This window comes from Escherichia sp. 94.0001 (assembly GCF_013369155.2).
Lineage (GTDB): Bacteria > Pseudomonadota > Gammaproteobacteria > Enterobacterales > Enterobacteriaceae > Escherichia > Escherichia coli_F.
Genome location: NZ_JABWMS020000010.1, coordinates 1 through 115,343 on the forward strand (window position 1 = coordinate 1; position 115,343 = coordinate 115,343).

Annotated in this window: 104 protein-coding genes and 1 tRNA gene (1 of these 105 running past the window's edge); 47 read left to right on the plus strand and 58 right to left on the minus strand. The window is 51.5% G+C overall.

Features of this window, described 5'->3' with window-relative positions; all coding sequences use genetic code 11:
• Positions 1 to 410 precede the first annotated feature (410 nt).
• From phoH to HEN33_RS07490, 6 genes are all read right to left on the minus strand, one after another.
• Positions 411 to 1,199, minus strand: a complete 789-nt coding sequence (gene phoH / locus HEN33_RS07465) for a phosphate starvation-inducible protein PhoH (RefSeq protein ID WP_000533536.1) — start codon at positions 1,197 to 1,199, stop codon at positions 411 to 413.
• Positions 1,200 to 1,755: 556 nt separating this feature from the next.
• Positions 1,756 to 3,027, minus strand: a complete 1,272-nt coding sequence (efeB, locus tag HEN33_RS07470; protein WP_176263477.1) for an iron uptake transporter deferrochelatase/peroxidase subunit — start codon at positions 3,025 to 3,027, stop codon at positions 1,756 to 1,758.
• A gap of 5 nt (positions 3,028 to 3,032) precedes the next feature.
• Positions 3,033 to 4,160 (minus strand): iron uptake system protein EfeO, encoded by a 1,128-nt coding sequence (gene efeO, locus HEN33_RS07475; protein WP_105271026.1) that lies wholly within the window; start codon positions 4,158 to 4,160, stop codon positions 3,033 to 3,035.
• Between the two features lie 57 nt (positions 4,161 to 4,217).
• A complete protein-coding gene (gene efeU, locus HEN33_RS07480) occupies positions 4,218 to 5,048 on the minus strand; it encodes an iron uptake transporter permease EfeU (protein WP_176263476.1) in 831 nt (276 codons plus the stop codon).
• Between the two features lie 219 nt (positions 5,049 to 5,267).
• The gene (gene putP, locus HEN33_RS07485; protein WP_105268731.1) at positions 5,268 to 6,776 is read right to left on the minus strand and encodes a sodium/proline symporter PutP; all 1,509 of its coding nucleotides are present in this window, start codon (positions 6,774 to 6,776) and stop codon (positions 5,268 to 5,270) included.
• A gap of 158 nt (positions 6,777 to 6,934) precedes the next feature.
• Positions 6,935 to 7,144 carry a hypothetical protein gene (locus tag HEN33_RS07490; protein ID WP_176263475.1) on the minus strand — a complete coding sequence of 70 codons (210 nt, stop codon included), beginning with the start codon at positions 7,142 to 7,144 and terminating at the stop codon, positions 6,935 to 6,937.
• Positions 7,145 to 7,198: 54 nt separating this feature from the next.
• Between HEN33_RS07490 and putA the strand changes: the two genes are divergently transcribed.
• Positions 7,199 to 11,161, plus strand: a complete 3,963-nt coding sequence (gene putA, locus HEN33_RS07495) for a trifunctional transcriptional regulator/proline dehydrogenase/L-glutamate gamma-semialdehyde dehydrogenase (RefSeq protein WP_176263474.1) — start codon at positions 7,199 to 7,201, stop codon at positions 11,159 to 11,161.
• A 39-nt stretch (positions 11,162 to 11,200) separates the two neighbouring features.
• Here putA and rutR read toward each other — a convergent pair whose 3' ends face one another.
• The gene (gene rutR / locus HEN33_RS07500; protein WP_001354904.1) at positions 11,201 to 11,839 is read right to left on the minus strand and encodes an HTH-type transcriptional regulator RutR; all 639 of its coding nucleotides are present in this window, start codon (positions 11,837 to 11,839) and stop codon (positions 11,201 to 11,203) included.
• A gap of 287 nt (positions 11,840 to 12,126) precedes the next feature.
• Between rutR and rutA the strand changes: the two genes are divergently transcribed.
• Genes rutA through rutG form a run of 7 tightly spaced genes read left to right on the plus strand, consistent with a single transcriptional unit; the run spans position 12,127 to position 17,569 of the window.
• A complete protein-coding gene (gene rutA / locus HEN33_RS07505; RefSeq protein ID WP_123057320.1) occupies positions 12,127 to 13,218 on the plus strand; it encodes a pyrimidine utilization protein A in 1,092 nt (363 codons plus the stop codon).
• The gene (rutB, locus tag HEN33_RS07510) at positions 13,218 to 13,910 is read left to right on the plus strand and encodes a peroxyureidoacrylate/ureidoacrylate amidohydrolase RutB (protein ID WP_105287906.1); all 693 of its coding nucleotides are present in this window, start codon (positions 13,218 to 13,220) and stop codon (positions 13,908 to 13,910) included. Before rutA ends, rutB begins: the two co-directional genes overlap by 1 nt.
• Positions 13,911 to 13,921: 11 nt before the next feature.
• A complete protein-coding gene (gene rutC, locus HEN33_RS07515; protein ID WP_176263473.1) occupies positions 13,922 to 14,308 on the plus strand; it encodes a 3-aminoacrylate deaminase in 387 nt (128 codons plus the stop codon).
• A gap of 7 nt (positions 14,309 to 14,315) precedes the next feature.
• A complete protein-coding gene (gene rutD, locus HEN33_RS07520; RefSeq protein WP_105278270.1) occupies positions 14,316 to 15,128 on the plus strand; it encodes a pyrimidine utilization protein D in 813 nt (270 codons plus the stop codon).
• Positions 15,125 to 15,715: a malonic semialdehyde reductase gene (locus HEN33_RS07525; protein ID WP_032183902.1), complete on the plus strand. Its 591-nt coding sequence runs from the start codon at positions 15,125 to 15,127 to the stop codon at positions 15,713 to 15,715. The genes rutD and HEN33_RS07525 overlap by 4 nt, the downstream gene beginning before the upstream one ends.
• Positions 15,716 to 15,725: 10 nt before the next feature.
• Entirely contained in the window at positions 15,726 to 16,220 is a 495-nt protein-coding gene (rutF, locus tag HEN33_RS07530; RefSeq protein ID WP_001028095.1) for an NADH-dependent FMN reductase RutF, read from the plus strand.
• Between the two features lie 20 nt (positions 16,221 to 16,240).
• Positions 16,241 to 17,569: a pyrimidine utilization transport protein G gene (rutG, locus tag HEN33_RS07535; protein WP_176263472.1), complete on the plus strand. Its 1,329-nt coding sequence runs from the start codon at positions 16,241 to 16,243 to the stop codon at positions 17,567 to 17,569.
• 82 nt (positions 17,570 to 17,651) lie between these two features.
• Here rutG and HEN33_RS07540 read toward each other — a convergent pair whose 3' ends face one another.
• Positions 17,652 to 17,825, minus strand: coding sequence for a con-10 family general stress protein (locus HEN33_RS07540; RefSeq protein ID WP_001273658.1), 174 nt, complete (start codon positions 17,823 to 17,825; stop codon positions 17,652 to 17,654).
• Between the two features lie 372 nt (positions 17,826 to 18,197).
• Between HEN33_RS07540 and wrbA the strand changes: the two genes are divergently transcribed.
• Complete coding sequence (gene wrbA / locus HEN33_RS07545) at positions 18,198 to 18,794, plus strand: NAD(P)H:quinone oxidoreductase (RefSeq protein WP_001151437.1); 597 nt, start codon at positions 18,198 to 18,200, stop codon at positions 18,792 to 18,794.
• Between the two features lie 20 nt (positions 18,795 to 18,814).
• Complete coding sequence (locus HEN33_RS07550) at positions 18,815 to 19,042, plus strand: YccJ family protein (protein ID WP_001143120.1); 228 nt, start codon at positions 18,815 to 18,817, stop codon at positions 19,040 to 19,042.
• A 37-nt stretch (positions 19,043 to 19,079) separates the two neighbouring features.
• Here HEN33_RS07550 and agp read toward each other — a convergent pair whose 3' ends face one another.
• A complete protein-coding gene (agp, locus tag HEN33_RS07555) occupies positions 19,080 to 20,321 on the minus strand; it encodes a bifunctional glucose-1-phosphatase/inositol phosphatase (RefSeq protein ID WP_088541670.1) in 1,242 nt (413 codons plus the stop codon).
• Positions 20,322 to 20,615: 294 nt separating this feature from the next.
• Entirely contained in the window at positions 20,616 to 21,869 is a 1,254-nt protein-coding gene (locus tag HEN33_RS07560; RefSeq protein ID WP_000535375.1) for a hypothetical protein, read from the minus strand.
• Positions 21,870 to 22,126: 257 nt separating this feature from the next.
• Here HEN33_RS07560 and cbpA point away from each other — a divergent pair, with 257 nt between their 5' ends.
• Together cbpA and cbpM are read left to right on the plus strand one after the other, a co-directional pair.
• Positions 22,127 to 23,047: a curved DNA-binding protein gene (gene cbpA / locus HEN33_RS07565; protein WP_105287867.1), complete on the plus strand. Its 921-nt coding sequence runs from the start codon at positions 22,127 to 22,129 to the stop codon at positions 23,045 to 23,047.
• Entirely contained in the window at positions 23,047 to 23,352 is a 306-nt protein-coding gene (cbpM, locus tag HEN33_RS07570; protein WP_000024566.1) for a chaperone modulator CbpM, read from the plus strand. The genes cbpA and cbpM overlap by 1 nt, the downstream gene beginning before the upstream one ends.
• Positions 23,353 to 23,503: 151 nt before the next feature.
• On the opposite strand, the gene torD is transcribed toward cbpM, so the two are convergent.
• The 3 genes from torD to torC are packed head-to-tail and all read right to left on the minus strand — an operon-like array spanning position 23,504 to position 27,818.
• Positions 23,504 to 24,103, minus strand: a complete 600-nt coding sequence (gene torD, locus HEN33_RS07575) for a molecular chaperone TorD (RefSeq protein ID WP_088541668.1) — start codon at positions 24,101 to 24,103, stop codon at positions 23,504 to 23,506.
• The gene (gene torA / locus HEN33_RS07580) at positions 24,100 to 26,646 is read right to left on the minus strand and encodes a trimethylamine-N-oxide reductase TorA (RefSeq protein ID WP_176263471.1); all 2,547 of its coding nucleotides are present in this window, start codon (positions 26,644 to 26,646) and stop codon (positions 24,100 to 24,102) included. Before torA ends, torD begins: the two co-directional genes overlap by 4 nt.
• Positions 26,646 to 27,818: a pentaheme c-type cytochrome TorC gene (gene torC / locus HEN33_RS07585; protein WP_001230242.1), complete on the minus strand. Its 1,173-nt coding sequence runs from the start codon at positions 27,816 to 27,818 to the stop codon at positions 26,646 to 26,648. Before torC ends, torA begins: the two co-directional genes overlap by 1 nt.
• Positions 27,819 to 27,947: 129 nt before the next feature.
• On the opposite strand from torC, the gene torR reads away from it, so the two are divergent.
• A complete protein-coding gene (torR, locus tag HEN33_RS07590) occupies positions 27,948 to 28,640 on the plus strand; it encodes a two-component system response regulator TorR (RefSeq protein ID WP_001120131.1) in 693 nt (230 codons plus the stop codon).
• Here torR and torT read toward each other — a convergent pair.
• The gene (gene torT / locus HEN33_RS07595) at positions 28,613 to 29,641 is read right to left on the minus strand and encodes a TMAO reductase system periplasmic protein TorT (RefSeq protein ID WP_105277090.1); all 1,029 of its coding nucleotides are present in this window, start codon (positions 29,639 to 29,641) and stop codon (positions 28,613 to 28,615) included. The two genes, torR and torT, sit on opposite strands and share 28 nt — an antisense overlap.
• An 82-nt stretch (positions 29,642 to 29,723) precedes the next feature.
• On the opposite strand from torT, the gene torS reads away from it, so the two are divergent.
• Both torS and HEN33_RS07605 read left to right on the plus strand, forming a co-directional pair.
• Positions 29,724 to 32,468 carry a TMAO reductase system sensor histidine kinase/response regulator TorS gene (torS, locus tag HEN33_RS07600; RefSeq protein ID WP_176263470.1) on the plus strand — a complete coding sequence of 915 codons (2,745 nt, stop codon included), beginning with the start codon at positions 29,724 to 29,726 and terminating at the stop codon, positions 32,466 to 32,468.
• A gap of 71 nt (positions 32,469 to 32,539) precedes the next feature.
• On the plus strand, positions 32,540 to 33,613 hold the full coding sequence (locus HEN33_RS07605) for a 4Fe-4S binding protein (RefSeq protein ID WP_176263469.1): 1,074 nt from the start codon (positions 32,540 to 32,542) through the stop codon (positions 33,611 to 33,613).
• Positions 33,614 to 33,661: 48 nt separating this feature from the next.
• Here the strand turns inward: HEN33_RS07605 and HEN33_RS07610 are convergent, their stop codons facing one another.
• The 4 genes from HEN33_RS07610 to cspG are packed head-to-tail and all read right to left on the minus strand — an operon-like array spanning position 33,662 to position 34,441.
• Positions 33,662 to 33,835, minus strand: coding sequence for a GnsA/GnsB family addiction module toxin (locus tag HEN33_RS07610; RefSeq protein WP_001019197.1), 174 nt, complete (start codon positions 33,833 to 33,835; stop codon positions 33,662 to 33,664).
• Positions 33,825 to 34,055 (minus strand): protein YmcE, encoded by a 231-nt coding sequence (ymcE, locus tag HEN33_RS07615; RefSeq protein WP_032193925.1) that lies wholly within the window; start codon positions 34,053 to 34,055, stop codon positions 33,825 to 33,827. The genes HEN33_RS07610 and ymcE overlap by 11 nt, the downstream gene beginning before the upstream one ends.
• Complete coding sequence (ymcF, locus tag HEN33_RS07620; RefSeq protein WP_071524879.1) at positions 34,030 to 34,218, minus strand: cold shock small protein YmcF; 189 nt, start codon at positions 34,216 to 34,218, stop codon at positions 34,030 to 34,032. Before ymcF ends, ymcE begins: the two co-directional genes overlap by 26 nt.
• A gap of 10 nt (positions 34,219 to 34,228) precedes the next feature.
• Positions 34,229 to 34,441 carry a cold shock protein CspG gene (gene cspG, locus HEN33_RS07625; protein ID WP_176263468.1) on the minus strand — a complete coding sequence of 71 codons (213 nt, stop codon included), beginning with the start codon at positions 34,439 to 34,441 and terminating at the stop codon, positions 34,229 to 34,231.
• A gap of 285 nt (positions 34,442 to 34,726) precedes the next feature.
• Here cspG and cspH point away from each other — a divergent pair, with 285 nt between their 5' ends.
• From cspH to etk, 8 genes are all read left to right on the plus strand, one after another.
• On the plus strand, positions 34,727 to 34,939 hold the full coding sequence (cspH, locus tag HEN33_RS07630) for a cold shock-like protein CspH (RefSeq protein ID WP_000087763.1): 213 nt from the start codon (positions 34,727 to 34,729) through the stop codon (positions 34,937 to 34,939).
• 441 nt (positions 34,940 to 35,380) lie between these two features.
• The gene (locus tag HEN33_RS07635) at positions 35,381 to 35,686 is read left to right on the plus strand and encodes a threonine-rich inner membrane protein GfcA (protein ID WP_001299283.1); all 306 of its coding nucleotides are present in this window, start codon (positions 35,381 to 35,383) and stop codon (positions 35,684 to 35,686) included.
• Positions 35,687 to 35,792: 106 nt separating this feature from the next.
• The gene (gene gfcB / locus HEN33_RS07640) at positions 35,793 to 36,437 is read left to right on the plus strand and encodes a lipoprotein GfcB (RefSeq protein WP_176263467.1); all 645 of its coding nucleotides are present in this window, start codon (positions 35,793 to 35,795) and stop codon (positions 36,435 to 36,437) included.
• The gene (locus HEN33_RS07645; protein ID WP_001038057.1) at positions 36,434 to 37,180 is read left to right on the plus strand and encodes a capsule biosynthesis GfcC family protein; all 747 of its coding nucleotides are present in this window, start codon (positions 36,434 to 36,436) and stop codon (positions 37,178 to 37,180) included. The genes gfcB and HEN33_RS07645 overlap by 4 nt, the downstream gene beginning before the upstream one ends.
• Entirely contained in the window at positions 37,180 to 39,276 is a 2,097-nt protein-coding gene (locus tag HEN33_RS07650; protein ID WP_176263466.1) for a YjbH domain-containing protein, read from the plus strand. Before HEN33_RS07645 ends, HEN33_RS07650 begins: the two co-directional genes overlap by 1 nt.
• 45 nt (positions 39,277 to 39,321) lie before the next feature.
• Entirely contained in the window at positions 39,322 to 40,461 is a 1,140-nt protein-coding gene (locus HEN33_RS07655; RefSeq protein ID WP_001295357.1) for a polysaccharide export protein, read from the plus strand.
• Entirely contained in the window at positions 40,449 to 40,895 is a 447-nt protein-coding gene (gene etp, locus HEN33_RS07660; protein WP_000057871.1) for a protein-tyrosine-phosphatase Etp, read from the plus strand. Before HEN33_RS07655 ends, etp begins: the two co-directional genes overlap by 13 nt.
• A 19-nt stretch (positions 40,896 to 40,914) precedes the next feature.
• Positions 40,915 to 43,095 carry a tyrosine-protein kinase gene (etk, locus tag HEN33_RS07665; protein WP_000208674.1) on the plus strand — a complete coding sequence of 727 codons (2,181 nt, stop codon included), beginning with the start codon at positions 40,915 to 40,917 and terminating at the stop codon, positions 43,093 to 43,095.
• Between the two features lie 120 nt (positions 43,096 to 43,215).
• On the opposite strand, the gene appA is transcribed toward etk, so the two are convergent.
• The 10 genes from appA to hyaA all read right to left on the minus strand — a co-directional run bounded on the left by appA (position 43,216) and on the right by hyaA (position 52,992).
• Positions 43,216 to 44,514 (minus strand): bifunctional acid phosphatase/4-phytase, encoded by a 1,299-nt coding sequence (gene appA, locus HEN33_RS07670; protein ID WP_032183970.1) that lies wholly within the window; start codon positions 44,512 to 44,514, stop codon positions 43,216 to 43,218.
• 79 nt (positions 44,515 to 44,593) lie between these two features.
• On the minus strand, positions 44,594 to 44,686 hold the full coding sequence (gene cbdX, locus HEN33_RS07675) for a cytochrome bd-II oxidase subunit CbdX (RefSeq protein ID WP_000270305.1): 93 nt from the start codon (positions 44,684 to 44,686) through the stop codon (positions 44,594 to 44,596).
• Between the two features lie 12 nt (positions 44,687 to 44,698).
• The gene (appB, locus tag HEN33_RS07680) at positions 44,699 to 45,835 is read right to left on the minus strand and encodes a cytochrome d ubiquinol oxidase subunit II (RefSeq protein WP_000460803.1); all 1,137 of its coding nucleotides are present in this window, start codon (positions 45,833 to 45,835) and stop codon (positions 44,699 to 44,701) included.
• A gap of 11 nt (positions 45,836 to 45,846) precedes the next feature.
• Positions 45,847 to 47,391 carry a cytochrome bd-II oxidase subunit 1 gene (appC, locus tag HEN33_RS07685; protein ID WP_000263563.1) on the minus strand — a complete coding sequence of 515 codons (1,545 nt, stop codon included), beginning with the start codon at positions 47,389 to 47,391 and terminating at the stop codon, positions 45,847 to 45,849.
• Positions 47,392 to 47,524: 133 nt separating this feature from the next.
• Complete coding sequence (locus tag HEN33_RS07690; RefSeq protein WP_176263465.1) at positions 47,525 to 48,382, minus strand: hydrogenase expression/formation protein; 858 nt, start codon at positions 48,380 to 48,382, stop codon at positions 47,525 to 47,527.
• Entirely contained in the window at positions 48,379 to 48,777 is a 399-nt protein-coding gene (gene hyaE, locus HEN33_RS07695) for a hydrogenase-1 operon protein HyaE (RefSeq protein WP_000063963.1), read from the minus strand. The genes HEN33_RS07690 and hyaE overlap by 4 nt, the downstream gene beginning before the upstream one ends.
• The gene (hyaD, locus tag HEN33_RS07700) at positions 48,774 to 49,361 is read right to left on the minus strand and encodes a hydrogenase 1 maturation protease (RefSeq protein ID WP_000003634.1); all 588 of its coding nucleotides are present in this window, start codon (positions 49,359 to 49,361) and stop codon (positions 48,774 to 48,776) included. Before hyaD ends, hyaE begins: the two co-directional genes overlap by 4 nt.
• The gene (gene hyaC, locus HEN33_RS07705; RefSeq protein ID WP_001186429.1) at positions 49,358 to 50,065 is read right to left on the minus strand and encodes a Ni/Fe-hydrogenase b-type cytochrome subunit; all 708 of its coding nucleotides are present in this window, start codon (positions 50,063 to 50,065) and stop codon (positions 49,358 to 49,360) included. Before hyaC ends, hyaD begins: the two co-directional genes overlap by 4 nt.
• An 18-nt stretch (positions 50,066 to 50,083) precedes the next feature.
• Positions 50,084 to 51,877 carry a Ni/Fe-hydrogenase large subunit gene (gene hyaB, locus HEN33_RS07710; RefSeq protein WP_000107368.1) on the minus strand — a complete coding sequence of 598 codons (1,794 nt, stop codon included), beginning with the start codon at positions 51,875 to 51,877 and terminating at the stop codon, positions 50,084 to 50,086.
• Positions 51,874 to 52,992 carry a hydrogenase 1 small subunit gene (gene hyaA, locus HEN33_RS07715; RefSeq protein WP_176263464.1) on the minus strand — a complete coding sequence of 373 codons (1,119 nt, stop codon included), beginning with the start codon at positions 52,990 to 52,992 and terminating at the stop codon, positions 51,874 to 51,876. The genes hyaB and hyaA overlap by 4 nt, the downstream gene beginning before the upstream one ends.
• Before the next feature lie 425 nt (positions 52,993 to 53,417).
• Here hyaA and HEN33_RS07720 point away from each other — a divergent pair.
• The 3 genes from HEN33_RS07720 to tusE all read left to right on the plus strand — a co-directional run bounded on the left by HEN33_RS07720 (position 53,418) and on the right by tusE (position 54,791).
• Positions 53,418 to 53,505: transfer RNA gene (locus HEN33_RS07720), tRNA-Ser, on the plus strand.
• A 206-nt stretch (positions 53,506 to 53,711) separates the two neighbouring features.
• Positions 53,712 to 54,371 (plus strand): FtsH protease modulator YccA, encoded by a 660-nt coding sequence (gene yccA / locus HEN33_RS07725; RefSeq protein WP_000375136.1) that lies wholly within the window; start codon positions 53,712 to 53,714, stop codon positions 54,369 to 54,371.
• A 90-nt stretch (positions 54,372 to 54,461) separates the two neighbouring features.
• On the plus strand, positions 54,462 to 54,791 hold the full coding sequence (tusE, locus tag HEN33_RS07730; RefSeq protein WP_000904443.1) for a sulfurtransferase TusE: 330 nt from the start codon (positions 54,462 to 54,464) through the stop codon (positions 54,789 to 54,791).
• Here tusE and yccX read toward each other — a convergent pair.
• Entirely contained in the window at positions 54,788 to 55,066 is a 279-nt protein-coding gene (gene yccX / locus HEN33_RS07735) for an acylphosphatase (RefSeq protein WP_000048228.1), read from the minus strand. The genes tusE and yccX overlap by 4 nt on opposite strands.
• Before the next feature lie 94 nt (positions 55,067 to 55,160).
• Between yccX and rlmI the strand changes: the two genes are divergently transcribed.
• A complete protein-coding gene (gene rlmI, locus HEN33_RS07740) occupies positions 55,161 to 56,351 on the plus strand; it encodes a 23S rRNA (cytosine(1962)-C(5))-methyltransferase RlmI (RefSeq protein WP_000116318.1) in 1,191 nt (396 codons plus the stop codon).
• Between the two features lie 57 nt (positions 56,352 to 56,408).
• The gene (gene hspQ / locus HEN33_RS07745; protein ID WP_001295356.1) at positions 56,409 to 56,726 is read left to right on the plus strand and encodes a heat shock protein HspQ; all 318 of its coding nucleotides are present in this window, start codon (positions 56,409 to 56,411) and stop codon (positions 56,724 to 56,726) included.
• A gap of 44 nt (positions 56,727 to 56,770) precedes the next feature.
• Here hspQ and HEN33_RS07750 read toward each other — a convergent pair whose 3' ends face one another.
• A complete protein-coding gene (locus HEN33_RS07750) occupies positions 56,771 to 57,184 on the minus strand; it encodes a CoA-binding protein (RefSeq protein ID WP_000665218.1) in 414 nt (137 codons plus the stop codon).
• 172 nt (positions 57,185 to 57,356) lie between these two features.
• Here HEN33_RS07750 and HEN33_RS07755 point away from each other — a divergent pair, with 172 nt between their 5' ends.
• Complete coding sequence (locus tag HEN33_RS07755) at positions 57,357 to 58,019, plus strand: DUF2057 family protein (protein ID WP_176263463.1); 663 nt, start codon at positions 57,357 to 57,359, stop codon at positions 58,017 to 58,019.
• A gap of 95 nt (positions 58,020 to 58,114) precedes the next feature.
• Positions 58,115 to 58,573, plus strand: coding sequence for a methylglyoxal synthase (gene mgsA / locus HEN33_RS07760; protein ID WP_000424181.1), 459 nt, complete (start codon positions 58,115 to 58,117; stop codon positions 58,571 to 58,573).
• A gap of 31 nt (positions 58,574 to 58,604) precedes the next feature.
• Here mgsA and helD read toward each other — a convergent pair whose 3' ends face one another.
• Positions 58,605 to 60,659, minus strand: coding sequence for a DNA helicase IV (helD, locus tag HEN33_RS07765; protein ID WP_176263462.1), 2,055 nt, complete (start codon positions 60,657 to 60,659; stop codon positions 58,605 to 58,607).
• A gap of 122 nt (positions 60,660 to 60,781) precedes the next feature.
• Here helD and HEN33_RS07770 point away from each other — a divergent pair, with 122 nt between their 5' ends.
• Together HEN33_RS07770 and yccS are read left to right on the plus strand one after the other, a co-directional pair.
• A complete protein-coding gene (locus HEN33_RS07770; RefSeq protein ID WP_001261235.1) occupies positions 60,782 to 61,228 on the plus strand; it encodes a YccF domain-containing protein in 447 nt (148 codons plus the stop codon).
• 9 nt (positions 61,229 to 61,237) lie between these two features.
• Complete coding sequence (gene yccS / locus HEN33_RS07775; protein ID WP_000875038.1) at positions 61,238 to 63,400, plus strand: YccS family putative transporter; 2,163 nt, start codon at positions 61,238 to 61,240, stop codon at positions 63,398 to 63,400.
• Here the strand turns inward: yccS and sxy are convergent.
• Positions 63,363 to 63,992 carry a CRP-S regulon transcriptional coactivator Sxy gene (sxy, locus tag HEN33_RS07780; RefSeq protein WP_032183880.1) on the minus strand — a complete coding sequence of 210 codons (630 nt, stop codon included), beginning with the start codon at positions 63,990 to 63,992 and terminating at the stop codon, positions 63,363 to 63,365. The two genes, yccS and sxy, sit on opposite strands and share 38 nt — an antisense overlap.
• A gap of 218 nt (positions 63,993 to 64,210) precedes the next feature.
• Between sxy and sulA the strand changes: the two genes are divergently transcribed.
• Complete coding sequence (gene sulA / locus HEN33_RS07785; RefSeq protein ID WP_000288710.1) at positions 64,211 to 64,720, plus strand: SOS-induced cell division inhibitor SulA; 510 nt, start codon at positions 64,211 to 64,213, stop codon at positions 64,718 to 64,720.
• 356 nt (positions 64,721 to 65,076) lie between these two features.
• Complete coding sequence (gene ompA / locus HEN33_RS07790; RefSeq protein ID WP_001313715.1) at positions 65,077 to 66,117, plus strand: porin OmpA; 1,041 nt, start codon at positions 65,077 to 65,079, stop codon at positions 66,115 to 66,117.
• 75 nt (positions 66,118 to 66,192) lie between these two features.
• Here ompA and matP read toward each other — a convergent pair whose 3' ends face one another.
• Complete coding sequence (matP, locus tag HEN33_RS07795; protein WP_000877161.1) at positions 66,193 to 66,645, minus strand: macrodomain Ter protein MatP; 453 nt, start codon at positions 66,643 to 66,645, stop codon at positions 66,193 to 66,195.
• A gap of 185 nt (positions 66,646 to 66,830) precedes the next feature.
• Between matP and HEN33_RS07800 the strand changes: the two genes are divergently transcribed.
• Positions 66,831 to 68,591 (plus strand): AAA family ATPase, encoded by a 1,761-nt coding sequence (locus HEN33_RS07800; protein ID WP_176263461.1) that lies wholly within the window; start codon positions 66,831 to 66,833, stop codon positions 68,589 to 68,591.
• Positions 68,592 to 68,659: 68 nt separating this feature from the next.
• Entirely contained in the window at positions 68,660 to 69,178 is a 519-nt protein-coding gene (gene fabA, locus HEN33_RS07805) for a bifunctional 3-hydroxydecanoyl-ACP dehydratase/trans-2-decenoyl-ACP isomerase (protein ID WP_000227927.1), read from the plus strand.
• Between the two features lie 69 nt (positions 69,179 to 69,247).
• On the opposite strand, the gene rmf is transcribed toward fabA, so the two are convergent.
• The 6 genes from rmf to rlmKL form a co-directional block, all read right to left on the minus strand.
• Positions 69,248 to 69,415 carry a ribosome modulation factor gene (gene rmf / locus HEN33_RS07810; protein ID WP_000828648.1) on the minus strand — a complete coding sequence of 56 codons (168 nt, stop codon included), beginning with the start codon at positions 69,413 to 69,415 and terminating at the stop codon, positions 69,248 to 69,250.
• Positions 69,416 to 69,670: 255 nt separating this feature from the next.
• Positions 69,671 to 70,234 carry a membrane integrity-associated transporter subunit PqiC gene (gene pqiC / locus HEN33_RS07815; protein WP_000759110.1) on the minus strand — a complete coding sequence of 188 codons (564 nt, stop codon included), beginning with the start codon at positions 70,232 to 70,234 and terminating at the stop codon, positions 69,671 to 69,673.
• Positions 70,231 to 71,871, minus strand: coding sequence for an intermembrane transport protein PqiB (pqiB, locus tag HEN33_RS07820; protein WP_000445539.1), 1,641 nt, complete (start codon positions 71,869 to 71,871; stop codon positions 70,231 to 70,233). Before pqiB ends, pqiC begins: the two co-directional genes overlap by 4 nt.
• A gap of 4 nt (positions 71,872 to 71,875) precedes the next feature.
• Positions 71,876 to 73,129 (minus strand): membrane integrity-associated transporter subunit PqiA, encoded by a 1,254-nt coding sequence (pqiA, locus tag HEN33_RS07825; protein WP_032183877.1) that lies wholly within the window; start codon positions 73,127 to 73,129, stop codon positions 71,876 to 71,878.
• Between the two features lie 129 nt (positions 73,130 to 73,258).
• Positions 73,259 to 75,166 (minus strand): ABC transporter ATP-binding protein, encoded by a 1,908-nt coding sequence (locus HEN33_RS07830; RefSeq protein WP_032302808.1) that lies wholly within the window; start codon positions 75,164 to 75,166, stop codon positions 73,259 to 73,261.
• Positions 75,167 to 75,177: 11 nt separating this feature from the next.
• Positions 75,178 to 77,286: a bifunctional 23S rRNA (guanine(2069)-N(7))-methyltransferase RlmK/23S rRNA (guanine(2445)-N(2))-methyltransferase RlmL gene (gene rlmKL, locus HEN33_RS07835; RefSeq protein ID WP_176263460.1), complete on the minus strand. Its 2,109-nt coding sequence runs from the start codon at positions 77,284 to 77,286 to the stop codon at positions 75,178 to 75,180.
• A gap of 97 nt (positions 77,287 to 77,383) precedes the next feature.
• On the opposite strand from rlmKL, the gene ycbX reads away from it, so the two are divergent.
• The gene (gene ycbX, locus HEN33_RS07840) at positions 77,384 to 78,493 is read left to right on the plus strand and encodes a 6-N-hydroxylaminopurine resistance protein YcbX (RefSeq protein ID WP_176263459.1); all 1,110 of its coding nucleotides are present in this window, start codon (positions 77,384 to 77,386) and stop codon (positions 78,491 to 78,493) included.
• Here the strand turns inward: ycbX and zapC are convergent.
• The gene (gene zapC, locus HEN33_RS07845; protein ID WP_001295353.1) at positions 78,490 to 79,032 is read right to left on the minus strand and encodes a cell division protein ZapC; all 543 of its coding nucleotides are present in this window, start codon (positions 79,030 to 79,032) and stop codon (positions 78,490 to 78,492) included. The genes ycbX and zapC overlap by 4 nt on opposite strands.
• Before the next feature lie 173 nt (positions 79,033 to 79,205).
• Positions 79,206 to 80,216, minus strand: coding sequence for a quinone-dependent dihydroorotate dehydrogenase (gene pyrD, locus HEN33_RS07850; RefSeq protein ID WP_001354889.1), 1,011 nt, complete (start codon positions 80,214 to 80,216; stop codon positions 79,206 to 79,208).
• A gap of 236 nt (positions 80,217 to 80,452) precedes the next feature.
• Between pyrD and ssuE the strand changes: the two genes are divergently transcribed.
• Genes ssuE through ssuB form a run of 5 tightly spaced genes read left to right on the plus strand, consistent with a single transcriptional unit; the run spans position 80,453 to position 84,689 of the window.
• Positions 80,453 to 81,028, plus strand: coding sequence for an NADPH-dependent FMN reductase (gene ssuE, locus HEN33_RS07855; RefSeq protein WP_176263458.1), 576 nt, complete (start codon positions 80,453 to 80,455; stop codon positions 81,026 to 81,028).
• A complete protein-coding gene (ssuA, locus tag HEN33_RS07860; protein ID WP_176263457.1) occupies positions 81,021 to 81,980 on the plus strand; it encodes an aliphatic sulfonate ABC transporter substrate-binding protein SsuA in 960 nt (319 codons plus the stop codon). Before ssuE ends, ssuA begins: the two co-directional genes overlap by 8 nt.
• A complete protein-coding gene (ssuD, locus tag HEN33_RS07865; RefSeq protein WP_032302802.1) occupies positions 81,977 to 83,122 on the plus strand; it encodes an FMNH2-dependent alkanesulfonate monooxygenase in 1,146 nt (381 codons plus the stop codon). Before ssuA ends, ssuD begins: the two co-directional genes overlap by 4 nt.
• 11 nt (positions 83,123 to 83,133) lie before the next feature.
• Positions 83,134 to 83,925 (plus strand): aliphatic sulfonate ABC transporter permease SsuC, encoded by a 792-nt coding sequence (ssuC, locus tag HEN33_RS07870; protein ID WP_032302801.1) that lies wholly within the window; start codon positions 83,134 to 83,136, stop codon positions 83,923 to 83,925.
• Complete coding sequence (gene ssuB / locus HEN33_RS07875) at positions 83,922 to 84,689, plus strand: aliphatic sulfonates ABC transporter ATP-binding protein (RefSeq protein ID WP_001090507.1); 768 nt, start codon at positions 83,922 to 83,924, stop codon at positions 84,687 to 84,689. The genes ssuC and ssuB overlap by 4 nt, the downstream gene beginning before the upstream one ends.
• Positions 84,690 to 84,886: 197 nt before the next feature.
• On the opposite strand, the gene pepN is transcribed toward ssuB, so the two are convergent.
• Complete coding sequence (gene pepN, locus HEN33_RS07880) at positions 84,887 to 87,499, minus strand: aminopeptidase N (RefSeq protein WP_176263456.1); 2,613 nt, start codon at positions 87,497 to 87,499, stop codon at positions 84,887 to 84,889.
• Positions 87,500 to 87,764: 265 nt separating this feature from the next.
• Here pepN and pncB point away from each other — a divergent pair, with 265 nt between their 5' ends.
• The 4 genes from pncB to aspC all read left to right on the plus strand — a co-directional run bounded on the left by pncB (position 87,765) and on the right by aspC (position 93,601).
• On the plus strand, positions 87,765 to 88,967 hold the full coding sequence (gene pncB / locus HEN33_RS07885) for a nicotinate phosphoribosyltransferase (RefSeq protein WP_001305916.1): 1,203 nt from the start codon (positions 87,765 to 87,767) through the stop codon (positions 88,965 to 88,967).
• 168 nt (positions 88,968 to 89,135) lie between these two features.
• Complete coding sequence (gene asnS, locus HEN33_RS07890) at positions 89,136 to 90,536, plus strand: asparagine--tRNA ligase (RefSeq protein WP_000117881.1); 1,401 nt, start codon at positions 89,136 to 89,138, stop codon at positions 90,534 to 90,536.
• Between the two features lie 601 nt (positions 90,537 to 91,137).
• Positions 91,138 to 92,226 carry a porin OmpF gene (gene ompF, locus HEN33_RS07895; protein ID WP_000977917.1) on the plus strand — a complete coding sequence of 363 codons (1,089 nt, stop codon included), beginning with the start codon at positions 91,138 to 91,140 and terminating at the stop codon, positions 92,224 to 92,226.
• A gap of 184 nt (positions 92,227 to 92,410) precedes the next feature.
• On the plus strand, positions 92,411 to 93,601 hold the full coding sequence (aspC, locus tag HEN33_RS07900) for an aspartate transaminase (RefSeq protein ID WP_000462687.1): 1,191 nt from the start codon (positions 92,411 to 92,413) through the stop codon (positions 93,599 to 93,601).
• Between the two features lie 49 nt (positions 93,602 to 93,650).
• Here aspC and gloC read toward each other — a convergent pair whose 3' ends face one another.
• From gloC to cmoM, 7 genes are all read right to left on the minus strand, one after another.
• Positions 93,651 to 94,298: a hydroxyacylglutathione hydrolase GloC gene (gene gloC, locus HEN33_RS07905; RefSeq protein ID WP_176263455.1), complete on the minus strand. Its 648-nt coding sequence runs from the start codon at positions 94,296 to 94,298 to the stop codon at positions 93,651 to 93,653.
• Positions 94,299 to 94,324: 26 nt separating this feature from the next.
• Positions 94,325 to 94,873 carry a YcbK family protein gene (locus HEN33_RS07910; protein ID WP_001295932.1) on the minus strand — a complete coding sequence of 183 codons (549 nt, stop codon included), beginning with the start codon at positions 94,871 to 94,873 and terminating at the stop codon, positions 94,325 to 94,327.
• A 180-nt stretch (positions 94,874 to 95,053) separates the two neighbouring features.
• Positions 95,054 to 96,901 (minus strand): L,D-transpeptidase, encoded by a 1,848-nt coding sequence (gene ldtD / locus HEN33_RS07915; protein ID WP_176263454.1) that lies wholly within the window; start codon positions 96,899 to 96,901, stop codon positions 95,054 to 95,056.
• Positions 96,902 to 97,161: 260 nt separating this feature from the next.
• Positions 97,162 to 101,622 (minus strand): chromosome partition protein MukB, encoded by a 4,461-nt coding sequence (mukB, locus tag HEN33_RS07920; protein WP_176263453.1) that lies wholly within the window; start codon positions 101,620 to 101,622, stop codon positions 97,162 to 97,164.
• Positions 101,622 to 102,326, minus strand: coding sequence for a chromosome partition protein MukE (mukE, locus tag HEN33_RS07925; protein ID WP_001295347.1), 705 nt, complete (start codon positions 102,324 to 102,326; stop codon positions 101,622 to 101,624). Before mukE ends, mukB begins: the two co-directional genes overlap by 1 nt.
• Positions 102,307 to 103,629: a chromosome partition protein MukF gene (mukF, locus tag HEN33_RS07930; protein WP_001288847.1), complete on the minus strand. Its 1,323-nt coding sequence runs from the start codon at positions 103,627 to 103,629 to the stop codon at positions 102,307 to 102,309. Before mukF ends, mukE begins: the two co-directional genes overlap by 20 nt.
• Positions 103,626 to 104,411 carry a tRNA uridine 5-oxyacetic acid(34) methyltransferase CmoM gene (gene cmoM / locus HEN33_RS07935; protein WP_001360537.1) on the minus strand — a complete coding sequence of 262 codons (786 nt, stop codon included), beginning with the start codon at positions 104,409 to 104,411 and terminating at the stop codon, positions 103,626 to 103,628. Before cmoM ends, mukF begins: the two co-directional genes overlap by 4 nt.
• A 135-nt stretch (positions 104,412 to 104,546) precedes the next feature.
• Here cmoM and elyC point away from each other — a divergent pair, with 135 nt between their 5' ends.
• Positions 104,547 to 105,326 carry an envelope biogenesis factor ElyC gene (elyC, locus tag HEN33_RS07940; RefSeq protein WP_176263452.1) on the plus strand — a complete coding sequence of 260 codons (780 nt, stop codon included), beginning with the start codon at positions 104,547 to 104,549 and terminating at the stop codon, positions 105,324 to 105,326.
• Here the strand turns inward: elyC and HEN33_RS07945 are convergent.
• From HEN33_RS07945 to rpsA, 9 genes are all read right to left on the minus strand, one after another.
• Entirely contained in the window at positions 105,303 to 106,196 is an 894-nt protein-coding gene (locus HEN33_RS07945; RefSeq protein WP_000436922.1) for a YcbJ family phosphotransferase, read from the minus strand. The genes elyC and HEN33_RS07945 overlap by 24 nt on opposite strands.
• Before the next feature lie 153 nt (positions 106,197 to 106,349).
• Entirely contained in the window at positions 106,350 to 107,096 is a 747-nt protein-coding gene (gene kdsB, locus HEN33_RS07950) for a 3-deoxy-manno-octulosonate cytidylyltransferase (protein WP_000011611.1), read from the minus strand.
• Positions 107,093 to 107,275, minus strand: a complete 183-nt coding sequence (gene ycaR, locus HEN33_RS07955; RefSeq protein WP_000350058.1) for a protein YcaR — start codon at positions 107,273 to 107,275, stop codon at positions 107,093 to 107,095. Before ycaR ends, kdsB begins: the two co-directional genes overlap by 4 nt.
• A 51-nt stretch (positions 107,276 to 107,326) precedes the next feature.
• Positions 107,327 to 108,559, minus strand: coding sequence for a crosslink repair DNA glycosylase YcaQ (ycaQ, locus tag HEN33_RS07960; RefSeq protein WP_176263451.1), 1,233 nt, complete (start codon positions 108,557 to 108,559; stop codon positions 107,327 to 107,329).
• 36 nt (positions 108,560 to 108,595) lie between these two features.
• Entirely contained in the window at positions 108,596 to 109,582 is a 987-nt protein-coding gene (lpxK, locus tag HEN33_RS07965) for a tetraacyldisaccharide 4'-kinase (protein ID WP_176263450.1), read from the minus strand.
• The gene (msbA, locus tag HEN33_RS07970; RefSeq protein ID WP_000551273.1) at positions 109,579 to 111,327 is read right to left on the minus strand and encodes a lipid A ABC transporter ATP-binding protein/permease MsbA; all 1,749 of its coding nucleotides are present in this window, start codon (positions 111,325 to 111,327) and stop codon (positions 109,579 to 109,581) included. The genes lpxK and msbA overlap by 4 nt, the downstream gene beginning before the upstream one ends.
• Positions 111,328 to 111,363: 36 nt before the next feature.
• Positions 111,364 to 113,628, minus strand: coding sequence for a ComEC family protein (locus tag HEN33_RS07975; RefSeq protein ID WP_176263449.1), 2,265 nt, complete (start codon positions 113,626 to 113,628; stop codon positions 111,364 to 111,366).
• A 205-nt stretch (positions 113,629 to 113,833) separates the two neighbouring features.
• Entirely contained in the window at positions 113,834 to 114,118 is a 285-nt protein-coding gene (gene ihfB, locus HEN33_RS07980) for an integration host factor subunit beta (RefSeq protein ID WP_000167336.1), read from the minus strand.
• Between the two features lie 159 nt (positions 114,119 to 114,277).
• On the minus strand, positions 114,278 to 115,343 hold the 3' portion of the coding sequence (rpsA, locus tag HEN33_RS07985) for a 30S ribosomal protein S1 (protein ID WP_000140327.1). The gene runs 608 nt beyond the window's last position; 1,066 of the gene's 1,674 nt are visible here — the last part of the coding sequence; the start codon falls outside the window, past its right edge; it ends in the stop codon at positions 114,278 to 114,280.

Here is a 115,343-nt window from a genome sequence, read left to right on the forward strand (position 1 = left end):
AGCCAAAAATTTAATTAAGATTAACCTTATATTTTTAATATTATCCCTAAAAAATAAAATCAGGAGAATATATTCGGTGTTAATCAATCAGTCAAATTTTGGCCCATTGTTGATTAAACCTCATACGCAAAATTGGCACCAGACCTCCTGTACAGGTTGAATGGCTGAAAAAAGATAGGCAGATGCTCGCTTTTTGGGCTTCTGGAAGAAAAACTCTCCGCGCTGGCGGCATTACACTGGTTTGGTGCTATGACGAAAAATGCCTGGTAAGAGTATCTAAACCAGAATTCATTTCAGCTTATCAACACGCTCAAAGTCGCCCCCCTGAACGTTAACCTGAAGTGAAAGTCTTTGCTGTTAATGAAATAAAACAAAGCCCGGTTCGCCCGGGCTCTGCGCCGATAATACACTTAACTGTATGCATGTAGCGTACGTTGGCAAAGTGCCGAACGTACGCAATCCTCTTTACCGAATCGGACGATCCCGACCATTTCATCTTCTTCGAAACGTTCCAGCGCGTCACTTAATCCGGAGCGCACGCCGCGAGGCAAATCGCATTGCGTGATATCACCGTTGACGATAACCGTCACGTTCTCCCCGAGGCGGGTTAAAAACATTTTCATTTGCGCGGCAGTCACATTCTGCGCCTCGTCAAGAATGACGACTGCATTTTCAAAGGTACGTCCACGCATATAGGCGAACGGCGCAATTTCCACCTTCCCTATTTCCGGTCGCAGGCAGTACTGCATAAAGGAAGCCCCTAAGCGACGGACCAGCACGTCGTAGACCGGGCGAAAATAGGGAGCAAACTTTTCTGCGATATCTCCAGGTAAGAAGCCAAGATCTTCATCGGCTTGCAGAACTGGACGGGTGACGATAATCCTGTCGACATCCTTATGTATCAGGGCCTCTGCCGCTTTTGCGGCACTGATCCAGGTTTTTCCGCACCCGGCTTCGCCGGTGGCGAATATCAGCTGCTTACTCTCAATAGCCTTCAGATAGTGCAATTGCGCTTCATTTCGCGCGAGGATGGGCGAGGTATCGCGACTGTCGCGGGCCATACCAATGGCTTCTACGCCGCTCATCTGCACAAGCGAGGTGACCGATTCTTCTTCACGCTGCTTATGGCTGCGCGAATCCCGTCTCAGCACACGTTTTGCCTCACGACGAGCTTTGATCACTGCTTTTTGTCTTCCCATGGAGAGCACCTTGAGTTGTTTGTATTCATCACACGCGCCGTTGGCAGCGCGATTATGCGCACGAACATCAGAGGGTTGGCTTCCTTGTAAGCCATAGTTTGCTGTTGGATAAAATGCCGAAAAACGGCTACGCACACCGTTTGCGGCGTCGGTAACACATGAAAAGTAAGGAAGAATTTGAAAATGCAAAGTGACGAGATGACTACCGGAGGAGAAATCTCCGCGAGTGGTGGAGCGTTGCTTAACAAAACATTGTCCAGTACAGGACGTTACCATCCGCGATCTCCATAGTGACTGACTATCACTGCCGGGAACTTCCGCTGCTACTTAATAATTACAACAGATCTCGCATTCATTGCAACAATATATTCACTTATATTTAACTATAAAACACCATTTCAGTGACATTAGTTTCTACTGGAAAGATGACAGAGTGATGACAGTGATGAAAAAAGCTGTGTGCTTTCAGCAGGATTCGCGTCAGGCATCAACGCACGAACGCCGGATGCGGCGTGAACGCCTGGTACGGCGTAAACGCCTTATCCGCCTCTAAAAATTAAACTCGCAATAATGCGCTTCCAAGATAATCGCTCGCGTCCTTCACCCCCGGCAGCGCAAAAAAATAACCGCCGCCGATGGGTTTAACGTATTCCTCCAGCGCTTCACCATTGAGCCTTTTTTGTACTGTCAGGAAGCCCTTTTCCAGATCGTGTTGGTAGCAGACAAACAGCAACCCCATATCCAGTTGCCCGGAGTTGGTAACACCCAACGAATAACTGTAGCCACGACGCAGCATCAGACTAGACTCGCTCTCCGTCGTGCGGGGATTCGCCAGCCGGATATGGCTGTCCAGCGCAATCACCTTCCCTTCCGGATCGCTAGCGTAATCCGGAACATCATGCTCATGCTGCATTCCCAGCGGCGCACCGGTTTGTTTGTCGCGACCAAAAATTGTCTGCTGTTCTTTCAGCGGCGTTCTGTCCCAAAATTCCACTCGAAACTGAATCAAACGCACCGCCTGGTAGCTGCCGCCGATAGCCCACGCAGGCTCCTGCTGATCTGCCGTCACCCACACCACTTTTTGCATCAATTTCGCGTTTTGGCTGTCAGGATTAGCAGTGCCGTCTTTGAAGCCCAGCAAATTAATCGGCGTCTCTTTGCCTTTACTGCGCGCCGCGTGATCAGAAATAAACCCTTCCCGCTTCCAGCGCACACTGAGCAAATCCGGCGTATGTTTAATGATATCGCGCAGTGCATGGATCACCGTGTCCTGGGTATTGGCGCAAATCTGTAGCAACACATCACCATGACATAACGCCGCATCAAGCGAGTCGTTAGGGAAACGTGTCATCTTCTGCAACTTTTTCGGCATCTGTGGCGCAAGGCCAAAGCGCTCATCAAACAATGAGTGACCCACCGATAACGTGATGGTGAGATTATCGGGCGCAATGTAGCCGCCAAGAATGCCGGAATCGCGTGGCGGCAGGCGTGGATTTGACGTTTCTGGTGCCGCTCCGCCCTGAGTCAGAAAGGCAAAACGCTGAGTCAACAAGCGAAACAATCGCGCAAGATCAGCTTTATCGCTGGCAAGCACATCAAACGCCACCAGCATCATTGCCGCCTGCTGCGGCGTCAGAATACCCGCCTGATGTTCGCCATAAAACGGCTGCGCTTCACTGCGCGCATCCGGTGAAAGCGTCCCCGGCGCACTTAGTGGTTTTTGCGCATGCGCTACCGGGCAACTTCCCGCCAGTGCCAGCGCGCCAATCCCTTTCAGTAAACGTCGGCGTGACGGTTCATTCACGCCGTTTTCATCTTCATACTGCATAACGCTTAATCCAGCCCCAGCACACCGCGAAGTTGCGCCAGATCTTCCGCCAGCGCAGTAATCGGCCCTTTCAGCGCATTACGATCGGCATCGGTCAATTTGTCGTAGGTTTCAAAACCGTCTTTAGTACGGTATTTCGCCAGAATGGTATCGACCTTTTTGAAGTTAGCATCGACTTTTGCCAGCAGTTCCGGGTTGGCTTTTTGTAGTTGTGGACGCAGCAGATCGACAATTTTCTGCGAGCCTTCAACGTTAGCCTGGAAGTCCCACAGATCGGTGTGGCTGTAGCGATCTTCTTCACCGCTGATTTTGCTGGCTGCTACTTCCTCAATCAGTCCGGCTGCGCCGCCGACCACTTTTGAAGGTGGGAAAGCCAGTTCACTGATGCGTTTTTGCAAATCGACCACATCGGTATAAAGCTGGTCAGCGTACTGATCCATTCCTTTGGTAGTGTTGTCGCCAAACAAGGCTTTTTCCAGACGATGGAATCCGGTGAATTTCGGATCGGCGGCTTTTTGCTCGTAATCATCTTCACGGGCGTCAATGCTACCATCCAGATCGGAGAACAGCTCAGCAATCGGTTCAATGCGCTCATAGTGCTGGCGCGTCGGCGCATACAGTGCTTTCGCTTTTTCGATATCGCCTGCTTTGATGGCGTCGGTAAAGGCTTTGGTGTCGGTCACCAGCTGTGTGGTTTCCGCCATGACATACGCTTTATATGCAGTAATTGCACCACCAAGACTTAACAGCGCATCGCTCTGCGCCGCATCCGCCGTTGCCTCACCTTTGACGATCAACTTCCCTTTCGGGTTTGTCAGCAGACCACAGGTCATATCGTATTCACCAGGCTGTAAATTTGCCGTCATTTTCTGGCTAAAACCAGGGGCGATATTTTCCCGCTCTTCCACCACCATCACGCCTTTGAGGATCTCCCACTCCAGCGCCTTCTGGCTGTGGTTCTGAATAATGAACTGTGTTTTCCCGGCGTTAACCGTAATGGTCATCGGTTCGCACTGTTTATCTGTCACAGTGACTTTGACCTGCGGAATATCAGCAGCGTTAGCCATAAAAGCAGAGGAGAACAGCGCAGCCACGCTTAATTGCAGTGCACTATGGCGGAAGTTAATGGTCATGACGAGACTATCCCTTTAAAGTATGTTGTAACTAAGCAAGAGTTTGCGTCATTTTCGTTACGCGGAGCGAGACGCTGTCGCCCCTGCGCGCGGCGGCAGAGCAAATGCCACCAGCGCCGGGATGAGATAAATAAACCAGACGGCGACTTCGCTGACGCTCGGCGCTTCCTGATAACCAAAGATACCTTCCATCAGCGTACCGAACAGCGAATGAGTTGAGAGCACCGCGCTCATATCGAAGGCGATTTCCTGAAAGTGGTTCCACAGCCCGGCTTCATGAAACGCGCGAATAGCACTTGCCGCCAGCCCTGCGGCGACGAAGAGAATAAACAGGCTGGTCCATTTAAAAAACGCGCCAAGATTGAGGCGAATACCGCCCCAGTAAAGCAGGAAGCCGAGCACCACGGCTGTAGCAAGACCGAGCATTGCACCCAGCGGAGGCCAGATCCCGACATCTTGTTGAAACGCCGCCAGCAGGAAAAAGACCGACTCCAGCCCTTCCCTTGCAACGGCAAAAAAGACCATCATCACCAGCGCCCAGCCATGATGATTCCCACGCTGCAATGCGCTATCGACTGCCTGTTCCAGTTGCACTTTGACGTTGCGCGACACTTTACGCATCCAGAAAACCATCCAGGTGAGGATCACCACGGCAATCACCGCCACGATACCTTCGAACAATTCCTGCTCTTTTTGCGGAAATTCGCCGGTGGTTTCATTAATGAAGATACCCAGCCCCAGGCACAACGCAGCGGCTAGCAACACGCCAATCCACATGACACCAATCCATCGACCTCGCTGGGTACGCTTAAGATAGCTGGCAATCAGGCTGACAATCAGCGCGGCTTCAAGTCCTTCGCGCAACATAATGAGAAACGGAACAAACATGCCACCCACCCTTAAACGTTTTTCTGAGTCAATCTATGCAAAGAAAAGTAAATCGCAGTGATAGCGATTATCATTACGGTGAAGAAAAACACAAGCGGAATGTAGTGATAATGATGAGGAAATGTAAAAATATTTTGAGGAAAAATGCAGAGGGCAATCACTGATTGCCCTCTGCCTGCTTCTGATTATGGCGTGGAATTTTCGGAAAAACGCCTTCCCTTACCCTTCCTGCAACCGTGACGGCGGCGCGGAATGATAGTGCGCATCGGCGTCAGCAAAGCGTTTTTGCATCGCCGCTGACGGTGCTTTACCCAGTAAACTAAACACCACAATCCCAATGCTACCGAAGATAAAGCCCGGAATAATTTCGTACAGTCCCAGCCAGCCGAACTGCTTCCAGACAATAACCGTCAGCGCGCCAATGATCATCCCCGCCAGTGCACCATTGCGCGTCATGCGTGACCACATCACCGAGAACAGCACAACCGGACCAAACGCCGCACCGAAGCCTGCCCACGCGTAGCTCACTAAGCCCAGCACGCGGTTTTCCGGATTCGCCGCCAGCGCAATCGCCACCAGCGCCACCACCAACACCATCACACGCCCTACCCACACCAGTTCTTTCTGGCTGGCATGTTTACGTAGAAATGCTTTGTACAGATCTTCGGTAATCGCACTGGAGCACACCAGCAGCTGGCAACTTAACGTCGACATCACCGCCGCCAGAATCGCCGACAACAGAATCCCGGCAATCCACGGGTTAAACAATATTTGTGCCAGTTCGATAAACACGCGCTCAGAGTTCTGGTTTACCGCACCGGCAACCGCTGGATTATTGTTAAAGTATGCAATGCCGAAGAAACCGACCGCCACCGCGCCTGCCAGACAGAGGATCATCCAGGTCATGCTGATACGACGCGCATGGACAATGCTGTGGTGAGAATCCGCCGCCATAAAACGCGCCAGAATATGCGGCTGACCGAAGTAACCCAGCCCCCAGCCCATCAGCGAGATAATGGCGACAAAATTCAACCCTTTGAGCATATCCACGTTTTCAATGCTCTTTTGTTTGATCACTTCCAGCGAGTCGCCAAACCCACCGACGCTAATGATCACGATAACCGGCGTCAGGATCAGGGCAAAAATCATCAGGCTGGCCTGTACAGTGTCAGTCCAGCTCACCGCAAGGAAGCCGCCAATAAAGGTGTAAAGGATCGTCGCCGCAGCTCCCGCCCACAGAGCCGTTTCGTAGCTCATGCCGAAGGTGCTTTCAAACAGACGCGCGCCAGCCACAATGCCCGAAGCACAATAAATGGTGAAGAACAGCAAAATTACCAGCGCGGAGATAATGCGCAAAATACGGCTTTTATCTTCAAAACGCCCGGTAAAATAATCCGGCAATGTTAAGGCGTTATTATTGTATTCGGTATGCACACGCAAGCGCCCGGCCACCAGCTTCCAGTTAATCCACGCGCCTAATGTCAGGCCAATGGCGATCCAGCTTTCGGAAATCCCGGAAAGAAAGACTGCACCCGGTAATCCCATTAACAGCCAGCCGCTCATATCCGACGCACCTGCCGATAATGCCGTCACGAATGGCCCAAGGCTGCGACCGCCAAGAATATAGTCGTCGAAGTTTTTGGTTGATCGCCAGGCGATGAACCCAATCAATATCATGCCAAAAATATAGACACAGAATGTCACCAACATCGGTGTGCTAATAGCCATCTAAAGTCTCCAAAAAATTATTTTCGGCAATGTCGAAACTTGCCGTTATATCTGCCACCGGAACGGGGTAACAGAGTTTATGTTTTCCCAGGGCGACCGTATCCTGCCGGAAGCGCTGGTTATTCACAATCGATTTAACACACCATTTACATTAAATTTTAGTGCTCAGCGATACTATTTTTCATCAGGTTGCACTCCCTCACATTTTTTGCGGTTGCACCTTTCAAAAATGTTAACTGCCGCAGAGAAAAAGTCTGAGTTATTTTTTTAATCCCTGTCATATCGATTTCTTTTATTAACATTTCATTCATTTTTAAGCTTGCTACGCAGGTCACATTTAACATGATTGCACAAAGTTGCAACATCATGGATATTTCACGATAACGTTAAGTTGCACCTTTCAGAACAACAGGAGTAATGGCATGGGAACCACCACCATGGGGGTTAAGCTGGACGACGCGACGCGTGAACGCATTAAGTCTGCCGCGACACGTATCGATCGCACACCGCACTGGTTAATTAAGCAGGCGATTTTTTCTTATCTTGAACAACTGGAAAACAGCGATACTCTGCCAGAGCTACCTGCGCTGCTTTCTGGCGCGGCCAATGAGAGCGATGAAGTACCGAATCCGGCAGAGGAACCACACCAGCCATTCCTCGACTTTGCCGAGCAAATTTTGCCACAGTCGGTTTCCCGTGCGGCTATCACCGCCGCCTATCGCCGCCCGGAAACCGAAGCGGTTTCTATGCTGCTGGAACAAGCTCGCCTGCCGCAGCCGGTTGCTGAACAGGCTCATAAACTGGCGTATCAACTGGCCGATAAACTGCGTAATCAAAAAAATGCCAGTGGTCGCGCAGGCATGGTTCAGGGATTATTGCAGGAGTTTTCGCTGTCATCGCAGGAAGGCGTGGCGCTGATGTGTCTGGCGGAAGCGCTATTGCGTATTCCCGACAAAGCCACCCGTGATGCGTTAATACGCGACAAAATCAGCAACGGTAACTGGCAGTCACACATTGGTCGTAGCCCGTCGCTGTTTGTTAATGCCGCCACCTGGGGGCTTCTCTTTACCGGCAAACTGGTTTCTACCCATAACGAAGCCAGCCTCTCTCGTTCGCTGAATCGCATTATCGGTAAGAGTGGCGAACCGCTGATCCGCAAAGGTGTGGATATGGCGATGCGTCTGATGGGCGAGCAGTTCGTCACTGGTGAAACCATCGCGGAAGCGTTAGCCAATGCCCGCAAGCTGGAAGAGAAAGGTTTCCGTTACTCCTACGATATGCTGGGCGAAGCCGCACTGACCGCAGCGGACGCGCAGGCATATATGGTTTCCTATCAGCAGGCGATTCACGCTATTGGTAAAGCCTCCAATGGTCGTGGCATCTATGAAGGTCCAGGCATTTCAATCAAGCTATCGGCGCTGCATCCGCGCTACAGCCGCGCCCAGTACGATCGGGTAATGGAAGAGCTTTACCCACGTCTGAAATCATTAACCTTGCTGGCGCGTCAGTACGATATTGGTATTAACATTGATGCCGAAGAGGCCGATCGTCTGGAGATCTCCCTCGATCTGTTGGAAAAGCTTTGTTTCGAGCCTGAACTGGCAGGCTGGAACGGCATCGGTTTTGTTATTCAGGCTTATCAAAAACGCTGCCCGCTGGTGATCGATTACCTGATTGATCTCGCCACCCGCAGCCGCCGTCGTCTGATGATTCGCCTGGTGAAAGGCGCGTACTGGGATAGTGAAATCAAACGTGCGCAAATGGACGGCCTTGAAGGTTATCCGGTTTATACCCGCAAGGTGTATACCGATGTTTCTTATCTCGCTTGTGCGAAAAAGCTGCTGGCGGTGCCAAATCTCATTTACCCGCAGTTTGCAACGCACAACGCCCACACGCTGGCGGCGATTTATCAACTGGCAGGTCAAAACTACTATCCGGGTCAGTACGAGTTCCAGTGCCTGCATGGTATGGGCGAGCCACTGTATGAGCAGGTCACCGGGAAAGTTGCCGACGGCAAACTTAACCGTCCGTGTCGTATTTATGCTCCGGTCGGTACCCATGAAACACTGCTGGCATATCTGGTGCGTCGCCTGCTGGAAAACGGTGCTAACACCTCGTTTGTTAACCGTATTGCTGATACCTCTTTGCCACTGGATGAACTGGTTGCCGATCCAGTCACTGCAGTAGAAAAACTGGCGCAACAGGAAGGGCAAACTGGATTACCCCATCCGAAAATTCCCCTGCCGCGCGATCTTTACGGTCACGGGCGCGACAACTCGGCAGGGCTGGATCTCGCCAATGAACACCGGCTGGCATCACTCTCCTCTGCCCTGCTCAACAGTGCACTGCAAAAATGGCAGGCCTTGCCAATGCTGGAACAACCGGTAGCGGCTGGTGAAATGTCACCCGTTATCAACCCGGCGGAACCGAAAGATATTGTGGGCTATGTGCGTGAAGCCACGCCGCGTGAAGTAGAACAGGCGCTGGAAAGTGCAGTTAATAACGCGCCAATCTGGTTTGCCACGCCTCCGGCCGAACGCGCGGCGATTTTGCATCGCGCTGCCGTACTGATGGAAAGCCAGATGCAGCAACTGATTGGTATTCTGGTGCGTGAGGCCGGAAAAACCTTCAGTAACGCCATTGCCGAAGTGCGTGAAGCCGTCGATTTTCTCCACTACTACGCGGGACAGGTGCGGGATGATTTCGCTAACGAAACCCACCGTCCATTAGGGCCTGTGGTGTGTATCAGCCCGTGGAATTTCCCGCTGGCGATTTTCACCGGGCAAATCGCTGCCGCACTGGCGGCAGGTAACAGCGTACTGGCAAAACCGGCAGAACAAACGCCGCTGATTGCCGCACAAGGGATTGCCATTTTGCTGGAAGCGGGTGTACCGCCAGGCGTGGTGCAGTTGTTGCCCGGTCAGGGTGAAACCGTAGGCGCGCAACTGACGGGTGATGATCGCGTGCGCGGGGTGATGTTTACCGGTTCAACCGAAGTCGCTACGTTACTGCAACGCAATATCGCCAGCCGCCTGGACGCTCAGGGCCGCCCAATTCCACTCATTGCGGAAACCGGCGGCATGAACGCGATGATTGTCGATTCCTCCGCCCTGACCGAACAGGTCGTCGTGGATGTACTGGCCTCGGCGTTCGACAGTGCGGGTCAGCGTTGTTCGGCACTGCGCGTGCTGTGCCTGCAAGATGAGATTGCCGACCACACGTTGAAAATGCTGCGCGGCGCAATGGCCGAATGCCGGATGGGTAATCCGGGTCGCCTGACCACCGATATCGGTCCGGTGATTGATGGCGAAGCGAAGACCAATATTGAGCGCCATATTCAGACTATGCGTAGTAAAGGCCGTCCGGTGTTCCAGGCGGTGCGGGAAAACAGTGAAGATGCCCGCGAATGGCAAAGTGGCACCTTTGTCGCCCCGACGCTGATCGAACTGGATGATTTTGCCGAATTGCAAAAAGAGGTCTTTGGTCCGGTGCTGCATGTGGTGCGTTACAACCGTAACCAGTTGCCGGAACTGATCGAACAGATTAACGCTTCCGGTTATGGTCTGACGCTTGGCGTCCATACGCGCATTGATGAAACCATTGCCCAGGTCACTGGCTCGGCCCATGTCGGTAATCTGTATGTTAACCGTAATATGGTGGGCGCAGTGGTGGGTGTGCAGCCGTTCGGCGGCGAAGGGTTGTCCGGTACCGGGCCGAAAGCAGGCGGTCCGCTCTATCTCTACCGTCTGCTGGCGAATCGCCCGGAAAGTGCGCTGGCAGTGACGCTCGCGCGTCAGGATGCAGAGTATCCGGTCGATGCGCAGTTGAAAGCCGCATTGACTCAGTCGCTAAATGCACTGCGTGAATGGTCGGCAAATCGTCCAGAATTGCAGGCGTTATGTACGCAATATGGCGAGCTGGCGCAGGCAGGAACACAACGATTGCTGCCAGGGCCGACGGGTGAACGCAACACCTGGACGCTGCTGCCGCGTGAGCGCGTATTGTGTATCGCGGATGATGAACAGGATGCGCTGACTCAGCTCGCCGCCGTGCTGGCGGTGGGTAGCCAGATGCTGTGGCCGGATGATGCGCTGCATCGTCAGTTAGTGAAGGCATTGCCATCGGCAGTCAGCGAACGTATTCAACTGGCGAAAGCGGAAAATATAACCGCTCAACCGTTTGATGCGGTGATCTTCCACGGTGATTCGGATCAGCTTCGCGCATTGTGTGAAGCCGTTGCCGCGCGGGATGGTGCAATTGTTTCGGTGCAGGGTTTTGCCCGTGGCGAAAGCAATATCCTTCTGGAACGGCTGTATATCGAACGCTCGCTGAGCGTGAATACCGCTGCCGCTGGCGGTAACGCCAGTTTAATGACGATCGGTTAAGCAGGTTGCCGGAGGATGCTATAACCTCCTCCGGCATCATTAACGTGGTCGAATCCCCTCAAGAATAATCCGCTGCACGTTTTCAACCGTTTGATTGAAAAACACTTCATCGCGCAACGTGGCACCTGTCACCGCCTCCACCTGAGGGGCGAAATCGGCGTAATGTTGAGTGGAAGCCCAGATCATAAAAATCAAATGCTGCGGGTCAATCGGCGCGAGTTTGCCGCTTTTAACCCAACCGGCAATCAGCGCCGATTTCTCATCAATTAACGTTTTCAAATCGCCCGTCAGTTCATCCATTAACAACGGCGCGCCTGCCAGCATCTCCATACAGAACAGGCGCGAAGCCTGCGGATAATCGCGTGAGACTTCCAGCTTCAGACGGATGTACTCTTTGATCGCCGCCAGCGGGGCGAAATCTTCACGAAACGCCTTCAATGGTGCCAACCAGATATCCAGAATTTGTCGCAGCACGGCAATATACAGCGCCTCTTTAGACGGGAAGTAATACAGCAGGTTGGTTTTTGAAACACCCGCCAACTCCGCGATCTGCTCCAGCCTTGTGCCGTGAAAACCGAATTGTGAAAAAGTGTCCAGTGCTGCGCTAAGAATCGCTTTTTTCTTCGCGCTCACTGCGCGCGAACGTTTACCCGTTGTTTTCACTGCGCCTTGCGTCATGCGCTCTCCCCTCTTGTTGATTGGCAACAGGATAGCAAAACCCCCGCCCGGCCTCGACCTTCTGCACTCTCATCGCGCACGAATGCATGTTTTATGTGCAACTGTTTTGACCGTTTAGTCCACTTTTTTCCAGGCATTTTAGACAACTTAACATTAACACATTAATAACATTCACTTTTTAAAAACTGGCATCCGCTTTGCAAACAAGCCATTACGCGGCAGAAAAGGATATGCAGGATGCAGCGCCCCGTCTGACTTTCACTTTACGAGACGAAGAGAGGTTGATGATGAAAATTGGCGTATTCGTACCTATTGGCAACAACGGCTGGCTCATTTCGACCCACGCGCCGCAGTACATGCCGACCTTTGAACTGAATAAAGCCATCGTGCAAAAAGCGGAGCACTACCATTTCGATTTCGCCCTGTCGATGATCAAACTGCGTGGTTTTGGCGGCAAAACTGAGTTCTGGGATCACAACCTGGAGTCGTTCACTTTGATGGCGGGGCTGGCAGCCGTGACCTCACGCATTCAGATTTACGCCACTGCCGCCACCTTAACGTTACCTCCGGCAATCGTCGCCCGTATGGCCGCAACCATTGACTCCATCTCTGGCGGGCGTTTTGGCGTAAACCTGGTGACTGGCTGGCAAAAACCCGAGTATGAGCAGATGGGCATCTGGCCTGGCGATGACTATTTTTCCCGTCGTTATGACTATCTCACCGAATATGTCCAGGTGCTGCGCGACCTATGGGGAACGGGGAAAAGCGATTTTAAAGGCGATTTTTTCACCATGAACGATTGCCGCGTCAGTCCACAACCGAGCGTACCCATGAAAGTGATCTGCGCCGGGCAAAGCGACGCTGGCATGGCGTTCTCCGCCCGGTATGCCGATTTCAACTTCTGTTTCGGCAAAGGCGTAAATACGCCCACGGCTTTCGCCCCGACCGCCGCTCGGATGAAACAGGCCGCAGAGCAAACCGGGCGCGACGTTGGCTCTTATGTGTTGTTTATGGTGATTGCCGACGAAACCGACGATGCCGCTCGCGCCAAATGGGAACACTATAAAGCGGGTGCCGATGAAGAGGCGTTAAGCTGGCTAACCGAACAAAGTCAGAAAGATACCCGCTCCGGTACTGACACCAACGTCCGTCAGATGGCCGATCCCACTTCGGCGGTAAACATCAATATGGGGACGTTAGTCGGTTCTTACGCCAGTGTCGCGCGCATGTTAGATGAAGTCGCAAGCGTGCCTGGTGCCGAAGGCGTGCTGTTGACTTTCGATGATTTTTTGTCGGGAATCGAAACCTTCGGCGAGCGTATTCAACCACTGTTGCAGTGCCGCGCCCATCTCCCTGCGCTAACTCAGGAGGTGGCATGATGACGACCTTAACCGCTCGACCGGAAGCCATTACCTTCGATCCGCAGCAAAGTGCGCTGATCGTGGTGGATATGCAAAACGCTTATGCCACACCAGGTGGCTATTTAGATCTCGCCGGGTTTGATGTCTCAACCACTCGCCCGGTCATTGCCAATATTCAAACCGCCGTGACCGCAGCGCGAGCGGCAGGGATGTTGATCATCTGGTTTCAAAATGGCTGGGATGAACAGTATGTCGAGGCTGGCGGTCCCGGCTCACCGAATTTTCATAAATCGAACGCCCTGAAAACCATGCGTAAGCAGCCGCAACTACAGGGGAAATTGCTGGCGAAAGGCTCCTGGGATTATCAACTGGTAGATGAACTGGTGCCGCAGCCTGGCGATATTGTGCTGCCGAAGCCGCGCTACAGCGGTTTCTTCAATACGCAGCTGGACAGCATTTTGCGCAGCCGCGGAATACGCCATCTGGTTTTCACCGGCATCGCTACCAACGTCTGCGTCGAATCGACGCTACGCGACGGCTTTTTTCTGGAGTATTTCGGCGTGGTGCTGGAAGACGCAACACACCAGGCGGGGCCGGAATTTGCACAGAAAGCAGCGTTGTTCAATATCGAAACCTTTTTTGGCTGGGTAAGCGACGTCGAAACGTTCTGCGACGCACTTTCTCCCACGTCCTTTGCTCGTATCGCTTAAGGAGTTTAACGATGCCAAAATCCGTAATTATTCCCGCTGGCAGCAGCGCACCGCTGGCTCCCTTCGTTCCCGGCACGCTGGCTGATGGCGTGGTGTATGTCTCCGGTACGCTGGCTTTTGATCAATATAATAACGTGCTGTTTGCCGATGACCCAAAGGCGCAAACCCGCCACGTTCTGGAGACCATCCGCAAGGTTATCGAGACGGCGGGTGGCACGATGGCGGACGTGACCTTCAACAGCATCTTTATTACCGACTGGAAAAATTACGCCGCGATTAACGAAATCTACGCCGAGTTTTTCCCTGATGATAAACCGGCGCGATTCTGCATTCAGTGCGGACTGGTAAAGCCTGACGCGCTGGTGGAAATCGCCACGATTGCGCATATCGCTAAGTGAGGTGGCGATGAAACTTTCACTCTCACCTCCCCCTTATGCTGATGCGCCCGTAGTGGTATTGATTTCGGGTCTTGGCGGCAGCGGCAATTACTGGTTGCCGCAACTGGCGGTGCTGGAGCAGGAGTATCAGGTAGTCTGTTACGACCAGCGCGGTACCGGAAATAATCCAGATACGCTGGCGGAAGACTACAGTTTGGCGCAGATGGCAGAGGAACTGCATCAGGCGCTGATGAGTGTGGGGATTGAGCGTTATGCGGTGATCGGCCATGCGCTCGGGGCGCTGGTGGGAATGCAGCTGGCGCTGGATTATCCCGCATCGGTTACTGCACTGGTCAGCGTTAACGGCTGGCTACGAATAAACGCCCATACCCGCCGCTGTTTTCAGGTTCGCGAACGATTACTGCATAGCGGCGGCGCGCAGGCATGGGTGGAAGCGCAGCCGTTGTTCCTCTACCCCGCCGACTGGATGGCGGCCCGCGCCCCTCGCCTTGAAGCGGAGGACGCGCTGGCACTGGCGCATTTTCAGGGCAAAAACAATTTACTGCGTCGACTTAACGCCCTCAAACGTGCTGACTTTAGTCGCCATACGGATCGCATCCGCTGCCCGGTGCAAATCATCTGCGCCAGTGATGATCTGCTGGTGCCCTCAGCCTGTTCCAGTGAACTTCATGCCGCCCTGCCCGATAGCCAGAAAATGGTGATGCGCTATGGCGGACACGCCTGCAACGTGACCGATCCCGAAACGTTTAATGCTCTGTTGCTCAACGGGCTTGCCAGCCTGTTACATCATCGTGAAGCCGCCTGTAAGGAATTGCTATGAACGAAGCCGTTAGCCCTGGTGCGCTTAGCACCCTGTTCACCGATGCCCGCACTCACAACGGCTGGCGAGAGACACCCGTCAGCGATGAGACATTACGGGAGATTTATGCCCTGATGAAATGGGGGCCGACATCAGCTAACTGTTCTCCGGCACGGATCGTGTTTATCCGCACTGCAGAAGGAAAAGAACGTCTGCGCCCGGCGCTTTCCAGCGGCAATCTGCAAAAAACCCTGACCGCGCCCGTCACCGCGATCGTCGCCTGGGACAGTGAATTTTATGAACGGTTACCACAGCTGTTTCCTCACGGCGATGCCCGCAGTTGGTTTACCTCCAGCCCACAACTTGCCGAAGAAACAGCGTTTCGCAACAGTTCCATGCAGGCGGCCTATCTGATCGTCGCCTGCCGGGCGCTGGGGCTGGATACCGGCCCGATGTCCGGCTTTGACCGTCAACACGTGGACGACGCCTTTTTTGCGGGTAGCTCGCTGAAAAGCAACCTGCTGATTAATATCGGCTATGGCGATAGCAGCAAACTATATGCGCGTCTTCCGCGTCTGTCCTTTGAAGAGGCCTGCGGGCTGTTGTAAGGAGCAAACCATGAACATTGTCGATCAACAAACCTTTCGCGATGCGATGTCCTGTATGGGTGCGGCAGTCAATATCATCACCACGGACGGTCCAGCCGGGCGCGCCGGGTTCACCGCCAGCGCCGTCTGCAGCGTGACCGATACGCCGCCCACATTACTGGTGTGCCTGAATCGTGGGGCGTCCGTCTGGCCGGTATTCAATGAAAATCGGACGCTGTGTGTAAATACACTTAGCGCCGGGCAGGAGCCGCTTTCAAACCTTTTTGGCGGTAAAACGCCCATGGAACACCGCTTTGCCGCCGCCCGCTGGCAGACTGGTGTGACCGGATGCCCGCAACTGGAAGAAGCGCTGGTTTCGTTTGACTGCCGTATCAGCCAGGTGGTGAGCGTCGGCACCCACGACATTCTGTTTTGCGCCATCGAAGCGATTCATCGTCACGCCACCCCCTACGGGCTGGTGTGGTTTGATCGCAGTTATCACGCGCTGATGCGCCCTGCTTGTTAACCTCCTTAAGGAGACAGCTGATGGCAATGTTCGGTTTTCCTCACTGGCAGTTAAAATCGACCTCTACAGAGAGCGGCGTGGTCGCGCCGGATGAACGATTGCCGTTTGCTCAGACGGCAATAATGGGCGTTCAACACGCGGTGGCGATGTTTGGCGCGACGGTGTTAATGCCGATTCTGATGGGGCTGGATCCCAACCTTTCCATTTTAATGTCGGGGATCGGCACGTTACTGTTTTTCTTTATTACCGGCGGGCGCGTCCCCAGTTATCTCGGTTCCAGCGCGGCTTTTGTCGGCGTGGTGATCGCCGCGACGGGCTTTAATGGTCAGGGAATTAATCCGAATATCAGCATCGCGCTGGGCGGGATTATCGCCTGTGGGCTGGTTTATACCGTCATTGGCCTGGTGGTGATGAAAATCGGTACGCGCTGGATTGAACGACTAATGCCGCCGGTTGTGACGGGTGCGGTGGTGATGGCGATTGGCCTGAACTTAGCGCCTATCGCAGTGAAAAGTGTATCGGCTTCGGCCTTTGATAGTTGGATGGCGGTAATGACGGTGCTGTGTATTGGGCTGGTGGCGGTGTTTACCCGTGGCATGATCCAGCGATTATTGATTCTCGTAGGATTAATTGTCGCCTGTCTGCTGTATGGCGTGATGACCAACGTTTTAGGGCTGGGAAAAGCCGTCGATTTTACTCTCGTCAGCCATGCTACCTGGTTCGGTCTGCCACATTTTTCCACTCCTGCTTTTAATGGTCAGGCAATGATGCTGATTGCGCCCGTGGCGGTGATTCTGGTGGCGGAAAACTTAGGTCATCTCAAGGCGGTCGCCGGGATGACCGGACGCAATATGGACCCGTATATGGGGCGGGCATTCGTAGGCGATGGGCTGGCAACAATGCTTTCGGGTTCTGTCGGCGGTAGCGGCGTGACCACCTATGCTGAAAATATCGGTGTGATGGCTGTGACAAAAGTCTATTCGACACTGGTGTTTGTTGCTGCCGCCGTCATCGCCATGCTGTTGGGCTTTTCGCCGAAATTTGGCGCGCTGATCCATACCATTCCTGCACCGGTGATTGGTGGTGCTTCAATTGTTGTGTTCGGGCTGATTGCCGTCGCAGGCGCACGGATCTGGGTACAAAACCGTGTGGATTTAAGCCAGAACGGTAATTTGATTATGGTCGCAGTAACCTTAGTGCTGGGTGCGGGTGATTTTGCTCTCACGCTGGGCGGTTTTACGTTGGGAGGGATCGGTACAGCAACCTTTGGCGCGATTTTACTCAATGCGTTGTTGAGCAGAAGGTTGGTTGACGTTCCTCCGCCAGAAGTTGTTCATCAGGAGCCATAAACAGAAAACCGCCGGGGTAACCGGCGGTGATGGTTTTTTGACGAGCTACAGACAAAAATGCATGCGTCATTGATTAGCCCGGCTAGTTGTCGCTTTTACCGTGACTGCTCTTGCCACCTTTTTTACCTGCTTCAGATGCGCGCTGCGGGTCATTTTTGAAATTACCCCCGCTGTGCTGTCCACCTTTTTTACCTGCTTCTGATGCTCTTTCGCGGTCTTCTGCAAAATTGCCGGAACCGCCTCGATGGTTTGCCATTACTGACCTCCGTCTGGGTATAGACATCATATTGCATAGAATTAACGCGGCGTATGGCGGCTGCCATATTTTCGCTACGTGGGACTAAGCTTAGTGAACTGACGCGGGCAGACCCGCGTTTGGTAATATCCTGCAACAGCTTCTTAGCGAGAATAGATATCATCTCCAATAATTATCTATAAGCCGCTCTTATGATTAAAAAAACGCGATGAGATAAAAATGTGTCATTTTGCGACAAAATTGCGTGCTTGTGAAAGTTGTTATAAATCAAATAAGTGGTTGTGAAATTTGCACTCTGAAAAGGACGTCTTATCTTTAAATAAGTGGTAGCGAATCGCTACGGAATAGAGATAACACGAGGAGTGGTTAGAAATGGCTAAAGTTCTGGTGCTTTATTATTCCATGTACGGACATATTGAAACGATGGCACGCGCAGTCGCTGAGGGTGCAAGCAAAGTGGATGGCGCAGAAGTTGTCGTTAAGCGTGTACCGGAAACCATGCCGCCGCAATTATTTGAAAAAGCAGGCGGTAAAACGCAAACTGCACCGGTTGCAACCCCGCAAGAACTGGCCGATTACGACGCCATTATTTTTGGTACACCTACCCGCTTTGGTAACATGTCCGGTCAAATGCGTACCTTCCTCGACCAGACGGGCGGCCTGTGGGCTTCCGGCGCGCTGTACGGCAAACTGGCGAGCGTCTTTAGCTCCACAGGTACTGGCGGTGGTCAGGAACAAACTATTACTTCAACCTGGACGACCCTTGCGCATCACGGCATGGTGATTGTCCCCATTGGCTACGCAGCGCAGGAATTATTTGACGTTTCACAGGTTCGCGGCGGTACGCCGTACGGCGCAACCACCATCGCAGGCGGTGACGGTTCACGCCAGCCCAGCCAGGAAGAACTGTCTATTGCTCGTTATCAAGGGGAATATGTCGCAGGTCTGGCAGTTAAACTTAACGGCTAATCTTCAACAGGAGGATACGCATGCCAACTCAAGAAGCGAAAGCTCATCACGTCGGTGAATGGGCATCTCTGCGCAATACGTCGCCGGAAATAGCCGAGGCCATTTTCGAAGTCGCCGGGTACGACGAAAAAATGGCGGAAAAGATTTGGGAAGAAGGTAGCGATGAAGTGTTAGTCAAAGCCTTTGCTAAGACCGATAAAGATTCGCTTTTTTGGGGCGAACAGACCATCGAACGTAAAAACGTTTAACCAGCGACTCCCCCGCTTCACGCGGGGGAGTTTTCTGTTATTTCACCGCTTCATTCAACACGCTATCAAACTTATCCATTGGGCAGAAACCATCAGCGTCTATCGGGCAGCCAGTTAATTCCAGCGTCACGCGCTGAGCCGGAGCCTGCAACGTTAACGCGTCGGCATTACGCAACTGTTCCGAACTCTGATACACATATTCAATTTTCATCAAATCGCGATTAGCTTTGCTGTCATGCCAACGCTGGAAAACGATTTTGCCGCCAATCGGCGTGCGTTCGTTCTGGTCATGCAACTGATACGGTTTGAAATCAAGTGCCGTTAACAGAGAGGCAATGTTTGAGTCGTGCCCAACCAGTACCGTGATTTTCGGTGCACTGGCGCGATCTGTCACCAGCGCTCTGTCGATATAACTGACCAGTGGTTTCGCAACATTGCGCGCCACTTCCGGTGAGGTAAACAGGCTATCCTGGTAACCGTTTTTCAGCTTCGACAACACTTTCCACTGTTGGTCAGATTTGATTTCTCCCCACGCCACCTGATCCATCGGGAAACCTTCGTAGTATTGCAAAGTAAACGCATCTACCAGCGAGTTGCCGACTTTCAGCGGCCCGGAAACGCCCGGTTCTTGTTGATACTTCGCGCTAAAGGTGTTTTTGCCATCTACAAGCGAACACTGTTGCTTCTCTTTACAGGCAGGAGAATCTTTATAGTTAACGATTTTTTCCAGTAGCTTGTAGCTGTCGGTAAGCTGGAGTTTGCCGAGCTCTTTCTCCATTGCCGCCACCGCCTGTTCACTGAATGCGGCGGAATCATCGGTGATCACAGGGTTAAAGGTTGGGTCCATGGTGCCCATTTTTTCCTGGTGGTGGACTGGAATGTCACACCCAGGGAATGCGCCGGTAATAAAGAACTGCGCGGTCGCGACGGTACGTTGCAGGCTGTTGGCATAGGCATAAACGGTGTCCGGCGGCGGGCATTCCCCCGAATTCACCATCCCCTGCTCTGCAAGCCACTCACGCATATAGTGGCCCATATACACTTCCAGCACACCGCCTTTGGTGGTGAGCTGCCCACCGGGGACGTCCCATTCTGGCCATTTATTCGGTGTGGATTGTTCCAGCACACTGCCATTGTTCGCCAGCGGCGCACGTAAGTTATGGCGGCTCATCATGAGCACTTGCTGCAACTGATAGCCTTCCGGTACGGTTTGTGCCTGAGCATTTGAAGCGAGTAAAACTATCCCTGCCACAGCTGCGGCGATTAGCGTTTTGTTCATTCCTGGCACCTCTTTTGTTATCAATCACCAAAGAGTGTGACAGAAATATGACATTTTTCCGGGAACAGGTTCGCAAAATGGCTTGTTGAGTGCCTGTTTTTCTATATTTGTCATTAAAAAAAGGCAAGATTTGACGCAACCTATGCATGATTGGCCCCTGCCTCGTGTACGCCGTTGATGATTTCACCATGGGCTAGATAGAATATCACCGACGTTATCGATACAGGGGCAATATTTACTAATGAAAAGAGAATGTGATACTAATAAAAACTATTTTAGCACATGTCTTTATCATTAGATGGCATAACGATTTAAATAGTCCAGTTGCGCTTTCATTTCCTTATGGTTTAACTGGTATGACTGAGCAAAAAGTTCAGTAGGGAGGTAAACGTCATAATGATTGCCAGTATTCATTAAATAACCATACTCAAGATCTTCATCCGTTGAAAAGGATTCACTTCCCAAGGAGATTGATCCCACATTACAGGCAACAATAAACAATGAACAAATGCTATCTGAAAGCACAGCAAGGAAATTCTTCACCGCTTTAACCTTTTCCGGAGAGTCGGTATTTAAAACAAGCGAACCCTTGTTATCATTAAATATAAACTCGGGTAAATGCAATATGCATCTTTCGTCATTCAAGCAACTACCAATGAATTCTTTTTTAAACTTAATAAAATTCGACGCTAAAGAATTACCCATATCCTGAATTTGGTTATCAGAATGCAGATCAACGCCAAATAATGTCTTAATATCTTCCCTGAGATTAAAGAATGCTGCATCAACAAAAGACTCAATCACTTGTTTATCAACAATTTTAATAAATTCGTCGTATACTTCTTTTTGCGTCTTTTGACTACCAAGCGCCCATGAATAATCAACGTGTTTTATAACCAGTATGGCTCTTAACAGACAATATCCATCGCCATCTACAGGCGCGTATTTTAATTTATGTGCTTGATTAATTTCACTCTGAATAAAAGATATACCAGACAAATCAATACCAGTAACTGAATCATATATTCCCGGCGTATTTATCCGTTTTGGCTGGACACTCGTAATTTCATCATCATCAAAGCAATACTCAGAAAAAACATCATTACACTCATTTAAGATATCAACATATGCTATAAATTTATACCAACAGCTACTTTTAAAGCCTGCAATAGCCTGTGAAAACATACCCGGCAAGGATATATTAACAAGCTCTCTTTCTTGAAAATATTGTATAGTATAGGTAATGCCTCCTGAATCCCCTGAATAAGTGTTTGTATCATGAGTACGTAATGTTTTCATAAATGAAGATAAATCATTATCATTTTGCATTTCCTCTAATTCTGTTTCTAGTGATTCACACACCAGGCATGAAATATTTTCTTCTTTCCGCATGATTTCATTGTACAACCGCATAAAACACTCTAGTTTTTGTTCAAAAAGCGTGATTGAACATTTTTGATTTTCTTCGCGCCTGGTTTTTATATCGGCCCAGGCTGTTTTCAAATAATTATTAGCACTGCAACTTACTCCATGTATATTACTACCCATATATAGCGCCTATAAAATTTAATAAATAATGACGTCCTAGTTAAGCTTAAAGTGCCTGATTTAACTATCAAAAATCGCTCACCCTTTTACCTGTTTAAACTATGCTCAGCAATCCATCTTGACGCCACCTCCTCTCCACGATGATTTCAATAACATATTCTGTGTTGGCATATGAAATTTTGAGGATTACCCTACACTTATAGGAGTTACCTTACAGGGGTTCCTTCAATTTGTGTTGATTTACGCGAGATAACGCTATGGAACTAAAGGATTATTACGCCATCATGGGCGTGAAACCGACGGACGATCTCAAGACAATCAAGACCGCCTATCGTCGACTGGCCCGCAAATACCATCCTGATGTCAGCAAAGAACCGGATGCCGAAGCCCGCTTCAAAGAGGTCGCTGAAGCCTGGGAAGTGTTAAGTGATGAACAACGTCGCGCTGAGTATGATCAGATGTGGCAACATCGCAACGATCCGCAATTTAACCGTCAATTCCATCATGACGACGGTCAGAGTTTTAACGCCGAAGATTTTGACGATATCTTCTCGTCAATTTTCGGTCAGCATGCCCGCCAGAGCCGTCAACGCCCCGCCACCCGCGGCCACGATATTGAAATCGAAGTGGCGGTATTCCTGGAAGAAACGCTTACTGAGCACAAGCGTACCATCAGCTATAACCTGCCGGTTTATAACGCCTTTGGCATGATCGAACAGGAAATCCCGAAAACGCTGAATGTGAAGATCCCGGCGGGCGTCGGCAATGGTCAACGCATCCGCCTGAAAGGCCAGGGAACGCCGGGCGAAAATGGCGGCCCAAATGGCGATTTGTGGCTGGTGATTCATATTGCGCCGCATCCATTGTTTGATATTGTCGGCCAGGATCTGGAAATTGTGGTGCCGGTTAGCCCGTGGGAAGCGGCGCTGGGTGCTAAAGTCACCGTTCCAACACTGAAAGAAAGCATTTTGCTAACTATCCCGCCGGGCAGTCAGGCCGGGCAACGATTACGCGTTAAAGGCAAAGGCCTGGTGAGCAAAAAACAGACCGGCGATCTGTATGCGGTACTGAAAATCGTGATGCCGCCGAAACCGGATGAAAATACGGCCGCGCTGTGGCAGCAACTGGCAGACGCCCAGTCGTCTTTTGAACCACGTAAAGATTGGGGGAAAGCATGATGGCTAATGTTACGGTGACTTTTACTATTACCGAATTTTGCCTACATACCGGCATCTCTGAAGAGGAATTGAATGAAATTGTCGGTTTGGGGGTGGTTGAACCGCGAGAGCGCCTGGAAACAACCTGGGTATTTGACGACCATGCCGCCATTGTGGTGCAACGTGCGGTACGCCTGCGTCATGAACTGGCTCTGGACTGGCCGGGGATCGCGGTGGCGCTGACGTTAATGGATGATATTGCGCACCTGAAGCAGGAAAACCGCTTGCTGCGCCAGCGGCTTTCCCGGTTTGTGGCTCATCCGTGAGTTTGTTGCCTGATGCGACGCTTAACGCGTCTTATCAGGCCTACAAAGCGCACTGTCCCCGTAGGCCGGATAAGGTTCATGCCGCATCCGGCGGATCTGCCTTAATGTCTAATGCGACGCTCAACGCGTCTTATCTGGCCTACAAACGGCATTATCTGTTTTGGTTGTCGCACTCCACTAACGCCAGCAATAACTGGCTTAGTGCCGCGTAAAAACCAAAGCTATCATACTGATGGCAACACGCCGCAAACTCCGGTAACCATTGTCGCAGCGCCGTCAGTGTTTTTTGCCGCAGATTGTCGATTCTTCGCGCAGGAACGGTCCCCTCTCCCAGCGAAAAATGCAGATGACTCAACAACTCGAGATAGATCGCCAGATGATCTGCCGGTTCGTTGAAATTGCCGCTGGTTTCCATCCCTGCCTCAACTAACAAGCGTTTAATCTCTTGCTCGTCCTGTTTGTAGGCCGATGCATAAGGCAGCGCCGCTTGTTTGTCGGTCATCAGAAACAGGCCGCAAAAGTCAGCGGCCAGTTCCAGACGGGCGTCGTCACGCACTGTCAGAGCGGCAATTTTAGTTTCCAGCTCGTTTACCGCCGCAGTGAGCGGCGGTTCGCTTTTTAGCAACGAAAACCATTCAGCCATCTGCGCACTGGCGATTTGCGTTAGTTGTTCATCGTCCAGCTCACGGGAGAACAACTGCGCCAGCCAGGCGTAGACACAGGCAATCTGTTGTGCTGTCAGCGTGGTCATGATTTCACCTGCGACGCGGGAACATATTCGCACTGCGCCACCATCTCAACGGGGCCGTTAAACGCCGTCACTTGTTCCACTGTTCCGTTGTACTTCTCAATTTCCACCAGCGTGGTATGTGCACTGGTCGCCTGCGCCAGCTGCGAAGTACCGATGTCGATGGTCAACACGTTGGGGTTACCGTATTTACACAGTGCACCAGGCTCGCCGCCTTTATCTGGATCGTACCATGCCCCTTCGTGAATTCGTGCCACGCCGGGTGCATAGCGGTCAGAAACCACTGCTCCAGCCAAGACCTGACCACGAGCGTTAAAGACGCGTACCACATCACCGTTACGAATACCGCGCGCACTGGCATCCTGCGGGCTAATAAATACTGGCTCTTTACCCGCGACCGTATATTGCTGACGCAGCGTTTCTGACTCACATAACTGCGAGTGAAGTCGGAAATCCGGATGCACAGATTGCAGATGCAACGGATACTTCTGCGAGCCGGGCCCACCGTGGGAGCGTTCGATTTTCTCAAACCACATCGGATGCCCCTGACAATCGTCGTAGTTCATGTCGGCAATGGTTTTTGAGTAGATCTCAATCAGGCCACTCGGCGTGCCTAGCGGTTCGAGATCCGGATCTTCCCGGAATGCCTGGTGGCGAACAAACATCTGCGGATGATCAAACTCGACGTACTCTTTCTTATTCCAGAAGTCATCAAACGCTGGCAGATGAACACCGCGTCCTTTGCCCTGTTGTACACCTTCTTGCCAGATGCGTTTCAGCCAGCCCATTTCGTCCAGCCCTTCGGTAAAGGCTTCTTCACGATTAAAGCGACGGCACAGCTCGCGGAAAATATCAAAGTCGTTGCGCGCCTCGAACTGCGGCGGCACCACCTGTTTCATGGCGATAATGCCACGGTTGGAGTGGTTGCCATACTGGTCGAGATCGTTACGCTCAAACTGCGTGGTCGCAGGCAGCACGATATCGGCAAAGCGGCAGGTTGAGGTCCACTGGTTATCTATGGCGATAACCGTTTCCAGCTTGCGCCAGCCTTCAATAATGCGGTTGATCTGCTGATGGCGATGGAACGGGTTAGTTCCGGCAAAAATACACATTTTCAGCGGCGGCAGTTTTACCGATTTACCGTTCCAGTTGATCACTTTTCCCGGTTCGAGGATCGCATCGACAAAACGGGCAATCGGAATAGTGCTGCTATAGCCTTGGTAGTCGCTGTTGTCGTGAACAGGTGGAATCGACGTAGAGCCGGAGAAACCACTCAAAATAACGCCTTTACGCCCCGGCGTGCCTGCGCCGTTATAGTGCCAGCCAAAACCAAAGCCACCACCTGGCAGGCCAATTTGCCCCAGCATCGCCGCCAGTACCACAATCATCCACGCCCACTGTTCACCGTGCTGCATACGCTGTACGCACCAACCAGCAATAATCTGCGTTCTGTTCGCCGCCATCTGCCGCGCCAGTCCACGAATGGTTTCGGCATCAATGCCGGTCAGTTTTTCAGCCCATGCGGCATCTTTCGGCTGACCGTCTTTCTCGCCCAGCAGATAGGGCAGGAACTGCTCAAAACCCACACAGTAGTTAGCGAGGAAGTTTTTGTCGTACAGGTTTTCGCTGTACAACGTATGCGCCAGCGCCAGTTGCAGCGGCACGTCAGTTTGCGGGTTAACCGCAATGTGCTTCACATGCTCGCGTCCCAGATACTCATGAGTGGATGTAACAACCGGATCGATGCTGATGACCTGAATTTCACCGGCGGCGACTTTCGCTTTCAACTGCGCGTAATATTCATAAACATCGTGATCCGGGCACCACCAGTTCGCTTGCTGGTTTTTCAGCAAATCGGAGCCCCACAGCACAATGGTTTTGCTGTTCTGCAATACCAGCGGCCAGGAGGTTTGCTGTTCATACACTTCCATTGAGCCAACTACACGCGGCAGGATCACCTGCGCAGCACCGGTGGAGTAATCCCCACCCGTACCAACGCTATTACCATGTAAGGCAATCGCTTTCGCCAACATCCCCGACGCGTTATGGAACATCCCCGTCGACTGCCAACCACTGGCGGTCAACAAGGCACTCGGCCCGTGAGTTTTCTGTACGCGTTCCAGTTCTTCATAGAACATGTCGAGGGCTTCATCCCAGCTCACGCGCACAAAACGGTTATCACCTCGCTGGGAGGTGTCGCTCAGATGGCGCTTACGTAGCCAGTCCACGCGTACCATCGGATAACGAATACGCGCCGCGTTGTGTACGTGGTCCGGCAATCCGGCGATCATTTTCGACGGATATTTATCCAGTTCGAACGGTTTTGCCGCCACAAAGCGACCATCCTTCACCGTCGCGCGGATAGCCCCCCAGTGCGACCCGGTAAGAATGCCCTCTTTCGAGGTGACAGCCTCAGTCGCCGCTTGCGCCGCAGTCGCACGGCGCGGCGTTAACAATGACGACCCCAGCATCCCGGCGACAGTTAAGCCGCCGAGTTGTGCCAGAAAACGTCGACGTGATGCCTGAAAGAGATCGTTATTGTTCATTATTTTTCTTCCTTCTTATCGCCGTGAGCCTTACCTGCGGTATCAGACGCATTCATTTGCAGATATTTCAGCAAGGTGCGTTCTTCACGTTTATCGAGGCTGGTAAAGCCAATCATGCCGTTGAGCGTGCCAATCCAACCATTAGCGTCGAAGTGGGCGATTTCCGGTGCGCCGTGGCATTGATTACAAGTGCCGTTGTACAGCGAATCCGCATAAGCCCAGATCGGTTTGATATCGTTCACCATGTCGCCTTTCTTCATCCACGCGGTGGCCTGCAATTTGCTCCACTCGGTATTGGTATCGGCAACGGTGGTTTTCTCCAGCGTTTTCACCTGCTGCTGAACATCGCCACGAATCGAGGCAACAAAGATGCGTTTGCCAGGGAACTGGGTGAGTACACGCTGACGTCCTGCGCTTTCCGTCCAGCCAGTGATTTCAATTTGCAGCCAGTCGCCGTCACGTTTAAGGACTTTCACTTCCGAAGCAGGCAGCAGAGAACCAGACGCTTCTTTATCGCCTTTCGCCGCATAAATTGGCTTAATATCAATGGAGTACAGCGTATCACCACTATCATTTGCACTGGCGCGCAGCTCATCGAATTGCTTACGGAAGCCACTACTCATATCAGGTAACTGGTGGGCAATACCTTTATGACAGTCGATGCAGGATTGATTATCTTTCGCTGCCACCTTCATCTGACGCGCCGCTTCAGGATGCTGCTTCGCATGATCCATCGCGTCGTAGTTATGGCAGGAGCGGCAGGTTGCCGAGTTGTTTTCTTTCATTCGCGCCCATTCACGCTCGGCAAGTTCCGCGCGTTTGGCTTCGAATTTCTCAGGTGTATCAATGGAGTGGGCAATAAAGGTCTGGTAGATGTCGTTGCTCGCTTCCAGTTTACGCTTCACCATGCCTGGAATATCCGGCGGGATATGGCAGTCATGGCATTCAGCTCGCACGCCGGAGGCGTTCTGGAAATGCACCGACTGTTTATATTCTTCATACACCGGTTGCATACTGTGGCAACTGACACAAAATTCGGTTGTGCTGGTGACTTTGATCCCCACGTGAGGTAACACAATCAGCGCAATGCCAATCACAATCCCAATAGCGACCAGCGCCAGTACCGACCAACGAGCACTGGGTCGGCGTAACGCGTTCCAGAGTTTCCTCATAATAGCCCCTGTAAAATTATGGTTTAGTGAAGCGATCTTAATAAGCAAATATGAACAGCGGCACTGGTCAGGATGAACGGCTTACGGCAGAATATGAACAGATATGAACAGAATGAGTAAAACTCTCTGATGCCACATCACATTGTTATTGTTGAAGATGAGCCGGTTACCCAGGCGCGATTACAAACCTACTTCACTCAGGAGGGGTATACGGTTTCCGTTACGGCGAGCGGTGCCGGGCTGCGTGAAATTATGCAAAACCAGCCAGTGGATTTAATTCTGCTGGATATCAATTTGCCCGATGAAAATGGCCTGATGTTAACCCGCGCCCTGCGGGAACGTTCGACGGTGGGTATTATTCTGGTTACCGGACGCAGCGATCGGATTGACCGTATTGTTGGGCTGGAAATGGGCGCAGACGATTACGTTACCAAACCGCTGGAACTGCGCGAACTGGTGGTACGGGTGAAAAATCTGCTCTGGCGAATCGACCTCGCGCGACAAGCTCAACCGCTCACTCAGGACAACTGCTATCGCTTTGCCGGTTATTGCCTGAATGTGTCGCGCCATACGCTGGAGCTTGATGGCGAACCGATTAAACTAACCCGCGCAGAGTATGAAATGTTGGTGGCATTTGTGACTAATCCGGGCGAAATTCTCAGCCGTGAACGTCTGCTGCGTATGCTTTCTGCGCGCCGGGTGGAAAACCCCGATCTGCGCACCGTCGATGTGTTAATTCGTCGTTTACGTCATAAACTCAGCGCGGATTTACTGGTGACACAACATGGCGAAGGTTATTTCTTAGCCGCTGATGTGTGCTGATAAAAATAGACCGGACGAAATCCCCCTGGTGACAGCGAGCGGCGGATATGTTCGCGGTCGGCATTTTTCGGCGTCAGGACTAAAATCGGTGGGCTGACATTATCAGACACCGATAGTCCCTGTAATTGCCTGATCGCTTGCTCAACCGCCAGTTCCCCCTGCCAGACCATTTGATCGCTGGCAGCCATGATCACTCTTCCCCGCTTTAGTCCGCGATACACCTGATGTGAAAGATAAAATGACACCACGGTCAGCGGCGTTTTCAGGTTGCGCCCTTCACCCATTGCCGCCTCTGCCGCAATCGCCGTTCCGGCCACAACGTCGATTTCTGGATGGCGCTCCAACATCTCCTGCAACAGGTTACGCTGGATTTCAATATCGTTGTCGCCGAGCGCAATATCGACAATACGCACCGGGCTTCCGGCAATGGCGGCGCGGAAACCCTCTACCATCTCCTTACTGCCCCCGGCGTTATCGGGGCCGGGCATCAACAGCACGTTCAGTGGTTTACCGTGGCTCCATTGCACCAGATATCGCCCTGGTTGATAGCCCATCTGAAACCACGGCACACCAACGCGGCTTTTCACTTGGGGAGCATCAATAGCATTTACCAGTTCGATCACCGGAAGACTTGCTACCTGCTTTTGCAGGTCGGGAAATGACGTCGTGCTACTTCCGAGCAAGATGGCCTCTGCCCCCCACTGTTTGCACTGGTCGATTTGTGCTTGCTGGGTAGCCAACTGGCTGTAGCCGCCTGCCTCCAGCACTTTTAAATCCACACCGTAGCGGCGAGCAGCCTCCTGCATACCATAGTTCAACGATAACCAGTATGAATCTTTCAGGCTGGGATAAAGCGCGCACAGTTTCCATGCGCGTTTGGCTTTAAGCGGCATAGAGGCTTGCACCGTGAAATGCTGCGCATCATGCCAGCGCAACAAGTTATCAGCCGAAAAACCAGGCCACATGAAAAGGGAAAGAAGTAACAATAGCAGTACGCGCATGATAGCCTCATCAATGATAAGGCTTTATGCTAGATGCATTCCGCTTTGCGACTCAACCTTTTTCACCTTAAGTACACTGACCGTGAATTTAACCCTGACCCGAAGACTCTGGATGGGCTTTGCCCTGATGGCGCTGTTAACCCTGACCAGTACCCTGGTGGGATGGTACAACCTGCGCTTTATCAGCCAGGTGGAAAAAGACAATACTCAGGCATTGATTCCTACCATGAATATGGCGCGCCAGTTGAGCGAAGCCAGCGCCTGGGAACTTTTCGCCGCCCAGAACCTGACCAGTGCCGATAACGAAAAGATGTGGCAGGCGCAGGGGCGAATGCTCACCGCACAAAGCCTGAAGATTAACGCGTTGCTGCAAGCGTTACGGGAACAAGGTTTTGATACCACCGCTATTGAACAACAGGAGCAGGAGATCTCCCGTTCGTTACGTCAACAAGGGGAACTGGTGGGGCAGCGTTTGCAACTGCGCCAGCAACAACAGCAACTCAGCCAGCAGATAGTCGCTGCTGCCGATGAGATCGCACGCCTGGCGCAAGGTCAGGCGAATAATGCGGCGACCTCTGCCGGAGCGACCCAGGCCGGGATTTACGATTTGATCGAACAACATCAGCGTCAGGCCGCAGAAAACGCACTTGATCGGCTGATTGATATCGATCTTGAGTACGTTAACCAGATGAATGAACTGCGCCTTAGCGCCCTGCGGGTGCAGCAAATGGTGATGAATCTGGGGCTGGAACAGATCCAGAAAAATGCGCCAACGCTGGAAAAGCAACTCAATAATGCGGTTAAAATTCTGCAACGTCGGCAAATACGCATTGAAGATCCCGGTGTTCGTGCACAGGTCGCGACAACGTTAACTACCGTTAGCCAATATAGCGATTTGCTGGCGCTGTATCAGCAGGACAGTGAAATCAGCAATCACCTGCAAACTCTCGCCCAAAATAACATCGCCCAGTTCGCGCAGTTTAGTAGCGAAGTCAGTCAACTGGTCGACACCATTGAGCTGCGTAATCAGCATGGCCTGGCGCATCTGGAAAAAGCCAGTGCACGCGGGCAATACAGCCTGTTATTGCTGGGGATAGTTTCTCTTTGCGCACTGATTCTGATCCTCTGGCGCGTGGTTTATCGCTCAGTCACGCGTCCCCTTGCCGAACAAACGCAGGCGCTGCAACGACTGCTGGACGGTGATATCAACTCCCCTTTCCCGGAAACCGCTGGCGTGCGGGAGCTGGACACCATCGGGCGGCTGATGGATGCGTTTCGCAGCAGTGTTCATGCGCTTAATCGCCACCGCGAACAGCTGGCGGCGCAGGTAAAAGCGCGCACAGTCGAATTGCAGGAATTGGTGGTCGAACATCGACAGGCACGGGCGGAAGCAGAAAAAGCCAGCCAGGCAAAATCGGCGTTTCTGGCGGCAATGAGCCATGAGATCCGCACACCGCTGTACGGTATTCTCGGCACCGCGCAACTGCTGGCAGATAACCCCGCACTTAATGCCCAGCGTGATGATTTGCGGGCAATTACTGACTCTGGTGAATCGTTGCTGACCATCCTCAACGATATTCTCGATTATTCGGCTATCGAAGCAGGCGGCAAGAATGTTTCGGTCAGCGATGAACCCTTTGAACCGCGCCCGTTGCTGGAAAGTACCCTGCAATTAATGAGCGGACGGGTGAAAGGTCGCCCGATTCGCCTGGCAACTGAAATTGCCGACGATGTACCGACTGCGTTAATGGGCGATCCGCGACGAATTCGTCAGGTCGTTACCAACCTGTTGAGCAACGCCCTGCGTTTCACTGACGAAGGGCACATTATCCTGCGTAGTCGCACTGATGGCGAGCAATGGCTACTCGAAGTAGAAGACAGCGGCTGCGGTATTGATCCCGCGAAACTGGCAGAAATCTTCCAGCCATTTGTTCAGGTAAGCGGCAAACGCGGCGGCACCGGGCTGGGGCTGACTATCAGTAGCCGTCTGGCCCAGGCGATGGGTGGCGAACTGAGCGCCACCAGTACGCCGGAGGTTGGAAGCTGTTTTTGTTTACGCTTGCCGTTACGTATTGCCACGGCACCCGTGCCCAAAACAGTCAATCAGGCGGTACGTCTGGACGATTTGCGTTTGCTGTTAATTGAAGATAACCCGCTAACCCAGCGAATTACCGTCGAAATGCTGAACACCAGTGGTGCGCAGGTCGTTGCGGTAGGAAATGCCGCGCAGGCAATAGAGGCATTGCAAAATAGCGAACCGTTTGCTGCCGCACTGGTGGATTTTGATCTGCCGGATATAGACGGCATTACCCTTGCCCGGCAACTGGCACAGCAATATCCGTCACTGGTTTTGATTGGCTTTAGCGCCCATGTCATCGACGAAACACTGCGCCAGCGTACCAGTTCACTATTTCGCGGGATTATCCCTAAACCGGTGCCGCGTGAAGTGCTCGGTCAGTTACTGGCGCACTATCTCCAACTGCAAACCAGTAACGATCAACCGTTGGATATATCGCAACTCAATGAAGATGCTCAGTTAATGGGAACAAAGAAGATCCACGAATGGCTGGCATTATTTAAACAACATGCCCTGCCGCTTCTCGATGAAATCGACATTGCCCGCGCCAGTCAGGATAGCGAGAAAATAAAGCGTGCCGCGCATCAGCTAAAAAGCAGTTGCTCAAGTCTGGGAATGCGTAGCGCCAGCCAGTTATGCGCACAACTGGAGCAGCAGCCATTATCTGCCCCCCTTCCACACGAAGACATTACACGCAGTGTTGCCGCTCTGGAAGTATGGTTGAATAAGAAAGACCTGAACGCGATTTGAATCAATATCAGCCAGTTAAGAACAACTAGAATAGTGGCATTTGGTATGCAACTTAACGGACTGGCAAAATCATGGCAGAGAAAAGAAGAACCCGCTGGCAGCGGCGGCCAGGCACGACGGGCGGCAAATTACCGTGGAATGACTGGCGCAATGCCACGACCTGGCGTAAAGCGACGCAATTATTACTGTTGGCAATTAATATTTATATTGCCATCACGTTCTGGTATTGGGTGCGCTATTACGAAACGGCAGGTAGTACGACATTTGTCGCCAGGCCAGGAGGCATCGAAGGCTGGCTACCGATTGCCGGTCTGATGAATCTGAAATATAGCCTTGCAACAGGCCAGTTACCGTCCGTCCACGCCGCCGCGATGCTGTTATTGGTCGCTTTTATCGTCATCAGTCTATTACTAAAAAAGGCCTTTTGTTCATGGTTATGCCCGGTTGGTACGCTTTCTGAATTAATCGGCGATCTCGGTAACAAACTGTTTGGTCGGCAATTTGTCCTTCCCCGCTGTCTGGATATTCCTCTGCGCGGCGTGAAGTATTTGCTGTTGAGTTTTTTTCTCTATATCGCGTTATTGATGCCCGCTCAGGCTATTCACTATTTTATGTTGTCGCCCTACAGCGTGGTGATGGACGTTAAAATGCTCGATTTCTTTCGTCATATGGGGACCGCGACATTAATCAGCGTGACCGTTTTGCTGATTGTCAGTCTGTTTATTCGCCATGCCTGGTGTCGTTATCTTTGCCCATATGGCGCGCTGATGGGCGTGGTTTCGCTATTGTCGCCGTTTAAGATTCGTCGCAATGCCGAAAGTTGTATCGACTGTGGCAAATGCGCAAAAAATTGCCCATCGCGGATCCCGGTCGATAAATTAATTCAGGTACGAACCGTGGAATGTACCGGTTGTATAACTTGCGTAGAGTCATGTCCGGTAGCCTCAACATTGACCTTTTCACTGCAAAAACCTGCGGCAAATAAAAAAGCCTTTGCGTTGTCTGGCTGGTTAATGACGCTACTGGTTCTGGGGATTATGTTTGCGGTGATTGGTTACGCAATGTATGCGGGAGTATGGCAAAGCCCGGTGCCGGAGGAATTGTACCGACGCTTAATTCCGCAAGCGCCAATGATTGGTCACTAAATTAGCAACAAGCGGAACATCACCTCGCACGGGGTGATGTTCACAAAATCACATTATTTTGATTTTGACATCATAGCTTTCAAGCCCGGTCATTTTTTCTCGTGCGGTGAAGCGAATTTCAGAGACTTCTTTCCCTGTATTCTTGTTCAGCTCGGCGATTTTTTGCGCGATAAAGTCAGCGATTTCCGTTTCGGCTTGTTTTTTTAACTCTTCAATATTCACTGTTAACCTCTTCTGGTCTTAAAAGACAGCAACACGCCAGTAAGGTGTTGGTTCCCGGTACCCTGGTCAGGTAAGAAATGTTATAAGCCATCTCCCCTAAAGATTCAATAATCAACAGGTTATCGCTTACTATACATACAGCGTTGAAGAAAAATAAGGCAGATATAAAAAAGGCTCCACGAGGGAGCCTGATCTTATTTTGTGAAATCCAGCGGCGCATGGTCAGTGCGTATTTGCAGCGCGACGTTATCAAAGGTGATCATCGTCGATTTACAAAAAATACACTTTGCCCCTAAAGGATTTCGCTCCGTCACATCGAATGCCGATGTGCGGTACTGTGAACCATGACAACATGGACAGCGGAAATGGAGATGTTGAGTAATAACGGCAACCTTAGAGCGTAACAACGTTCGCTGCCGCGGGACCACGTTGCCCCTGCTCAATAGAAAATTCAACTTTCTGATTTTCGTTCAGCGAGCGGAATTCATTGCTCTGGATGGCGGTGAAATGGACGAAAACGTCTTTGCTGCCATCATCAGGAGTGATAAAGCCAAAACCTTTATCTGCGTTAAACCATTTTACTAAACCAGTCATTTTATTAGACATATTTTACTTCCTTCATTTTGGGCCTTTCGGCAAACAGGGCTTTAATACAGAAACTACTTAGTGTTCAGGAGAGAGACTCAAAAGAAGGGGATAATGCCTGATAATGAGAACTGCTTTAGTAAACTACTTTGTATGCTGTCTGTCTTTCAAACCGACGCAGCTATTAACGCATGATAATTGAGATTAAGCAATTTTTATTTTAGCCGTCCGGCGGTCTTAAATATCGCTGGCTTTATTTTATTAACCCCGTATAGTGCAGCGCAGTATTTTCAGTAAGGAATTTGTTTGTCCCGTAAAATGACAGGAATTGTCAAAACCTTTGATCGCAAAAGCGGCAAAGGATTCATTATCCCCTCCGACGGTCGTAAAGAAGTCCAGGTCCATATTTCCGCATTCACTCCCCGCGACGCAGAAGTGCTTATACCAGGATTACGCGTGGAATTTTGCCGCGTAAATGGCCTGCGAGGACCAACAGCGGCAAATGTTTATCTCTCTTAAGATGACGCAGCTTGTTTAAAGCTGGCTGTTTTTATTAAAAAAGCTCAATAGTCAACATCGCACATTATAACAAAAGTTACTTTCACCCCAGAAAACAAATCCATTTGGCCGAATATCTCTGCACCTAATAGTTATAAATGCTACTTAACAGTCAATCATAGTACCGTTTGAAACTATATCACCAACAATAGTTAATAGCTTTCTTAACAATTTTCTTATCTTTAATTTGTATTTTGCTAAGATTTATCTTATGCTCACAAGTCGTATTTCCAGAGGGAAATCGTTAACAATCTTATATTTCTCTCTGCGCGCCTTTCCCACTCGCGGTATATAGTACCGACAGTATGCGGAAAGGGAGATTTCACAAGGATGTTATACTCAAAGTAGACAATCCTGATCTCAAGCGTACGTATTGTCCATGCGATGAATAAAGGAAAAGTTATGAAACACAAGCTTTCTGCAATCCTTATGGCCTTCATGTTGACGACGCCAGCTGCGTTTGCTGCACCAGAAGCAGCAAACGGGACCGAGGCAACGACGGGTACTACTGGCACCACAACGACCACTACTGGTGCCACTACGACTGCTGCTACCACCGGTGGCGTAGCTGCTGGCGCTGTCGGCACGGCGACGGTTGTCGGTGTGGCAACGGCTGTTGGTGTGGCGACTTTGGCAGTAGTTGCAGCAAATGACAGTGGCGATGGCGGTTCTCATAACACCTCAACCACCACGTCCACTACGCGCTAATACTGCTTTAACGCGTCAAAATTAAAGTTAAATGATACCCGGTTGCGATATTCGTACCGGGCTTTAGAGATTTGCATTTTTTTAATTAACCTTTCAAGGATTAAAGGTGCGCCCTCTTATTTTATCGATTTTCGCACTATTTCTTGCGGGATGTACGCACAGCCAGCAAAGTATGGTCGATACATTTCGCTCCAGCCTTTTCGATAATCAGGATATCACCGTAGCGGATCAGCAGATCCAGGCGTTGCCTTATTCCACGATGTATTTACGCCTTAATGAAGGGCAACGAATCTTTGTGGTACTGGGATATATAGAACAAGAACAAAGCAAATGGTTATCCCAGGATAACGCCATGCTGGTTACCTACAATGGACGTCTTTTAAAAACCGTCAAACTTAATAATAATCTGCTGGAAGTGACAAATTCCGGGCAGGACCCTCTGCGTAACGCGCTGGCAATAAAAGACGGCAGCCGCTGGACGCGCGATATTCTCTGGAGTGAAGACAATCATTTTCGCTCTGCGACCCTGAGTTCCACTTTTTCCTTTGCTGGATTAGAGACGCTGAATATTGCGGGTCGCGATGTGCTGTGTAATGTCTGGCAGGAAGAGGTGACTTCCACGCTGCCAGAAAAACAGTGGCAAAACACATTCTGGGTCGATTCGGCTACTGGCCAGGTTCGTCAAAGTCGGCAAATGTTAGGCGCAGGGGTTATTCCCGTAGAAATGACGTTTCTTAAACCCGCACCATGAATAAATTACAGTCGTATTTCATTGCCAGCGTACTTTACGTAATGACACCCCATGCCTTTGCGCAAGGAACGGTGACTATTTATCTGCCTGGCGAACAACAGCCCCTTTCCGTTGGCCCCGTGGAGAATGTTGTCCAGTTGGTGACACAACCGCAACTGCGCGATCGCCTCTGGTGGCCTGGAGTCTTGCTGACCGACTCCGCGGCGAAAGCTAAAGCGCTTAAAGACTACCAACATGTCATGGCACAGCTTGCTTCGTGGGAAGCAGAAGCTGACGACGATGTGGCGGCAACGATTAAATCCGTGCGCCAGCAGTTACTCAATCTCAATATCACTGGTCGCTTACCGGTCAAACTGGACCCTGATTTTGTACGAATGGATGAGAACAGCAATCCCCCGCTGGTCGGGGACTATACGCTCTATACCGTACAGCGCCCAGTGACTATTACTCTGCTGGGTGCGGTTTCTGGGGCTGGGCAATTGCCCTGGCAGGCAGGCCGTAGCGTTACCGATTATCTGCAAGATACCCCCCGTCTTGCAGGCGCGGACAAGAATAACGTTATGGTGATTACGCCTGAGGGTGAGACTGTCGTCGCCCCTGTTGCCCTGTGGAATAAAAGACATGTGGAACCACCGCCTGGCAGCCAGCTTTGGTTGGGCTTTTCTGCGCATGTACTGCCCGAAAAATATGCTGATTTAAATGACCAGATTGTGTCTGTTTTAACGCAACGTGTTCCTGACTGATGAAGAAGAACTCTTATCTTTTAAGCTGCCTGGCCATTGCCGTCTCCAGTGCCTGTCATGCTGAAGTATTAACCTACCCGGATCCGCTGGGGTCGTCGCAATCAGACTTTGGCGGCACAGGATTGTTGCAGATGCCAAATGCGCGCATCGCACCGGAAGGTGAATTCAGCGTCAACTACCGGGATAACGATCAATACCGTTTCTACTCCACGTCCGTGGCGCTGTTCCCATGGCTGGAAGGCACCATTCGTTATACGGATGTGCGCACACGCAAATATAGCCAGTGGGAAGATTTCAGCGGCGATCAGTCATACAAAGACAAATCTTTCGATTTTAAACTTCGCCTGTGGGAAGAAGGTTACTGGCTACCGCAAGTGGCGTTTGGTAAACGTGATATTGCTGGTACGGGTCTGTTTGACGGTGAATATCTGGTGGCCAGCAAGCAAGCGGGGCCATTTGATTTCACCCTCGGGATGGCGTGGGGCTACGCCGGTAATGCGGGCAATATTACCAACCCGTTTTGCCGGGTGAGCGATAAATATTGTCATCGTGCAGAGTCTCACGATGCGGGAGATATCAGCTTTAGCGATATCTTTCGTGGTCCGGCGTCCATCTTTGGCGGCATTGAGTATCAAACGCCGTGGAATCCTCTGCGTCTGAAACTCGAATACGACGGCAACAATTACCAGAATGATTTTGCGGGCAAATTGCCGCAGGCAAGTCATTTCAATTTCGGTGCTGTGTATCGTGCTGCCAGCTGGGCAGATCTTAACCTTAGCTACGAGCGCGGTAACACATTGATGTTTGGCTTCACATTACGGACCAATTTCAACGATCTGCGCCCTGCCCTGCGCGATACGCCAAAACCGGCATATCAACCTGCGCCGGAATCTGAAGGATTGCAGTACACCACAGTAGCGAACCAACTTACCGCGCTGAAGTACAACGCAGGTTTTGAAGCACCGGAAATTCAGCTGCGCGATAAGACGCTGTATATGTCTGGTCAACAATACAAATACCGTGATTCTCGCGAAGCGGTCGATCGTGCCAACCGGATTCTGGTGAATAACCTGCCGCAAGGCGTTGAGAAGATTAGCGTGACGCAAAAGCGCGAGCATATGACGATGGTGACTACCGAAACCGACGTAGCCAGCCTGCGCAAACAGCTGGCCGGTACAGCGCCAGGTCAATCAGAGCCACTGCAACAACAACGTGTTGAAGCTGAAGATCTTTCTGCCTTTGGTCGGGGCTACCGTATTCGTGAAGATCGCTTTAGCTACTCTTTCAACCCAACACTTTCACAGTCGCTGGGCGGCCCGGAAGATTTCTATATGTTCCAGTTGGGGCTGATGTCCAGCGCCCGCTACTGGTTTACCGATCACCTGCTGCTTGATGGCGGTATTTTCACCAATATTTACAACAACTACGACAAGTTTAAGTCTTCGCTGTTACCCGCGGACTCTACCCTCCCCCGCGTGCGCACGCATATCCGTGACTACGTTCGCAATGACGTTTATCTCAACAACTTGCAGGCGAACTATTTTGCCGACTTAGGCAATGGTTTCTATGGCCAGGTGTATGGCGGTTATCTGGAAACGATGTATGCCGGTGTCGGTTCCGAGCTGCTTTATCGCCCGCTAGATGCCAGCTGGGCGCTAGGTGTGGACGTTAACTACGTGAAGCAGCGTGACTGGGACAACATGATGCGTTTCACCGATTATTCCACGCCAACAGGTTTCGTGACGGCTTACTGGAATCCGCCGACGCTCAATGGCGTACTGATGAAACTTAGCGTTGGGCAATATCTGGCAAAAGATAAAGGCGCAACGATCGACGTCGCCAAACGCTTTGACAGCGGCGTGGCGGTAGGGGTATGGGCGGCAATCAGTAACGTATCTAAAGATGACTACGGCGAAGGCGGCTTTAGTAAAGGTTTTTATATCTCGATTCCGTTCGACTTGATGACCATTGGACCTAACCGCAACCGCGCGGTGGTTTCGTGGACACCATTGACGCGTGATGGTGGACAAATGCTGTCACGCAAATACCAGCTCTATCCAATGACGGCAGAGCGAGAAGTACCGGTTGGACAATAACCTGACGTAATTCATAACATTACAATGACTGATAAATATAAACCAATGAAAAAGAACATTTTTAAGTTTTCGGTACTGACATTGGCTGTTCTGTCTTTGACAGCATGTACCCTTGTTCCTGGTCAGAATTTATCGACCAGTAACAAGGATGTCATTGAACTACCTGACAATCAGTATGACCTGGACAAAATGGTCAATATCTATCCCGTCACGCCAGGATTGATTGATCAGCTGCGCGCCAAACCGATTATGTCGCAGGCTAACCCGGAGCTGGAGCAGCAAATCGCGAACTATGAGTATCGTATCGGCATTGGTGATGTGTTGATGGTGACGGTCTGGGATCACCCGGAACTAACCACACCCGCAGGGCAATATCGTAGCGCCAGTGATACTGGCAACTGGGTTAACGCTGATGGTGCAATTTTCTACCCTTATATTGGTCGCCTGAAAGTGGCCGGGAAAACGCTTACCCAAGTACGCAACGAGATTACAGCGCGTCTGGACTCAGTCATTGAAAGCCCGCAGGTCGATGTCAGCGTCGCGGCGTTCCGATCGCAAAAAGCGTACGTCACCGGCGAAGTCAGCAAATCGGGTCAGCAGCCGATTACCAATATTCCTCTGACCATCATGGATGCGATTAACGCCGCGGGCGGTCTGACCGCAGATGCAGACTGGCGCAACGTGGTGCTCACCCAGAATGGCGTAAAGACCAAAGTGAACCTCTATGCGCTGATGCAGCGTGGCGACTTGCGCCAGAACAAACTGCTGCACCCGGGCGATATTTTATTTATTCCGCGCAACGATGATCTGAAAGTCTTCGTGATGGGTGAAGTGGGTAAACAGAGCACGTTGAAAATGGACCGCAGCGGTATGACCCTGGCGGAAGCACTGGGTAACGCTGAGGGTATGAATCAGGATGTCGCTGATGCGACGGGGATTTTTGTTATTCGTGCAACGCAAAACAAGCAGAATGGCAAAATCGCCAATATTTATCAGCTGAATGCGAAGGACGCATCGGCAATGATACTCGGAACGGAATTCCAGCTTGAACCTTACGACATTGTTTATGTCACTACCGCGCCGCTGGCTCGTTGGAACCGTGTGATTTCTCTGCTGGTACCGACGATTTCCGGGGTGCATGACCTGACAGAGACTTCACGGTGGATTCAAACATGGCCCAACTAAAATTTAACTCAATCCTGGTGGTTTGTACCGGCAACATTTGCCGTTCGCCCATTGGCGAGCGCTTGCTGCGTAAACGTCTGCCAGGCGTAAAAGTCAAATCGGCAGGTGTTCATGGTCTGGTAAAGCACCCTGCAGATGCAACAGCGGCAGATGTTGCCGCTAATCATGGCGTATCTCTTGAAGGACATGCCGGACGTAAGCTTACTGCTGAGATGGCACGAAATTACGATCTGATTCTTGCAATGGAGTCGGAACATATTGCTCAGGTTACCGCAATCGCTCCCGAGGTCCGCGGGAAGACAATGCTGTTTGGGCAATGGCTGGAACAGAAAGAGATCCCGGATCCCTATCGTAAAAGTCAGGACGCATTTGAACATGTCTACGGTATGTTGGAGCGCGCCAGTCAGGAATGGGCGAAGCGCCTCAGCCGGTAATTTGAGTTTATAAAATACGATGACAACTAAAAATATGAATACGCCACCAGGCAGCACTCAGGAAAATGAGATCGATCTGCTTCGTCTGGTCGGCGAGTTATGGGATCACCGTAAGTTTATTATCAGCGTAACCGCGTTGTTCACGCTGATCGCTGTCGCTTACTCGCTGTTAAGCACGCCAATTTATCAGGCAGATACTCTGGTCCAGGTTGAGCAGAAACAGGGCAACGCCATTCTCAGCGGCCTGAGCGATATGATCCCTAACTCATCGCCCGAGTCAGCACCGGAGATCCAACTGCTGCAATCGCGCATGATTCTCGGTAAAACCATTGCTGAACTGAATCTGCGCGACATGGTTGAGCAGAAGTATTTTCCGATTGTGGGTCGCGGCTGGGCGAGATTAACCAAAGAGAAACCAGGTGAGCTGGCGATCAGCTGGATGCATATTCCACAACTGAATGGTCAGGATCAGCAACTTACACTCACAGTTGGGGAAAACGGCCACTATACGCTGGAAGGTGAAGGGTTCACCGTCAATGGTATGGTCGGCCAGCGTCTGGAAAAAGACGGCGTTGCGCTGACTATCGCGGACATTAAGGCCAAACCAGGAACGCAGTTTGTCCTGAGCCAGCGTACCGAACTGGAAGCGATTAACGCGTTGCAGGAAACCTTTACCGTTAGCGAACGCAGTAAAGAAAGCGGGATGCTGGAACTTACCATGACCGGTGATGATCCCCAGTTGATTACTCGTATTCTGAACAGCATCGCTAACAACTATTTGCAACAGAATATCGCTCGCCAGGCGGCGCAGGATTCACAAAGCCTTGAATTCTTACAGCGCCAGTTGCCAGAAGTGCGCAGCGAGCTGGACCAGGCGGAAGAAAAACTCAACGTTTATCGCCAGCAGCGCGATTCGGTTGACCTTAACCTGGAAGCCAAAGCCGTTCTTGAGCAGATTGTTAACGTTGATAATCAACTCAATGAGCTGACCTTCCGCGAGGCCGAGATCTCCCAGCTGTATAAGAAAGATCACCCAACTTATCGTGCGCTGCTGGAAAAACGCCAGACGCTGGAGCAAGAACGCAAACGCCTGAATAAGCGGGTATCGGCAATGCCTTCCACTCAACAGGAAGTATTGCGTTTAAGCCGTGACGTAGAAGCGGGCCGTGCGGTATATCTGCAATTACTTAACCGCCAGCAGGAGTTGAGTATTTCGAAATCCAGTGCGATTGGTAACGTGCGGATTATCGACCCGGCAGTCACTCAGCCGCAGCCAGTGAAACCGAAAAAAGCGTTGAATGTGGTGCTTGGTTTTATTCTTGGCCTGTTTATTTCGGTGGGTGCCGTGCTGGCGCGTGCGATGTTGCGTCGTGGTGTAGAAGCACCGGAACAACTGGAAGAGCACGGCATCAGCGTTTATGCCACTATCCCGATGTCCGAGTGGCTGGATAAGCGTACCCGTCTGCGTAAGAAAAATTTATTTTCTAATCAGCAGCGCCATCGTACTAAAAATATCCCCTTCCTGGCGGTGGATAACCCGGCGGATTCTGCTGTGGAAGCCGTACGTGCGCTACGAACCAGTCTGCACTTCGCTATGATGGAGACAGAGAATAACATTCTGATGATCACCGGTGCGACGCCAGACAGTGGTAAAACGTTCGTCAGTTCAACTCTGGCGGCGGTGATCGCCCAGTCCGATCAAAAAGTGTTATTTATTGATGCCGACTTACGTCGTGGTTATTCGCATAACCTGTTTACCGTGAGTAATGAACATGGCTTGTCGGAATATCTGGCAGGGAAAGATGAGCTCAACAAAGTGATCCAGCATTTTGGCAAAGGAGGCTTTGATGTGATTACTCGCGGTCAGGTGCCACCTAACCCGTCTGAACTGCTGATGCGCGATCGGATGCGTCAATTACTGGAATGGGCGAACGACCATTACGATCTGGTGATTGTCGATACGCCGCCGATGCTGGCGGTGAGCGATGCTGCGGTCGTGGGGCGCTCTGTCGGCACCAGCCTGCTGGTTGCGCGTTTTGGCTTGAACACCGCCAAAGAGGTGAGCTTGTCAATGCAGCGTCTGGAACAGGCTGGCGTTAATATTAAAGGCGCAATCCTCAATGGTGTGATTAAACGCGCCAGCACCGCTTACAGTTATGGCTATAACTATTACGGTTATAGTTACTCCGAGAAAGAGTAAAACTGAAGGTAAGGTGGCCGGATGCGGCGTGAACGCCTTTTCCGGCCTACGCATCAGACAGTTCTTCGTTTGTCATCAGCTTCAGAGCATTCAGGTAACTGAATGCTCTTTTTTTATGCATTACAAACTGCACGCCGGTATGCGTGCTTCATTCACGATTTGCGTAAAACCGGCCAACGAACACATGCCCTGCACGTTTCGCTCTTCACATCCTGCCAGGGTCAGTTTCACCTCTCCGGGCGGCGTATTTAATGATAGCGGCGTTTTATCACGCATCTGCTGTAAAGTCTGGAAGACCAGCGAAACCTGAATCCAATGGCTGTTATCACTTAGCCTACGCCAGCGTTCAAACACCAGTTCACCCCCTGGCGGTGTGTTATCCGGCTGACCGGGAAGCGTCCAGTTGAGCTCCAGTGCGCCGCCGAGATTTGCCAGATTAGTATCGTGTCCGGCGATAAACAGCACTGAAGTGGGTAATGTCACACCATACACCTGTTTTTGCGGTGGATGGGGCATCAACGCTGTCATGATCAAATCCAACAACGGGGTGGCACGACTGCGGGCAACCTCTGGCGTGCGTTGTAGCAAATAAAACTGCGCGTTATGCAGGCTTAGCAAGGTGTTCCACTGGTGTGAATCGGTGATCCTTCCCCACCCCGGCTCCGGCATTCCCTGTGCTTGTTGCAGGAGAAATATCTCCGTCAGCATTGACGCCAGGCTTACCGCACCGGTTAATGAGACATTGTCGGCGCTCACCTTGAGTTCCGATGGCAATACCTGCGTTAATGAACAGCTTTCGTCCTGTTTCTCACGGTTAAGGCACAAGTTTGATTGTGGGAAATTAAGCACCTGTTCCAGTTCGCGAAACGCCGTTTGCCGATGCCCGGTAAAGTCAGCAATTGACCCTCCTGCCCTGCTGAGGATCGCGTCAGTCACGTTCGCGTTATCCAGTTGGCAAATGCCAGTTTTTAGAGGATTAAATAACGGATCGGGACTGGACGTATCTGCCTGGGTATGTACGGTTATTGCACAGTCAGGTGCCAGCCCGGCGGCGAAGGCTTCGCCTGTTTTACGGGTACGCTCGTCGACATCAGCAATAATCGCGACCTGACCAGGCTGCGGGCAGCCCTTTTTCGCCAGCAATCCGTCAGCCACCAGACGCTGGCGTTGGTAATGTCCGAGATAAGCGATTAGCTCACCACCGCGCGGTGTCAGCCACCCCAGTTTTACCGGCCATGTTGGCCATGCGTCTGGGGTGACATCCTGCATCAGTTGCGTGGCCTTGGTTGGGGCACGCACACCATGACGACTGACAATCACCACACTTTCCAGCTTCAGCTCCGGCTCACTCTGAGCGAATGCAGATTGCGGGGTGAACGGAATCAGAAGAGATAAGAATGGGATTAAGATCGCTTTCATCGATATGTTTCCGCTTTTCATATCCGACATTATTGATTGCCTGATGCGACGCTAATGCGCCTCATCAGGCTTACGTTCGTTAACTTTTCAGACGCGGGTCCAGCCATACCAACACAAGGGTGGAGAGCGAACACATCAACAAAATGCCGACGAACCAAAGTAAATACCACATTGTTCCTGCTCCTTAGTACAACTCGTTTTCGTTACGGCGGAGAGTTTCTGTTGTCATGCGCCCCCACATTTTGTAGTAGCTCCAGAGAGTGTAGAGCAACACAATGGGCAAAAATATCAGCACGATTACCAACATAATGCTCAGCGTCAACTGGCTGGAAGTGCTGTCCCACAACGTCAGGCTGGAGATCGGACTTACGCTCGAAGGCATGACAAAAGGGAACAGCGTGATGCCTGCCGTGAAAATTACGCCAAATTGCATCAATGACGCCATCAAAAATCCCCATCCCGGGCGACCACGATAAATCGCCATCACCGTCAGCAATGGACAGAAGAACCCCAGCAGCGGGAAGATCCACAAAACAGGCGATTCGACGAAATTATTCATCCAGGCTCCAGGTAGCACTGCCACCAGTTTCATTAACGGATTGGAAGGACCGTTAGCATCCTGGGCGAGCAGTACAAAGCCATCAATACCGACCCACAGCCAGTAACCCGCCAGCAAAAAGCACAGCATCACCAGCAGTGCGGCGCGTTTGGTCGCCAGCTGTGAACGCAGATGAATCACACCAACAGTTTTTAGTTGTAACCAGACGCCACCTTGCAAAATCACCATCCCAAGGCTGAGCAATCCGCACAATAAAGGGAATGGCGTCAGCAGTTGCCAAAAACTGCCGAGATATTCCACGCGTAATTGCGGTGTGAAGGCAAACGGCACGCCGAGCAGCAAGTTGCCGAAGGCAATACCGAAGACTACCGGCGGCACCAGACTGCCGATGACCAGTCCGGCATCCCACATTTTACGCCAGCGTGCATCGGCGATTTTTCCGCGATAATCAAAGGCCAGCGGGCGGAAGAACAGCGAGCACAGCACCAGAATCATCGCCACATAAAAGCCGGAAAACGCCGCTGCATACACTCTGGGCCAGGCGGCAAATAATGCCCCACCTGCGAGGATTAACCAGACCTGATTGCCTTCCCAGTGCGCGCCAACGCTGTTTATCACTATCCGGCGTTCATCATCATTACGCGCCACCAGCGGCAGCAGACAGCCGATCCCCATGTCAAATCCATCGGAGATCATAAAGACCACCAGGATCACGCCAATCAGCAGCCACCAGATGAAGCGCAATGTTTCATAATCAAACATGATTTTCTCCTTTACCCCTGTTGCTGCGTCGGTTGTTCACTCTGCATCGCGCTCGGCCCCAGACGGGCATATTTCTGCATCAGGTAGACTTCGGCGATTAAGAACAGGGTGTAAAGCCCTACGATCATGATCAGTGAGAAAGCCAGTTGTCCTGTGGTTAAAGCGGAGTGCGCGGAGTATGTCGGTAAGATGTCCTGTATCGCCCACGGCTGACGACCAAACTCGGTCATAAACCACCCGGCTTCAATCGCAATCCACGGCAGCGGCAAACTCCAGAGCGCCATTTTCAGTACCCAGCGATGCTGGTCGATTTTGCCACGCAGCGTCTGGACAAGCGCAATCAGCATCACCAGTAGCAGCAGAGAACCACAGCCCACCATGATGCGGAAACTCCAGAATACCGGCGCAACCTGAGGTATCGCGCCACGCATCGCCGCCTGGTACTGTGCAGCTGTGACATGGTTCATATCCGGCGCATAGCGGGAGAGCAACATGCCGTAACCAAGGTCGCCTTCCAGCTCCCGGAATGCCTGCAACACATGCGGCTCACGATTGCCTTGCGATATTTCCTGCATTAACAGCCAGGCCATACGTCCGCGTTGCAAGCGTGGGTAGGTTTCAGCCATCAAATTCTTCAGACCCGGCACGGGTTTATCTAATGAGTGAGTGGCGAGGATCCCTAGCAGCGCAGGAATTTTGATGGCAAAGGCGTTACGCTCTTGATCCTGTTCCGGCCAGGCAACTACATGGAACGGTGCAGGTGCAGGTTCCGTTTGCCACTCCCCTTCCATTGCCGCCAGTTTTACCGGTTGTACTTGCGCGACTTCATACGCAGAACTGTCTCCGAGTTGCAGCGTACCGATAATCGCCAGAGTACCGAAGACGGAACCGATGGCAAACGAGCGTAATGCAACATCGCGCTCCCGTCCGCGCAGTAAATACCAGGCGCTGATCGCCATAATAAACATGGCCCCGGTCACGTAGCCCGCCATTACGGTGTGCACAAATTTCACCTGGCTGACCGGGTTAAAGACCAGCTCGCTGAAGCTGGTCATTTCCATACGAAGGGTGTCGATATCAAAATGCGCACCGGTCGGGTATTGCATCCAACCGTTGGCATTCAATATCCACAACGCAGAGAGATTTGAACCGAACGCCACCAGCCACGTCACCAGCAGGTGCTGGTATTTATTCAGCCGTTGCCAGCCGAAGAAGAACAGCCCGACAAAGGTGGATTCGAGGAAGAAGGCCATTAATGCTTCCATCGCCAGCGGTGCGCCAAAAATATCGCCCACATAGTTGGAATAGAATGACCAGTTAGTACCAAACTGAAACTCCATGGTCAGGCCGGTAGCCACGCCAAGAGCAAAGTTGATACCGAAGAGCTTACCCCAGAAGCGCGTCATATCGCGGTAGATTGTTTTGCCGGTGACCACGTAAATGGTTTCCATGATAGCCAGCAAAAAAATCAGCCCCAGGGTAAGGGGTACAAATAAAAAGTGATACAGCGCGGTCAGAGCAAACTGCCAGCGCGATAAATCAATGACATCCCACATGCGCACTCCTGTAGGCGAAGAGAGAAAAATAACCCGTTAATGGTAGATCTCCCTCTTTATCCTGAAACTCTACGACCAGAGGTATTCGCCGATTGCGATATTCATAAGCCTGAAAGCGATACTTACCGTCTTTTTACGTCGATGCACCTTCCGCCAGCCACTGACATACCTCACTAAGCCGCTGCGCAGAGTCGACCAAATCTTCTGGCGCTGCCAGCACCACTTCCGGTATTGGGCAGATTTCATAACTCTCAAGTAACGGGCCTTTTAAGGTGTCCGTACAGCGTAAATGCCAGACATGCCGCAGGCCGGTCGCGTTGATATAGCTCTCGCCGTAGCCAATGGTGCGAATCTGAATATTTCCCAGCCCACAGAGACGTGAGAGAAAAAGCCGATCAGCCTCGCTGATAGGTAATTGCGTCAGATTAATGCTGTGCGGCTGCGCGTCAGGATTACGTACATGTGCCAGTAATTCATGCGCCAACGGTAGGCCATTCATCAGGCCATCAATGGGCGGCGGTAACAGCGAATCTGTCGGCAAGACGTTTTGCGTTGCCGCCTGCCACAATGCCATCGGCGCGCAGCCAGCCTCCAGTTTGTCCTCCAGCAACTGTTCGCCGCAACGTCTGCGCACCCGCCATAATCCGCAGAAGATCGCCTCCTGTATTTCACTTTCACTGTCGTCAGCCTGCTGAATGCGCACTGACACTTCCCCTTCCCCGAGAAGCGTATTGATAAAGTGACGATCGTCGGCGTTGAGATTTAACAGATCGACTGCCAGCACCTCGCCCAGCGGCGGCTGGCGCTCGCTTAGTTGATGTTGTAACTCGTTTAATAGCGCAATCACCTGCGGGCTGTGAGCACATTGCTCCAGGGCCGCCATACTCGGTTCATCATTCACCTGACAGGTGATCGGCAGTGGATTCATGCTGAAACTGTCATCGTTCGGTTGCGTTCCTGGCCCCAGCAGATGGAAAAAAGTTTCGCTCATGAGGCACGCTCCTGTTGCGGTTCGACAAGCCCGCGCATCAGGTTTATCAGTTCCGCCCACGGGTGAATACCATTCAGCACGCCGCGATAGCTACCACCGGTAAAAACCAGTGTGGCGGGAAAACGAAATACGCCAAAACGATCACCGATGGCTTCGCTTTGCTCAAGGTCGGCAATCGCTACCTGCCATGTATAATCAGGAAACTCGCGCAGTAATTCGCCAATCATTACCGGATTATCGCTGACCTCTGGCGTGCGTTTCGGGTCACTGCTTAATAACACCACACCGTCTGGCGCTTGCGTAAGCCAGTCGTCAAGACGGGATTCACTGATCGGCGTCCAGCCGCGCGCCAGCATACGTTGCCACAACGCATCAAATGGCGTGTCGTTGCTCATTCCTGCTCCTCCAGCGTCATCCGGTACTGGCGCAAGCGAACGCCTTCGTAGTTTTCCATCGACAGACAGTCATAATTGAGACAGCGCGATTCATTAGCCGGTTGCGGCTCAATTCCCCACGCAGCCAGTTGCGCCAGCGCCCCCTGTTCCGCGGCGGGCAGTTGCTCCCGAGCCAGTTCGCTCAGGCTACCGCCGTAGTCGTCGAGCATCGCGGGTTGCAGGCCGACGAGGGCAATATGTGCTGGCAGATTTCCGCGGATATCTGCCAGCGCCAGTACTTCGGAGAAACTGTTCTGGTGCAGGCTCATTTTCTTCGCGCTGAGATAGGCCGGAATGCGTTCTCCGGCATACGTTCGTAGCGTTCCGGGTTCCAGCCCGTAATCAATGGCGTCGAGAATCAGCAAGTGGCTGGCGCTTTCGACATACCCCAGCAAGTTCAGTCCCTGAGTGCCGCCATCAACAATCTCGACTTCATCGGGCCAGTGGTAATGGGCATACAACCGTTCCGCCACCCGCACGCCGAAGCCTTCATCGGCCCACAGCAGATTGCCCAGCCCCATTACCACCACGCGTTGCTCGCTCATGAACGCTCCTTGTTACTTATTTTGCCAAATTTGTGGCTACGGTAGCCGTTGACCATGGTGGAGATCACTGTGTCGTCGGACATGATGTCTTCACGCAGCGCCATGTAGACATGACCGATCACAAACGCGCCAATCAGCCACATCCCCAGCCGATGCCAGCTGTGAATGTCCATTGAGTTGCCGCCCGTCCAGTAGAAAAATTCCACCACATAACGGAACGGCGCAAAAATAGCGTACTGACTATGTTCGCTGTACAGCGCAAAGCCGGTGACGATCATAAATACCGACATCAGGAAATAGCCGAACATCGCCGCCTGGGCGATGGGGTTATGACCTATATCGGCACTCGGACGTTTTGCCAGAAACAGATACCAGCGGATTTCATACCACACGCCCTGCCACCAGCTTTTACGCCATACCGGCACGATAAACAGCTCGCGTGAGTAGCGATTGCCGACAAAAGCCCAGTAGATCCGCATCAGCAAGACCACGGTAAAAACCATCCCGGCGCTGAAGTGAATTAACCTGATGTAGCCCATATAAAACAGATACGTCGCCTCACCGCTGACCGAAGGCAGCGGCTTGCCGATAAAGTAACCGGTGACCATCAACACCGCCATGCATAACACCGTCAGCCAGTGCCAGATCCGCACGGGCGCTTCAAAGACATAGTGACTGACAACGTTGTCGCTTTTCTGTTGCATGATGATTCTCCTTCGCTGTTAACGCACCTGGACGGAGATCAGCTCGCTACCGTCGTCACCCAGCACATGAGTTGAACAGGCGAGGCACGGGTCAAAGCTGTGCAGAGTACGAAGGATCTCCAGCGGTTGCTCGGGGATCGCCATTTTGGTGTTCATCAGCGCCGCTTCATAAGCGCCAATCTGCCCTTTGGGATCGCGCGGGCTGGCGTTCCAGGTGGTCGGTACCACGCACTGGTAGAGATCTATCTTGCCATCGCGAATGGCAGCCCAGTGGCCTAACGCCCCGCGCGGCGCTTCGGTAAAACCGACACCACGGCACTCTGTCGGCCAGGTTGCAGGTTCCCATTTTTCAGTGGAGGCGGTGGCAAGATTGCCGTTTTTCAGGTTGGTCATCAGCTTGTCGAAGAAATACTGCAACTTACCTGCGGCCCACTGCGCTTCGTGCGCGCGGCACAAAATGCGGCCCAACGTTGACTGAATGCCGGAAAGCGGCAGGTTCAACGCCGACATCATGCGATCGACCGACTCAACGGTCGCAGCATCGCCTTTGTGATAAGCGATCAATGTGCGTGCCAGCGGCCCCACTTCCATCGCGTTACCGCGCCAGCGTGGCGCTTTGATCCACGAGTAGCGTTCCTGTTCATTCAGCTGCTGAATGTTGGTATCGCTGCCTTTGACATCGCCGGGGTTGTACCACGGGTCGGTAATACCATCGAACGGATGACGCCCGACCTGATCGTTGGGATAACGATACCAGGCGTGATCGACAAACTCCTGCACCTGCTGCGGATCAACCAAATCCACTGGCAGCACATTTTTGAAGTCGCCGTTGATCACCGCGCCGCCAGGCATTAGCAGACTTTTCTCGCCAAAGTCGTTGGCAATATCCGGGAACGCCCCGTAACTGAGGACACATTTATCAGAAAGACCAGTGCCGATTTCGCTCCACGGTTTGTTGAATTGACCGATGGCTAAAGCGTCGGGGATCATCACGTTATTAATGAAATCCGCCGTGCGGGTAATGATCGACTGCACCAGATTCAGGCGCTCCATATTGACCGCCCCGACCGCGCCACTTTCGTCAATGTTGATAGCGCACGGCATCCCGCCAACAATCCAGTTTGGATGTGGGTTTTTACCACCAAAGACCGCGTGGATTTTGACAATTTCACGCTGGAAATCGAGAGCTTCAAGATAGTGAGCAAAGCCCATCAAGTTGGCTTCTGGCGGCAGTTTGTACTGCGGGTGCCCCCAGTAACCGTTACGGAAGATCCCCAACTGGCCGCCTTCAACGAATTTCTTCAGGCGGTTTTGTACGTCGAAGAAATAGCCAGGTGATGATTTCGGCCATGAGGAGAGACTTTGCGCCAGTTCGGAGGTTTTCCGCGGATCGGCTTTCAGCGCATCTAACACATCGATCCAGTCCATCCCGGCAAGCTGATAAAAGTGCACCAGATGATCGTGGCACCAGAGCGTCGCCAGCATAATGTTGCGGATGATATTAGCGTTGTCCGGCACTTTAATGCCGATAGCATCTTCGATGGCATAGACCGAAGCCAGAGCGTGTACGCCGGTACAGACGCCGCAGATACGTTCCACGAACGCCCACGCATCGCGCGGGTCGCGCCCTTGCAGAATGATCTCCAGCCCGCGAAACATGGTGCCGCAGGAGACGGCATTGGTGATCACATTCTGATCGTTAATATTCACTTCACAGCGCATGTGGCCTTCAATGCGCGTAATCGGGTCGACCACCAGGCGGCGTCCGGCATTGTTGATGGTGTATCCTTGAGTTTCGTACTGAGTGCTCATGCCTGTTTATCCTCATTGCCTGGCTGATGTTCGGTTTCTGTAGGTTGCTGGTTATGGCGTCTGCGCTGATCAACGGCGCTGGCGACTGCGTGCACACCAACAGCCGCTGCCACCACGCCAAGTGCGGTTAAACCGACGGTATCGGCGGTGGAATGAGTTCCCATTTGCGGAATATCGACCACGCGACTGTAGAACGAACCGCGATCCCAGAAACCATTTTCCGCACAGCCCAGGCAGCCGTGACCAGACTGGATTGGGAAAGAAACGCCATCATTCCAGCGTGTGGAGGAACAGGCGTTATAGGTGGTAGGCCCTTTGCAGCCCATTTTGTACAGGCAGTAACCTTTGCGGGCAGCGTCATCATCCCAACTCTGGACGAACTCTCCGGCGTCGAAGTGAGCGCGGCGATAACATTTATCGTGAATACGCTGACCATAGAACATCAGTGGACGGCCCATTCTGTCGACATCCGGCAGACGATCAAACGTCACCATGTAAGTAATGATGGCGCTCATCACATCCGGGATCGGCGGGCAGCCAGGTACTTTGATAATGGGTTTGTCGGTGATGACTTTGTCGATAGGCGTTGCCTGCGTCGGATTGGGCCGCGCGGCCTGCACGCAGCCCCAGGACGCGCAGGTTCCCCAGGCGATAATCGCACTGGCTCCGGCAGCGGCACGTTTGAGTTTCTCAATAAACGGTCGACCGCTGCTGATACAGAACATCCCCTGCTCGCCCAGCGGCGGATTACCTTCTACTGCGAGGATATATTTGCCATTATATTGCGTGATGATGTCTTCAAAGACTTCTTCTGCCTGGGTTCCGGCTGCAGCCATCAGGGTATCGTCGTAATCGAGAGAAATCAGGGAAAGGATGACGTCCTTCGCCAGTGGGTGAGCGGAGCGGATAAAAGATTCGGTACAGCAGGTACATTCCAGACCGTGGATCCATACCACCGGAATGCGCGGTTTGTTCTCCAGCGCCCAGGCAATCTTTGGTGCCATCCCCGCGCCTAATCCCAGCGACGTGGCAGCCATACTGCAATATTTGAGAAAGCTGCGTCGGGTAACGCCCTGACGCCGCATGGCCTGGTAAAATGTTTCCTCGTTATTCATATCGCACGTCTCTTCTCCTTGCGACACCGGCAGGACACCGGGCGCTTATGGTCGGCAAGCGACGTCCCTGTAGCAAGGCAAACCATCGCTTCACGTGAGATGCTGAAAACGAAAGCTCATCCTTCTGCACTGGCGCACGTCGCCAGATAGTATTGTTAATAAAGCGTAGTGAAACTTTTGCACAAAACAATACAAACCATATGGTTTTATCTTTTAGCGATAAAAATGGACCTATTTTTCTTTTGCAGGGCATTGGGGACGTTTAGCCAGTTGCTAAACGAGTAAAAGAGAAGGAATTCATGGTGATGAAATGATCAATCTGCTGTTATTTCACGCTATCAATGCACTTTTGGCTGTTTTTCAGGCAAACAAACAAATTAGGGGTTTACACGCCGCATCGGGATGTTTATAGTGCGCGTCATTCCGGAAGTGTGGCCGAGCGGTTGAAGGCACCGGTCTTGAAAACCGGCGACCCGAAAGGGTTCCAGAGTTCGAATCTCTGCGCTTCCGCCAAATAAGATAAGGGGTTAGCTAAATGCTAACCCCTTTTTCTTTTGCCTGTCGAAATTCTCAGGGCGTTATATTTGCTTAATGACCTGATAATCCGCTGTTAAACCTGTTCCAGATCAAATGCGTAAAGATGGGTAAAACTTCTGGGTGCCCTTACGCATTATCATTATGCTGCTTAATTAATTACATCTGTCATAGAGAGTGACTCAATGGATCGTATTGTTAGTTCTTCACATGACCGTACATCGCTGCTTAGCACCCATAAGGTGCTGCGTAATACCTATTTTCTGCTGAGCCTGACGCTGGCCTTTTCGGCGATTACCGCAACTGCCAGTACGGTGCTGATGCTGCCATCTCCGGGTCTGATTCTGACGCTGGTGGGTATGTATGGTTTGATGTTCCTGACCTATAAAACGGCGAATAAGCCGACCGGAATTATCTCCGCATTCGCCTTTACCGGTTTTCTGGGTTATATCCTCGGACCAATTCTGAATACCTATCTGTCTGCCGGAATGGGTGACGTAATCGCTATGGCACTGGGCGGAACGGCGTTAGTGTTCTTCTGCTGCTCTGCGTATGTGCTGACCACCCGCAAAGATATGTCGTTCCTTGGCGGTATGCTGATGGCGGGTATTGTGGTGGTGCTGATTGGTATGGTTGCTAATATCTTCCTGCAGCTGCCTGCCCTGCATCTGGCGATCAGCGCGGTCTTCATTCTGATCTCCTCTGGCGCTATCTTGTTTGAAACCAGCAACATCATTCATGGCGGTGAAACGAACTATATTCGTGCCACGGTTAGCCTGTATGTTTCGCTGTACAACATCTTCGTCAGCCTGCTGAGCATTCTGGGCTTCGCCAGCCGCGATTAATCTCACCCGCTAACACTTTCATAGCCTCGCTTTATGCGGGGCTTTGTTTTTTGTTACACTGCCGCCAGTCTGATTAAGGTAGTAATAATTATGCTGATCTTCGAAGGTAAAGAGATAGAAACGGATACCGAAGGCTATCTCAAAGAAAGCAGCCAGTGGAGTGAGCCGCTGGCAGTGGTGATTGCAGAGAACGAAGGGATTACGCTGTCACCAGAACACTGGGAAGTGGTGCGTTTTGTGCGTGATTTCTATCTGGAATTCAATACTTCTCCGGCGATTCGTATGCTGGTAAAAGCGATGGCGAATAAATTTGGCGAAGAAAAAGGTAACAGCCGCTATTTATACCGACTGTTTCCGAAAGGTCCGGCTAAGCAAGCCACCAAAATTGCTGGCCTGCCAAAACCGGTAAAATGTATCTAACGAATACGAAAATCGGTTAATTCCCCCGAGGGATGATGCGGCTCGCTGAGCACCCGTTCCACACGTGCAGAACGCGGGCCGCCACTCTTTAACCACTGCATTAATTTTTCCACCTGCCCTTCTTCACCGCAGGCAACCACTTCCACGCTGCCATCGTCAAGATTTTTGGCGTAGCCGCTTAACCCGAGTTTTTTCGCTTCGTACTGCGTGGTATAGCGAAATCCTACGCCCTGAACTCGCCCGTAAACCCAGGCAATTATGCAGACTTTCGACATTGCTGCTCTCCTTATCCTTAATGGACGCGTTGCAAATCCATGGAAAACTCCGGACAATGACGCCCATTTCTTTGCATCGACAGAAAAGTAAATTATGAGTGTACGTTTAGTGTTAGCCAAAGGGCGCGAAAAATCATTACTTCGTCGCCATCCGTGGGTCTTTTCCGGGGCCGTTGCCCGCATGGAAGGTAAAGCCAGCCTCGGTGAAACCATCGATATTGTTGATCATCAGGGAAAATGGTTAGCACGCGGCGCTTATTCGCCAGCTTCGCAAATCCGGGCGCGCGTCTGGACGTTTGACCCCTCTGAATCCATTGACATTGCTTTTTTTACCCGCCGTTTGCAACAAGCACAAAAATGGCGTGACTGGCTGGCGCAAAAAGATGGCCTCGACAGTTATCGTTTAATCGCCGGTGAATCTGATGGCCTGCCGGGAATTACTATCGATCGTTTCGGTAATTTTCTGGTGCTGCAGCTGCTAAGCGCTGGCGCGGAATACCAGCGTGCGGCATTAATTAGCGCCCTGCAAACGCTCTACCCGGAATGTGCGATTTACGATCGCAGCGATGTCGCTGTACGTAAAAAAGAAGGGATGGAGCTGACCCAAGGCCCCATCACCGGCGAGTTGCCGCCTGCCCTGCTGCCGATTGAAGAACACGGCATGAAACTGCTGGTGGACATTCAGCACGGGCACAAAACGGGTTACTACCTGGACCAGCGTGATAGCCGCCTGGCTACCCGCCGCTACGTTGAAAATAAACGCGTACTTAACTGTTTCTCCTATACCGGTGGTTTCGCCGTATCGGCATTGATGGGCGGTTGCAGCCAGGTTGTCAGCGTTGATACCTCCCAGGAAGCCCTTGATATTGCGCGGCAGAATGTTGAGCTGAACAAACTGGATCTGAGCAAGGCTGAGTTTGTCCGTGATGATGTCTTTAAATTGCTGCGTACTTATCGCGATCGCGGTGAAAAATTTGACGTTATCGTGATGGACCCGCCGAAGTTTGTTGAGAATAAAAGCCAGTTGATGGGCGCGTGTCGTGGCTATAAAGACATCAACATGCTGGCGATTCAGTTGCTGAATGAAGGCGGAGTTCTCCTGACTTTCTCCTGTTCCGGTCTGATGACCAGCGATTTATTTCAGAAAATCATCGCGGATGCCGCAATTGATGCCGGTCGTGATGTACAATTTATAGAGCAGTTCCGTCAGGCAGCCGATCATCCGGTGATCGCTACCTACCCGGAAGGGCTATATCTGAAAGGGTTTGCCTGTCGCGTCATGTAACTTGAAATGTGGAATTTTACCCTTATATCAAAGGTAAAGATTTCCCGGGAGGTGACTATGATTGCCAGCAAATTCGGTATCGGCCAGCAGGTCCGCCATTCCCTGTTAGGTTATCTCGGAGTGGTCGTGGATATCGACCCGGTTTATTCGCTCTCTGAACCGTCGCCTGATGAGCTGGCGGTGAATGACGAGCTTCGCGCCGCTCCGTGGTATCACGTGGTGATGGAGGACGATAACGGCCTACCGGTTCATACCTACCTGGCTGAAGCCCAGCTAAGTAGCGAATTGCAGGATGAACATCCTGAACAGCCATCCATGGATGAGCTGGCGCAGACCATCCGCAAACAACTTCAGGCCCCGCGTCTGCGTAACTAATCCCTGAACAAATCCCCGGAAGGTTTTGGCCTTCCGGGGATTTTTTATTTGGCCAGGCCCAGGCGAGGGATCTCAATAGCCGGGCAGCGATCCATCACCACATTTAACCCGGCATCCCGTGCCAGTACTGCCGCTTGCTCATTAATCACCCCCAGTTGCATCCAGAGGGTTTTCGCGCCAATGGCGATCGCTTCCTGCGCCACGCCCCACGCCGCTTCTGAATTACGGAAAACATCGACCATATCGACTTTTTCCGGAACTTCTGCCAGCGTGCCATACCCCTGCTGGCCCAGCAGCGTTTTGCCGGCAACTTTTGGTGAAACCGGAATGACGTGATACCCCTGGTCGAGTAGATATTTCATCACGCGATAGCTGGGACGATCGGGTTTGTCGCTTGCCCCCACCAGCGCAATGGTGTGAGTGGACGTTAAAATGCCTGCAATATCGGTTTCTTTCATTATTTCCTCCAGACTGTTTAACAGAGTGTACGACAAAGCCGACATGCCAACCATGCAGCTAATACGAATGAATGAGAGCAAAAGCGGGAATTATGTCTATATGTTAGTAAGTATGATTAAAGAAAAATTTTGACACATTATTATTCGGGCGGTCTTTTGACAGGAGCTACCTATGAAAACCGGCATCGTGACCACCTTGATTGCATTATGTTTGCCGGTATCCGTTTTTGCCACCACGCTACGGCTTTCAACCGATGTCGATCTTCTGGTACTCGACGGCAAGAAGGTTTCCAGCTCTCTGCTGCGCGGTGCGGACAGCATTGAACTGGATAATGGACCACATCAGTTAGTGTTTCGCGTTGAGAAGACGATTCATCTTTCCAATAGTGAAGAACGGCTGTATATCTCCCCACCACTAGTGGTCAGTTTTAATACCCAGCTCATCAACCAGGTCAATTTTCGCCTGCCTCGCCTGGAGAATGAGCGGGAAGCTAACCATTTTGATGCCGCGCCGCGCCTTGAATTGTTGGATGGCGATGCGACGCCGATTCCGGTAAAGCTGGATATTCTCGCCATTACCTCAACGGCAAAAACGATTGATTATGAGGTCGAGGTTGAACGTTATAACAAATCCGCGAAACTCGCTTCACTACCGCAATTTGCCACGATGATGGCAGATGACAGTACGCTGCTTTCGGGTGTTTCCGAGCTGGATGCTATTCCACCGCAGTCTCAGGTGCTCACAGAACAACGGCTGAAGTATTGGTTTAAACTGGCTGACCCACAAACGCGAAATACTTTTCTGCAATGGGCGGAAAAACAACCATCTTCCTGAGATTTTTGTGCCTGTGCGCAGGCTTTTTCGGTCTTTCTCTTGCAGCGATAAGTGCTTACAGTAATCTGTAGGAAAGTTAACTACGGATGTACATTATGGAACTGACGACACGTACTTTACCTGCGCGGAAACATATTGCGCTGGTGGCACACGATCACTGCAAACAAATGCTGATGAGCTGGGTGGAACGGCATCAACCGTTACTGGAACAACACGTACTGTATGCAACAGGCACTACCGGTAACTTAATTTCCCGCGCGACCGGCATGAACGTCAACGCGATGTTGAGTGGCCCAATGGGGGGGGACCAGCAGGTTGGCGCATTGATCTCAGAAGGTAAAATTGATGTATTGATTTTCTTCTGGGACCCACTAAATGCCGTGCCGCACGATCCTGACGTGAAAGCCTTGCTGCGTCTGGCGACGGTATGGAACATTCCGGTTGCCACCAACGTGGCAACGGCAGACTTCATTATCCAGTCACCGCATTTCAACGACGCGGTCGATATTCTGATCCCCGATTATCAGCGTTATCTCGCGGACCGTCTGAAGTAATATTACACAGGTGGCAAACGCCACCTGTTTCCTACGGTTTTCTCGCCACCGGCACATCCAGATTTTTCAGTATTTCGACAAAGGGAGAGGGATTCTGTTTGTTAAACAATGCCCATACCCGATGGCGTGCCCGGGTCAGCGCCACGTACATTAACCGCCGTTCTTCAGCGTCCGGAAAATCCTCAACCGGGGGTAGTAGCGCCTCTTCCATAATCGACTCCCGCGCCGCAGCCGGAAAACCATCACTCCCCTCCTGCAAGCCAACGATGATGACGTAATCCGCCTGTTGCCCTTTGCTGGCATGAATGGTCATAAAATCGATTTGCAACTTCGGCCAGCGTGTTGCCGCTTTTTCCAGGCTGGCAGGCCTCATGTGATGGTAACGCGCCAGGATCAGAATGCGCTCTTCCGGTTTGGCATAACCAGAGAGCTTATCCAGCAAAGCATCAAGTTGACTCTCATCCAATAACGTGACGGCTTTTTTGTCTCCATTGGTTAAGCTGTTTAGCGGCTTTTTCAGCTGGCCAGGGTTCTGCTGAATAAAACGGTTTGCCACCTCACCGATACGACTGTTAAAACGGTAAGTCGTGTCTAAATCACAGCGATCGCCTTCACCAAAGTTTTCATGGAAAGCGGTGGTGAGCGACATTTGCGCACCGCTGAAACGGTAAATCGCCTGCCAGTCATCGCCAACGGCGAACAACGTCGTTTGACTGTTTTGCTTGCGTAATGCCGCTAACAACGCTGCACGCTGCGGCGAGATATCCTGAAATTCATCAACCAGAATATGTTTCCACGGGCTGATAAAGCGACCTTTCTCCAGAATCACAATCGCCTGGTGAATGAGTCCAGAAAAATCGACGGCGTTTTCTGCCTTCAGCGCACTTTTCCAGGCTTTTAATAACGGAGCCATCAACTTGATACGTTTACTGAACAAGTCGCGAATCTCTTCAGGTGCATTGGCAATCATTTCTGCCTGTGCACCGCCGTGCATTCGCATCAGACTTACCCAGCGATCGAGGCGAGAAGCAAGACGACGCTGTAATTTCTCATCATCCCAGAAGTTACCTTCTGGCACTGACCACTGCATTTCTTCCGTCAGCCATTGCCGCCAGCCCTTCGCCTGCGCTTTCTTTTCGCTGCATTGCTTACGCCACTCAGCAATAAAGAGTTCATGACGGGCAGCGGTATCATTTTCTAGTTTGCTGACTGTCGGCACTTTTTTGCTGCCCTGCTGAATAATATGCAGCGCCAGCGCATGAAATGTGCGTGCGGTAATGTCTTCGGTATGTAGTCGTTCTCGGATACGCTCGTCCATCTCTTCAGCTGCTTTGCGACCAAACGCCAGCAATAAAATTTGCTCAGGGGACGCTTCACCACGCGCCAGCAACCAGCCTGCACGGGCCACCAGCACCGACGTTTTTCCGCTTCCTGCACCTGCCAGCACTAACAGAGAATGCTCGCCATTAACGACTGCCCGGGCCTGCGCCGGATTCAGCGGTGAAGATTCGACCTGGCGGAAAAAATCTGCATACTCGGTAAGCATGGCTTCTGTATACGCCTGATTATGCTGCAACCGAGCGCCTTCAATATCTTTTAACCAGGCCTGACATTTACGCCACGCCTCACGGCAGTTATCGAATTCTTCCAGTCGGTTGACCGGCAACGGCAACGCCAACAAAGCCTGGCGGATTTGTTGCTGCACGCCAGAAGTTTGCTCACGCGTCAGCCATTTATTTTCTCCGGTGCGCGTGGCAATCAAATCCAGTTGCTGGCGTAAAACACCAGCCGCAATTTCGCTCATCTCCGCACTCCACCGCCGCCAGTGAGCATCAAGATGATGGTAAAAACGCTGCGTCTCGCCCCATTCGGTGCCGTGCAGACGCACCACTTTTTCGTCCGGCAGTACAAATTCCAGCTCGCCCCATACCAGACCGCGCTTACAGTGAATTGCCAGTAATTGATTGAAAGGAATAAGGTATTCGTGGCGATCGCCGGAGACTTTAATCCCGGCATTGAGGATCACCGCCCGATCGTAAGGGTGCTGTGCCAGACGTTTTCCAAGCGTTGTCGCTTTCAGTTCCATGACTCTGTAGATCCACACGAAATGATTTCTTATCAGTGTAACCGTCAGAGAAAACGTGCTCCAGCCCAAAAAAACGTTACAATTGCCGCCCATTACTGAAAACCACAGTAAAGCGAGGTTTTATGCGTACCGTTTTGAACATTCTGAACTTTGTGCTTGGCGGATTTGCCACCACTCTGGGCTGGCTGTTGGCGACTCTGGTCAGTATTGTGCTGATTTTTACCTTACCGCTGACACGATCCTGCTGGGAGATCACTAAACTGTCTCTGGTGCCTTATGGCAATGAAGCTATTCATGTCGATGAACTGAACCCGGCTGGCAAAAATGTGCTGCTGAATACTGGCGGTACGGTATTGAATATTTTCTGGCTGATTTTCTTTGGCTGGTGGTTATGCCTGATGCACATTGCAACGGGCATCGCACAATGTATTTCCATCATTGGCATTCCTGTCGGCATTGCGAACTTTAAAATTGCCGCTATTGCACTATGGCCGGTCGGTCGTCGCGTGGTATCGGTAGAAACAGCGCAAGCTGCGCGTGAAGCCAATGCACGTCGTCGTTTTGAATAATCCACTAATATGGCCTTTATGCTAAGTCCTTTGCTCAAACGCTATACCTGGAACAGCGCCTGGCTGTATTACGCGCGTATTTTTATTGCGCTTTGTGGAACCACAGCGTTTCCGTGGTGGCTGGGTGATGTAAAACTGACGATTCCGCTGACGCTGGGGATGGTGGCAGCGGCGCTGACCGATCTCGATGACCGGCTGGCGGGACGTTTGCGTAACCTCATCATTACGCTGTTCTGCTTTTTTATCGCCTCGGCCTCAGTAGAATTGCTGTTTCCCTGGCCCTGGCTATTTGCAATTGGTTTAACGCTCTCTACCAGCGGCTTCATTTTGCTCGGCGGTCTGGGTCAACGCTATGCAACAATTGCCTTCGGTGCGTTACTGATCGCCATTTACACTATGTTGGGGACGTCACTGTATGAGCACTGGTATCAGCAGCCGATGTATCTGCTGGCCGGTGCCGTCTGGTACAACGTCCTGACACTTATTGGTCATCTACTGTTCCCGGTCCGCCCGCTGCAGGACAACCTGGCGCGTTGCTATGAACAACTGGCGCGTTACCTTGAGCTCAAGTCACGCATGTTTGATCCTGATATTGAAGATGAAAGCCAGGCACCGCTGTACGATTTGGCTCTCGCCAACGGTCAGCTGATGGCGACATTGAATCAGACGAAACTCTCGCTGCTGACCCGCTTACGTGGCGATCGTGGTCAACGGGGAACGCGTCGCACGCTGCATTATTACTTTGTCGCGCAGGATATTCACGAGCGTGCCAGCTCTTCTCATATTCAGTATCAAACATTGCGTGAACATTTTCGCCACAGCGACGTGCTGTTCCGTTTTCAGCGACTGATGTCGATGCAGGGCCAGGCGTGCCAGCAACTGTCACGCTGTATTTTGCTGCGTCAGCCTTATCAACATGATCCGCATTTTGAGCGCGCTTTTACGCATATTGATGCTGCGCTGGAGCGGATGCGCGATAACGGCGCGCCTGCCGATTTACTCAAAACACTGGGATTTTTGCTGAACAATTTACGCGCTATTGATGCCCAACTGGCAACAATTGAATCAGAACAGGCCCAGGCACTGCCCCATAATAATGACGAAAATGAGCTCGCTGATGACAGCCCGCACGGATTGAGTGATATCTGGCTGCGTCTTAGCCGTCACTTCACACCGGAATCCGCCCTCTTCCGTCATGCGGTAAGAATGTCGCTGGTGTTGTGCTTCGGCTACGCCATCATTCAGATAACCGGAATGCATCACGGGTATTGGATCTTGCTGACAAGTTTGTTTGTCTGCCAGCCAAACTATAACGCCACGCGCCACCGCCTGAAGTTAAGGATTATTGGTACGCTGGTAGGTATCGCCATTGGCATTCCTGTGCTGTGGTTTGTGCCGTCACTGGAAGGGCAGCTGGTGCTGCTGGTTATTACCGGCGTGCTCTTTTTTGCCTTCCGTAACGTGCAATATGCCCATGCAACGATGTTCATCACACTTTTGGTGCTACTTTGTTTTAACTTGCTGGGTGAAGGTTTTGAAGTGGCGTTACCTCGCGTAATCGATACGCTGATTGGTTGTGCCATTGCGTGGGCGGCGGTGAGCTACATCTGGCCTGACTGGAAGTTTCGCAATCTGCCGCGCATGCTCGAACGTGCCACCGAGGCCAACTGTCGCTATCTCGATGCCATACTGGAGCAATACCATCAGGGGCGTGATAACCGTCTGGCGTATCGTATTGCCCGCCGCGATGCACACAACCGTGATGCTGAACTGGCGTCGGTGGTATCAAATATGTCCAGCGAGCCGAACGTTACCCCGCAAATTCGCGAGGCCGCGTTTCGGTTGCTGTGCCTTAACCATACGTTTACCAGCTATATCTCAGCCCTCGGTGCTCACCGGGAGCAGTTAACTAATCCTGAAATTCTGGCGTTTCTTGATGACGCAGTTTGCTATGTTGATGACGCGCTACATCATCAACCTGCTGATGAAGAACGCGTCAATCAGGCATTAGCTGACCTGAAACAGCGGATGCAGCAACTTGAACCACGGGCAGACAGCAAAGAACCTCTGGTCGTACAACAAGTCGGGTTATTGATTGCATTACTGCCAGAGATTGGTCGTCTGCAACGCCAGATTACTCAAGTTCCGCAGGAAACTCCTGTTTCGGCGTAAGAGAGTCAGCCCATTCTGCAAGCTCCTGGCGGCGTGCCACCGGGAGCGCAGCTTCATGAATGCCGATAATGGCCCCTTCAAGCATAAACAGAATCTTTTCTGTCACCAGACTGTTTTGCTGCCGCAGTCGCAACCAACACATTTTTGCCCCAAGTATACGTAACGCCCGTACATCCTTAATCCCCACCTCCCCGAGTATCGCTTCCAGATGAAAAGACATATTGGGCAAATCTTTCAGTCTTTCCCGGGTATTGCGCGTGCTTTTCTCTTTCAGCGCTGCATCGAGAGAATATTTCGACAGACGCACCAGCTTCAGTTGATTTCGCCATAGACTTTCATCAACCCGATAGTAATTGAGGGTAACGGATCGGCCACACTTTTTATATGTCAGCCAGACAGGCGAATGTTTTACACAGTACTGTGCACTTTGCTCACAAGCCCGAAGATACAACTCACCATCAGAAACCATCGCAAACACCGTGTCGTCAACGGTCAGGCTGTAACTACCAAACAATGATCGGTATTCAATTGTGCCCAACGTTGCCAGGTATTCTTGTGATTTATAGATCCGCTTATAGGAGAGGCTTTTCATAAAATTCCTTTTAAAATCATAACATAAAAGAATGATTCACATTAACGGATCCGTTAACTACGAAAATAGGCAACTTATTCTTAAGGGGCAAGATTAATTTATGTTTTCCCGTCACTAACGACAAAATTTGCGAGGCTCTTTCCGAAAATAGGGTTGATCTTTGTCGTCACTGGATGTACTGTACATCCATACAGTAACTCACAGGGGCTGGATTGATTATGTACACTTCAGGCTATGCACATCGTTCTTCGTCGTTCTCATCCGCAGCAAGTAAAATTGCGCGTGTCTCTACGGAAAACACTACAGCCGGGCTTATCAGTGAAGTTGTCTATCGCGAAGATCAGCCCATGATGACGCAACTTCTACTGTTGCCATTGTTACAGCAACTCGGTCAGCAATCGCGCTGGCAACTCTGGTTAACACCGCAACAAAAACTGAGTCGGGAATGGGTTCAGGCATCTGGGCTACCCTTAACGAAAGTGATGCAGATTAGCCAGCTCTCCCCTTGCCACACTGTGGAGTCAATGGTTCGCGCTTTACGCACGGGCAATTACAGTGTGGTGATCGGTTGGTTGGCAGATGATTTGACTGAAGAAGAGCATGCTGAACTTGTTGATGCGGCAAATGAAGGTAACGCTATGGGGTTTATTATGCGTCCGGTAAGCGCATCCTCTCACGCAACGAGACAACTTTCCGGGCTAAAAATTCACTCTAATTTGTATCATTAAGTAAATTTAGGATTAATCCTGGAACTTTTTTTGTCGCCCAGCCAATGCTTTCAGTCGTGACTAATTTTCCTTGCAGAGGCTTGTCTGAAGCGGTTTCCGCGATTTTCTTCTGTAAATTGTCGCTGACAAAAAAGATTAAACGTACCTTATACAAGACTTTTTTTTCATATGCCTGACGGAGTTCACACTTGTAAGTTTTCAACTACGTTGTAGACTTTACATCGCCAGGGGTGCTCGGCATAAGCCGAAGATATCGGTAGAGTTAATATTGAGCAGATCCCCCGGTGAAGGATTTAACCGTGTTATCTCGTTGGAGATATTCATGGCGTATTTTGGATGATAACGAGGCGCAAAAAATGAAAAAGACAGCTATCGCGATTGCAGTGGCACTGGCTGGTTTCGCTACCGTAGCGCAGGCCGCTCCGAAAGATAACACCTGGTACACTGGTGCTAAACTGGGCTGGTCCCAGTACCATGACACTGGTTTCATCAACAACAATGGTCCGACCCACGAAAACCAACTGGGTGCAGGTGCTTTTGGTGGTTACCAGGTTAACCCGTATGTTGGCTTTGAAATGGGTTATGACTGGTTAGGTCGTATGCCATACAAAGGCAGCGTTGAAAACGGTGCATATAAAGCTCAGGGCGTTCAGCTGACCGCTAAACTGGGTTACCCAATCACTGACGATCTGGACGTATACACTCGTCTGGGTGGTATGGTATGGCGTGCAGACACCAAATCCAACTTTGATGGTAAAAACCACGACACCGGCGTTTCTCCGGTCTTCGCTGGCGGTGTTGAGTATGCGATCACTCCTGAAATCGCTACCCGTCTGGAATACCAGTGGACCAACAACATCGGTGACGCACACACCATCGGTACTCGTCCGGACAACGGCATGCTGAGCCTGGGTGTTTCCTACCGTTTCGGTCAGGGCGAAGCAGCTCCAGTAGTTGCTCCAGCTCCAGCTCCGGCACCGGAAGTACAGACCAAGCACTTCACTCTGAAGTCTGACGTTCTGTTCACTTTCAACAAAGCAACCCTGAAACCGGAAGGTCAGGCTGCTCTGGATCAGCTGTACAGCCAGCTGAGCAACCTGGATCCGAAAGACGGTTCCGTAGTTGTTCTGGGTTACACTGACCGCATCGGTTCTGACGCTTATAACCAGGCTCTGTCCGAGCGTCGTGCTCAGTCCGTTGTTGATTACCTGATCTCTAAAGGTATCCCGGCAGACAAGATCTCCGCACGTGGTATGGGCGAATCCAACCCGGTTACTGGCAACACCTGTGACAACGTGAAACAGCGTGCTGCACTGATCGACTGCCTGGCTCCGGATCGTCGCGTAGAGATCGAAGTTAAAGGCATCAAAGACGTTGTAACTCAGCCGCAGGCTTAAGTTCTCGTCTGGTAGAAAAACCCCGCTGCTGCGGGGTTTTTTTCGCCTTGCGTAAATTGAACAGACTTTCGACAGTTATTCCTTACCCAGCAATGCCTGCAGATCCTGCTTTAGAGAAGACATTTTATTCGCGTATTTCTCTTTGTTTTCCGCATCTTCAATCAGCTGAACAATCGTTTCAGAAAGCGTTTTACCGCGACGCTGCGCAAGACCAGCCAGACGTTGCCAGACAATAAATTCCAGATCGATCGATTTTTTGCGCGTATGCTGGTGTTCCGCATTAAAATGGCGCTTCCGTCTGGCCCGAATGGTTTGCTTCATGCGATTGACCAGTTCCGGATTCATATGCTTGTCAATCCAGCCATTTACCAGCACGGGTTCATTTTCCAGCGAGAGCAACACATCGACGGCTTCCTGGGCGGCACTGGCTTCTATGTAACGGGTGATTAACTCCCCTTCGCGGTGCTTCTTCACCAGATACTTCCATTTCCAACCGCTTTCAAGATTTTCAAGTTGTTGATATTTCATAGCGATCTCAATGTTACCGTGTAACTCTTTACAGAATATCAGCTTTTTAGGCCAGTGAAGAAAAGAATCTCCATCCTGTGAGCTTTAACGCCCATGCCAGGAGTATTGTCGGTGCTTTCTACGTGTGCTGCAGTGCCGGTTACGGTATAATCGCGGCTTTGACAACAGACTAAAAAACATCAACTTTGACCATTACGAAACTTGCATGGCGTGACCTGGTTCCTGATACCGATAGCTATCAGGAAATATTTGCTCAGCCACATTTGATTGACGAAAACGATCCTTTATTCAGTGATACTCAACCGCGACTGCAATTTGCGCTGGAGCAGTTGCTGCATACGCGAGCATCCTCCTCTTTTATGCTGGCGAAGGCCCCGGAAGAGTCTGAGTATCTGAATCTTATTGCCGATGCCGCGCATGCGCTACAAAGCGATGCAGGCCAACTGGTGGGCGGTCACTATGAGGTTTCCGGCCACACCATCCGCTTACGTAACGCAGTGAGTGCAGATGATAATTTTGCGACTTTAACGCAAGTTGTCGCTGCCGACTGGGTAGAAGCGGAACAACTCTTTGGCTGCCTGCGCCAGTTTAATGGTGACATTACCCTGCAGCCAGGTCTGGTGCATCAGGCAAATGGCGGTATTCTCATCGTCTCTTTGCGTACACTGCTGGCGCAACCTCTGCTGTGGATGCGGCTGAAAAATATCGTTAACCGCGAGCGTTTTGACTGGGTTGCGTTTGATGAGTCGCGCCCTCTCCCCGTCTCTGTGCCTTCGATGCCATTGAAGCTGAAAGTCATTCTGGTAGGCGAACGCGAATCATTAGCTGATTTCCAGGAGATGGAGCCAGAGCTTGCTGAGCAGGCTATTTATAGCGAATTTGAAGATACTCTGCAGATTGTCGATGCGGAGTCAGTAAACCAGTGGTGTCGTTGGGTGACATTTACCGCCAGACATAACCACTTACCTGCACCGGGAGCGGATGCCTGGCCGGTACTTATTCGCGAAGCCGCACGCTACACCGGTGAACAAGAAACACTGCCGCTTAGCCCGCAGTGGATCCTCCGCCAGTGTAAAGAGGTCGCCTCCCTGTGTGATGGCGACACCTTCTCCGGCGAGCAGCTAAACTTAATGTTACAGCAGCGTGAATGGCGCGAAGGTTTCCTCGCTGAACGCATGCAGGATGAGATCCTTCAGGAGCAAATCCTGATTGAAACCGAAGGCGAACGCATCGGGCAAATTAACGCCCTTTCGGTCATTGAATTTCCGGGTCATCCGCGCGCTTTTGGCGAACCTTCTCGCATTAGCTGCGTTGTACATATTGGCGATGGTGAATTCACTGACATCGAACGCAAAGCGGAGCTTGGCGGCAATATCCATGCGAAAGGGATGATGATCATGCAGGCGTTCCTGATGTCGGAACTTCAGCTTGAGCAACAGATCCCCTTCTCAGCATCGCTGACATTTGAGCAGTCATATAGCGAAGTGGATGGCGATAGTGCCTCAATGGCTGAACTCTGCGCCCTGATAAGCGCCCTCGCCGATGTGCCGGTGAATCAGAGTATTGCTATCACAGGTTCAGTCGATCAATTCGGTCGCGCCCAGCCAGTCGGTGGTTTAAATGAGAAAATCGAAGGCTTCTTTGCTATTTGCCAGCAACGTGAGTTAACGGGGAAACAAGGTGTCATTATCCCCACTGCTAACGTTCGCCATTTAAGTCTTCACAGTGAACTGGTGAAAGCGGTAGGGGAAGGCAAATTCACCATCTGGGCAGTAGACGATGTGACTGAAGCACTGCCGTTATTATTAAATCTGGTGTGGGATGGCGAGGGCCAAACGACGCTGATGCAAACTATCCAGGAACGTATCGCGCAAGCATCGCAACAGGAAGGACGTCACCGTTTTCCATGGCCATTACGTTGGCTGAACTGGTTTATTCCGAACTGATCGGACTTGTTCAGCGTACACGTGTTAGCTATCCTGCGTGCTTCAATAAAATAAGGCTTACAGAGAACATGGTAGATAAACGCGAATCCTATACAAAAGAAGACCTTCTTGCCTCTGGTCGCGGTGAACTGTTTGGCGCTAAAGGCCCGCAATTGCCAGCACCGAACATGCTGATGATGGACCGTGTGGTCAAAATGACCGAAACGGGTGGTAACTTCGACAAAGGGTATGTTGAAGCAGAACTGGATATCAATCCGGATCTGTGGTTCTTCGGATGCCACTTCATTGGCGATCCGGTTATGCCGGGATGCCTGGGCCTGGACGCAATGTGGCAGCTGGTAGGGTTCTACCTCGGCTGGCTGGGCGGCGAAGGTAAAGGCCGCGCACTGGGTGTTGGCGAAGTGAAATTCACTGGTCAGGTTCTGCCGACAGCAAAAAAAGTGACCTACCGTATTCACTTTAAACGCATTGTTAATCGTCGTCTGATTATGGGTCTGGCAGATGGCGAAGTGCTGGTTGATGGTCGTCTGATTTACACCGCCAGCGACCTGAAAGTCGGTCTGTTCCAGGATACGTCTGCCTTCTGATTGAAATCAGACAGAGTATAAAAAGGCGAAACCTCCGCATTGCGGAGGTTTCTTTTTAAAGAGACAGAATCAGGCCATTACTACCCTGTCCGCCATGGCTTCTCGCCAGCCTCCCAGCCATTGTGACCTTTGATTCAGCGTCTGATAGGGACACATTTCTTTTGAGCGTCCGGCGATGCCGGCCTGATAACCACGTTGATGTGCCCGTTCCAGGCGATCTCGTTTTTGTCTCTTCATGCCTCGTTTCCCTCATACTGGTTTCTGGTGGAAAAGAAAACAGTGATTACTAAATGTGCAATCACAGTTAAGCAATACCGCGAATCATAACTGCCGTCAATGCGCAAAATTCACGCCACTGTCATATTTGTGAGCTACACGGGCATGTCGGTTGTACAAAAAATGTGAAGAGGAACAACTTTTTCCGCACGTTAGAAACAAAAAAACCGCCTCAGGTTACATACCGGAGACGGTTATATTTACAAATCTTTATAATTAAGGTAGACGCTTTATCTCTTGCGCAATAGAAGCGGCTTCCTGACTCCAGACACTGGCCAGCACCTTAACCATCTCATCGTAACCATCCTGAGTTTGCACTCCTTCCAGACGGAACGGACGTTTGATCAGTTGTCCCTGGTGGTTCAACAGCCACTCACCACTGACAATGACCTTGCCATCATAGCGACCGTTAAACTCTGTTACGGTAACATTGAGCGTGTCCTGGGCGCTTCCCAGAGGCTGGGAGGCAACCACCCAGCCGGGCAGTTGCGTGCTCAGGTTGGCAACCAGGGTGTTGCGCAACTGTTGATCCAGCGGGCTGGCCCACAAGTTGTTGTTGGCAATCACATACTTCACATCACTGGTTTGATAAACCACACCATTCCCCGCCAGATAATCGGGAACAGCGACCTGCTCTACCCATAACAGGCGATTACCCTGGCTGGCGGTACTTTGTGTACCGCTCTGCACCACAGGTAGCTGGTAATAGTTTTTATTGATCTCGCCGGAGCTGCATCCGGCCAGCCACAGTGCCGCAATCGTCACTAGCCACTTTTTCATTGTTTCGCCCTCTTCGGCTCTGGATCTTTTTTGTCCTTCGCTTCAAATACCAGCGCGTTACTCTTCTCGTTGAGCGTTTTCAGCACCGGCTGCAGTTCACGCAACACCTGATCAAGGCGCTGCATATCCGCCACCATCTTGTTGTAGGCTGCGGAGCCAGGCTGGAAGCCCTGCATACTGCGATTCAACTCACGTAATGTTGACTGCATATCGGTCGGCAACTGCTGCATCGACTGGCTGGCGAGGATCTTGTTCATGCTATCCAGTGTCGTTTGCAGGTTTTTCATGGTGCGCTGACTTTCAGAAAGCGTACTGGTCGCCTGCTCAATCATCGGATTCAATGGCAGTTTGTTAATTTTATCCAACGCTTCCATCAGACGCTGCTGGATTTGCGCCAGGCCACCGCTAACGGTCGGGATAATCTGATAACCATTAAACTCACGAATACCGGTAATAGCAGGGCTATTTGGATAGAAATCGAGATCAACATACAGTGCGCCAGTGACCAGATTTCCGGTCTTCAGCGATCCGCGTAAACCACGTTTCAACAATTCGCCAAGGTGCTCAACAACATCCGCATTTTCACCAAGCTGCATTTTCAGCCGCTCTGGTTCGATACGAATCAGTACCGGAATACGGTAATCATCGTTAAATGTCTGCCGCATATTCGGCGCAAAGAACGGTACTTTGCTTACGGTACCCAGGCGAATACCCCGGAATTCTACCGGAGCTCCCGGTTGCAGACCGCGTACCGAATCTTTAAAGAACATCAGATAATCAATGTGATCGGTGTACAACGAATCCTGAATGCTCTTCTGATCATCATACAAAACGAAAGCTGTTTTCGGTGCCACTGGCTGCCCTAAATCCAGACCTTCCGGCACATCAAAGCTGACACCGCCACTAAGCAGCGTTGTCAATGAGCCCATCTCCACACGCATTCCCGCTGACGTCAAATCAACCGCAATGCCACTATCTTTCCAGAAGCGAACATTGCTGGTCACCAGTCGGTCATAAGGTGCATTGATGAACAGTTGATAGCTGATATTGCGTTTTTGCGTATCGAAGGTGCTGGTTTCAACCGAACCTACCCGATAGCCACGGAACAGCACGGGATCTCCTGGCGAGAGCTGCCCGGCTTTTTTGCTATCGAGAATCACACGGATACCTTTCGCATCAGGCGGGGCCAACGGTGGCGAGTCCAGCAAATCGTATTTATCCATTTTGCTGCCTTTCGCGCCTGGCTGCAGTTCGATATAAACCCCAGACAGCAGCGTTCCCAGGCCGCTAATCCCTTCTCGACCAATCTGCGGTTTCACCACCCAAAAGACGGTATCTTTATGCAGCAATTTTTCCATACCGGAATTCAGCCGCGCTTTGATTTCAACGTGCGTCAAATCATCAGCCAGTGTGGCGCTTTCAACCACGCCGACGTCAACGCTACGGCTTTTAATGGTGGTTTTACCACCTTCTATTCCTTCCGCATTCGCGGTGATCAGGGTCACTTCCGGCCCCTGATGGCTGTAATGATAAAAAAGAACCCAGGCCCCAATGAGCGCCGTGACGATAGGAAATATCCACACGGGAGACCAGTTCTTCACTTTCTGGATTTTGGCTTCCCCATTATTAGATTCCATACTGTCAGGACTCCTCATGCTCTGATTCAGGTTGACGATCCCACGACAAACGCGGGTCAAACGTCATAGCAGAAAACATTGTCATTATGACGACTAAAGCAAACATTAATGCACCCATTGCCGGATAAATACTCATTAAACCTCCCATACGCACCAGCGCCGAGAGCACCGCGATGACGAAAACGTCAATCATCGACCAGCGGCCTACAAACTCAACAACTTCATAAATCAAATGCATTCTTTCACTGTCGCGCTTGCCATGTCCTTTAGCATCCCAACACAGCCACGCGATGGCGATCATCTTTAACGTTGGCACCATAATACTGGCCAGAAAGATAACCGCAGCGACGGGATAAGAGCCTTCGCTCCATAACAGAATAACCCCGGCGAGAATCGTCGACGGCATCTTCGAGCCTAATAAATCCGTCACCATGATGGGCAAAATATTCGCCGGCAGATACAACATGATGGACGTAACAAGCAGTGCGAGTGTCCACTGCAGGCTGTTTCTACGACGAACATACCCTTTGGTACTACAGCGCGGGCACACAGGTTCATCAGCAGGAAGGATTGCCGTGCAACAGGAGCACGAACGCAGCCCCTGGCGTATCCCCGTGACGCCCGGTTTTAGCGGCTGGCGCAGTTCTGGCATTGGGGCGATATCGTCCCATAACCAGCGACGATCAACGCACTGAAAGGCGCGCAGTTGCAGGACACAAAATAAACACCAGGGGAGAAAGCTACTGCCGACACCAATGCTGCCGTAAGCCATCAGTTTAACGAAACTCACCAGCACACCCGCGAGGAAAATCTCCGCCATTCCCCAGGTTTTGAGTTGAAAAAGCACCCGTGCCAGTTGCTCTTTTAAACGGACCGGTAATTGTGCGCGATTAACCAGTAACAGAATAGTTATCAGGCAAAACGCGGGAACCAGTTGCACAAACAACAGGAAAAAGGTGCCGAGGCTGGCGTAGTCCTCAGAAAAAAGCACGCCGGGAATTTCCAGTAATGTAATTTCACTGGTGACTCCCGCAACGTTCATATTCACAAAAGGAAACAAGTTGGACAGCAACAGCATGAACAGTGCAGCCAACGCATAGGCAGTGGGACGCTGCCGAGGGGCATCCCACGCCACGGTTAACGTTGTGCCACACCGGGGACATGCCGCTTTCTGACCATGCTCAAGGCGCGGTAACGCCACCAGCATGTCACACTGCGAGCACAGGATGTGCTTCGCGGCATGATGATGTTCGCACATTGGTACTCCTTAATGATGCGCTATTTTACAGATGACTAACAAAGTGTTGGTTTTCATGCCTGATAAACCCAGTGCATCAGGCAATTTTACCGTTGTCAGCTGTCTCTGTTTAAATCGACTATTTTGCGATCAGCCACCATTTTTTAACGCTTCAAGATACTCCCAGCGTTCAAAGGCTTGCTCCAGCTCCTGCTCTGCAGCAGCCATATCGGCGAGCACTTTTTGTGTCTGCTCATGCGGCTGACTGAAGAAGGAAGCATCCGCCACCTGCGTCTGTAGGGCTTCCAGCTTCGCCTCCAGATCTTCGAGCAATTGCGGTAGCTGCTCCAGTTCGCGCTGCAATTTATAGCTTAGTTTGCTACTGCTGCGTTTTACAGTTTCTGCTTTTGGCACGGCGGTTTCTTCGGTTTTTTTCACCGCAGGCTGTTTAAGCGCCACATACTGTTCTTGCTGACCACGGGCATCATGATAACCGCCGACATAACGACCAATTTTACCGCCGCCTTCGAAGATCCAGCATTCTGTAACCGTGTTATCGACAAACTGACGATCGTGGCTCACCAGCAATACCGTGCCCTGGTAGCTGTCGATCAGTTCTTCCAGCAATTCCAGCGTTTCGACATCAAGGTCGTTGGTCGGTTCGTCAAGAATCAATAAGTTGCTTGGTTTGAGGAACAAACGCGCCAGCAGCAAGCGGTTACGCTCACCGCCAGATAGCGCACGTACCGGCGTCATCGCCCGTTTCGGATGGAACAGGAAGTCCTGCAAATAGCCCAATACGTGGCGTGGCTTGCCGTTAACCATCACTTCTTGCTTACCTTCGGCAAGATTATCCATCACCGTTTTATCGGGATCCAGTTCCGCGCGGTGCTGATCGAAATAAGCCACTTCCAGTTTGGTGCCAACGTGAATACGCCCGCTGTCCGCCTGAAGCTGACCGAGCATCAGTTTCAGCAGCGTGGTTTTGCCGCACCCATTCGGGCCAATCAGGGCAATTTTGTCGCCACGTAGAACCTGGGCAGAAAAATCTTTCACCAGTTGCTTACCGTCAACCTGGTAGCAAACGTCTTCCATTTCGAAAACGATCTTTCCGGAGCGGCTGGCTTCTTCCACCTGCATCTTTGCGGTACCCATCACTTCGCGACGCTCGCCACGCTCGCGACGCATTGCTTTCAGGGCGCGTACGCGGCCTTCATTACGGGTACGGCGCGCTTTGATCCCCTGGCGGATCCACACCTCTTCCTGCGCCAGTTTGCGATCGAACTCGGCATTTTGTAGTTCTTCCACACGCAGGGCTTCTTCTTTTTCCAGCAGGTACTGGTCGTAATTCCCAGGATAGGTCACCAACTTGCCGCGATCGAGATCAACAATGCGCGTCGCCATATTGCGGATAAACGAACGGTCGTGGGAGATGAAAATTATCGTCCCATTGAAGGTTTTAAGGAATCCTTCCAGCCAGTCGATGGTTTCGATATCCAGGTGGTTAGTCGGTTCGTCGAGCAGCAATACGCGCGGATTGCTCACCAGCGCGCGTCCTAATGCCGCTTTACGCAACCAGCCGCCGGAAAGCGACGACAGCGCAACGTTAGGATCTAACCCCAGTTGCGCCAGCACTTCGTTAATGCGGTTTTCCAGCTGCCACAGGTTGTGGTGATCCAACTGTTCCTGAACCTTCGCCAGTTCGTTGAGATTTTTCTCGCTCGGGTCGTTCATCACCAGGCGCGAAATATCGTGATAGCGTTTCAGGTATTCCGCTTGTTCTTCAATGCCTTCGGCAACGAAATCATAAACGCTACCCTCAACGTTACGCGGCGGATCCTGTTGCAGACGAGCGACAATCAAATCTTGCTCGTAAATAATGCGACCGTCATCCAGCCCTTGTTCACGGTTGAGGATTTTCATTAACGTCGATTTGCCTGCGCCGTTACGGCCTACCAGACAAACACGTTCGTTATCTTCGATATGCAGTTCTGCGTTATCGAGAAGCGGCGCGTCGCTGAACGACAGCCATGCGCCATGCATACTGATTAATGACATTACTATTCCTTTCAGGCTGCGGTAATCAGCCAGCAGTTGTGGATCTGGCGGTTACGGGCGAAATCCTGGGAGAGCGTTTTTTGCGTAATTTCTTGTGCTTTCAGTCCCAGTTTTGCCAGTCCGTCAAGATCCATACGGAAGCCACGTTTGTTGTTCGAGAACATGATCGTCCCACCAGCACGCAGCAGACGTTTCAAATCTTTCATCAGCGCCAGATGATCGCGCTGAACATCAAACGCATCTTCCATTCGTTTTGAGTTAGAGAAGGTTGGCGGATCGATAAAGATCAGATCGAACTGTTCATTTGCCTCACGCAGCCACGCCAGGCAATCGGCCTGAATCAGGCGATGCGCACGCCCGGTTAGGCCATTCAGACGCAGGTTGCGTTCTGCCCACTCCAGATAAGTACGCGACATATCCACGGTGGTAGTGCTGCGTGCACCGCCTAATCCCGCGTGCACGGTGGCGCTGCCGGTATAAGAGAACAGGTTGAGGAAATCTTTGCCTTTGCTCATCTGACCGAGCATACGACGGGCGATACGGTGATCGAGGAACAGACCGGTATCGAGGTAATCCGTCAGGTTCACCCACAAGTGAGCGTTATATTCGGTGACTTCGAGAAACTCGCCCTTCTCGCCCAGTTTCTGGTACTGATTTTTGCCCTTCTGGCGTTCACGGGTTTTCAGCACCAGTTTGTTTGGCGCAATCCCCAGTACCGAAATGGTTGCAGCGATAATATCGAACAGACGCTGACGCGCTTTGTGCGCATCAATAGTTTTTGGCGGCGCATACTCCTGCACCACCACCCAGTCGGCATAACGATCAACGGCAACGTTATATTCCGGCAGATCGGCGTCATACAGGCGGTAACATTCAATCCCTTCCTGGCGAGCCCACTTCTCGAATTTTTTGAGGTTCTTACGCAGGCGGTTAGCGTAGTCTTCCGCTACCATCGCCGGTTTGCTGTCTGGAGTGCTTTGGGCAACGTGGTAATTTTTCTGTACGCAGTCCAGCGGGCCGTTTTTCGCCTTGTACTGTTTGTCTGCACGCAGCTGCAGGCAGCTGAGCAGATCCGGCGAGGCACTAAACAAAGAGAGATTCCAGCCACCGAACTGGTTTTTCATGATTCGGCCCAGCAGACTATGCAGCGCAATCAGCGCCGGTTCGCTGTCCAGACGTTCACCGTATGGCGGATTGCTCAACACTGTACCGTACGGCCCTTTCGGCAGCGGATTGGTCAGTTGCGCGACATCTTTCACCTCAAAGGTGATCAGTTCACCAATCCCCGCAAGACGGGCGTTAGTGCGCGCACGTTGAATCACCCGTGCGTCGCTGTCCGAACCGTAAAAATGAGAGCTGTACTCAGCCAGGCCTTTACGGGCGCGAGTTTGCGCTTCCGCTTTCACTTCCTGCCAGATAGCTTCATCATGCTGCGCCCAGCCGCTAAAGCCCCAACGCCCACGGTGCAAGCCTGGTGCGCGATCGGTCGCCAGCATCGCAGCTTCAATCAGCAACGTACCAGAACCACACATTGGGTCGAGCAGCGGTGTTCCTGGCTGCCAGCCGGATCGCATCACAATCGCGGCTGCCAGGGTTTCTTTGATCGGCGCAATACCAGCACGATCGCGATAGCCACGCAGATGTAAACCATCACCACTGAGATCAAGGGCGATACTGGCAGTTTCTTTATGCAGCCAGACGTTAACGCGGATATCCGGCGCATCGCGATCAACATTTGGACGCGGCAGATTTTTCCGCGTGAAAGCATCGACAATCGCGTCTTTCACTTTCATCGCACCGTACTGACTGTTGCGGATGGTGTCATTCAAACCACTGAAGTGGACAGCGAAGGTCGCGCCAGGATTAAACATCTCTGTCCAGTTGATCGCCTGAACGCCGAGATAGAGGTCTAAATCACTGTAAACCTTACACTCGCCCAGCGGCAACATAATACGCGAGGCCAGGCGGCTCCACATCAGGCTCTGGTAAACAAGCCGTGTGTCGCCCTTAAAATGGACCCCACCCTGAACCACCTGGCATTCAACGGCCCCCAGGTTTTCCAGTTCAGTTTTTAACAGCTCTTCCAGCCCACGGGCCGTACTGGCAAACAGAGAATTCATATCGTCACTTTTACTCTAAGAAAATTGTTGCGCATTATAGCTAATAAGCGCGTCATGTCATAAAGTTGAGGGCTTATTTTCATTTGAGGACCGCACCGTGGCGACATTAACCCGGCTTTTTATTCATCCTGTTAAATCGATGCGCGGCATTGGTCTTACACATGCTCTGGCAGATGTCAGTGGTCTGGCCTTCGATCGCATCTTTATGATCACGGAACCTGACGGTACGTTTATTACCGCTCGCCAATTTCCGCAAATGGTACGGTTTACTCCTTCACCTGTGCATGATGGCTTGCATCTCACCGCACCAGATGGCAGTAGCGCATATGTTCGTTTTGCTGATTTCGCCACACAAGACGCACCAACCGAAGTTTGGGGCACACATTTTACCGCGCGAATTGCGCCAGACGCGATCAACAAATGGTTAAGTGGATTTTTCTCCCGCGAAGTGCAATTGCGCTGGGTGGGGCCACAAATGACCCGGCGCGTGAAACGCCACAACACTGTACCTCTGTCATTTGCTGATGGCTATCCTTACCTTCTTGCTAACGAAGCCTCGTTACGTGATCTCCAACAACGTTGTCCGGCCAGTGTAAAAATGGAGCAATTCCGCCCCAATCTGGTGGTTTCCGGCGCGTCAGCCTGGGAAGAAGATAGCTGGAAAGTGATTCGTATTGGTGATGTGGTGTTTGATGTGGTTAAACCTTGTAGCCGCTGTATTTTCACCACCGTCAGTCCAGAAAAAGGGCAAAAACATCCGGCAGGCGAACCATTAAAAACATTGCAATCTTTCCGTACTGCCCAGGATAACGGCGATGTCGATTTTGGTCAGAATTTAATTGCCCGTAATAGCGGCGTGATTCGCGTTGGCGATGAGGTGGAAATTCTGGCAACGGCTCCGGCTAAAATTTACGGCGCAGCTGCCGCTGATGATACCGTCAACATCACGCAACAACCGGACGCAAATGTAGATATTGACTGGCAGGGACTGGCATTTCGTGGAAATAACCAACAGGTGCTGCTGGAGCAATTAGAAAATCAGGGAATTCGTATCCCTTATTCTTGCCGCGCGGGCATTTGTGGAAGCTGCCGTGTTCAGCTTTTAGAAGGCGAAGTCACACCGCTCAAAAAATCAGCAATCAGCAATGATGGCACCATTCTTTGCTGTAGTTGTGTGCCGAAGACTGCGCTTAAACTAGCGCGTTAAACTGCCTGTTCGAGGCTGAAACTGTCAACATTAACCTGCGGTTTCAGCCTGTCATTCATGATTTTGATGGCGTCCCCCAACTGCATCGCGCGACCCGCAATAACAACGCAGGGTTGCGCCAACAGGCACAGTGCAGCATTTTCGCCAGATTCAACGACCAGCAAATTGACTTGCTCGTGAGTGTCGCTCAACCAAACGCAGGCCGCATCGCCCGGCATGGGCACCCACATTTCACCATGGGAAACAAAATGCCAGCTTTTCGGCATTTGCGGTTTGAGATAACGAATTGCTACCAGCGCATTAAGCACCAGTTCGGCTTTTTGTTCTTTAGATAAATTAAAATCGCGGCATTTTTCTTCAAATGAGAAATAGAGCGCGGCGTCGTCAACGCAAAAGCCTGCGGGAGAAAAGGCATCTGGAGTCAACATTTTGCGCGCAAAACGTGAGCGAAATAGCATACCATTGGCTAAATCGAGCATCATTCGATCGTGCTCTTCATCGTAATACCAACGCCAGTTATCGTCTGGTTTAATTCGCATTTGCCTCTCCCCTACCCTATAAAACCGCAGCAACACAATCCATTGTCGCTTCGCTTAATAACCTCAACAATAAAAGTACAAAATGTCTAAATAAGCAACAGCGATGAATATAAAACAACCAGGGCTTAAAATAAAGCCCTGATTATCTTATAAAGAGAAATTCAAAGAAATAATTAGATATGGTTAACGATTTCTTTAATCAGCGGCGGTCCTTTAAAAATAAAACCAGAATAAATTTGCACCAGTGAGGCCCCCGCAGCAATCTTTTCACGCGCAGCGATAACCGAGTCAATGCCGCCAACACCGATGATCGGTAAGCGACCGTTTAATTCCTGAGACAAACGGCGAATAATTTCGGTGCTTTTTAACTGTAGCGGACGACCACTTAAGCCCCCAGTTTGATCGCAATTTTTCATACCCTGTACCAAAGAACGATCGAGCGTGGTATTCGTTGCAATAACGCCATCAATATTATGGCGAACTAAACTATCGGCAACCTGGATCAATTCTTCTTCAGAAAGATCCGGCGCGATCTTCACTGCGATCGGCACATATTTATGGTGCATCGCTTGCAAATCATTTTGCTTATTTTTAATCGCGGTTAAGAGATCATCCAGCGCTTCGCCATATTGCAGTGTGCGTAGTCCTGGGGTATTCGGCGATGAAATATTGATGGCGATATATCCCGCATAAGCATAGATTTTTTCCATACAAATCAGATAGTCATCTTTACCCTGCTCCACCGGCGTATCTTTATTTTTGCCGATGTTAATACCCAGGACGCCATCATAATGGGCTTTTTTTACGTTCTCTACGAGGTTATCAACGCCAAGATTATTAAAGCCCATACGGTTGATCAAACCTTCGGCATCTACCAGACGAAAGAGACGCGGCTTGTCATTACCTGGCTGTGGACGTGGCGTGACGGTACCGATCTCGATAGATCCAAACCCCATCGCGCCTAACGCGTCAATGCACTCCCCGTCTTTATCAAGACCGGCTGCCAGACCAAGCGGATTTTTAAACGTCAGGCCCATGCAGTTAACAGGTTTCGCAGGCACTTTCTGCCGCACCAGTGCTTCAAACGGCGTTCCTGTAATACGGCGTAATTGCTGAAAAGTAAACTCATGAGCGCGCTCTGGATCGAGCTGGAAAAGGGCTTTACGAACGAAGGGGTAGTACATGAACTCTCCTGGATTCCCGGTGTGCAAACCGGGGGCGTATTATGTGCGAGTTCGTACTAAAAGGGAATTGACCTGTGGCAAAAAATAGCAAACGTTTTCTTATTGCGCTTTTTTTATGCTTTTTTTGGCTTTTCTTCCTCAGATAAATCATTTCGACTCGCGGGCCACCTCTGTCAGACTGACCGAATTGTTATCAATGTTAACAAAACAAGAACAATTGGTTATAAGGAGAGAGTATGCGTGTCATCACCCTGGCGGGTAGTCCTCGCTTTCCTTCTCGCTCCAGCTCCTTGCTGGAATATGCGCGGGAAAAACTGAATGGCCTGGATGTAGAGGTTTATCACTGGAATCTGCAAAACTTCGCCCCGGAAGATCTGCTCTATGCCCGTTTCGATAGTCCGGCGCTAAAAACCTTCACCGAACAATTGCAACAGGCCGATGGGTTGATTGTCGCCACGCCAGTGTATAAAGCCGCCTATTCCGGAGCGCTGAAAACCCTGCTCGATCTGCTGCCAGAACGCGCGTTGCAAGACAAAGTGGTACTGCCGCTGGCAACGGGCGGTACAGTGGCTCACCTTCTGGCGGTCGATTACGCGCTTAAACCGGTATTAAGCGCGCTGAAAGCCCAGGAGATCCAGCACGGCGTGTATGCCGATGACTCACAGGTGATTGAATACCAGCACAAGCCGCAGTTCACGCCAAATCTGCAAACCCGTCTTGATGCCGCGCTCGACACCTTCTGGCAGGCGCTGCACCGCCGCGATGTCCAGGTTCCTGACCTTCTGTCTCTGCGAGGTAACGCCCATGCGTAAGATCATTAAACTGGCGCTGGCGGGATTGCTTAGCATCTCTACACTCGCGATTGCCGCAGAGTCGTCTCCAGATGCGTTACGTATTGGCTATCAGAAAGGCAGTATTGGTATGGTGCTGGCAAAAAGCCACCAATTATTGGAAAAACGCTATCCGAAAACCCAAATCTCGTGGGTGGAGTTCCCCGCTGGGCCGCAAATGTTGGAAGCGTTAAACGTTGGCAGTATCGATCTCGGCAGTACGGGGGATATTCCGCCAATCTTTGCTCAGGCTGCCGGAGCTGATTTGCTGTACGTGGGCGTCGAACCGCCGAAGCCAAAAGCCGAAGTGATTCTGGTGGCAGAAAACAGTCCGATCAAAACCGTAGCCGATCTTAAAGGTCATAAAGTTGCCTTTCAGAAAGGTTCCAGTTCGCACAACCTTTTACTGCGCGCACTACAACAGGCCGGGCTTAAATTCACCGATATCCAGCCCACTTATCTGACGCCTGCCGATGCCCGCGCCGCGTTCCAGCAAGGTAACGTCGACGCCTGGGCTATCTGGGATCCCTACTATTCCGCCGCGTTATTACAGGGCGGAGTGCGAGTGCTGAAAGATGGCACCGGTCTCAATCAAACAGGATCTTTTTATCTGGCTGCCCGTCCGTATGCAGAAAAAAACGGCGCTTTTATTCAGGGCGTGCTGGCAACCTTTAGTGAGGCCGATGCGTTAACCCGCAGTCAGCGTAAGCAAAGCATCGCTTTACTGGCAAAAACAATGGGTTTACCGGCACCGGTGATTGCCTCTTACTTAGATCATCGCCCTCCTACCACCATCAAACCAGTTAACGCCGACGTTGCCGCCTTACAGCAGCAAACGGCAGATCTGTTTTATGAAAACCGTCTGGTACCGAAAAAAGTCGATATCCGCCAGCGCATCTGGCAGCCCACTCAACTGGAAGGAAAACAATTATGAGTCTGAATATGTTCTGGTTTTTACCGACCCACGGTGACGGACATTACCTGGGAACGGAAGAAGGTTCACGCCTGGTTGATCATGATTATCTGCAACAAATTGCGCAAGCGGCGGATCGTCTGGGCTATACCGGTGTGCTAATTCCAACGGGGCGCTCCTGCGAAGATGCGTGGCTGGTGGCAGCGTCAATGATCCCGGTGACGCAGCGGCTGAAGTTTCTTGTCGCCCTGCGCCCCAGTGTGACATCGCCTACCGTTGCCGCCCGCCAGGCCGCCACGCTTGACCGTCTCTCTAACGGACGCGCGTTGTTTAACCTGGTCACAGGCAGCGATCCACAAGAGCTGGCAGGCGACGGCGTGTTCCTTGATCATAGCGAGCGTTACGAAGCCTCGGCAGAATTTACCCAGGTCTGGCGGCGGTTGTTGCTTGGCGAGACAGTGGATTTCAACGGCAAACATATTCATGTGCGCGGAGCCAAACTGCTCTTCCCGCCGATTCAACAGCCCTATCCTCCGCTTTACTTTGGCGGCTCGTCAGACGTCGCCCAGGAGCTGGCGGCAGAACAAGTTGATCTCTACCTCACCTGGGGCGAACCGCCGGAACTGGTTAAAGAGAAAATCGAACACGTGCGGGCGAAAGCTGCCGCGCATGGACGCAAAATTCGTTTCGGTATTCGTCTGCATGTGATTGTTCGTGAAACCAACGACGAAGCGTGGCAGGCCGCCGAGCGGTTAATCTCGCATCTTGATGATGAGACCATCGCCAAAGCACAAGCCGCGTTTGCCCGCACCGATTCCGTGGGGCAGCAGCGAATGGCGGCGCTACATAACGGCAAGCGCGACAATCTGGAGATCAGCCCCAATTTATGGGCGGGCGTTGGCTTAGTGCGCGGCGGTGCCGGGACGGCGTTGGTGGGCGATGGTCCGACGGTCGCCGCGCGAATCAACGAATACGCTGCGCTTGGCATCGACAGCTTTGTGCTTTCTGGTTATCCGCATCTGGAAGAAGCGTATCGGGTCGGCGAGTTGTTGTTCCCACATCTGGATATTGCCATTCCGGAAATTCCCCAGCCACAACCGCTGAATCCGCAAGGCGAAGCGGTGGCGAATGATTTTATCCCCCGTAAAGTCGCGCAAAGCTAAGGAACAAAATGATGGCAACGCCAGTGAAAAAGTGGTTATTGCGCGTTGCCCCCTGGTTTTTACCGGTGGGCATCGTGGCGGTGTGGCAACTGGCCTCCTCGGTTGGCTGGTTGTCGACGCGTATTTTGCCCTCACCGGAAGGGGTGGTGACGGCGTTCTGGTCGCTCTCAGCCAGCGGCGAATTGTGGCAACATCTGGCGATCAGCTCCTGGCGGGCGCTGATTGGTTTTTCAGTTGGCGGATCGCTGGGCTTGATTCTGGGACTGATTAGCGGGCTGTCGCGCTGGGGAGAACGGCTGCTGGATACCTCAATTCAGATGTTGCGCAACGTGCCGCATCTGGCGCTGATCCCGCTGGTGATTTTGTGGTTTGGCATTGATGAATCCGCAAAAATCTTTCTGGTGGCGCTCGGCACGCTATTCCCCATTTATATCAACACCTGGCACGGCATCCGTAATATCGATCGCGGTCTGGTGGAAATGGCGCGTAGCTATGGATTATCCGGCATACCGCTGTTTATCCATGTGATCCTGCCTGGTGCCCTGCCCTCAATTATGGTCGGCGTACGTTTTGCGTTGGGCCTGATGTGGCTGACGCTGATTGTTGCCGAAACCATTTCTGCCAATTCCGGCATTGGTTATCTGGCGATGAATGCGCGGGAGTTTTTGCAAACGGATGTGGTGGTAGTCGCCATTATTCTCTACGCCCTGCTCGGCAAACTTGCTGACGTCAGCGCGCAGCTGTTAGAGCGCCTCTGGCTGCGCTGGAATCCGGCTTATCATTTGAAGGAGGCCACGGTATGAATACTGCTCGTCTGAACCAGGGCACACCCTTGTTACTCAATGCAGTAAGCAAACATTACGCAGAAAATATCGTTCTGAACCAACTGGATTTACATATTCCGGCAGGTCAGTTTGTGGCGGTGGTGGGCCGCAGCGGTGGTGGCAAAAGTACCCTGCTGCGCCTGCTGGCAGGTCTGGAAACGCCAACCGCAGGCGATGTGTTAGCGGGTACCACACCGCTGGCTGAGATTCAGGAAGACACGCGAATGATGTTTCAGGATGCGCGTCTGCTACCGTGGAAATCGGTGATTGATAACGTTGGGTTAGGCCTTAAAGGTCAGTGGCGCGATGCCGCGCGTCGGGCGTTGGCAGCGGTAGGACTGGAAAATCGCGCGGGGGAATGGCCTGCCGCACTCTCTGGCGGGCAGAAACAGCGTGTGGCGCTGGCAAGAGCGTTGATTCATCGACCGGGTTTGTTGTTGCTTGATGAACCGCTCGGGGCGCTGGACGCCTTAACGCGACTGGAGATGCAGGATTTGATTGTGTCACTTTGGCAGGAGCACGGTTTTACCGTACTGTTGGTGACGCATGATGTGAGCGAAGCGGTAGCAATGGCTGACCGGGTGTTGTTAATTGAAGAGGGAAAAATTGGTCTGGATTTGACGGTGGATATCCCCCGTCCGCGCCGATTAGGGTCGGTGCGATTAGCGGAGCTGGAAGCGGAAGTGTTGCAACGGGTGATGCAGCGTGGGCACTCTGAACAACCGATTCGGCGTCATGGTTAATATGCCGGATGTGGCGCACAAAACCAGCGGTTTCAACGGATTGTAGGCCTGATAAGACGCGTCAAGCGTCGCATCAGGCATTTGGGCACGGCTGCCGGATGCGGCGTGAACGCCTTATCCAGCCTACAAAACCAGCATTTTCAACTGACTTGTAGGCCTGATAAGACGCGTCAAGCGTCGCATCCGGCACGTTTATATCAAGCCAGAGCTTTGGTTATCTTCTCGTACAGATCGCCAGAGAGATTTTCCAGCCCTTTCAACTGCTCCAGCGCCGCGCGCATTTTCTCCTGACGTTTGGCATCGTAACGCTTCAGGCGAATCAGCGGTTCAATCAGACGTGAAGCCACCTGCGGGTTACGGCTGTTGAGGTCAGTAAGCATTTCCACAAGGAACTGATAACCGCTGCCATCTTCGGCATGGAACGCTGCCGGGTTGCTGCCCGCAAACGCGCCAATCAACGAACGAATGCGGTTCGGGTTGCTCATGGTAAATGAGCGATGCTGCAACAGACCACGCACCGTCTCCAGCACATTCGCCGCCGGGCTGGTGGCTTGCAGGATAAACCATTTATCCATCACCAGACCATCCTGATGCCACTTGTCGTCGTACTCCTGCATCAGCGCGTCACGGCATGGCAGCTGTGCGGCAACCGCCGCAGAAAGCGCCGCCAGCGCATCGGTCATATTGTTTGCTTCATGGTACTGCTTGCTCACCAGCACATCAGCCAGATGCGTTTCACCAAAAGCGAGGAAGCGCAGGCAGGCATTACGCAGAGTGCGTTTTGCAATATCTTCATGCTCAACGCGGTACTCGCTCTGATAATTTGCGTTATAAATAGCCAGCAGCTCATCCGCCAGTTCAGTCGCCAGAGTACGGGTAAGTGCTTCGCGTACTTCGGCAATAGCAATCGGGTCGATGATATCGAACAGTTCCGCCATTTCATTGACGGATGGCAGCGTCAGAATTTCTGCCGCCAGTGCCGGGTCAATCTTCTCATCCAGCAGCACCGCGCGGAAAGCATCGGCAACGTGTGCGGGTAAAGACAATGGTTGACCTTGCTGATGACGGGCGACGTTCAGTTTGATGTAGGTTGCCAGCAGGCTTTGTGCCGCATCCCAGCGGGAGAAATCATTACGCGCATGACGCATCAGGAAGGTCAGTTGCTGATCGCTCCACTTATATTCCAGTTTCACTGGCGCAGAGAATTCACACAGCAGTGCGGGCACCGGCTGGAAGTAGACATTATCAAAGACAAAGGTCTGTTCCGCCTGGGTGACGTTCAGTACCGAATTCACCGGGTGACCGCCTTTCTGCAACGGGATCACTTTGCCTTCGTTGTCATACAGCTCGATGGCAAACGGAATATGCAGTGGCTGTTTTTCTGCCTGATCCGGCGTAGCTGGCGTGCGCTGGCTGATGGTCAGGGTATACTGCTCGGTTTCCGGATTGTAGTCGTCTTTGACGGTCACAACCGGCGTACCGGACTGGCTGTACCAACGGCGGAAATGGGAGAGATCGACATTTGACGCATCTTCCATCGCCTGAACAAAGTCGTCGCAGGTTGCCGCACTGCCATCATGGCGCTCGAAATAGAGCTGCATCCCTTTCTGGAAGTTTTCTTCGCCCAGCAGAGTGTGGATCATGCGAATCACTTCCGCGCCCTTCTCATAAACGGTCAGGGTGTAGAAGTTGTTCATTTCAATAACCATATCCGGGCGGATCGGGTGTGCCATCGGGCTGGCGTCTTCCGCAAACTGCAATCCGCGCATGGTGCGCACGTTGTTGATACGGTTTACTGCGCGGGAACCAAGATCAGAGCTGAACTCCTGATCGCGGAACACGGTTAAGCCTTCTTTCAGGCTGAGCTGGAACCAGTCGCGACAGGTCACACGGTTACCGGTCCAGTTGTGGAAATATTCGTGACCAATAACGCGCTCAATATCGAGATAATCTTTATCGGTCGCAGTGTCGGTACGGGCCAGCACATATTTGGAGTTAAAGATATTCAGACCTTTATTCTCCATTGCGCCCATATTGAAGAAATCCACTGCAACGATCATATAGATGTCGAGGTCATACTCCAGGCCGAAGCGTTCTTCATCCCATTTCATGGAGTTTTTCAGCGAGGTCATCGCCCATGGCGCGCGATCAAGGTTGCCGCGATCGACGTACAGCTCCAGCGCCACTTCGCGACCAGAACGCGTGGTGAAGGTGTCGCGCAGTACATCAAAGTCACCTGCCACCAGCGCAAACAGGTAGCACGGTTTCGGGAACGGGTCCTGCCATTGTACCCAGTGGCGTCCATTTTCCAGTTCGCCTTGCGCAACGCGGTTACCGTTGGAAAGCAGGAACGGGTATTTGGTTTTATCGGCAATAATTTTGGTGGTAAAACGCGCCAGCACGTCCGGGCGGTCGAGATAATACGTAATATGGCGGAAACCTTCGGCTTCACACTGGGTGCAAAGCGCATCGCCTGACTGATAAAGCCCTTCCAGCGCAGTATTCGCCGCTGGGCTAATTTCATTAACGATCTTGAGCGTAAAACGCTCCGGCAAATTACTGATGACCAGTGCGCTCTCTTCTTCTTTCCAGGCGGTCCACGGCTCATCATTAATATGAACAGAAACCAGTTTAAGATCTTCGCCATCAAGACGAAGCGGAGCATCTGATGCACCATGACGGACAGCCTGGCTGACCGCGGTAACGACCGTCTTTTGCGCGTCCAGGTCAAAGGTCAAGTCAATATCAGTAATCTGGTAATCCGGCGCACGATAATCGTGACGGTATTTGGCTTGTGGCTGTTGAGTCATAAATAACCTTTAGCATCTTTTATAGAGTCTGGTGTTCAGTCTATTCCTGTTGCGTAAATCGCGCTATGCAGAATCTTCATCTTTTCAGGTACAAACGCCTTTATTGCTACATTTTTATAACATACGCAGCGCAATACCATCGACCAGAAAGGTGACATATGGTGTGATCGGGGTTCAATAAATTACGAAACAAGGTATACTCCAGCAGTTCCTGAAGATGTTTATTGTACTAAACGCTCCTGTACGAGGACGCTACTGCGCACCTATGACACAATTCGCTTCTCCTGTTCTGCACTCGTTGCTGGATACAGATGCTTATAAGTTGCATATGCAGCAAGCCGTGTTTCATCACTATTACGATGTGCATGTCGCGGCGGAGTTTCGTTGCCGAGGTGACGATCTGCTGGGTATTTATGCCGATGCTATTCGTGAACAGGTTCAGGCGATGCAGCACCTGCGCCTGCAGGATGATGAATATCAGTGGCTCTCTGCCCTGCCTTTCTTTAAGGCCGACTATCTTAACTGGCTACGCGAATTCCGCTTTAACCCGGAACAAGTCACCGTGTCCAATGATAATGGCAAGCTGGATATTCGTTTAAGCGGCCCGTGGCGTGAAGTCATCCTCTGGGAAGTTCCTTTGCTGGCGGTTATCAGTGAAATGGTGCATCGCTATCGCTCACCGCAAGCTGACGTCGCGCAAGCCCTCGACACGCTGGAAAGCAAATTAGCCGACTTCTCGGCATTAACCGCCGGTCTTGATATGTCGCGCTTCCATCTGATGGATTTTGGCACCCGCCGACGTTTTTCTCGTGAAGTACAAGAAACCATCGTGAAACGTCTGCAACAGGAATCCTGGTTCGTAGGCACCAGCAACTACGATCTGGCGCGTCGGCTTTCCCTCACGCCAATGGGAACACAAGCACACGAATGGTTCCAGGCGCATCAGCAAATCAGTCCGGATCTTGCCAACAGCCAGCGAGCTGCACTTGCTGCCTGGCTGGAAGAGTATCCTGACCAACTTGGCATTGCGTTAACCGACTGTATTACCATGGATGCTTTCCTGCGAGATTTCGGCGTAGAATTTGCCAGCCGCTATCAGGGCTTGCGTCATGACTCCGGCGACCCGGTTGAATGGGGTGAAAAAGCCATTGCACATTATGAGAAGCTGGGAATTGATCCACAGAGTAAAACGCTGGTTTTCTCTGACAATCTGGATTTACGCAAAGCGGTTGAGCTATACCGCCATTTCTCTTCCCGCGTGCAATTAAGTTTTGGTATTGGGACTCGCCTGACCTGCGATATCCCCCAGGTAAAACCCCTGAATATTGTCATTAAGTTGGTTGAGTGTAACGGTAAACCGGTGGCGAAACTTTCTGACAGCCCTGGCAAAACTATCTGCCACGATAAAGCGTTTGTTCGGGCGCTGCGCAAAGCGTTCGACCTTCCGCATATTAAAAAAGCCAGTTAATATCATCAGGGAGCTAATCGGCTCCCTTTTTTTACCTTTAATTCCGAAATCTTTCGCTGCATTTGCGAATTCTGCTTGTCTGATTGCAGATGCCAGGTAACATAGGTATCCCCCCATTTACGGGTGGACAAGTGTTTATTTTTTCCGACTATTAACAGAGAGAATATTATGAGCGTTGTGCCTGTAGCCGACGTACTCCAGGGCCGCGTAGCCGTTGACAGCGAAGTCACCGTGCGCGGATGGGTACGTACCCGCCGAGATTCAAAAGCTGGCATCTCCTTCCTCGCCGTTTATGACGGTTCCTGCTTTGATCCTGTACAGGCTGTCATCAATAATTCTCTGCCCAATTACAATGAAGACGTTCTGCGTCTGACCACCGGTTGCTCGGTCATTGTGACGGGTAAAGTCGTGGCGTCGCCAGGACAGGGGCAACAATTTGAAATTCAGGCCAGCAAGGTTGAAGTTGCTGGTTGGGTTGAAGATCCAGACACTTACCCGATGGCGGCAAAACGCCACAGCATTGAGTATCTGCGTGAAGTCGCTCACCTGCGTCCGCGCACAAACCTGATTGGTGCCGTCGCGCGCGTTCGCCATACGCTGGCGCAGGCGCTGCATCGCTTCTTTAACGAGCAGGGATTCTTCTGGGTTTCAACGCCACTGATTACTGCGTCTGATACCGAAGGGGCTGGCGAAATGTTCCGCGTTTCTACGCTGGATCTGGAAAACCTGCCGCGTAACGATCAGGGCAAAGTGGATTTCGACAAAGACTTCTTTGGTAAAGAGTCTTTCCTGACCGTATCTGGCCAGTTGAACGGCGAAACCTACGCTTGCGCATTGTCCAAAATTTATACCTTCGGCCCGACTTTCCGTGCTGAAAACTCCAACACCAGCCGTCACCTGGCGGAATTCTGGATGCTGGAGCCGGAAGTGGCGTTTGCTAACCTGAACGATATCGCGGGTCTGGCTGAAGCCATGCTGAAATATGTCTTCAAAGCGGTTCTCGAAGAACGCGCTGACGACATGAAATTCTTCGCTGAACGCGTAGATAAAGATGCCGTTTCACGTCTGGAACGCTTTATTGAGGCCGATTTCGCGCAGGTGGATTACACCGACGCAGTGACCATTCTCGAAAACTGCGGCAGGAAGTTTGAAAACCCGGTTTACTGGGGCGTCGATCTCTCTTCTGAGCATGAGCGTTATCTGGCAGAAGAACACTTTAAAGCACCGGTAGTGGTTAAAAACTATCCGAAAGATATTAAAGCGTTCTATATGCGCCTTAACGAAGACGGTAAAACCGTTGCGGCTATGGATGTTCTGGCTCCGGGCATCGGTGAAATCATTGGTGGTTCTCAGCGTGAAGAGCGTCTGGACGTGCTGGACGAGCGTATGCTGGAAATGGGCCTGAATAAAGAAGATTACTGGTGGTATCGCGATCTGCGTCGCTACGGTACTGTTCCGCATTCCGGTTTCGGTCTTGGTTTTGAACGCCTGATTGCTTACGTAACTGGCGTGCAAAACGTGCGTGATGTGATTCCGTTCCCACGTACTCCGCGTAACGCCAGCTTCTAATTTAGCGTCTTCAAGAGCCAGCGCCCGCTGGCTCTTTTTTTATCCTTTCTGTCAAGTTATCTGTTTGTTAAGTCAAGCAATCTATTTGCAACCCCGCCATAACGATCATCCTGTTACGGAATATTACACTGCAACATTTGCGCACAAAAAATAATCCGCATTCTTATTGCGGATTAGTTTTTTCTTAGCTGATAGCACAATTTTCATACTATTTTTTGGCGTTCTGGATGTCTGGAGGAGGATTTAGTGCCAGGTCGATAAAGTTTCCATCAGAAACAAAATTTCCTTTTAGTTAATTTAAATATAAGGAAATCATATAAATAGATAAAAATTGCTGTAAATATCATCACGCTTCTATGGAAATATGACGGTGTTCACAAAGTTCCTTAAATTTTACTTTTAGTTACATATTTTTTCTTTTTGAAACCAAATCTTTATCTTTGTAGCACTTTCACGGTAGCGAAACGTTAGTTTGAATGGAAAGATGCCTGCAGACACATAAAGACACCAAACTCTCATCAATAGTTCCGTAAATTTTTATTGACAGAACTTATTGACGGCAGTGGCAGGTGTCATAAAAAAACCATGAGGGTAATAAATAATGATGAAGCGCAATATTCTGGCAGTGATCGTCCCTGCTCTGTTAGTAGCAGGTACTGCAAACGCTGCAGAAATTTATAACAAAGATGGCAACAAAGTAGATCTGTACGGTAAAGCTGTCGGTCTGCATTATTTCTCCAAGGGTAACGGTGAAAACAGTTACGGTGGCAATGGCGACATGACCTATGCCCGTCTTGGTTTTAAAGGGGAAACTCAAATCAATTCCGATCTGACCGGTTATGGTCAGTGGGAATATAACTTCCAGGGTAACAACTCTGAAGGCGCTGACGCTCAAACTGGTAACAAAACGCGTCTGGCATTCGCGGGTCTTAAATACGCTGACGTTGGTTCTTTCGATTACGGCCGTAACTACGGTGTGGTTTATGATGCACTGGGTTACACCGATATGCTGCCAGAATTTGGTGGTGATACTGCATACAGCGATGACTTCTTCGTTGGTCGTGTTGGCGGCGTTGCTACCTATCGTAACTCCAACTTCTTTGGTCTGGTTGATGGCCTGAACTTCGCTGTTCAGTACCTGGGTAAAAACGAGCGTGACACTGCACGCCGCTCTAACGGCGACGGTGTTGGCGGTTCTATCAGCTACGAATACGAAGGCTTTGGTATCGTTGGTGCATATGGCGCCGCTGACCGTACCAACCTGCAAGAAGCTCAACCTCTTGGCAACGGTAAAAAAGCTGAACAGTGGGCTACTGGTCTGAAGTATGACGCGAACAACATCTACCTGGCAGCGAACTACGGTGAAACCCGTAACGCTACGCCGATCACTAATAAATTTACAAACATCAGCGGCTTCGCCAACAAAACGCAAGACGTTCTGTTAGTTGCGCAATACCAGTTCGATTTCGGTCTGCGTCCGTCCATCGCTTACACCAAATCTAAAGCGAAAGACGTAGAGGGTATCGGTGATGTTGATCTGGTGAACTACTTTGAAGTGGGCGCAACCTACTACTTCAACAAAAACATGTCCACCTATGTTGACTACATCATCAACCAGATCGATTCTGACAACAAACTGGGCGTAGGTTCAGACGACACCGTTGCTGTGGGTATCGTTTACCAGTTCTAATAGCACACCTCTTTGTTAAATGCCGAAAAAACAGGACTTTGGTCCTGTTTTTTTTATGCCTTCCAGAGCAATCTCACGTCTTGCAAAAACAGCCTGCGTTTTCATCAGTAATAGTTGGAATTTTGTAAATCTCCCGTTACCCTGATAGCGGACTTCCCTTCTGTAACCATAATGGAACCTCGTCATGTTTGAGAACATTACCGCCGCTCCTGCCGACCCGATTCTGGGCCTGGCCGATCTGTTTCGTGCCGATGAACGTCCCGGCAAAATTAACCTCGGGATTGGTGTCTATAAAGATGAGACGGGCAAAACCCCGGTACTGACCAGCGTGAAAAAGGCTGAACAGTATCTGCTCGAAAATGAAACCACCAAAAATTACCTCGGCATTGACGGCATCCCTGAATTTGGTCGCTGCACTCAGGAACTGCTGTTTGGTAAAGGTAGCGCCCTGATCAATGACAAACGTGCTCGCACGGCACAGACTCCGGGTGGCACTGGCGCACTACGCGTGGCTGCCGATTTCCTGGCAAAAAATACCAGCGTTAAGCGTGTGTGGGTGAGCAACCCAAGCTGGCCGAACCATAAGAGCGTCTTTAACTCTGCAGGTCTGGAAGTTCGTGAATACGCTTATTATGATGCGGAAAATCACACCCTTGACTTCGATGCACTGATTAATAGCCTGAACGAAGCTCAGGCTGGCGACGTAGTGCTGTTCCATGGCTGCTGCCATAACCCAACCGGTATCGACCCTACGCTGGAACAATGGCAGACACTGGCACAACTTTCCGTTGAGAAAGGCTGGTTACCGCTGTTTGACTTCGCTTACCAGGGGTTTGCCCGTGGTCTGGAAGAAGATGCTGAAGGACTGCGCGCTTTCGCGGCTATGCATAAAGAGCTGATTGTTGCCAGTTCCTACTCTAAAAACTTTGGCCTGTACAACGAGCGTGTTGGCGCTTGTACTCTGGTTGCTGCTGACAGTGAGACCGTTGATCGCGCATTCAGCCAAATGAAAGCGGCGATTCGCGCTAACTATTCTAACCCACCAGCACACGGCGCTTCTGTTGTTGCCACCATCCTGAGCAACGATGCGTTACGTGCGATTTGGGAACAAGAGCTGACTGATATGCGCCAGCGTATTCAGCGTATGCGTCAGTTGTTCGTCAATACGCTGCAGGAAAAAGGCGCAAACCGCGACTTCAGCTTTATCATCAAACAGAACGGCATGTTCTCCTTCAGTGGCCTGACAAAAGAACAAGTGCTGCGTCTGCGCGAAGAGTTTGGCGTGTATGCTGTTGCTTCTGGTCGCGTAAACGTGGCCGGGATGACACCAGATAATATGGCTCCGCTGTGCGAAGCGATTGTGGCAGTGCTGTAAGCGTTAAAAACAATGAAGCCCGCTGAAAAGCGGGCTTTTTTATGCGCCTTTACCAGACGGGCATTTCGTCTTGCAGGAAGGGATTATGCAGGCGCTCATAACCAAGTGTGGATAATGGTCCGTGACCCGGAATAAATGTCACATCATCCCCCAGTGGCAGCAATTTATCTTTGATTGAAGAAATCAGTTGATTATGATCGCCACGCGGGAAATCACTGCGCCCTACTCCGCCTTTGAAAATAACATCGCCAGAAATCAGCAGTTTTGCCCGATCATCAAAAAACACCACATGACCCGGCGTATGACCAGGGCAATGCAACACCTGTAAAGTCACATTCCCTATGCTGATGGTGTCTCCTTCGTTCAGCCAACGATCTGGCGTCAGCGGCTGGCACTCTTCCAGACCAAACATACGGCTTTGCGCAGGCAAACCTTGCAGCCAGAATTCATCTTCTTTTTCCGGACCAAGAATCGGCACGCCGTAATGTTGTGCCAGTTCCGCCGCTGCACCAACGTGGTCCAGATGACCATGCGTCAGCAGGATCTGCATCAGTGTCAGGCCGCTGGCATCAACTTCCTGTTTGATTTTTTCCGCATCGCCACCAGGATCGACCAATGCGGCCAGGCGGGTTTGTTCACACCAGATCAATGAACAGTTCTGGGAGAATGCGGTGACCGGAATAATACGATAGTTCATACTGCCCCTGTTTCGTTAAGCGATTGCTACCAGTGCCGTGCTGGCCCGGTATCAATATGCACAAAGTTACTACGTGGGTAATATCCTACACCACCTGCGCGCATAGATAACGCGGCTTTGCGAATATTGCTTAACGCGATACCTTCAATATGGAAATCCATCGCCTGCCCTTTCGTGTGATAGCTTTTCTTCGCTACTCCACGGCTGCGGGCACGTAGTTCATTGTTGGTATCAATGGAGCGATAACCGGAAATGAGTTGCACCGGTTTGCGGGTGCCTAACAACCCTTGCAGGCGATACAACTGATCGAATAATCCTGGGTCGATGGACTTTATTTTGTTCGCGCGGTAATCGCGGAAAAAATGGTTAAGTTTTGCCAATTCTTCCTGAATATAGCCTCTGCCATCGAAAAACTCCGCTTTGATTGACTCTCCGGTATGGAGATTATTGAGTGTCAAAATACGCGGGCGTGGGGTAGAGAGTGTTGCAAACGCCGGGGTCGGCAGGATGGCGGCACCGAGTGCAACGCCACCAAGCGCCAGCAGTTTGCGGCGATTAGCGTCGAATTTGTCCATGATAATCAAGTCTACAGGTCAATGTTATCGTTTATATGCACTTCTGGCGCACAAGAGGCACCTTAACCGCCCGTAAAGCAGACGTCAAGATGACTCAACCCCAGCAGTGACGGGGGCTGCAGAGAAGCGCCCCCGATCATGCTAATTATTACGACAACTGATTTCCCCGAACTGCTTCATTTACCTGATTAATTGTTCCGCTTTCGATACGATTTGCGAGCTGGATCGCGCAGGCAGATCATAATTGTAAATATCTGTACGATACTGGGTACGACCATCTGCACCAACAAAGGCCGTCAGATAGAAGAGATTCACCGGAATCGACTGCCGAATATTGACGTAACGCGTATCGCCCTGCTTCAGCGCATCAGAAATACGTTTGTCATTCCAGCCTGCATCCTGCAACAGCATATTCGCCAGATCGGAAGCTTTATTCACTCGTACACAGCCTGAGCTCAATGCGCGTGTATCACGCTTGAACAGATTATGGTTCGGCGTGTCATGCAAATAAATGGCCTCTGAACTCGGCATATTGAATTTATAGCGCCCCAGCGAGTTCCGTGGGCCTGGAGCCTGCTGGAAGCGGAACGGTAAATTCGAGGCCGTGATTGTAGACCAGTCAACCTGCCATGGGTCAATCGCTTCTCTGCTGTTCCAGCCGCGCATCACCGTATAGCCATGGCTTTCGAGATACCCAGGATCATTGCGCACTTTCGGCAGAATATCTTTGCGTGCCAGAGTTGGTGGTACGTTCCACGGCGGGTTTACCACCACGTTGTTAAGGGCACTACTCATCATCGGCGTTTTGCGATCGGGGCGACCGACAATGACTCGCGAATCCAGCACCTGATTGCCGTTCTGATAGTAGACCAGCGAATAGGCCGGAATGTTAACCATGATCCCGGTAGAAAGCTCTGTTGGCAGCAAGCGCAATCGCTGGATGTTGAGTGCCAACACGCCAGCACGCTGGGCGGGCGTTACGTTTAACCAGTCACGCGTTGCCGGGCCAATAGCGCCATCTGCTCCCAATCCTTGCCATGCCTGAAAACGTTTAACGGCTTCCACCAGTTCATTATCGTAGGCGGCACGAACGACAGGCGCAGGTTTACTACGAGACGTAGTTTGCTTGTCCATCGGCTTAGTTTCTGCTGTTTCAACAGTAACAGCGGATGGTCTGACTACCGCGTCAGTTGGCGTGTCATCGCCAGGTAGCGTAATTTTCGGCCCCCCATCCAACATGCCTGTGCGTTGCAATATTTCGCGCAACGCCGGTACGTCGTTACTCCACTGTCCTGGGCGCAACGTTGCTTTGCCGGTCAGTTGGGGCCACGGTTTGGTGTCACTGAGTAAGGCCAGTAAAGATTCATGCATCGCCGCATATTGCGGATGCTGCGGTGCCAGTCCTGCAACAAACGTCGGCAATTGACCTTTATCCAGCGCCAGCTGCCATTGGTTAATCACCGAGAGCGGCGGCGTGGAAAGCGCATAAGGTTTACTGCTGTATAGCCAGCGAGTGCCTTTGACTGGAATATTTGCGATGAAATGGAGATAGCCCATCATCGCATCAGAGAGCACCACATCGCGTGCCATCCCGTTAATACCAGGATCGGTTAGCAACTCTACCCATTTATTAAACTGCGGCTGGAAACCGGCAATCGCCACCTCTGCCAGCTGTTGCTGGAAGGCTTTAACAGCATCACGGTTTTCCCACATGGGTTGCATATCGCGTGCGGCATACAACAATTGAAGCTGGTTAAGATAAACCGGCTTATAACCTGCGGGTAATTGAGATTCGATTTGCGTGCGGGCTTTTTCAGCCGCACCTTCAGGCAATGGCTGGATCCCCGCCATTATTGCCGTGGCTTGCGCCTGCGGCAGTGCCTCGCCCTGTTCACTGACAGCCACCGGGCTGTCGCCAGGGATTACTTCAGGCTCATCGGCCTGCGCATTGAACAGTGGAGCGAATGTTACGGCCAGGCACAAACTGATTGCCGACAGCCGACGACCACACATCATATTAAGCAACATCCCTTGCCCCCTGTTTTTATCATACTTTGAATAGCCAGGCTGTTATTTTACGACTTGCCTGTACAACGCCAATACTCACGAAAGTATGACGAGCAAGCCTGTTACTCATCAGGCTTATCTTCAGTATATAAACGCCGATACGTTTTTACATAACCTAATGTAAAGAAGTTTAAAGAAAAGCGCGCCAGAATGTGGCACTTTTTTAGTGCAGAAACGGAGTTTTCAGAAACAGGAAAGGCGGCATCGCTGCCGCCTCAATCTTAACTCGCCTGGGAAGGCGCTTCGTCAGTTCCTGGAAGCGTTTCAGGGAGTTGCGGTGCAAAACCACGCAGACCGACTACGTGAACGTGTTCGGTATTCTGGAAGACTTTACGCACCAGTTTATAGGTGGTGCCTTTTTCCGGGCTGATATTTTCCGGCGCTGCGATGATGAGCTGCATTTGCAAACGCTCACACAATTCAAACAGCGTGGCGATGGAACGGGCGTCCAGTCGCGCTGCTTCATCGAGGAACAGCAGGCGGCAAGGAGAGATATCTTTACCGCGCAGGCGGCGAGATTCATCTTCCCAGCTTTGTACCACCATCACCAGAATCGACATACCGGTACCAATCGCCTCACCGGTCGACAGTGCGCCAGACTCCGCGCGCAACCAACCATCGGAACCACGGTTAACCTCAACTTCCATTTCCAGATAGTTGCGGTAATCCAGCAGTTCTTCACCGATAGTCTGCGGCGTGCGCTGCCCCATATCAATCTGCGGGTTAAGACGTTGATACAGTTTCGCCAGCGCTTCCGAGAAGGTCAGGCGGTTGCTGTTAAACAGATCCTGATGTTGCTCATGCTGTTCAGAGAGCACATCCAGCAGCATGGCGTGCGTTTCACGCACGTTCACGTTGAGACGCACGCTGTTCACCTGGCCAAACGATACGTTCTGCAAACCCTGGTTGAGCATACGGATACGGTTCTGCTCGCGCTGAATGGTTTTGCGGATGATGTTCGCCACGCTGCGAGAACTGATCGCCAGTTTCTGTTCGCGGGAGGTTAACTCTTCGGTCAGACGGCTAAGCTCGATCTCCATCTGTTCGATAGCTTCCACCGGATCATCGGTACGAATAATATCCTGACGAATACGTTCACGCAGATGCTGATAAACCGCCACGAAGAACTGAATTTTACGTTCCGGACGTTTTGGATCTTCCGACATCCGCAGCACGTCGCGCAGATGTTCGTTATCCGCCACCGCCAGACGCAGCGCACCTAACGCCTTATCCGACATGGAACGCAAATCATCAGCGGAGAGATAAGCCAGCTCACGACGGTGTAAGCGGCGCTCAACGCCGTTATCTTTCACCATGCGCATCACTGCACACCAGCCCGCTTTCGCGGTCACTACCTGCTCGCGCATCTCAAAGTAATCCCGCTCCAGCTTGCGCAGTTTGCGGGTCAGGTTGTCCATCTCTGCTTCGCAGAAGGTAAGCGCTTTTTCCAGTTGATTGCGGCGTGAACGGTTATTGCTCAGTTGCGCGTGCAACTCGTCACGGCGAATACGTGCCCGCTCTTCTGCCCCGCTATCAGCACGCACGCCGATATCCTGCAATTCACGTTGCAGATCGTTAAGTAGCTCTTTTTTGGTGTCATACGAACTTTTCAGCGAAGCCAGCACCTGGTTGTACTGATTCAACTGCGCTGCGTGTCCGCGCAACGCTTCACGAGCGCGGGTACGCTCCGCTTCCGCCTGTTCCAGACGTTCACGCAGTTTTTCGTTGAGATCGCTGTTACCGCTAAGCATTTCTGCCGAGTCAGAGTAGCTAAAGTGCGCACGACGCTGCACCACTTCCGTCAGGGCAAACGCCTGCTGACGGGCATCGCGCTGCATCTGCTGAGAGTACGCGTAATCTTCTTTTAACTGTTCGAACTGTTCCGGGTCACTCTGCAATACCGAAACGATCGGTTCCAGTTTCGCCAGTTGATTGCCAAACTGCTGAACAAAACGCGCGGCTTCCTGGGCTTCATCCAGACGTTCGCGGATTTCATCGACGCGATCTGCCAGGCTGTCATCAGCCAGCAGGTTAAGACGCGGCAGAATGCGGTTCAGCGCCGTAACACCCTCTTTCGCCTGTTCAAACTGAATACGCTGCTGCTGGTTATCATTTTCATGATTACTCAACGCCCGCTCCAGTTCGACGCGACGGCTGTTCAGTTGACGGATTTCTGCTTCCGGATCAGACTCAAACGCTACCGCCAGATGGCTACCAATAAAGCGGCTGAACGCCTGATGCAGACGCTGGGTTTTCTGTACATCAAAGGAGAGCGTGGCGAAGCGTTCGGAAAGCACTTCACGTTCCGCATGGAGGCTTTCAATACGGCTTTCACGCGCCGCGCGTCCAAACAGCGGCACTTCCGGGAAACGTGAATAACGCCACTGACGATCGGCGATTTTCACCACTACCGCTTTTTCCAGCTCATCAACGCTGAACACGCTGTCATCGAATGACTGCGGATCCCCTTCGATCAGATAGAGATCTTCCGGGCAATCGGTCAAGCCTTCCAGATGCTCGGTTACCTGTGACAGATCTGGCACCACGATGGCGTGGCGTGACGGGCCATACAGCGCTGAGAAGTACGGCGCATCTTCCAGGCTAACGTCGTCATAAATTTCTGACAGCAGCACGCCGCCAAAACGCTCCGCCAGCGCATTCAGACGCTGATCTTCAGAGCCGCCAGGCTGGCTTAAACGTTCGATTTCTTCATCGACGGCGTTTTTGCGCGCGCCTACTTCATCGCGTTCAACAATCGCCTCGCGCTCACGCTCCAGCAACTGTTGCAGATATTCGGTGACGTCCTGGCTGGAGGAGAACTCTTCGCCGCACTGTTCGCTCAACTGGTTGAGACTGTTTTGCGCTGCCAGCCAAACCGGTGCACGCTGCATCAAACTCTGAATGCGAGACTGCAGCTGTTCCTGCTCCTGACGCAGTGCCATCCGCTCTTCTCGGGCGTTAGAGACGCTATCGGAAAGAGAGGCAATGCGTGCTTCCAGCTCCTGATGCAGAGCTTCCAGTTCATCAATATCAAAATTCTTGCCCTGACGTTTGCAGAAATCTGCCAGCAGACGCTCAGCTTCTTGCTGTTCACGCAGACGCTGTTCCAGTTCGCTTAAGCGCATCCGCAACGGCTGAACCTGCTCTGCCAGGTGACGCTGATCGACCCCTTCGCGCAATAGTTCGCGAGCGACATCCCACGCCTCGTTACGCGCCAGCGGGCCGTTGATTGCCACCACCAGCTGATAAGCCTGCTCAAACTGGCTGTGCGCGGTTTGCGCCATGCTCATTTTCTGCTCAAGAGAGAGCATTTTTTCAGTCGCTTCCAGCTCTTTCGCCTGGAAGGTTTCCAGCCATTCGGCGGCGCTGTCGGCGGTTAAGTCCGGCAGATGGCACAGTTCTTTGGCACGATTAAGCGCAGCAATCGCCTGGTTATACTGGATCGCGCGCGTTTGCTGGACGTCCAGCGCCTGCTGGTAGTCAGCAAGCTGGCTTTTCAGCTCGTCCACTTCCAGTTCGGCAGCTTCCGCACGAGCCTCGTTCTCTTCCTGGCGTTCGATGGCTTCTGCCACCACTTCGTTTTGCTCTTCCAGACGGATCTGCAGCTCATCGAGATCCGCTTCGTAGCGTTCGATCTTCTCCTGCTGACGTAGTGCGGTTTGCACCAGGTTCAGGTGATCGCTGGCCGCCTGATAATCCGCTTCCAGATCGCCTTCGGCACCGTTGTGCTCAGCCAGCTCACGCGCCATATCGACATGCTTGTACTGCTCTGCCGCCAGTTGCTGACGCGAAGTGTGAAGCTCACGACGAAACTCCAGCGCTTTATCCAGGTGAACACGGCGCTCGTTGGCGTGGCGCATGTAGTCCGCCGCCACGTAGTTAGTCGCTTCGCTGATCAGATGCTTGAACAAGTCACGGTCAGACTGGGTAACACGAATCGCTTCCAGCGTCATACGGTTTTCACGCAGCGCCGCTTCCATGTCCTGAAACGCTTTACGCACGCCGCTATTTTCTGGCAACAGGTAGTCGCGCAGAGAACGGGTGATGGCGCTGGAAATCCCGCCGTACAGCGAAGCTTCAATCAGACGATAGAATTTACTACGATCAGACGCTGAGCGCAGACGACGTGCGATGATGCCCAGATCGAACATCAGCGAGTGGTAATCGGTAATGGAGTTGAACTGCTTAAACTGCACGCCTTCCATCGCCTCGAGCTTGTCTTTCAGCTCGTTAAGCGGCAGCACGCGCGCCTGGCGTTCGTTCAGAGTTTCGGTCACCAGTTGTGTCGGCTGCACCGACATCGGCAAGCCCTGAATGGCAAACGGTTTGATATCCACTTTACGATCGCGTCCGGCAACCTGTTGCAGACGCACACCGACCACTACGCGCTGGTGGCGCGAGTTAATGGTGTCGAGCATCGAATAACAGACACCCGCTTTCAGCTTACCGTGCAGACCTTTATCGCGCGAACCGCTGGTGGCCCCGGCTTCCGTGGTATTACGGAAATGCAGCAGGGTCAGGTCGGGGATCAGCGCCGTAACGAACGCCGCCATGGTAGTAGATTTACCCGCACCGTTACCACCGGAGAGCGTCGTAACCAGCTCATCGAGGTCAAAAGTTCGGGCAAAAAAGCCGTTCCAGTTAATCAGCGTCAGTGAGCGAAATTTACCGCGTTCAATCATTATTCTTCCTCTCCGCTATCTGGCTGATTCTCTTCGGTTTCATCGTTGAGTTGCAGATGATTTTCAATCGGCATTGCTTCGCCATCACGAATCAGGCGACGCTGTGCTTCACGGGGATCGTCGCCAGCACGCACATCGGCTCCGAAGCGGAACACCGATTCGGTAATGCGGAACTTGCTGCTGTCGTGGCCCATAAACCACACCATGCCTAAACGACGCAGACGGTTGAGCGAAGAACGTACTTTCTCCTGCAACTTCTGCCGGTCAACGTCTGAACCGGTTGAACGGTTGTTCACCAGTTTCAGCAGTTTCGCTTCATCGGCCAGGGTGAGCAGTTCATCGTACAGTTCCTGCTGGGTGAAAATCCCCTCATTCGCCAGCCGTTCCGGGCTGAGATAAAGATAACAGAGGATTTTCCCGACCATCATATCCAGTTCCGACAAGACGGAACGAGGGATCAGCGTGGTGGAACGTGGGCGTAAATAGAAGAACCCCTCCGGTGCGCGAATAAGCTCAACGTTATAACGCGCGTAAAATTCTTCCAGATATTCCTGAAAATCCATCAGGAATGCATGATTATCCAGTTCGTCAAGGCCAATATGGCGGCCTGAACGTAAGGCGCTATCCAGCGCCGGAAATAACGGATTCGCCAGCGCCTGCGCCAGCTTAACCGGCATCACTTGTTCAATATTTGTCGATGACATGCGCCTGTACCTTGGCTCCGTAATCATTAATCGGCTGCCATTTCGCTGGCAGTCCGGTGAAATCTGCTTGCGCTACGCCGAGGCGTACCGCCTGATCAATAACAATGCGCGCAACGTCAAAGTGACGCGCACGCGGATACTGCGCCAGATATTCGCGTACCACCAGACCAAGATCCAGCGGCACTTGTCTGGTTTTGTACACGGCAAGTTGTTCTTCGATGATCGCCGCCAGCTGTTCGCGGATCTCATTAAACTCTTCGTACTCCAGATCCTCAGGAAGTTCCCCAGTCACTTCTTCATCGCGCAATGCCATCTCTTCGTCACGCATATCCAGCAGACGATCGGCATTGGCATAAGTTAGCGCCCACGGCTCATCAAAATAGGTTTGTACCGACTGACGTAACCGCTGAGCAAAGACGCGATTTTTATCCATATCGATAGCGGTACGAATAAATTTGTGTACGTGGCGGTCGTAGCCAATCCATAAGTCGATGGATTGCTGGCCCCAGCTGATAATACGGTCGAGCTTGCTTTGCAGATCGAACACCAGACGATCGACGAAATGCAGATCATCATGAGTCATCGTCGCATCCTGAATGCGTAACAGATTAGCCTGCAATTTATCACCTGCCGCTTCCAGCGTATCCTGCAATTCACGCAGCGTTCCGGAAGTTTCTGAAAGCAACAATTCGCAGCTGGAAATCGCCGCCCGCCAGTCTTTGTTCAGCAATTGGGCGATATCATCTTTCACCTGCTGCTGCTGTTCGTCCATCAGACGTTGCGTCAGGTCGATGCTGTCGAAAATTTCTGCTACCGAATATTTCAGTGGCGCATAGACATTACGGTGCCAGTGAAACTCATCACCGCCCTCTTCGGCGGCATCTGCCGCGCGTTTCAGTTCGCCCGCCACAATCGACAACTGCATAGAAAGGCGCAGCGTCGAAAACTCGCGCTGACGGATGTAGTAATCGGTAATACCGATGCCAAGCGGCGTCAGACGGTAAATTGCGTTCCCTTCAGCCTGCTCGCTGGTAAAGCGGTTCAGCAGACGTTGACGAACCATGTCGTTGATCGCGTTGTTGGCGCGCACGCCGATGGTTTCGCTGGTTTGCTCAAACGCATCACTCACATGGCGGAATGCATCCACCAGCTCGCCTTCGCTCATCTCACCATCCAGACGCTCGCCGTTCAGCGTGGCAACCGCCAGCAGAAAAGAGAGTCGGTCTACCGGCAGCGAGATGGAGAAGTCATTTTTTCTGGCCCAGGCAACCAGTTCGGGGACTGTCTGGGAAAATTCACTCATACTTTATCCTTGCTCTGCGGTTTGCGCGCGGTGACATGAATATAACGCCCCAGGGTAATATACGGTTCCTGACGGCAATAACGCGTTTCTAATTCAAGTAATGCTTCATAGCAGTCGCGCTGCTGGTGCTTCTCGCGCAGATAATCATGAAACACGCGAACGCCGGTCTTACCCATAATTTGCCAACCAGCTTCTTCCAGCCACAGATAAACCTGCGCCGGGTCGCGTGGATAATCTGGCGAAAGCGTCCGTTTTTTCTTTTTCGGCATTCCCGCCTGCACGTAATCAAAATTCCCTGCAACCATGTTATGCATCAGCAAGCCGTGCGCATTGTAGAACATTAACGACAACACACCGCCTGGACGTAACACTGACCACAGGGTCTGCAATACGCTGCGGGGATCGGCCACCCACTCGAGCACCGCATGGAACAATATCAGATCAACGGGCGTTTCCAAATGCGAAGCAACATCCTGAGCGGCGCAATGTATAAATTGCATGTTGTCGCTCACACCTTTTGCTTCTGCCGCCTGTTTTGCGCGGTCGATCATCTGCGCTGAAAGATCGCATAAAATGACCTGATGCCCACGCTCGGCCATTTTGATTGCGGTCTGCCCTTCTCCACCGCCAGCATCCAGCACACGCAGTTTTTGTGAGCCCATTTCCGCCAGCACGCGATCGAGATCCTGCCACAGAATAGCCTGTCGAAGCTGCCCTTTGGTGGTGCCGTAAATGTTACGGGAAAACTTTTCCGCAATATCATCAAAATTGCGATCCTGCATTGCTTTCTCCACCGGTTGGCTAAGACGTTTTCTGATAAAGACGCTATTTTGTCACAGCCACGGCGAGAATGAACCCGTCTGGTGTAATATCGCTGGCGATCCCTTGCTATATGGTCAAAAAAGGAACCAGAAAGGATGCTTTTCACACTGAAAAAAGTGATTGGCGGTATGCTGCTGCCACTTCCGCTGATGTTGTTGATTATTGGCGCTGGCCTGGCGCTGCTGTGGTTTAGCCGTTTTCAAAAAACCGGGAAGATTTTTATTAGCCTTGGGTGGCTGGCGCTCTTGTTATTGAGTTTGCAAGCGGTAGCCGATCGCCTGCTGCGTCCCATCGAAAGCACCTATCCGACATGGAATAATTCGCATAAAGTGGACTATATCGTAGTGCTCGGAGGTGGTTATACCTGGAACCCACAATGGGCACCGAGCTCGAATTTAATCAATAACAGTCTGCCACGTCTGAATGAAGGTATCCGCTTATGGCGCGAAAATCCGGGATCAAAGCTGATCTTCACGGGAGGCGTAGCAAAAACCAATACGGTGGGTACAGCCGAAGTAGGTGCAAGAGTTGCGCAATCGCTGGGTGTCCCTCGCGAGCAAATTATCACCCTGGATTTGCCAAAAGATACCGAAGAAGAAGCTGCGGCAGTGAAACAGGCAATTGGTGACGCACCTTTCCTGCTGGTGACCTCCGCATCACATCTGCCGCGGGCGATGATCTTTTTTCAGCAGGAAGGGTTAAATCCGCTACCAGCCCCGGCGAATCAGTTGGCCATCGACTCGCCGCTTAATCCGTGGGAACGGGCAATCCCTTCTCCGGTTTGGTTGATGCATAGCGACCGCGTTGGCTATGAAACGCTTGGCCGGATCTGGCAGTGGCTGAAAGGTTCGTCAGGCGAGCCACGGCAAGAGTGATTTTGATGCCAGATCGAAGTTACGCCGACTAAATCGTCCGGTGTTGACCAGTTGCGCAACTTCATCCCATAACACATACAACCAACGCCGCCAGATGAACGACTCCGCCACTGGCGCGCGTTGCAGATAACTCCAGAGCAAATCTTCCGCCAGAGAATTATCCATTAGTCGGAACAGTTCGTATTCTCGCGGTGCCCAAAGCATTAGTCCCGGTCCGACCATCGCCAGTAACTGATCGCTGCGCGAATCTTTCAGCATGCTGCGTAAACAGAAGTTACCGTGAATCAGCACACAATTGTCGTTAAAGCCTTCAAATAATGCCGGGAGACATTCACGGGTGCGAAACAGGATCCGCTTATCTTGCATCGTTAGACCGGTGTTATTGAACTGATTGAGCGTAGTCCATAGCACTTCAACATGTTGCCGGTACCATGAGGGCCAGAAATTTTCCTGAGTATTGTCGACCGCGCCGACGCAACCACGACTGTCCTGACGGTGCCAGGCCAGTAAGGCTTCAACGATTTGGTCTTTGAGTTGTTCCCAGCGTTCTGGTGTTCGGGCTGGAGCCTCCACCGAAACACCACGCATCCGCTCCAGTAGCAGGACATCGGGGCCGGGGTGTTCTTCATGCGTCATCACACCATAAATAGTCGGCATACGGACAGTCCCACTTCTTGCCAGCATGGTGGTTTTCCATGCCAGCTGTCGGGCTTTTCCGGGCGTACTAAAGCTTCTTGCCATTAACGGCATTGGGTTTCCCTGGCTGTCATACAAAGCCCACAACGCCGTATCCGCTTTTTCATTGACGCACTCAATACGACTGAGTTTTTCGCCCAGTAAATGGCTTAATTCGGCACGCAGCTGTTCCATTCAGATTACCCTCATAAAAGCTACTGCTTTCATAATGAGCGCCAATATAAAAGATGTCACCTGAATGAGATCAATTGTTGAAAAGAAAAATTGAGGAAAATCGTAACGGTACGACACTCCTCCCAAAATTGGCTGGAGTGTCGCGAAGTGAAATTAGCGCATTTCAGCGCGAACGCGCTTGAGATCTTCAGGGGTATCCACACCTGTACCAGGAACTTCCTGGGCGACAGCAACGTGGATTTTTTCGCCGTACCACAGAACACGAAGCTGCTCTAACATTTCGATATGTTCTAACGGACTTGGCTGCCAGGTAACATAACGACGGATAAAGCCTGCTCGGTAGCCATAAATACCAAGATGACGCAGGAAGTTATCGCCTACGGTTTCAAGGTCTTTTGCAAAACGATCACGATCCCACGGAATGGTGGCGCGAGAGAAGTACAGTGCGTACCCTTCGGCGTCGAGAACCACTTTCACCGCATTCGGGTTAAACGCTTCTTCCGCATTGTGGATTGGCACCGCCAGAGTCGCCATACCCACCTGACGCTGAGCGAGGTTATCAGCAACCTGACGAATGATTGTCGCAGGGATCATCGGTTCATCACCCTGCACATTAACGATCACCGTGTCGTCGCTGAATGCGCATTTTTCGACAACTTCCGCCAAACGTTCTGTACCTGACTGATGATCGGCGCGCGTCATACATACTTCGCCGCCAGCGGCTTCAACAGCGCGGGCAACATCCTCATGATCGGTTGCCACGATGATGCGCTCGGCACCTGATTCGCGCGCGCGTTCAAGAACATGAACAATCATGGGTTTGCCGTTAATATCAACCAATGGTTTACCGGGCAGACGCGTGGACGCGTAGCGCGCGGGAATAATGACCACAAAACTCATGATTTACTCTCATCAGCAGTCAGCACGCGGGCTTCCGTTTCCAGCAACACTGGAATGCCATCGCGCAGCGGGAAAGCCAGGTTGTCCAGTTTGCAAATAAGCTCTTGTTTTTCCTGGTTATACCAAAGTTTTCCGTTGCAAACCGGGCAGGCAATGATTTCAAGCAGACGATGATCCATAGTTCCTCCAGATGGATCGGGTTATGAATGCATAAATCTTATCATAATCATTTATGCGACGGGGTCTATTTCCCAGCCGGTGCGGAAATCAGTAAAGAGACCTTGCGGGCAGCGTCCTAATGTCACCCGCGTTGCCTGCTGCCAGTTAGCGAAATCAGTAATCGCCTGACGTAACCCTTTTTGCAGCGTTGTCGTTGGTTTAATGCCTTCCTGTAACCACAGAGAGATAACTTCAAGGATGCCTGTCTGGCGATGCATTTTGGCATCCATTCGCCCAACTAATTGCCCACGATGTAATAACGGCAGAACAAAATAGCCATACTGGCGTTTCGGCGCTGGGGTATAGCACTCCAGCCGGTAGCTAAAATCAAAAAGCTGCTCCGCGCGTTTGCGATCCCAGACAACAGGATCAAAAGGCGAAAGTACCGCGCTGTGCGTTGCAGTGAGCTTTCCGGCGAGCGCGCGTTCGAGTAGCGGCAGCAAATCAGCATGCAGCCAAAGATTGCCCAATTTTTCAACATGCACAGCAATGATTTGCTGCTGTTCAGCCCTCGCTTCGCGCCAAGCCGCCAGTGCCGGACGTTTCAGCCGATAGTAATCTGCCAGCCACTGTTCGCGGAATATACCCAGGCTACGCGCACTGTTATCCAGCATGATGATTTCTGCTTCTGTTTGCGAAACGAGATCGCGCTCATCATCCCAGTCAGGCATGACACGGTGGGTTAAATCATAAACGCGCTGGAAGTTGCGCCGTTCAATCACCATCACCTTTCCGGCAGTAAATAAACCTTCCAGATGCCGTTTATGCGGCTTCCATTCCCACCAGCCGCTTGCACCTTTACGAGAATGCTCGAAATCGGCTGAACGTACCGGCCCCTTATCATGAATATGTTGAATTAACTGTGCAATTTCTGCCGCATGTTCCTGCATCCAGGCGTCTTTGTATTTCCAGCCCATTTTTTCAGGTGCCAGCATGCGGTGGCGAATAAGACGAAAATCGCTACGTGGCATAAAGCAGGCTTCATGCGCCCAGTATTCCATTAATTCGCCACGCGCCAGAGACTCATCCAACCACTGCGCAGGATAATTTCCCAGACGACTGAAAAGCACCAGATATGGGCTACGGGCAACAATATTGATGGTATCAATTTGCAGCAAGGACATGCGGGAAATCGTTGCCAGAATATCTTCCAACGACGCTCGACGGCGGGGTTTGTTTAACAGGCCTTGCGCAGCAAGGTGAAGATTACGCGCATCAGCAAGGGAGAGGTGCGGCAGCGACATTCATGACTCCATCAATCGAACGCTGCCGCGGCGTAACTAGTTGCCAGAAGCCAGCGAGGTTAGTTGCGCAAGCAGTTTCGCTGGTTCATCGCCTGAAAGCTGTGCGTCAACAGGCAAATACCACCAATTTTCATCTGCAAAGGCCCGGCATTTCACCGCATCTTTTTCAGTCATTACTAGCGTTTGCCCGTCGCTTACCAACGCGCTGACATCCTTATAATTCAAAGACTGATGATCGGCCAGTGGTACACATTTTTCCGGTTGTACGCCGCACATCTTCAGCGTGGCAAAAAAGCGCGGCGGATGCCCAATCCCCGCCATCGCCACCACATGTTCAAGTTGAGCAACGTCACAACGCGTACCGGTACGTAAATTCACCGCCTGCCCCGGCAGCAGATGCATGGGGATTTCACCGCTGCGGGGGACACCGCCGTTGACGATTACCGCATCAACCGACTTTAAGCGCCCCGCTCGCTCACGCATTGGCCCCGCCGGCAACCACCAGCCATTGCCAAAGCGACGCACGCCATCAATAACGACGATTTCCACATCACGCGCCAGACGATAATGCTGTAAACCGTCGTCGGTTACGATGATCTGCACATCAGGGTGTTGCGCCAGAATGGCTTTTACCGCATCAGAACGCACGGGAGAAACCGCAACAGGCGCGCCAGTGCGTTGATAAATCAGCACTGGTTCATCACCCGCCTGTGCTGTGGTGGTATCTACCGACAATAACAGCGGATAAGATTCAGCCTTACCGCCATATCCCCGGGACACGACTCCCACGCGAATACCGCGCTGTTGCAACTGTTCCACCAGCCAGACAACGACCGGAGTTTTTCCGTTGCCGCCTGCGGTGAGATTACCAACCACGACAACCGGTACGGGGGCACGCCAGGCGCGCTTCAATTTTAGTTTATAGCTAAGACGGATCGCGCCACTTATCAGGCCATACAACCAGGAGAGTGGCAGCAATAGCCGCCACAAAGGGGATTCACCAGACCAGATTTTTTCGATCATTGGCCAAACTGCATTTTGTGAAGTTGCGCGTAAACGCCACGGTGCTCAAGCAAATCGTTATGAGTACCGCGTTCCACAATGACACCATCCTCGACAACCACGATTTCGTCTGCTTTTTCAATAGTAGACAAACGGTGGGCAATCACCAGAGAGGTACGGTTTTTCTGCAACTCATCCAGTGCCGCCTGAATCGCACGTTCAGATTCGGTATCCAGCGCCGAGGTAGCTTCGTCCAGAATCAGAATCGGGCTATCACGCAACAAGGCTCGAGCGATGGCAATACGCTGACGCTGACCGCCAGAGAGCAGCACGCCGTTTTCACCAATCACTGTATCGAGACCGTTATCCATCTTATTGATGAAGTCCATGGCGTAGGCCATACGCGCCGCTTCTTCAATTTGCTCACGGCTGTACTGTTCTGTCCGTGCGTAAGCAATGTTGTTGGCAACCGTATCGTTAAACAGATGGACATTCTGCGACACCAGAGCAACCTGGTTACGTAAAGACGCCAGGGTATACTCGCGCAGATCGTGACCATCCATCAGGATTTCGCCTTCATCAATATCGTAAAAACGTGTGATTAGGCTGGCGATGGTTGATTTACCTGAACCAGAGCGTCCAACCAGAGCGACCGTTTTTCCTGCCGGAATTTTCAGGTTGATGTTACGCAATGCGGGTACATCACGTCCCGGATAAGTAAAGGTGACATTGCGGAATTCTACGTCACCAGTCGCACGTTCGAGCACACGCTTACCTTCGTCTTTCTCCTGCTCACTGTCCAGAATGGTAAACAGCGTCTGACAAGCCGCCATACCGCGCTGGAATTGGGCGTTAACGTTGGTCAGCGATTTCAGCGGACGCATCAGCGCAATCATTGAAGAGAAAACAACGGTAATCGTACCGGCAGTCAGGCTATCCATGACGCTAGGGAAGCTCGCCGCATACAGAACAAACGCCAGCGCTAAAGAGGCGATCAACTGAATGATCGGATCAGAGATAGAAGAGGCTGAAACCATTTTCATCCCCTGAAGACGCATTCGGTTACTGACTTTGTCGAAGCGTTTGGTCTCCACCTCCTGACCACCAAAAATCAATACTTCTTTGTGGCCCTTCAGCATCTGTTCTGCGCTGGTGGTCACCTGACCCATGGTGTTCTGCATGTTTTTACTGATGTTGCGAAAACGCTTCGATACGACACGAATCGCAATCGAAACAATCGGTGCCAGCACAATTAAAATGATCGACAGTTGCCAGCTGTAATAGAACATCATGATGAACAGGCCGATGATCGACGCACCTTCACGCACAACAGTAATCAGTGCGCCGGAAGAAGAAGAAGCAACCTGTTCGGAATCGTAGGTGATACGCGACAACAGCGTACCCGTTGACTGTTTGTCAAAAAATGAAACGGGCATTCCCATCATGTGACCAAACAGGCGGCGACGCATGGTCATTACCACCTTTCCTGATACCCAGGAGATACAGTAGCTGGAAACATAGCTGGTGATACCACGCAAAATCATCAGCCCGATCACCACCAGCGGCATCCACACCAGCACGGAGCGATCTGTTTTACCAAAGCCATCATCAAGAAGTGGCTTAAGGAGCGATAACATGAAGGTATCGCTGGCTGCGTTGAGGATTAACGCTACGCCCGCCACGATCAGACCCGCTTTAAAAGGCGCAATGGTTGGCCACAGTCGGCGGAACGTCTGCCACGTAGAGAGATCTTTGTCGTTATGCATTCAAAAAACCAGCATTTGTTGAAATAGCCGCATATTCTACCCGTTATCCACTGGCACGCCAAACCACTGATGATACCAACGAGGTAAAATTTGCTCTCTGAGGCTGCTAATCCGCCAGCCTTGCGCTGAAAAATTGACCGTTATTTGACCCTGATGTGGAGTATCAAGCCACTTATAACCCTGTTGTTGATAGCGATGTTTAACTTTGCTTGAGGGCAGTCGCCATGCGTTATAGCGCGATGCCGATGCGAGTGCCACTTTTCCATTCACTCGCTGAATTAATGGCAACGATGATGAGGTATTACTGCCATGGTGAGGTACCTGAAGTAATGTTGCCTGCATTTGCTGCCAGTAACGGCTTAGCATCTTTTGTTCAGCGGGGGCTTCAATATCACCGGTTAGAAGAATGCTATTCGTCCCGTCATCAATCTTAACCACACAGGAATGGTTATTTCCTTTATCGTTGCTACCTTGTAAAGGCCAGTGCGCGCTGAAACGCAATCCTTGCCATTGCCACGCTTCGCCACGCACACAGGGCTGATGATGTTCCCAGTTTAACGGACTTCGGATCCATAACATCGGCCATGTGTGCAATATTGAGTCCAGCCCTCCCCGGTGATCCAGATGTTCATGACTCAAAATAACGCCTTCCGGTTCAAGATTATGCCAGTGGAGCCAGGGGATAATCAGTTGTTGCCCACTATCCCCTTCGGGCCAGGCCAGTCCCGTGTCATAGAGAATCGCTTTGCCGTTTCGCGCAATGACCATTGCCAGCCCTTGCCCGACATCAAGCATGTACACTTGCCACTCGTCAGGTCGAGGTTTTTGCCACAGCGGCATGCACATCAGCAAGCCTACAGCCACACACATTGCTGGCAACGTTCGCCAGGCGTTTAATCGCCATACCACCAGTAAGAACCATGGGGAAAATGATAGCCATTGCCAACGTTCAGCAATGTTGATCCACCCTTCTGGCAAACTCTTTAACCCCCAGAAAAGCAAAGCCAAAGACCGGTCGGCAAGAAACCATACTCCTTGCTCCACGATTAACGGCCCGCTTAAATGCATAACCATCGCTGCGAGGATCAACGGAACCGTGATAAATGTCACCAGGGGAATTGCAAATAGGTTTGCAATAAACGAGGTCAGACTAATGCCATGAAATATGACGATTTGCACAGGCATTAGCAGGAGCGTGATTCCAAGTTGTAGATGGATGAGGGAAACAACCGAGCGCAATACTGGCGGCAGCTGCCACTCCGGACAGGGAAACCACTGATACCAAAAAATCAGCGCCGCTACCGCAGCGGCAGAGAGCCATAAACTTTGCGAAAGAATGGCAACAGGATCCATCAGCAAAATTGCCGCCAGACAACATATCCATACATCCCAGCCACTCCATTGTCGTCCACTTAACTTAAGCATTCCCCAAATGGCAAGCGCCACCACGGTACGCAATGCAGGAGGTTGCATTCCCGTTAGCCAGGCATAAAAAGCAGCACAGCAGATTCCACCAATTAATGGCATTTGCCAGTGGATCCAGCACCCAGGCAGAAATATTTGTCCACTGCGAATGAGTCCGGCAGCCAGTAACGCCGCAAAAGCGATATGCAGCCCCGATATCGCCATTAAATGCGCCGTTCCAGTATCACGCATGATATTTTTGATTTCTTTGGGGACGGATAACCGTTCCCCCATACCTAATCCAAGAATAACCGCGTTCCACATATAGGGTTGCAGCGTTGTTTGTAGTGACGCCAGATACTGTGCACGCAGGCTACAATTCGGTTCAATGACACTTGCCTGCAGAAAACGGCCGGTGAGCGGTTGATGCTGGGCAATGGCATAACGCTGGCTATCAAAGCCGCCATCATTAAGTTGACCATGAACTGCACGAACTTTGAGTTTCATTGACCATACTTGTCCGGCACAAACCGCTTGCGGAAGATATTCGCCATACAGTACGAGGCCTGGCGCAGGGAATATACGTCGACCTTGTAGATGAGTAATTTGACCGTAATGAGTGGTCATGCCGTCAGTAGCAATGATCTCAACAATTGCATCCTGCGTCGAGCCAGTTAAGGTTTCTCCTGCCCACAAAATTTGCTTTGCTGCTAATATGCCCCAAACGAAAAACAGCAACGTCAGCGCGATATAACGGACGGTTTTAACAGGGATAAATGCCAGTACACAGGCGAAGATAGTCAGAAGCGCAAGGGTTACTGTCCCTGGCAATTGGGGCAAAATCAGCAACGGAAAAATTCCGCAAATTATGCATACTCCGACTGTCGTTATTTTCATGCACCCTCCCTGTTTATAGAAAGTGTGCAACTTTGTTGAATGGTTGTCTGGTGGGAGTTTTGCGTTCCCCGAGGCACGTTCAGAAGAATTTAACGACAGGGTGAAAACTGCTCAAAACTCTGCGAGGCAGCTTCCAGTTCCAGATTAGAGAAATGAAAAAAGCACCCGACAGGTGCTTTTCTCGCGTTCAAGTTTGAGTAAAAACTTAACCGTAAATATTGGCGCGATCGCGCAGTTCTTTACCTGGTTTAAAGTGAGGAACGTATTTTCCTTCCAGTTCTACTTTATCGCCAGTCTTCGGATTACGTCCGGTACGTGGTGCGCGGTAGTGCAAAGAGAAACTGCCGAAACCGCGGATTTCAATACGCTCGCCCTGCGCAAGAGTCGAGGCCATATGCTCCAGCATCTCTTTTACTGCATCTTCAACCGTCTTGGCGGGAATGTGCGATTGCTGGGTGGCAAGTCTTTCTATCAATTCTGACTTGGTCATGATTCCTCCGGTTCCTTAAAGGCAAATTTAGCGGCTGCTGTTGCTGCATTGATTAAGGGCGGCCGTAGCCGCCCTTAGTGCTTGATTACAGGACGAAACCTGCAATCTGTCAAGTAAACTCAACAAACTTCGGAATAAAAATCCCGAAGAGTCAGAGAATTACTCGCCTTTAGCTGCTTTGAAAGCTTCAGCCATTGCGTTGTTGGAGAAGTTTGCATCTTCCTGTTTGTTAACAGTTGCGATTGCATCTTTCTCATCAGCTTCGTCTTTCGCACGAACAGACAGGCTGATTGCGCGGTTCTTACGATCAACGCCGGTGAATTTAGCTTCAACTTCGTCGCCAACGCTCAGAACCAGGGTAGCGTCTTCAACGCGGTCACGGGATGCTTCAGAAGCACGCAGGTAACCTTCAACGCCGTCAGCCAGTTCTACGGTTGCGCCTTTAGCGTCAACTGCAGTTACTTTACCGGTTACGATAGCGCCTTTCTTGTTCAGAGCAACCCAGTTGTTGAACGGATCTTCTGCGAGCTGTTTAACGCCCAGGGAGATACGTTCACGTTCTGCGTCAACCTGCAGAACAACTGCAGCGATTTCGTCACCTTTTTTGTATTCACGAACTGCTTCTTCGCCTGCAACGTTCCAGGAGATGTCAGACAGGTGAACCAGGCCGTCGATGCCGCCGTCAAGGCCGATGAAGATACCGAAGTCAGTGATAGACTTGATTTTACCTTCAACACGGTCACCCTTGTTGTGGGTTTCCGCGAACTGCTGCCACGGGTTAGCTTTACACTGTTTCAGACCCAGGGAGATACGACGACGTTCTTCGTCGATATCCAGAACCATAACTTCCACGACATCGCCAACGTTAACAACTTTGGACGGGTGGATGTTTTTGTTGGTCCAATCCATTTCGGAAACGTGTACCAGGCCTTCAACGCCTTCTTCGATTTCAACGAAGCAGCCGTAGTCGGTCAGGTTGGTCACGCGACCAGTCAGTTTGGTACCTTCCGGATAACGTTTAGCGATAGCTACCCACGGATCTTCGCCCAGCTGTTTCAGGCCCAGGGATACACGGGTACGTTCGCGGTCGAACTTCAGCACTTTAACAGTGATTTCGTCGCCCACGTTGACGATTTCGCTCGGATGCTTAACGCGTTTCCAGGCCATATCAGTGATGTGCAGCAGGCCGTCAACGCCGCCCAGATCAACGAATGCACCGTAGTCA

What these genes read in the sequence shown, in the direction of transcription:
- HEN33_RS07945 (WP_000436922.1), bottom strand. Translation starts at nt 106,196, where the DNA reads ATGGAACAGCTGCGTGCCGAATTAAGCCATTTACTGGGCGAAAAACTC.
- pepN (WP_176263456.1), bottom strand. Translation starts at nt 87,499, where the DNA reads ATGACTCAACAGCCACAAGCCAAATACCGTCACGATTATCGTGCGCCG.
- hyaD (WP_000003634.1), bottom strand. Translation starts at nt 49,361, where the DNA reads ATGAGCGAGCAACGCGTGGTGGTAATGGGGCTGGGCAATCTGCTGTGG.
- wrbA (WP_001151437.1), top strand. Translation starts at nt 18,198, where the DNA reads ATGGCTAAAGTTCTGGTGCTTTATTATTCCATGTACGGACATATTGAA.
- torC (WP_001230242.1), bottom strand. Translation starts at nt 27,818, where the DNA reads ATGAGGAAACTCTGGAACGCGTTACGCCGACCCAGTGCTCGTTGGTCG.
- etk (WP_000208674.1), top strand. Translation starts at nt 40,915, where the DNA reads ATGACAACTAAAAATATGAATACGCCACCAGGCAGCACTCAGGAAAAT.
- hyaC (WP_001186429.1), bottom strand. Translation starts at nt 50,065, where the DNA reads ATGCAACAGAAAAGCGACAACGTTGTCAGTCACTATGTCTTTGAAGCG.
- elyC (WP_176263452.1), top strand. Translation starts at nt 104,547, where the DNA reads ATGCTTTTCACACTGAAAAAAGTGATTGGCGGTATGCTGCTGCCACTT.
- pyrD (WP_001354889.1), bottom strand. Translation starts at nt 80,216, where the DNA reads ATGTACTACCCCTTCGTTCGTAAAGCCCTTTTCCAGCTCGATCCAGAG.
- zapC (WP_001295353.1), bottom strand. Translation starts at nt 79,032, where the DNA reads ATGCGAATTAAACCAGACGATAACTGGCGTTGGTATTACGATGAAGAG.
- HEN33_RS07655 (WP_001295357.1), top strand. Translation starts at nt 39,322, where the DNA reads ATGAAAAAGAACATTTTTAAGTTTTCGGTACTGACATTGGCTGTTCTG.
- ompF (WP_000977917.1), top strand. Translation starts at nt 91,138, where the DNA reads ATGATGAAGCGCAATATTCTGGCAGTGATCGTCCCTGCTCTGTTAGTA.
- ycaR (WP_000350058.1), bottom strand. Translation starts at nt 107,275, where the DNA reads ATGGATCATCGTCTGCTTGAAATCATTGCCTGCCCGGTTTGCAACGGA.
- rutF (WP_001028095.1), top strand. Translation starts at nt 15,726, where the DNA reads ATGAACATTGTCGATCAACAAACCTTTCGCGATGCGATGTCCTGTATG.
- appC (WP_000263563.1), bottom strand. Translation starts at nt 47,391, where the DNA reads ATGTGGGATGTCATTGATTTATCGCGCTGGCAGTTTGCTCTGACCGCG.
- pqiC (WP_000759110.1), bottom strand. Translation starts at nt 70,234, where the DNA reads ATGAAAAAGTGGCTAGTGACGATTGCGGCACTGTGGCTGGCCGGATGC.
- cbpM (WP_000024566.1), top strand. Translation starts at nt 23,047, where the DNA reads ATGGCTAATGTTACGGTGACTTTTACTATTACCGAATTTTGCCTACAT.
- etp (WP_000057871.1), top strand. Translation starts at nt 40,449, where the DNA reads ATGGCCCAACTAAAATTTAACTCAATCCTGGTGGTTTGTACCGGCAAC.
- efeO (WP_105271026.1), bottom strand. Translation starts at nt 4,160, where the DNA reads ATGACCATTAACTTCCGCCATAGTGCACTGCAATTAAGCGTGGCTGCG.
- HEN33_RS07490 (WP_176263475.1), bottom strand. Translation starts at nt 7,144, where the DNA reads ATGATGTTGCAACTTTGTGCAATCATGTTAAATGTGACCTGCGTAGCA.
- torT (WP_105277090.1), bottom strand. Translation starts at nt 29,641, where the DNA reads ATGCGCGTACTGCTATTGTTACTTCTTTCCCTTTTCATGTGGCCTGGT.
- ssuE (WP_176263458.1), top strand. Translation starts at nt 80,453, where the DNA reads ATGCGTGTCATCACCCTGGCGGGTAGTCCTCGCTTTCCTTCTCGCTCC.
- sxy (WP_032183880.1), bottom strand. Translation starts at nt 63,992, where the DNA reads ATGAAAAGCCTCTCCTATAAGCGGATCTATAAATCACAAGAATACCTG.
- lpxK (WP_176263450.1), bottom strand. Translation starts at nt 109,582, where the DNA reads ATGATCGAAAAAATCTGGTCTGGTGAATCCCCTTTGTGGCGGCTATTG.
- phoH (WP_000533536.1), bottom strand. Translation starts at nt 1,199, where the DNA reads ATGGGAAGACAAAAAGCAGTGATCAAAGCTCGTCGTGAGGCAAAACGT.
- hspQ (WP_001295356.1), top strand. Translation starts at nt 56,409, where the DNA reads ATGATTGCCAGCAAATTCGGTATCGGCCAGCAGGTCCGCCATTCCCTG.
- efeU (WP_176263476.1), bottom strand. Translation starts at nt 5,048, where the DNA reads ATGTTTGTTCCGTTTCTCATTATGTTGCGCGAAGGACTTGAAGCCGCG.
- yccA (WP_000375136.1), top strand. Translation starts at nt 53,712, where the DNA reads ATGGATCGTATTGTTAGTTCTTCACATGACCGTACATCGCTGCTTAGC.
- yccX (WP_000048228.1), bottom strand. Translation starts at nt 55,066, where the DNA reads ATGTCGAAAGTCTGCATAATTGCCTGGGTTTACGGGCGAGTTCAGGGC.
- HEN33_RS07605 (WP_176263469.1), top strand. Translation starts at nt 32,540, where the DNA reads ATGGCAGAGAAAAGAAGAACCCGCTGGCAGCGGCGGCCAGGCACGACG.
- HEN33_RS07560 (WP_000535375.1), bottom strand. Translation starts at nt 21,869, where the DNA reads ATGGGTAGTAATATACATGGAGTAAGTTGCAGTGCTAATAATTATTTG.
- aspC (WP_000462687.1), top strand. Translation starts at nt 92,411, where the DNA reads ATGTTTGAGAACATTACCGCCGCTCCTGCCGACCCGATTCTGGGCCTG.
- fabA (WP_000227927.1), top strand. Translation starts at nt 68,660, where the DNA reads ATGGTAGATAAACGCGAATCCTATACAAAAGAAGACCTTCTTGCCTCT.
- pqiB (WP_000445539.1), bottom strand. Translation starts at nt 71,871, where the DNA reads ATGGAATCTAATAATGGGGAAGCCAAAATCCAGAAAGTGAAGAACTGG.
- rutB (WP_105287906.1), top strand. Translation starts at nt 13,218, where the DNA reads ATGACGACCTTAACCGCTCGACCGGAAGCCATTACCTTCGATCCGCAG.
- pqiA (WP_032183877.1), bottom strand. Translation starts at nt 73,129, where the DNA reads ATGTGCGAACATCATCATGCCGCGAAGCACATCCTGTGCTCGCAGTGT.
- rutA (WP_123057320.1), top strand. Translation starts at nt 12,127, where the DNA reads ATGAAAATTGGCGTATTCGTACCTATTGGCAACAACGGCTGGCTCATT.
- HEN33_RS07770 (WP_001261235.1), top strand. Translation starts at nt 60,782, where the DNA reads ATGCGTACCGTTTTGAACATTCTGAACTTTGTGCTTGGCGGATTTGCC.
- appA (WP_032183970.1), bottom strand. Translation starts at nt 44,514, where the DNA reads ATGAAAGCGATCTTAATCCCATTCTTATCTCTTCTGATTCCGTTCACC.
- ompA (WP_001313715.1), top strand. Translation starts at nt 65,077, where the DNA reads ATGAAAAAGACAGCTATCGCGATTGCAGTGGCACTGGCTGGTTTCGCT.
- matP (WP_000877161.1), bottom strand. Translation starts at nt 66,645, where the DNA reads ATGAAATATCAACAACTTGAAAATCTTGAAAGCGGTTGGAAATGGAAG.
- mukE (WP_001295347.1), bottom strand. Translation starts at nt 102,326, where the DNA reads ATGTCATCGACAAATATTGAACAAGTGATGCCGGTTAAGCTGGCGCAG.
- yccS (WP_000875038.1), top strand. Translation starts at nt 61,238, where the DNA reads ATGGCCTTTATGCTAAGTCCTTTGCTCAAACGCTATACCTGGAACAGC.
- HEN33_RS07830 (WP_032302808.1), bottom strand. Translation starts at nt 75,166, where the DNA reads ATGTCATTAATCAGTATGCATGGCGCATGGCTGTCGTTCAGCGACGCG.
- pncB (WP_001305916.1), top strand. Translation starts at nt 87,765, where the DNA reads ATGACACAATTCGCTTCTCCTGTTCTGCACTCGTTGCTGGATACAGAT.
- HEN33_RS07550 (WP_001143120.1), top strand. Translation starts at nt 18,815, where the DNA reads ATGCCAACTCAAGAAGCGAAAGCTCATCACGTCGGTGAATGGGCATCT.
- ycaQ (WP_176263451.1), bottom strand. Translation starts at nt 108,559, where the DNA reads ATGTCGCTGCCGCACCTCTCCCTTGCTGATGCGCGTAATCTTCACCTT.
- efeB (WP_176263477.1), bottom strand. Translation starts at nt 3,027, where the DNA reads ATGCAGTATGAAGATGAAAACGGCGTGAATGAACCGTCACGCCGACGT.
- helD (WP_176263462.1), bottom strand. Translation starts at nt 60,659, where the DNA reads ATGGAACTGAAAGCGACAACGCTTGGAAAACGTCTGGCACAGCACCCT.
- HEN33_RS07975 (WP_176263449.1), bottom strand. Translation starts at nt 113,628, where the DNA reads ATGAAAATAACGACAGTCGGAGTATGCATAATTTGCGGAATTTTTCCG.
- cspG (WP_176263468.1), bottom strand. Translation starts at nt 34,441, where the DNA reads ATGTCTAATAAAATGACTGGTTTAGTAAAATGGTTTAACGCAGATAAA.
- cmoM (WP_001360537.1), bottom strand. Translation starts at nt 104,411, where the DNA reads ATGCAGGATCGCAATTTTGATGATATTGCGGAAAAGTTTTCCCGTAAC.
- ssuC (WP_032302801.1), top strand. Translation starts at nt 83,134, where the DNA reads ATGGCAACGCCAGTGAAAAAGTGGTTATTGCGCGTTGCCCCCTGGTTT.
- rlmKL (WP_176263460.1), bottom strand. Translation starts at nt 77,286, where the DNA reads ATGAATTCTCTGTTTGCCAGTACGGCCCGTGGGCTGGAAGAGCTGTTA.
- HEN33_RS07650 (WP_176263466.1), top strand. Translation starts at nt 37,180, where the DNA reads ATGAAGAAGAACTCTTATCTTTTAAGCTGCCTGGCCATTGCCGTCTCC.
- rutD (WP_105278270.1), top strand. Translation starts at nt 14,316, where the DNA reads ATGAAACTTTCACTCTCACCTCCCCCTTATGCTGATGCGCCCGTAGTG.
- ssuD (WP_032302802.1), top strand. Translation starts at nt 81,977, where the DNA reads ATGAGTCTGAATATGTTCTGGTTTTTACCGACCCACGGTGACGGACAT.
- HEN33_RS07910 (WP_001295932.1), bottom strand. Translation starts at nt 94,873, where the DNA reads ATGGACAAATTCGACGCTAATCGCCGCAAACTGCTGGCGCTTGGTGGC.
- ldtD (WP_176263454.1), bottom strand. Translation starts at nt 96,901, where the DNA reads ATGTTGCTTAATATGATGTGTGGTCGTCGGCTGTCGGCAATCAGTTTG.
- cbpA (WP_105287867.1), top strand. Translation starts at nt 22,127, where the DNA reads ATGGAACTAAAGGATTATTACGCCATCATGGGCGTGAAACCGACGGAC.
- msbA (WP_000551273.1), bottom strand. Translation starts at nt 111,327, where the DNA reads ATGCATAACGACAAAGATCTCTCTACGTGGCAGACGTTCCGCCGACTG.
- rlmI (WP_000116318.1), top strand. Translation starts at nt 55,161, where the DNA reads ATGAGTGTACGTTTAGTGTTAGCCAAAGGGCGCGAAAAATCATTACTT.
- HEN33_RS07750 (WP_000665218.1), bottom strand. Translation starts at nt 57,184, where the DNA reads ATGAAAGAAACCGATATTGCAGGCATTTTAACGTCCACTCACACCATT.
- torA (WP_176263471.1), bottom strand. Translation starts at nt 26,646, where the DNA reads ATGAACAATAACGATCTCTTTCAGGCATCACGTCGACGTTTTCTGGCA.
- HEN33_RS07690 (WP_176263465.1), bottom strand. Translation starts at nt 48,382, where the DNA reads ATGAGCGAAACTTTTTTCCATCTGCTGGGGCCAGGAACGCAACCGAAC.
- gloC (WP_176263455.1), bottom strand. Translation starts at nt 94,298, where the DNA reads ATGAACTATCGTATTATTCCGGTCACCGCATTCTCCCAGAACTGTTCA.
- putP (WP_105268731.1), bottom strand. Translation starts at nt 6,776, where the DNA reads ATGGCTATTAGCACACCGATGTTGGTGACATTCTGTGTCTATATTTTT.
- hyaB (WP_000107368.1), bottom strand. Translation starts at nt 51,877, where the DNA reads ATGAGCACTCAGTACGAAACTCAAGGATACACCATCAACAATGCCGGA.
- putA (WP_176263474.1), top strand. Translation starts at nt 7,199, where the DNA reads ATGGGAACCACCACCATGGGGGTTAAGCTGGACGACGCGACGCGTGAA.
- HEN33_RS07525 (WP_032183902.1), top strand. Translation starts at nt 15,125, where the DNA reads ATGAACGAAGCCGTTAGCCCTGGTGCGCTTAGCACCCTGTTCACCGAT.
- ihfB (WP_000167336.1), bottom strand. Translation starts at nt 114,118, where the DNA reads ATGACCAAGTCAGAATTGATAGAAAGACTTGCCACCCAGCAATCGCAC.
- HEN33_RS07755 (WP_176263463.1), top strand. Translation starts at nt 57,357, where the DNA reads ATGAAAACCGGCATCGTGACCACCTTGATTGCATTATGTTTGCCGGTA.
- rmf (WP_000828648.1), bottom strand. Translation starts at nt 69,415, where the DNA reads ATGAAGAGACAAAAACGAGATCGCCTGGAACGGGCACATCAACGTGGT.
- hyaE (WP_000063963.1), bottom strand. Translation starts at nt 48,777, where the DNA reads ATGAGCAACGACACGCCATTTGATGCGTTGTGGCAACGTATGCTGGCG.
- HEN33_RS07645 (WP_001038057.1), top strand. Translation starts at nt 36,434, where the DNA reads ATGAATAAATTACAGTCGTATTTCATTGCCAGCGTACTTTACGTAATG.
- torR (WP_001120131.1), top strand. Translation starts at nt 27,948, where the DNA reads ATGCCACATCACATTGTTATTGTTGAAGATGAGCCGGTTACCCAGGCG.
- tusE (WP_000904443.1), top strand. Translation starts at nt 54,462, where the DNA reads ATGCTGATCTTCGAAGGTAAAGAGATAGAAACGGATACCGAAGGCTAT.
- HEN33_RS07540 (WP_001273658.1), bottom strand. Translation starts at nt 17,825, where the DNA reads ATGGCAAACCATCGAGGCGGTTCCGGCAATTTTGCAGAAGACCGCGAA.
- cbdX (WP_000270305.1), bottom strand. Translation starts at nt 44,686, where the DNA reads ATGTGGTATTTACTTTGGTTCGTCGGCATTTTGTTGATGTGTTCGCTC.
- ssuB (WP_001090507.1), top strand. Translation starts at nt 83,922, where the DNA reads ATGAATACTGCTCGTCTGAACCAGGGCACACCCTTGTTACTCAATGCA.
- HEN33_RS07635 (WP_001299283.1), top strand. Translation starts at nt 35,381, where the DNA reads ATGAAACACAAGCTTTCTGCAATCCTTATGGCCTTCATGTTGACGACG.
- appB (WP_000460803.1), bottom strand. Translation starts at nt 45,835, where the DNA reads ATGTTTGATTATGAAACATTGCGCTTCATCTGGTGGCTGCTGATTGGC.
- rutR (WP_001354904.1), bottom strand. Translation starts at nt 11,839, where the DNA reads ATGACGCAAGGCGCAGTGAAAACAACGGGTAAACGTTCGCGCGCAGTG.
- hyaA (WP_176263464.1), bottom strand. Translation starts at nt 52,992, where the DNA reads ATGAATAACGAGGAAACATTTTACCAGGCCATGCGGCGTCAGGGCGTT.
- ssuA (WP_176263457.1), top strand. Translation starts at nt 81,021, where the DNA reads ATGCGTAAGATCATTAAACTGGCGCTGGCGGGATTGCTTAGCATCTCT.
- ymcE (WP_032193925.1), bottom strand. Translation starts at nt 34,055, where the DNA reads ATGCGCCGCTGGATTTCACAAAATAAGATCAGGCTCCCTCGTGGAGCC.
- asnS (WP_000117881.1), top strand. Translation starts at nt 89,136, where the DNA reads ATGAGCGTTGTGCCTGTAGCCGACGTACTCCAGGGCCGCGTAGCCGTT.
- rutG (WP_176263472.1), top strand. Translation starts at nt 16,241, where the DNA reads ATGGCAATGTTCGGTTTTCCTCACTGGCAGTTAAAATCGACCTCTACA.
- sulA (WP_000288710.1), top strand. Translation starts at nt 64,211, where the DNA reads ATGTACACTTCAGGCTATGCACATCGTTCTTCGTCGTTCTCATCCGCA.
- rutC (WP_176263473.1), top strand. Translation starts at nt 13,922, where the DNA reads ATGCCAAAATCCGTAATTATTCCCGCTGGCAGCAGCGCACCGCTGGCT.
- kdsB (WP_000011611.1), bottom strand. Translation starts at nt 107,096, where the DNA reads ATGAGTTTTGTGGTCATTATTCCCGCGCGCTACGCGTCCACGCGTCTG.
- torD (WP_088541668.1), bottom strand. Translation starts at nt 24,103, where the DNA reads ATGACCACGCTGACAGCACAACAGATTGCCTGTGTCTACGCCTGGCTG.
- mukF (WP_001288847.1), bottom strand. Translation starts at nt 103,629, where the DNA reads ATGAGTGAATTTTCCCAGACAGTCCCCGAACTGGTTGCCTGGGCCAGA.
- mukB (WP_176263453.1), bottom strand. Translation starts at nt 101,622, where the DNA reads ATGATTGAACGCGGTAAATTTCGCTCACTGACGCTGATTAACTGGAAC.
- agp (WP_088541670.1), bottom strand. Translation starts at nt 20,321, where the DNA reads ATGAACAAAACGCTAATCGCCGCAGCTGTGGCAGGGATAGTTTTACTC.
- mgsA (WP_000424181.1), top strand. Translation starts at nt 58,115, where the DNA reads ATGGAACTGACGACACGTACTTTACCTGCGCGGAAACATATTGCGCTG.